Raw genomic sequence first — 115,343 nt, forward strand, 5'->3', positions numbered from 1 at the left:
GACTCGCCACATTTCAACTGCATCAGCTTCTACAAAACTTGCAAAGTCTATATGTGGATACCGCCTAGGGCATTTCACGAATAGTGTGATGTAGCTCTTCTCGACCTACCCCAATGACTGTCATTTCGACCGACCAACGGGAGCGGAGAAACCCCTTGATGCAGAGCGCGATGCAAATGTTTGTGGCGCGCTTTGCGTCTAGAAACCCCTGGATTTCATGGGTGTTTGTACTGCCGAAAATGCTCTAAGCGGCCAGCCGCAACTCTGGGTGAAGACCCGCGCGTGCAGCCAGCGTCAGCAGCATGTCCAGGCTGAACTCTTGCCACGCTCCCTTTTTAAGCTTGGAGACACGAGGCTGAGTAATGCCCAGCCGTTTGGCCGCCTCGGCCTGTGTCCAGCCCTGCGCGACAATGTGCTTTTCCAGGCTGACCATCAGATCGACGCGCATAGTCATGATCTCGGCTTCGGCTTCGTCAAAGCCCAAATCGACAAATACGTTGCCACTGCTTGGGGTGATTCGGGTCTCGTCCCTTCCACGGATTGTCTTTTTCATGATTCAGTCTCCAATCATTCTGTAGCGCTTAGCTGCGAGATCGATATCTTCTTTGGGCGTCTGTTGCGTCTTCTTTTGAAAGGCGTGCAGCACATAAACGGCGGCATCGAACTTGGCTACGTGGAAGACGCGCCATGCGCCGTCCAGACGGACACGTATCTCATAAACGCCTTTGCCGACGGTTGGCATGGGCTTGAAATCGGTGGGCATGACACCCAGTTGCACGCGTAGCAACTCTGCGCCAATAGCGCGGCGAACCTCTGTCGGAAACTTGCGAAGGTCGTCACGGCTGCTGCCCAGGAACTCCAAAGGCTTGCTTGCGCCCATGCCTGATTATACAAGTACCTGTCTAAATGGGTGTGGCTATGTGCTCTGCCCGCTTTCGTTATCTACGCCTCAACTAACCCATATCGCCGCTGCCACTGCTGCTTCAAACGACTCCAGACGGCATTGATCTCCGCTCGAGGGATATCTGGATCGGGGACTTCGACGAAATGCGCTGCCTCGGACTTCGCCAGTTCGAGAAGTTCTCGGTCGCGAGCTAAGTTGGCGACATGGAACTCAGGCAGGCCTGTCTGGCGTGTGCCAAAGAACTCGCCGGGGCCGCGCTGCTCCAGGTCTAACTCGGCCAGTTCAAAACCGTTCTGCGTGCGCACCATCGCATCTAGACGCTGCTCGGCTTCAGGAGAGATGGAACTGCCGGTGAGCAGGACGCAGTAGCTCTTGGCAGCGCCGCGTCCAACGCGCCCGCGAAGCTGATGCATCTGCGCAAGTCCGAAGCGCTCGGCGTGCTCGATCACCATGACCGTGGCATTGGGCACATCGACGCCGACCTCGATTACGGTGGTCGAGACCAGCACATCGATCTCTCCGCGTTTGAAGCGGGCCATGGTGACCTCTTTGTCGTCGGCAGACATACGCCCGTGGAGCAGACCGAGTTTCAACCCGCTGAGTGCGCCGCCGCTAAGTTCTTCAAACATCTCGGTAGCGGAGCGAAGCTTCACACGAGCCGGCGGCTTGCGCACACCGCTGCCTTTCTTACTATCCTTCCGCTTCACCCCTAAATCCGCTGACTCGCTAACTTGCTGACTCGCTGCCTCGCTACTATCCTGCGCAAAGTCCAACTCTGGCTGGTCGTCTTTCTCGCCTTCTATAACTGGATAGACGATGTATGCCTGTCGCCCTGCCACGATCTGTTTGCGAACGAAGTCCCACACCTCAGCCGAACGCTCTTCCGGCATACGCCGGGTAACGATGGGGGTACGGCCTGGCGGTAACTCGTCGATAACGCTGACTTCGAGATCGCCGTATACCGTGAGCGCAAGCGTGCGGGGGATCGGCGTAGCGGTCATGACCAGCACATCGGGTTCGGTAGCGACGCCATTGGCGCCGGGTTTGCGCATGAGCTTGAAGCGCTGCTGCACGCCGAAGCGGTGCTGCTCATCGACGATGACCAGGCCGAGGTTCTCGAAGTCGACCTTTTCCTCGACCAGCGCATGCGTGCCGATGGCAAGGTCGATCTCTCCGCGAAAGATGCGTCCGCGAGCGTCGCGCTTGGAGCGTTCGTCGAGCGAACCTGTGAGCAGCGCGACGCGATAGGGACGGCCGGTGCGCGGAGAGAGGGCATCGGCCAGCAGCTTGCGTGCGGAGAGATAGTGCTGCGTCGCAAGGATCTCCGTTGGAGCCATCATCGCTGCCTGATAGCCGTTTTCAATGGCAACCAGCGCAGCCTGTAACGCAACGATGGTCTTGCCCGAGCCGACGTCGCCTTGCAGAAGGCGCCGCATAGGACGCGTAGCGCGCATGTCGGCTACGATCTCGCCGAGCACACGTTTCTGCGCGGTAGTGGGCTTGAACGGCAGTACCTGCTTGAGGGCTTCGCGGACTTTCTCGTCCGTCACGAAGGCCGTGCCGGCTCGAGTGCGCAGCTTGCGGCGCTTCAGTTCGAGCCCCAGCTCCAGATACCAGAACTCCTCAAAGATGAGGCGGCGATGCGCGGGCGTTCGCGCCGACATCAGCTCGGTCATCGGCGTGCCGGCAGGAGGGAAGTGCAGTGCCTGCAGGGCCTCCATGCGGCCCGGCATGACCAAGCGCTGGCGCAGGGCGTGGGGCAGCGTCTCGTCGGCCTTCGAGTCCGATTCTGTCAACTCGCGGAAGACGGTCCACATCACGCGGCGCAGCCAGCGCGAGGTCAACTTGGCCCCCCAGGGTGTCTTGCCGCCGAGCGACTCATAGACAGGAACGATGCGGCCCATCTCCAGCATGGTGAACTCAGCGTCCTCGCCCGTAGCGCTGGCGTCGGGGAGGATCTCGAAGGTGGGCTGAATCATCTTGAACTGCGTCGAGCCGAGTGGTGCATGCAGCGCATTGCCGCTGCGTGAGCCTTCCAGCTTGCCGTAGAGCGCGATCATCTGTCCCGGCCGAAATTTATCGCGCAGGTAGGTTCCGTGGAACCACATGCACTTTACGGTCTCGAGCACGGCCGGTGGTGGCCGCAGTAGCCCGGACATGGCCGCTTCGCTGTCCGCAGGAGGGGGCTTGATCCCAACGGTCATCTCAAAGATAGGAGCGGAGCGCGTGCGGAGCAGCACTGTCCCGCGCACCTCCCCGATGAGACTAGCCATGTCACCAGGCTGGTAGCCGGAGAGTGGTTTGGGATGCAGGCGGTCTTCGTAGCGAAATGGCAGGTGGTAGAGCAGGTCTTCGACGGTTTCGATGCCGCGCTCAGCCAAATTGGCGGCTACGCGCTCGCCGATGCGCTTGATGTATTTGACCGGCGTTGAGAGTTCCAGCGGCACGGGTTCGATGGTAGCAGCGGAAGGGGAGCAAAAAACGCGCCGAAGACGGGGCACCCGAATTGCCATCAGCCCATCTCCGTCTTCGATGAAATAATGAAGCGGATAAGCCTCCGATGGACTCTTTCTTCGTACGTTTCAAAAACCCGCTGGTACTGATCGCCATCGTGCTCGCCCAGACGATAGGGCTGGCGATCCAGGTGCAGCCTTCGCGGACGAGCAATGGCCCTACCGGCCCCGACGGAAAGAAGACGTCGCTTTTGCGCTATTGGACCGTTGCCGTCGTCACGCCATTCGAGCGCGTCATCCACGGATCGAGCCTGAACGTGCGGCATCTATGGTCGAGCTACATCGACCTGCGGCACGCGCGGGAACAGAGTCAGGCAGCGCAGCTTGAGATTGCGCGGCTGCGGCTGGAGCAGGCCTCGTTTGCCGAAGATGCCGCGCAGGGACGACGTCTGCAGGCCCTGCTTGCCTTCAAACAGCAGTACATTACGAGCACCGTGGCGGCACAGGTAATTGGCACTAGCGGAGCGGACCACTCTGGCCTGCTGTATTTGGATAAGGGTTTGGATGAGGGGCTCAAGCCGGGACAGGCCGTGATCACGCCGGATGGCGTCGTAGGCAAACTGCGCGACGTATTTCCGCACACTGCGCAACTGCTTCTGCTGAACGACCCGACTTCTGGCGCGGGCGTCCTCCTGGAGTCGACGCGGATTCGGGGTATTCTGCGCGGAACCGCGACGGGCAGCGTGCAGATCAACAATCTGACGCCGGACTCGCGTATCAAGCCCGGCGAGAAGGTCTTTACCTCCGGCGGCGATCTGGTGTATCCGCGCGGCCTGCCGGTCGGCGTGATCGAGTCGATCGCCCCTGACCCACTGCACCAGCCCTATACCGCCATCGTGGTCCATCCGGCAGCAAACCTCCTGCGGCTGGAAGAGGTGCTGATCATCACCGGGACAAGCAGCACCATGCCGGCCGCCGCGCAGCAGGATGCAGCGATTGCCGGTGCGGCGGCGGAAGAGAATAAACGTGCCGCTGACCTCATCGCCGAAAAGCTGCCAAGCCTGAAAAAAGAAGATACGGACAACGCGAAACCAGGAGACACTCCGAAACCTCCAGACCAGATCGGCGGTGTGCCGGGCGTTCCGAACTCAGGCCTGCCCAGGCCGCAGCCGACGCTCCATCCTGATCGCTACTCACCGGGCACGACGCCCTCGGCAGAGGATTTGAAGCCCGGAGCACCAGCAACGCCCCCTCAACCCTGATCGATAAGCTTGCAAGGTATCCTCAAGACTCGAAACCCCACGAATGGCCGAACACAGTTACACATCCCGACGCGAACTTGATCAGTATGGCTTCCATCCGGCGGTTACGCTGCTGGTGCCGGTCGTGTGCATCCTGCTCCAGGTGGTGCTGCCCAAGACGTTTCCCCGCCTCGCGGTCCTCGATCTGCCACTGATCGCGGTGATCTTCTTCTCCGTCGCGCGGCGCAGTCAGATCGCTGGAACGGTAACGGGAACGCTGATTGGCCTCTTCCAGGACGGCCTTACGAACCACCCCTTTGGCGTGAATGGCATCGCGAAGGGGATTATCGGCTACATCGCCGCAAGCATCGGGTTCGCGGTAGATGTCGAAAACCTGGTGAACCGTATTGCACTAAACTTCTGCTTCAGCCTGCTGCAGAGTGGGTTGCTGTACCTCATTGCGCGATGGCTGCTGGGCGACCCGACCGTACGTCTGTTGCCGGTTCACGAGTTGATTCGCGCAGCGTCCAACACGGTAGTAGCCATTCCGATGTTCTATATGCTCGACCGGTTTAGAACGCGGGAATAGGGCTGAATCAGGCCGTTGCTTTTGTTCTTGCCTTTCTGGTTTGTCATTCCGAGGCTCAGCCGAGCGAACCTGCTGTCTCCCGTTTTTCGTTCGCAGCTCCCAGAAAGCGTGCAGTCCAGAACTGGAAGTCCATAGTTTGCATTGCCGCATAGCACTTGAGAGAACGGGAGAAAGCAGGTTCGCTCGCTGTGCTCGGAATGACAACCAGAAAAACCAAGAACAACATGCCACACCGCACATTTACCGGCAGTAAGATAAATCCACAGGGGCACTGAAGCCATGGACAACGCCAACATCGATCGCGAAGAAAAGCTCTCGCCAGTCAAGCTGCACGCGACGCAGTACATCGTTGCGCTGATCCTGTTCGTACTCGGCGTTGGGCTCTGGCGGTTGCAGGTGCTTGGAGGGACGAACTGGCGTGTGCTGGCCGAGGAAAACCGTATTCGCAAGGTCCCGGTACTCGCGCCGCGAGGCCGCATCTTCGACCGCGAAGGCCGCATCATCGTCGACAACTATCCGTCGGTGACTTGCTATCTCGTGCGCGAGCAGAAGAATCTTGACGCCGATCTGCCCCAGATTGCTAACGGCCTGCACCTGACGGTCGAACAGATACAAGCGACCATCAAACACTTTCAACTCACCCCGAAGTATCAGCCGATCCCCATTAAGCAGGACATCACCCCCGACGAGCAGGCGTTCATCGAGGCCCATCGCAACGAGCTGCCGGAGCTGGAGACACTCGATGAGCAGCGGCGTCTGTATCCGCGCGACGGCTTTGCCGCACACCTGATCGGCTATGTCGGTGAGGTCAGCGAAAACGACCTGAACCAGTCGCGCTATGCGGCCTATTCGCCGGGTGATGTAGTAGGCAAGTTCGGCGTTGAAGAGACGTACGACGAGGTGCTGCGTGGCGTAGACGGCTCTCGCGACATGATCGTGAACTCGCACGGCAAAGAAGTTGGCGTGAGGGGCCAGGAGCTCGCGCAACCCGGCCAGGACCTGCGGCTGACGATTGACCTCGATGTCCAGATGGCGGCGGAGAAGGCGCTCGAAGGCAAGATCGGCGCCATCGTCGCGATGGACCCGCACACCGGCGAGATCCTCGCGATGGCATCGCGGCCCACCTTCGACCCGAACCAATTTTCCGTACGTCTCTCGAAAGCCTATTGGCAGTCCATCATGGACGACCAGGATCACCCGATGATGAACAAGACGATCCAGGCACAGCTCGCGCCGGGTTCGACGTTCAAGATCATCATGTCGCTCGCGGGCCTGCAGGAGAACGTCGCACAGACTATGCATGTGATGTGCAACGGCGGCGGTGTCTTCTTTGGCCAGTTTCATGCATGCGACCGGCATCACGGCATGGTCGACATCCAGAACGCGATTCCGTGGTCGTGTGACACATTTTATTACACCCTTGCTGCCAAGCTGGGCATCGATACCATTGCGCGTTATGGGAGCAGTGTGGGTATCGGTGAGAAGACCGGGATCGACCTTCCTGATGAGCAGGCGGGCATTATGCCGTCGCAGCTTTGGAAGCTGAAGACGCAGCACCAGCCGTGGTATCCCGGCGAAGTTGTTTCCGTAGGTATTGGACAGGGGGCTGTTGAGGCCACGCCACTGCAACTGGCACGGGCCATCAGTGGAATCGCTTCAGGTGGAGTGCTACGCCGTCCGCATGTAGTGTTTCCGTCCGAGATCACGCCGGATGAGTTGTCCGCTGTTCAGAGTTCCTATCCAGGCTCGGGTGATAAGACCGTACCTTTAACCCCGGAGAACTGGCAGATCATCACCGATGCGATGGCGCAGACAATTCAGGGCAATGGTACGGCCGCTGAAGCGCGCCTTGAAGGGGTGGACTTTGCCGGCAAGACGGGCACGGCCCAGGTGATGAGTCACGCTGCCTTGGCTCGCAGTGGCGGCGGACATAAGACGGAACCCAATGCCTGGTTTGTCGGTATGGCGCCACGGCGCAACCCTGACATCGTCGTTGCCGTGTTGTGGGAACACGCCAACTGGGGCAAAAACTCCGCGAAGCTGGCCGCCCAGGTCGTCGATGCCTATGTAAACAAGCAGAGGATGAAGGCAGGAAACCTGCAAAAGGTAGCCGCCAAGCCCGAAGAGACGACGCCCGCAGGTACGGGTGGAACAGCACCCGCGACTGCGACCCCGACTGGGCAGTAGAAGCTTGCGAGACTCCCTCTAGGAACAGCCTCGGTAAACAGCGCACGTGCTGAGCACACCACGATATGCCGCTACACTGGAACCTAAATGGTTCGCGCGCGATTTCGTGACTTCGACTGGGTGCTGCTGGGCTTCGTGCTCATGCTCTCCGTCATCAGTGTGTTTGAGATCCGGTCGGCGACCGCGATGACCAAGTTCCATGGCTTTCAGGAGAAGCAGATCGGCTTTCTCCTGGTCGGCCTCCTTTTGATGTTCGCCATCTCCCTGGTCGACTACCACCGGTTGCTCGATATTGCATATTGGGCCTATGGTGTCGGCGTCGTATCGCTGATTGCCGTCAGGGTAGTGGGGCAGAAGGTACTGGGTGGCCGGCGCTGGATCAACCTCGGCGGCGGCGTTCACTTTCAGCCGTCGGAGTGGGTCAAGCTGATCCTCATCCTCGTCATGGCGCGGTTCTTCTGGGAGCGCGTGGGCGAAGGCCGGACCCTGCGCTGGGGCGACATCGGCAAAGCTTTTTTGCTCATCGGCGTTCCCTTGTTCATGGTCCTGAAGCAGCCCGATCTCGGCACTTCGCTCACCTATCTCCCCATCCTGGTAGCGGGACTCTTTCTCGGGGGTATCCGCTGGAAGCACGCCGCCATTCTTGTGCTGAGTGTTGTTGTGGTGGGCGGCATTGGCTGGAGCACAGGCAAGCTGCTAAAGCCGTATCAGCGGGCTCGCGTGACTGCGTTTATCAACCCGGACAGCGACCCCAAGGGCTCGGGCTACCAGGTTCGCCAGTCGTTGATCGCAGTTGGGTCGGGCGGCATCTGGGGCAAGGGAACGAACAAGGGCACACAGACCCAGGGTGACTTTCTGCCGATTCCCTATACGGACTTCATCTTTGCGGCCTTCTGCGAGGAGCATGGATTCGTAGGCGCCATCGGCGTGCTGCTGCTGTACTTCCTCATCCTCGTCCGGCTGATTCAGAACGCCCAGACCGCCGCCGATCCGCCCGGAACGCTGATCATCATGGGCGTAATGGCGGTCATCCTCTTTCAGGTGGCCATCAACATCGGCATGTGCGTCGGGTTCATGCCCGTCACCGGAATCCCGCTACCGCTGATGAGCTACGGCGGCTCATCGATCATCTTCACCTTTCTGGCACTGGGAATCGTAATGAATATCCGTATGCGCCGGTTTGTGAACTAGAGTTGGCGAAAATCTTTAATGCAGAGGGCGCCGAGGTTTCGCGGAGGCCGCCACGGATACCGTCGCGATCCCCGCGAAACCGCGGCGCCCTCTGCATTAAAGGCCTTTGTTTGCCACCCGCAAACTAGCCTCCGCACGCCACCCGACTTTGGTGCATACTAATAGGTAGACGTTTAACCACAGGGTTAAACGGGTATAGCAACCGCTGCACGGATGCGACTTTTTCCCCGGCGCAGCGGCCACACCAAGATTTTTAGAAGGCCGGCCAGGCACGGATCAACTTCCGATGGCCGGACAGGTTTTGAGAATGAATGTAAACGGACGGTTAACGGCCCCGCCTCAGTACGAGGCTGTGTTGGCCACAAACTCTGTTTGCAGCATTGTGCGTCAGGGCAATAGAACCCAGCCCAAGGCACGCGGTACAACACTGGACACATCTCCTCTCGGCACAAGCCGGCAGTCACGCATCCAGCGGGACGATACGCCGGTTGGAGGGCGCGCTCGCACAGATCGCAGCCTCCGGACACACCGGCAGTCAGCCCCAGTCTCCGCAACTCAGTTCCTGTCCGCATCCAGGGAGGCTGCTGCAGCGAGCTAAGCCCCGAATCAGCTTTCCAGCTTAGTTCTCTCTAGCGCGATCTTCGCCTGTTCTGCCAGTTCGCTCTTCGGCCTTGAGCCGGAGCGAGCAGAAAGCAGGGCAATGTCGAAGGAAATTTACATATCAAGCACGCCGCACGAGACGCGGCTAGCCATCGTCGAAAAAGACGAGCTTACAGAGATCTATTACGAGCGCGAGAACGAGTACACCCTCGCTGGCTCCATCTACAACGGGCGTGTAACGCGTGTCCTTCCGGGCATGCAGTCCAGCTTTGTGGACATCGGCTTGGAGCGCGACGCATTCCTCTACATCACCGACTTCATGGAAGAGGCTGGCGACTCCGCGGATTTTGAATCCGCTGAGGGACGCTCCAGCCGTGGTGAAAAGCGCGGCGAGGGCCGTGGACGCGGCCGCCGTGACGAAGAAGGTTCTGAAGCCTCTCCCGAGGCCGCTGCCGAAGCTCCGGCCCGCGCCGAAGGCGAAGGCCGTCGCGACCGTGGAAACCGCAACGACCGTGGCGATCGTAAAGATCGTACCCGCCGCGAAGGAGCCGCAGCTCCGGCCGAGCCGGTGTCGCAGGATGAAGATTTTGTCGCAGCGCCGCGCGAGGATGAGGCCGGCGAAGTGGGCGAAGGCGCTCCCGGTGCCGACGGCAGCCGTCGCTGGCGCGGCCGTCGTGGACGCCGTCGTGGACGTGGTGGCAACGACGATCAGCGCGGTGTTGCGCGCTCCAGTGAAAATGGCGATGCCCTTACTGCTGATGCCCCCGAGCGCGAACCCTTCGTAGAAGCACCTCCGGAACTGGTTGTTTCACGCGAAGAGCGTAGTGGTGGCCGCGAACGCCGCGGCCGCGGAGAGGATCGTGGCGGACGTCACGATCCTCTCCGTGAGCGCTTTGCTCCGCGCAATGGCCGTGGTGGTGCCTCCGAAGACGAAGGTCTCGAAGCCGGCGCGCCGATTGAACCCATCATTCTCCCGGGCGAGTCGCTCTCCAAATACCGTCGTGGCGAAGATGCCTCCAGCGATGCTTCGGCTTCGCACGGCACCTCGACAGTAGCTCCCAACGTCATCATCCCCAAGCCCTCCACCGAGGTTGCGCCCCTGCTGGATTGGGATGGCGGCGCGACTCTGCCGGGCGAGACGCTCTCACGGCATCGCGACCGCAGTTCAGAGCCGCGCCAGGAATCACGTCAAGACACCCGCCACGACAGCTCTCATGCAGACCGTAGCGAGCGTGGTGGACGCGAAGGCAACGGCCGTGATCGCCGCCGTGATCGCGATCAGCAGCGCCAGGGAGGCCGCACCGAAGTTCACTCGGAGAGCCCACGCCACAAGCTTGACCCAGCCGAAGCCGTCCTGCCCGCAGTGACCTCGCAGCACGAGCCGGAAGAGACCATCCTGCCGCTCATCGACGACGCCCCTGCGTACGAGATTCAGGCTTTTGAGGAGGAGCAGAAGGTCGAAGCGCACGAGTCGCTGCAAACCTACGAGCCCCAGACCGACTCCGCACCGCTCGAAGCGGAGGCTCAGCACGAGCCGGTCGTCGCAGCGGCGGAAGAGCTGCACGAGACCGTTGAAGAGTTCCACGAGACCACCTCCGAGTACGAGCCGGGAGAGGAAGCTTCGGCGTCCTACCGCGTCGACCCCGCCGGGCCAAGCGAGTTCCGCCAGAGCGCGCCTGACTCCGATGCCGAGTTCGTCGCGACGCTCCCCGAGGAAATTGAATCCGAGCCGGTCCACGAGTTCACCACCGTACAGCCAACCGGCGAGATGATCTCCGAACCCGTTCACGCTGAGGTTGCACCGCAGGCTACAGAGAATCCCGCAGCTCCCATCGAGCACGAGCAGGCTGTGCAGTCGGTGCATCTGGCCGACGCCGAGTTCACTCCCGCCTCTCATGAGATCTCGCAGGTCTTCGCCCCCGGCGAAGGCGAGCTTGAAGAAGAGTTGCTGGACGACGAAGAGAGCGAGTTCCCGCACGTGCACACAAGTGCGGTGGACGACGACATGGAAGAAGAGACGCTCGAAGGCGCAGCCGATCTCGGAACCATGTTGCGCGAGATGTCGATCGACCACATCACACGTTCTGAGCCCTCAGGGCTGGACGAAGAGGATGAGGACTTCGACGGCTTTGACATCTCCGAAGAAGAGATCGACGAGGACGAGTTTGAGTCTGAGTCCGAAGACGAGATCTCCGGCAGCGATGTAAGCGAGGCCGAAGAGGAAGAGTACGCCGAGGCCGGTGCCTTCGAGGACACCGCCATCGGCGACGAACCTTCTGCTACTGGTGAAGAGGGCGAAGCCAGACCCGCACTGCGCGAAGGCGAGCGCCGCAGTGGTCGTCGCGATGGCCGCAGAGGCAATCGTGACCGGGGCGGAGACCGTGGCGGGCGCGAAAAGCGCAGTACAGGGAACTCCAGGCCGAACTTCGGCGGTGGCGGTGGCCGTTCCAACCGCCACTCGGTGCAGGCGACTGACCTGCCTGCGATCAGCGATCTTCTAAAGCCCGGCCAGGAAGTTCTGGTACAGATCGCCAAGGAGCCTATCGCGAAGAAGGGTGCGCGCATCACCTCGCACATCGCTCTTCCAGGCCGCTTCCTGGTCTTCATGCCGACGGTGAACCACGTAGGCGTCTCGCGCAAGATTGACTCCGACGGCGAACGTCGCCGGTTGAAAGAGATTCTGCTCTCGGAAAAGGGCGACGCGAGCGGCGGCTTCATCGTGCGCACAGCCGCCTCAGGTGCCAGCGAAGAAGAGCTCCGCAGCGACCTGCGCTTCCTGCTGAACCTCTGGGCGGACATCAAGCAGCGGTCTGAGTCGTCCAAGAGCCCGGCGCTGATCTACCACGACCTCAACCTCGTCGAGCGCATCCTGCGCGACCAGGTGACGGACAACTTCTCCGCCATCTGGGTCGACACGGAGACCGAGTACGAGCGTGTGCTGCGCTTCCTGCAGCGCTTCCAGCCCTCACTCATTCGCCGCGTCAAGCTCTACACCAAAGACACGCCGCTGTTCGAGCAGTTCGGCATTACCGAGGAGATCAACAAGGCGCTGCGCTCCAAGGTCTGGCTCAAGTCCGGTGGATCGATCGTGATCAACCAGACCGAGGCCCTGGTCGCCATCGACATCAACACCGGCAAGTACGTCGGCAAGACGGCGCGGCTGGAAGACACTATCGTCAAGACCAACCTCGACGCTATCCCCGAGATCGTTCGCCAGATTCGTCTGCGCGATCTGGGCGGCATCATCATCATCGACTTCATCGACATGGACGAGCGCAAGAATCGCCACAAGGTGATGGCCGCGCTCGAAGAGGAGTTGAAGAAGGACCGCGCACCCTCAAAGGTGCTGCAGTTCAACGATTTCGGTCTGGTCGCGATTACGCGCAAGCGCGTGAAGCAATCGCTGGAGCGTACGCTCTCCACGACCTGCGGCATCTGCGCAGGCACGGGTATGGTGAAGTCGCCGGTCACGGTGTGCAACGACATCTACATCGAGATGCGCAAGATGCACAAGCATCTCGACAAGGGCGACATCATGCTGCGCGTAAACCCGGAGGTCGTAAAGCAGTTGAAGTCCGGCAGCGGCAAGTGGCTGCAGGAGATGGAAGAGATGTCGGGCAAGACGATCCTCGTCAAGAGCGATCCAAGCCTGCACCCCGAGCAGTTCGACATCCACTAGAACGCAAGTACCTACCAACAACAAAAGCGGCGACCCAATCGGGTCGCCGCTTTTGTTGCACGCCTAGCAATCTGAATCAATACCAATCCGAACGAATCCCACAAATCCGGGTGTCCCATCTTCGGCGCGTTCTTTGCGCCTAAGGTGGGCATCGCCCAAAGGGCGATCGCTCCCGCCCATCTTTCCATTTCTTCTGACTCTGCTATCGCGAACGAATCGCCCACGCAAGCCCATCAGGCTCACCACCCGCCTGAAGATGCCCGACGACTTCCAAAGTATGAAGATCGATGACCGCGACATAGTTGTCAGGCGAGCACGAGACAAAAGCACGAGCTCCATCCGGCTGAACCAGGACGCCACCGCCGCCATGCCCAATAGGCAGCCGTTTAATCTCCGCCCGCGTAGCCGCATCGAGAATAACGAGATCGGGACCTGCGGAGATAAGAACTCGCTTTCCATCAGGTGTGAACTTGAGACGATTCGCACGCGATACGTTGGCAGTCAGTGTTTGAACGACCTTCTTGCTGGCATAGTCGATGATGGACACCGTGCCATCCTGCGCGTTGGCGACCCAGATCTCCTTGCGATCGGGAGAGATGTCAAAACCCTCCGAGCCGTGGCCGACAGGGACCACGGTTTCGTTCCAATCGGTGCGGGGCATCGGAGGGCCTGGCGGCGGGGCTCCTGATCCGTTAGGCGCGCCCGGAGGCGGCCCCATCGGCGTGTGAACCGCTTCCTTGTCAATCAGGCTCACCGTGCCGGAATTCACGTTGGTCGCGACGATGTGTTGCGTGTCCGCGGACACGTTGATCATGTGGATGCGATTCTGGCCGGTGCCGAGAATCAAGTCGACCGTATGCGTGGCCGGGTCGTAGCGCCCGACAGACTTGGCGACCTCGGAAGTGAACCAGACTTTGCCATCGGCGAACGCAAGGCCATGGGGGCCGCGCAGCGCGCCGAGATCAATCGTGCCCAGTGACTTGGCCGTGGTCAGGTCGACGACCGTGAGAGTGTTATAGGCTCCGAAGCCGTAGTTCGATACATAGGCCATAGTGCCGTCGGTAGAAGCGATGACTTCATGCGGATCATTGCCTGCAGGGACCTTCGCTGTGACCTGCAGCGTGGACGGATCAACAACAGAGAGCGTGTGATCGTGTTTCGAGAGAACCAGCAGAGAACTCTGCGTCTGCGCATGGAGGTTGGAGACGCCAAGGGCAAGGAGAAGGCCAGCGGGGAGGAAAGCATTTCTCATAGAGAAAGGCTACACCTTGAGGAAATGGCTCAACAGGTTGCCATGGTCGCCGTGATTGTTTCTGTCTTTGCTTTTCTTTTTGTCATTCCCGCAGGGAATCTGCTGCTGCCGTTGCTTTTGCTTCTGAGATAGGTCCGGGCTTTAGCCCGGACATTAAGGGCAACCACGGAATGGGCTTCAGCCCCTGGGACCTGTCTTTTTTCTAGTGTGCAACGATGCTCTAAAGAGAGTCCTGAAAATGCTTCTATCGCTATGCGGCTTTTGCGTTCGACACAAGCTCTTTCTTGACGCGCCCTTCTATCAACGCTAGGATAGCGGCAATGCTTATCCTTCTCTCATGTTGTCCGACTTGTTCAAGTCATGGCGAACGGGGAGATGTGTCTCTAGCGAATCTATAGCTGCGATTTCCGCGCTACGAGAAAGCCCGCTCGCCTGTTGTCTGGCAGCGGGCTTTTCTGTCTCTGCCTGAACTTCATTCAACCAAGGCCCGATCGACATCCAGGTGAGCTTGTCCTACGCATAACTCACCTGTGTGTCTATGCGAGATACCCTCGCATGCTTAGCCACCTCAAAAAACAATCAAAAGGAAAATACCGATGCTTAAGCTCATTGCTCTTACTCTTCTCTCGTCGACTGCCGTTGTAGCGCAACAAGCCCCTGCGCCAACACCCCCGGACTACAGCAAGGTTTCGATCGTCACTACGAAGATCAGCGACCACCTTTACGCTCTCGACGGTGCGGGCGGCAGGATCGGTGTTCTGGTCGGGCCGGACGGCATTCTTCTAGTCGATTCTGAATTTGCGCCGCTCACTGACAAGATTATGGCAGCGGTTCACGCCATCTCGAACGAACCGATCCGTTACCTGGTCAACACCCACGTGCACGGCGACCATACGGGTGGCAATGAGAATCTGGGAAAGCTGGGCGTGCTGATCTTCTCGCGCGATGAGCTGCGCCATCGTCTGAATCATCCCTCGCCGGCAGCCAACGGGACGCCCGGCGTTCCAGCTCCTGCGGCAGCTCTGCCGGTAGTGACCTATGAAGGGCCCGTGACCTTTCATCTGGGGACAGACGAGGCACACCTGATTCCCGTTCTGCACGCCCACACCGATGGCGACACCATCGTACGCTTCTCCCCGGCCGATGCCGTGCAGGCTGGCGACATCTTTCGTTCGGTAGGTTACCCGAACATCGACCGCATCAATGGTGGCAGCCTGCGCGGCTTGCTGGATGGACTAGGACAGATCATTGCACTGGCGGGTCCGGACACGAAGATTCTTCCCGGGCACGGTCCGATCACGGACCGCGCGGCAGTGATCGCGCAGCGTGACCTGGTGCTCGCGGTTCGCAATCGTGTGGCGGATCTGATCAAGCAGGGCAAGACCCAACAAGAGATTCTGGATGCACATGTAACGTCTGAGTTCGACGCCAAGGTGGGCCAGCCAGCCACTGGTGGAGATCGTTTTGTAGGCCAGGTATATGCAGAGCTGACCGCCGCAAGGTAGCGAGTTAATGTGCGCTCTTCTACTTTCTGATCGGTGAGTACATCAACACAAAATGGAGCGCAGAGACTCAAACGGCCACGGGTACAAGCCCCAAAGGGGCGATATATACCAGCCCAGGGTGGTGACGCAAAGCGCGCGCCACAAATATTTGGATCACGCTCTGCATCAAGGGTGGAGGCGGCTGGCGAGCGTTCTTTGCTCGCCGTGTCGCCTCCACCCTGGGTTACGGATAGAAAAAAGGGAGAGCCCTGAAGGGGCGGTATATCTCAGCTGCACGATAGACCACGCTTACGTGAGCACCCCCCTCATTTCGTGTCCTCGTCGGCACTCTCACTTATGAGACAACATCAACGCGCATGATGCCCAAAAACATGCGCCAGCGAAAGCGTGCGATATACAACAACCGCCGTCATCGCGATGAGATACACCCGCAGCGTAAGCAGCGAAAAGCGCACGGTAGGTGTAAGTTCCATCGGTCCGAGGCCTTCGGTAGAGCACTTCTGCTCCTGAACGTCGTCGAGTGGGTGGATGACATAGAGTTCGGTATCGAGGGACGTGGGAGGGGTGGCGAGAGCGGCCATGATGGCCTCCTTTCAAGGTTGATTACGCAAAGAGGTTGGGCAGCAGCACCTGCGCTGCGAGAACGAGGGAGAGCGCGAACAGAATCGCGACGATCGTCCAGTTGATCCAGTTATTCCAAGGACGGTTGACCCAGCGGTCGCCCAGCAGAGCGCGGTCGTTGAGCAGTAACTGCAGAAAGATGATGGCCGAGGGAAGAATCAGCCCGGCGAAGACCTGCACGCTCACAATCACAAGCTGCAGCGGCAGATGTGGAACCAGCACCACGCCCGCGGCCGCGAAGACGCAAAGCGCATAGACGGCATAGAACCCCGGAGCTTCGCTGGGCTTCTTATGCAGCGAGTGCTCCCATCCGGCGACCTCTCCATACGCCCACGCGCTTGCCAGCGAGATGGCCGTCGTTCCCAGCACGGCGGCATTCACCATCAGGAGCAGCAGCGCATGATGGATGAAGGTTCCCGTACGAGGTGGAAGCACCGCAGCGATGGATCGTGCGAGCTGTGCGGGATCGGTGAAGGGGATGCTGTGGTTGTAGGCGAAGGCTCCGACCAGCATCATCGCGCCGGCCACACACACGGTGAAGATCGCTCCGATAAGCGTGTCGAGCCGCGCCCACTTGAGGTCGGCAAAACGCAGCCGCTTTTCCGCGACGCAGCTCTGCTGAAAGAACAGCTGCCACGGTGCAATCGTCGTTCCAACGATCGCGATGATCAGAAAGACCAGGTCGCCGGTGATGCCGGTCTTGGCCGGCAGGGAAGGGATAAAGGCGCGGGTCAGAGCCTCGTGCCACATCGGATGCAACAGTGCCGCTGCGACGAACCAGGTGAGATCAAGCAGGCAGAGAACGATGACAATGCGCTCCCAGCGGCGATAGCTCCCCGTAGCCACCAGCCCAATCAGCGCCACAGCCGATAGCGGTACGGAGATGACCGGAGCCACCCCCATACCGCTCATCGCCAGTGAGATCGCCGCAAACTCGGTGATAAGGGTCAGGAAGTTGACCGCCAGCAGGTCAAAGAGCGAAAAGCGCCCCCAGGCCTTGCCGAAGCGCTCATAGATCATCGCGGCATGGCCCTTGCCGGTAGCGATGCCCAGCCGCGCGACCATCTCCTGCACGAAGTAGCAGATGGGCAGCAGCAGAAGCAGGGTCCACAGCAGGTGCAGGCCGTACTGGCCTCCCGCCTGCATGTAGGTGGACACAGCGCCGGCGTCGTTGTCGGCTTCCATCACAATGAGTCCCGGCCCAAAGGCCACCAGGAAGCTGAGCACGCTCCGCTGCCACGGACGGCGAACGCGGATGGCATTCGTGGGGGTGGCCGGGGCGGTTGGGGTGGAGGCCACGAGGTCTACTTCCGACTCGATCAGGCGCATAGCCGCATACCTCCAGCTCTGGGGCTGTCGGCCTGCTCCCAGACACAGGCTAGGGGCCTTCTCAGGTCACCCGTCGTACGCCAGACACGGACGAGCTTATTCGTCCTGCGTGCAGCAAGAATTTTGGTGTTCATGGTTCCTCCTTGCGCGATCCAGGCAAGCACGATGGAGGTCTGCACGCGGACGCGCAGACAAACAACACAAGCTCAGATCATCAGTTCGGGAGGGTGTGGGGTAGGCCGTTGGGCCGTCGTCTCACGCGCTCAAATCACAGGTCGTATGCTGTGCGAGCGGTGAGGAAGCCGTCTAAAAACCGGTTCCAGAGCGCTCATCGCAGCACAGGAAAGAACTCCGGGTACTAGGAGGCTCTTGTGCGGAATCGATGCTCATAGGGATTTCGTTCTCCTGCGAGAGGAAATGCTCTCGCTTGTTCGTTTGTATCATATCCCCCTAGGATATGTGAGGGCGGCGGGTAAATAGGACATTCGAATGAGCTATTTACGTGGTTGATAACCGCCCGAACCGCGCTCGGGCAAAAAATGAAGAAATTCTGCCGCAGATCTATGTCAAACGCACCCGATAGCGCTGCAAAAAAGGAGGATACCCTTAAACCAACGAGGTACCCTCCTTTTCACTTCAAGTCAGAAGATGGTGAGAAAAGCTTACCGCCCCAACTCTTCCAGATACTTCTCCACTTCCAGCGCCGCCATGCAGCCCGTACCCGCAGCCGTAATGGCCTGGCGATAGCGACGATCCTGCACGTCGCCACAGGCATAAACGCCGTGCAACTGGATGCCCTGGTTGGTGCAGAAGACGTTGTGTTCGGTCTTGATGTAGCCGTCGCCGTCGAGGTCGATCTGGCCTTTGAACATCGACGCATTGGGTATGTGGCCGATGCCGAGGAACATGAAGGAGACGGGCAGTGTCCAGCGCTCGCCTGTTTTCCGGTTTTGCAGCTTAAGGCCCTTCAGGTCCTTTTCTTCAACGCCGATAGCTTCCTCGACGAGGGTGTTATGCAGAAACTCGATCTGCGGATGCGCGATAGCCCGCTCCAGCATGATTCTGGAGGCCCGGAAGTTTTCGCTGCGATTGATGATCGTAACCTTGGTCGCAAAGCGTGTAAGGAACAGCGCCTCTTCCATCGCGGAATCGCCACCGCCGATGACGGCGATCTCCTTGCCGGAGGCGAAGAATCCATCGCACGTGGCACAGGAGCTGACGCCGAAACCGATCAGCGCCTGTTCGCTCGGAAGACCCAGCCAGCGGGCGCTCGCACCGGAAGCAATGATGAGCGAACGCGTCAGAATGATGTCCTTGCCGACGGTCAGCTCGAACGGCGACTTTGTCAGATCGACGGAAGTCAGGTGGGCCATACGTATCTCTGCGCCAAAGCGGGCGGCCTGCTTCTTCATATTCTCAATGAGCTCGGGACCCTGAACGCCATCCGGCCAGCCGGGAAAGTTCTCGACCAGCGTGGTGATGGAGAGCTGCCCGCCGGGCTCATGGCCTTCCAGGACAAGCGGCTTCAGGTTGGAGCGCGCCGCGTAGATGGCAGCAGTAAGTCCGGAGCAGCCGGAGCCGAGAATGACGGTATCGCGTACTGTGTTCTGGTCAGACATATTTGTTTGATTGTACTGGTAGCGGAAAGGGTTCAAGGGCAGGAAATAGCAAAGACTGTTTGCTGTTTCCTGCCTCCTGTTTGCTGCTTCTTGCGGCGTACCATAGAAGCTATGGCTGACTTAGTTTTGGTTTACGGAATGCGGCTGTTGCCAGCCGACGAGGTCGCAAGCGTACAGGCTGCACCGATAGCACTAAAGAACGGCAACGAAGCGCAGGTCACGATGCACATCCTGGAGGGCAGTCGGGAAAGCATCGAGGCTCAATTGCGGCATAGCCTCGACGCCTTCTTCGACTTCTATCCAGAGCTCTAGCCGAGCTGTTCCTATTCGACGGAAAGCAGGCTATTGGCTGCGATAGGGCGGCGTATGGCCGCGATCCCAAAGCAGGCGATGTAGACGTAGCAGATAGCTGGGAGGATGAAGGATGGCTGCAGTCCCATGTGATCTGCCAGCATACCCGTCGCTTTCGGAATCAGCGCGCCGCCCACGATGGCCGCGATCAGCAGGCTCGATCCCTTGCTGGTGAGCGGCCCCAGGTCTTGAATACCCAGGGTAAAGATCGATGGAAACATGATCGAGTTGCAGAAACCGATAGCCAGCATCGCAAACATGGGAACAGACTTCGGAACGGTGAGGGTCCAGCTCCAGCTCAGCAGATGAACGGGGTGAATCCAGACGCCAGAGGTGTAGGTCGTCTTGATGCTGACAAGGATGAGGATGAGCGCGCAGATGCCGGCAGCGCCGAGTACGATTCCTGTTTTCACCCTCTGGAGAACGGCTGCGCCGACAAACCGGCCAACCATTGCGCCACCCCAATAGACCATGAGGAAGTAGGCAGCCGTGGATTCGCGAAGCCCAGCTATCTGAGGCAGCCCCATGTAATTGACGAGAAGGCTGCCGATCGCGACTTCCGCACCGACATAGACGAAGATACCGACGGCACCGAAGAGCAGCCAGGGGTGGTGCCAGATGCTGTCTGGCCGCGAAAGGGCTTCCGCGAAAGCGCCGGGACGAAAGTCCTGCGTATGTTGCGAGACGCCGGTGGTTGTCTTCAGTTTGATCGCGGCGAGAGCGAGTGCAAGCAGCACCAGCGTGAGGGCTATCCCGATGTAGGGCATACGTACGGTGGAGGCCTGAGTGGCTCGATAGGCCTGTCTCGCAACCTCCGTCATGGAGAGAAGACGCTCAGGAGTGACCGTAGCAGGAGCGCTGGCGAGAATGAGAATTGAGCCAAACAGGGGAGCGATAAAGGTCCCGAACGAATTGAAGGCCTGTGCCAGGTTAAGACGGCTGGAAGCGGTGCCTACCGGGCCAATGACCGTGACGTAGGGGTTCACAGCTACCTGCACGATGGTCATGCCGGCGGCCAGGATAATGAGTGCGGTCAAAAAGATGGGGAAGAGCGCAAAGTGCGCTGCGGGGATGAAGCCGATTGCCCCGCAGGCCATGACCAGCAGGCCTACGACCATGGTCTTCTTGTATCCGTACTTGTCGACGAGAGCCCCGCCGGGGTAACTGAAGACGAAGTAGGACGTGAAGAAGGAGAGCTGCACCGACATGGCTTCCCCATAGTTGAGCGCGAAGATGCTCTTGAGATGCGGGATGATGATGTCGTTCAGGCAGGTGAGGAATCCCACCATAAAAAAGAGCGCGGTTGCAACGCTCATGGCGCGCGTGTCGGTTCTGGTCGGCTGGTCATCGCCGTAACCCGGCGCACTAATATTTCTGATTGAAACGGCCAAGTGGAGCTCCTTCAATAGGTGGGTTCGCTGAGGCGCGAAAATCGGTCACCCATAAGAGTAACGCTTTCGAGTATCAATAGCCCAGCGAAAGCACGCTGAGAGCTTCCCTGAGCCTCCACTATCCGATAGTTTGGAAGTATGACGATTACTAGCCAGCAGCCTATTGGGCCCTTTGTTCTGACACCCGTCCTGTCAGAACGTATCTGGGGTGTAACCTCGCTCGAACCATGGTTCGACATTCCTGTAACCGACAAGCCGATTGGCGAGCTTTGGATGACCGCGGCCGAGTGCCTCATTGAAGATGGTCCTCTTCGCGGCGAGACTCTGGCCGCAGTCACCGAACGTTATCCGGAGCTTCTGGCCGACAAGAAGGCAGGCGGCGTTCCCCTGCTCATCAAGATTTTGCTGCCGCGCGAAAAATTGTCGGTGCAGGTCCATCCGAACGACGAGCAAGCCCGCGCCATCGGAGAACCGAGAGGCAAGACCGAGTGCTGGTATGTACTCTCGGCTGACCCCGGCGCAACCATCGCGCTCGGTTTTCGAGAACCACTCTCAACCGAAGCGATTCGCGAGGCGATCGAGCAGGGAACTCTCGAAGACAAGCTGACGCATCTCCCTGTCAAAACGGGAGACATGGTCTATGTGGAAGCCGGTACGATTCACGCCATTGGGCCCGGTGTAGTGATCCTTGAAACCCAGCAGTACAGCGACGTGACCTACAGGTTGTTCGACTACGGCCGCCCAAGACCGCTTCATCTGGACCAGGGGCTTGCGGTTACACGTGCCGTGACCGGTGCGGGCCTCATGCCGCCGGTCACGTTCGGGGAATATACGCGGCTGATCAAGTCGCCTTACTTCACCGTCGATCGCTTCGAGATAAGTGCCGGCCATAAGGTCGAGCTCGCCAACACTAATCGGTTACAACTACTGATTGCGCTGGGGGAAGGTTGTTCGATTCATCCTGCATCGGGAGGTCCTGCGCTGGAACTGCCGAAGTCTCATGCAGTAGTGTTGCCGGGCGAGGGACTTGCTTACCAACTGGAAGCTGCAGCCGACACGCAGGTCATCCGTGTGATGCCGTAGTGCTGGATGCTTTTGCCGTTGTTTGTTTTTCGCCGTCGACTCAAGATGACGGCGAGAAACAAACAACGGTAAGAGCTACTGAGGCTGCTGTTGCGGTTGTTGCTGTTTGTTTTTTCCCAAACCGAATAGCTTTTGAAACGCATTGCGGTGTGGTTCAGCCGGGTTGTTGGGATTAAGTGGTACGGCTGTGCTGTTGGGATTCGTTGGCACGGCGGTGCTATTGGGACTATGTGGCACAGTCGTGCTATTTGGACTAAGTGGTATGGCCGTGCCGTTGGGCTCGTTTGGATTGGAGTTCCCATTGCCCAGGAGCCTGCCACCCAGCGATTGCGTGTCTTCTCCCATACGGGAGCATGTTCCTTGTGGGGTTGTTCCGATCAAAAACGCTGCAGGGAAGCTGTCACTCGAACAGGATTCATCGATCGGCATATTCGTTGCCCGATTGATGCGAAGCACCTCCACCCCATCCGGCGGCGTGAAGGCCTTCATGTCGGAGTACTGCGGCAGGCGGATAGCGCGGTTCATGAACTCGGCCCAGATGGGCGCGGCGGCGTCGGCGCCTTGAAGCTTCACGTCGGTGTAGTCGTCGTTGCCCACCCAGATGATGCAGAGAAGGTTGGAAGAGTATCCAGCGAACCACGCGTCGTGGGAGGTGCCGGTCTTGCCGGCGGCTGGGGCGAGGAAGCCGTGACGGCGGACAGCAGAAGCAGTGCCGCGTGCCACTACGCCCTCCATCAGAGACTGCGTGAGATAGGCAACGCGGGGATCGAGGATCTGTTTGGCTTCAGGGGCGAAGTCGGCGACGATGTCACCGTTAGGGCTGCGGACGCTGGCAAGGATCCAGGGCTTGAGGTGAGCGCCATTATTAGCGAAGACCGTATAGGCGCCTGCCATATCGATGGGGGTGGCGCTGTAGGTGCCGATGGCGGCTGAAGGTGTGCCTTTGACGTTGACGATTCCTGCGGAGCGGGCGAGAGAGGCAACGTTGTTGTAACCGACCATCTGAGCGAGAGCGATAGTCGCGATGTTCAGCGAGTTTTCGATAGCGACAGCGGCGGTGACCATGCCTGGGAGTTCACCCTTTTTGAAGTTGCCAGGTATGTAGGACTGGCCGTTGGTGCCGAAGTCCTGAGGGTCGTCGTTGAGCTTGGTGAGTGCGGTGAATACGCCGCTGCCGTCAATGGCTGTGCCTTCGAGCGAGGAGTTGTAGGCCGTAGCGTAGACGAAGGGTTTGAATATAGAGCCGGTGGGGCGCTCGGCAGTAGCGTGGTTAAGCTGCGAGACGCCATAGTTGCGCCCCCCGACCAGCGCGAGAATCTGTCCGGTATGGGGGTTGAGCGCTACCAGCGCGACCTGCGGATAGGTAATGGTGCTGGTATCGCCCTTTTTGTGATGCTTGCGGACGAGTTCGTCGACGTTGCGCATACCGACCTCGACTGCCTCTGCCGCTGCGCGTTGCAACTCCGGATCGAGCGAGGTATAGATGCGCAGCGAACCAGAGTGCGCGGCGTCGGAATCACCCAGCCGCTGCACGATTTGTTCGTGGACGAGATCGATGAAATAGGGAGCCTCGCTGGCGTCGATGTTGGGCGGCGCGAGGTGAATTGGTTCGGCCTTGGCACGCGCGGCCTCGGCGGGAGTGATCGCACCGGTCTCGACCATCGTGTCGAGCACTACGTTGCGGCGCTCTGTGGCCCGGTCCGGATGCCGGTAAGGGTTGCGGCGATTGGGGTTCTGAATGAGTCCAGCGATGAGTGCACACTCATCCAGATTGAGCTGACGAAGATCTTTGCCGAAGTAAGCCTGAGCCGCCTCTCCAAAGCCATTGACGGCATACGATCCGCGCTGGCCGATATTGATCTCGTTCGCATACATCTCGAAGATCTGCTGCTTGCTGAAGCGAGCCTCGAGTTGGAACGTAATCATCAGCTCAGCTATTTTGCGCGAGATAGTTTTCTCCGGCATGTCGAAGATGTTCTTGGCGAGTTGCTGCGTAATCGTAGATCCACCGCAGTTCAAACGGTGCAGAAGCGTGTCCTGTACCGCGCACTTTACAAGGCGGACGTAGTTGACGCCTCCATGCTCGAAGAAGCGGCGATCCTCGATGGCTATTACCGCCTGCACCATGCGCGGAGGAATCTGGTTGTAGGTAACGAGGCGTCGCTTGACGCGGTTCTTATCTTCCGAAAGCGCTGTGATGAGCTGCGGCTCCAGCTTGTAACCCGCCAGCGCCGCACCATTTTCGGCGGTGATCGACTGTACCTGTCCGCCTGCCGTGTTGATGGTTGCGCCGTCGGTTGCAAGGTAGCTCTGGGGGCCGGGTTTGATCAGGATGTCGTCGTCGCGGAGCTGGAAGCTGCCTAGCTGAGTGTTGCTGTTGTACCCGGCCTTACGGAGCGATGCTGCGATGTCTGCGGCGGTGAGGTGCTGCCCCGTGCGAATCTCCTGAGGAGCAGCGTAAATCTGCGCGACTGAGGCAAATAGCGGACCCTGCGCGAGCTTCTCTGCCAGAACTCCGTTGTACTTGTGGTAATAAATGCCGAAGACAATGGCACCGGTGGCAACAACGATCAGCACAAGTACGAGGACAAAGCGCACCAGCTTCCAGAGGAGTGGGTGGCTGGACTTACCGACTTTTACTTTTACAGGCATAGGGGCTGGGCGTAGACGTCAGAGCAAACGCATCTTCATTTTCTCAGTAATCTAGCGGTGGAAGCAGCGGCAGGTGTTGCCGTTGTTTGTTCTTTGTTTTCGCCGTCATCCTGAACTATTGGCTCAGGATGACGGCGAAACGAAAAACCACAGCTACACTTTTGACGCATTGAGCAGCGATTGGATGTATGCGGTAATGGTATCCAGCGGCAGATCGGTCGTGGTTTGGGTAAGGCGATCAACGAGTTCTACCTGGCCTTCGGCGAGTTTCTTGCCGATGTTGATACGGTAGGGAACACCGATAAGTTCTGCATCTTTGAACTTTACGCCGGCGCGCTCGTCGCGGTCGTCGAGCAGGACATCGACTCCGGCAGCCTCCAGATCTGCTGCAATCTTCTCTCCGGCAGCCAGCAGATCAGCCTCACGCACGTTAGTAATGGTGATGATGACCTCGAACGGGGCGATGGCTGCTGGCAGGGCGTACTGCTCGCCTGCAGGCTGCTTCGTGTTGAGATCTTCAGCGGACAACTGCGCATTGGCTGCGGCTGAGGATTCGATCGCAGCCGTCAGGATGCGTTCGATGCCGATGCCGTAGCAGCCCATGATCGGCATAACCTCTTTGCCGTTGGCATCCAGCACCCGCGCACCCATACTCTCGGAGTATTTGTAACCGAGCTTGAAGATGTGTCCGATCTCAACGGCCTTGCCCAGACGCAACGGTTCACCGCCGATGGGGTCGAGTTCGCCTTCGTTGATGTTGCGTATGTCGGCGATGACGGTCGGCTTGAAGTCACGGCCCGGCGTTACATTGCGGAGGTGGTACTCCTCTTTGTTGGCACCTGCGATCAAATTCTTGCGGCCTTCGAGCGCGGCGTCGAGCACGACCAGAACGCCCGGTTTGCGGGGGTGTGGTGCGGCTTCGAGGCCGATGGGGCCGAGATAGCCTGCGGGAGCTTTGAAGGTCTCCGCGATCTCTTCGGGCGTCATGGGGCGAAGCTCGCCAAGTGCGATGGCGGCGAGTTTGGTCTCGTTGAGCTGGTGGTCGCCGCGCAGGAACGCAACGACAGCGCGGGTTTTGCCGACTGTTTTGATCTGTTTTGCGTCGGCTTCGGGGTGCTCGACAATGTAAGCCATCGTCTTGAGCTGATGGTGCGATTTTGTCTGCAGGAACGAGCCTACTTCGTCGATCGTGCGGAAGCCTGGCGTGTGAACAAGCTCCGGCGTGTCGCCGGTCGGGATGAGGTCCTCGACCGGAGCTAGCTTGCTGGTGGCCTTTTCTAGATTTGCGGCGTAGCCCGAGGCCGAGCTGGCGATGAGGTCTTCGCCGGCGTCGGTGTAGACCATGAACTCCTGCGATCCGGAGCCGCCCATCGCACCCGAGTCGGCATCGACAGCGACGAAGTCCATGCCGCAGCGCTTGAAGATGCGGCAGTAGGTGTCGTAGTGCTTTTTGTAGCTCTCGTCGAGGCCGGCGGCATCGATGTCAAAGGAGTAGGCGTCCTTCATGGTGAACTGGCGCACGCGCAGGAGGCCGGACCTGGGCCGGGGCTCGTCGCGGAACTTGGTCTGAATCTGGTACCAGATCTGCGGGAGCTGTTTGTAGCTGCGCAGTTCATTGCGCGCGATGGAGGTCATGACCTCCTCGTGCGTCATAGCGAGGCATAGTTCCGCGCCTTTGCGGTCCTTGAGATGGAACATATTCTGTCCCATCCCGGCCCAGCGGCCGGACTCTTCCCAGAGCTCGCGCGGATTGAGCGCGGGGAGAAAGAACTCCTGGCCGATCTTGTCCATCTCCTGGCGGACGATGGCGATGATCTTGTTCAGGGAGCGTTGCCCGAGCGGCAGATAGCTGTAGATGCCTGCGCCCAACTGGCGAATGTATCCGGCGCGGAGAAGGAGCTTGTGGCTGGCGACCTCGGCGTCCGTAGGGGCCTCGCGGAGGGTAGGGATGAAGAGTTTCGACCAACGTTGCATGTTGATTTGATTGTATAGACGCTAGGCGCTGTTTGTTTTTCGCCGTCATCCTGAAGCGAAGCTGAAGGACCCCCGCATTGGTGTTGGCACAGACGCACCGGTGGCCCTCCCAATTCGGGGGTCCTTCGCCTACGGCTCAGGATGACGACGAAAAACGAACAACGACAATCGACATTGCAGGCTGTATCAGAGCCGGCCATCATCCCCGGGTGGATCGTAGTGTTTGTACGTTGGCGCAGGGGCCTTCGTTGTTTGCGGGGCGACGACCCACAGATCGTGCAGGTGCAGCACGCCTAGTACGGGCGACGCGGGAGTGCCGTCTTTGGTGACGACAAGCGCGGTGATCTTGTACTGCTCCATCAGGGCCAGCGCGTCGACGGCGAACGGCTCTGGGGCGATCGTTCGTGGGGATGGATTCATGACCCCGGAGGCGGTTTTGTGGAAGGCCTCGGGCCCATCGCGTTCCAGTAGACGGCGCAGGTCGCCGTCGGAGAGCACGCCCAGCAGCTTGCCGCCGGCCTGCACGGTCGTCATGCCTAGCCGTTTCGCCGACATCTCGTGGATGATCTCGGTCATGGGAGCCGCAGGGGCAACCTGCGGCAGCGCGTCGCCGGTGTGCATCAGTTGCTTTACGGTGGCCAGGCGGCGTCCGAGCTGGCCTCCGGGGTGCAGCTCGGCGAAGTCCTGGGCCTTGAAGTGGAGACGGCGGCTTACATCGACCGCGAGTGCGTCGCCCAGGGCCAGCATCGCTGTTGTGGAGGCTGTCGGCGCAAGCTGGTGGTCGCAGGCCTCGCGGCTGACGCTGACGTCGAGCGTGTGTGCGCTGGCTGTAGCCAGTGTCGAGGTCGTATCGCCGCAGAAGCTAACCAGGGTGACACCGATTCGAGGCAGCACACCCAGCAGCCGCAGCAACTCTTCGGTCTCGCCGGAGTAGGACAGGGCCAGCAGAACGTCGCCGCGGCTGAGAATGCCGAGGTCGCCATGCAGGGCCTCGCCCGGATGCAGAAACTGTGCTGCCGTGCCGGTAGAGACAAGCGTCGCAACGATTTTGCGGGCGATCAGGCCGCTTTTTCCCACACCGGTGAGAACGACACGATGCCCGGAACGTGCCGTTTCCACGAGGAGCTCTGCTACCTGGTTGAAGATTTTGCGCTGCGGGCCGTCGAGCCGTCCTGCGAGTTCGAGGAGGCCTTCGGCTTCGATGCGGACGAGTTCAGCGGGGCTTGCGGCGGCGTTTTGGGAGTGGTCGCTCATGAGTTTCCAGAGGCTTCAGACAGACTGAATGCTAGCAGAGGAGGGGTACCCGGATGGGGTGACATTAGGATGACAATTCAGAAAGCGGATGCAGCGGTAGACTAATTACAGCGCGATATTGCTGCGATTCGCTCGGAAGGATGTTGCTCGATGCGTCGATTGGGTGTTCTGGTTGGGATGGTAGTGGTGGTGGTGGTATTGGTGTGGGCGGGAGTTCACAATCTGCGGCAGCGGCGGCTGGCGATGCAGCAGGCACGACAGTCGCAGGTCACGCTGGTAAAAGATGGAGCCAGCGCTCCCACATCGGGAGGAGATAGCCCGGATTCACAGGGCGCAAGCCTGCGCGGCAAAGCTGCACCCGCGTTTACCCTGCTCGACCTTTCGGGCAAGAAGGTCTCGCTGGCTGACTTCAAAGGTCACGCCGTTGTAGTGAACTTCTGGGCCACATGGTGCGGTCCCTGCAAGCTGGAAATGCCGTGGTTTGAGGAGTTTTCCGGCAAGTATAAGTCGCAGGGCCTGGTCGTTCTCGGGCTTTCGCAGGATACCGGCGCCTCGAAGGACGATATCGCCGCTGCCGCAAAGAAGATTGGCGTCAGCTATCCGATCCTCCTGCCCGAAGAGAAAGAGACGGTATCGAAGGCTTATGGCGGTGTGGACTACCTGCCTGAAACCTTCTATGTCGACAAGAACGGCAATGTCGTAGAAGAGTCCGCCGGCGCTCCCAGCAAAGACGAAATGGAAGCCAATATTCGCAAGACTATCGCAGCAGGTGGAATGTGAAGAAGCAGGTGACAGGAAACAGGAAACAGGAAACAGGTTTTCGTGGGCGGCTTCTTTTTGCCATGGCTCTACTGATTCCAGTGGCACAGGCTCAGGACATCCAGTTTGGCGGCGACCGGCCGGCGGAGGCGCATAAGGATCACGTGAGCCTTGCGCCTGACCAGATCGTCGTCGATGCGGGCAAGCCTCAGGTGGTGGAGTTGCGGTTTCATGTTGACCCGGGTTTTCACATCAACTCGCATACGCCCAAGGATGAGCTACTGATTCCGACCGTGCTGAAGCTCGATGTGGCGGCTGTGAAGGTAGTCTCGCAGGACTATCCACAAGGCACGGCGTTTCGGCTGGCTGTTGGCGATGGCGAGACGCTGGATGTGTATCAGGGCGAGTTTCGCGTAAAGCTGAGAGTTGTTGTGCCGCGTGGCGTCTCGACGCTCTCTGGATCGTTGCACTACCAGGCATGCGACAACGCCGCATGTTTTCCGCCGCGGAACCTGCCGGTGAACGTGGCTGTGACGGGGAAGTAAGCCAAGAATCGGTATAGATTTGGGTGCCCCACCTTAGGCGCAAAGAACGCGCCGAAGATGGGGCATCAGATTGTTGCCACTACTTCCTCTGATTGGCCAGTTTCTTCTGCGTCTCCAGAAACCGCCGCATGCGATCCAGCGAGCGAGCTTTGCCGAAGACGACCAGGCTTTCGACCAGCGGTGGGGAGGTCGTACTCCCCGTGAGGATCGCACGCAGCAGCATGAAGTTTTCTTTCACGCTCCATTGCTTAGCCTCGCCCAGCTTCTTGATCTCGGTTTCGATGCTTGCCGTGTCCCACGCGCTGGCTTCGAGCGCGGTGAGTTGCTCGGCGGCGAAGACGAGTGTCTCTTCTGGTGTGCGTTTCTTGGGTAGCCAGACAGACTCCGGCGGCAATACGTTGTCGGAGAAGAGAAAACCTGTCATGTCGCCGAACTGGCCGACGGTGTCGATGCGCTCCTGAACCAGCGGGGCGACGGTGCGCAGATAGGCATCGGAGAAGATGGTCTGACGCAGTGTATCGAAGAACTCGTCGGGCGACTGGCGGCGAATGTACTCGCCGTTGAGCCACTTGAGTTTCACGAGATCGAAGACTGGACCACCCAGCGAGATGCGCTTGAAGTCGAAGCGTTCCTTCATCTCGGCGAGGGAGAAGATGTCACCCTCTTTGGTGTTGAGGCCTTTGCTGACGATCTCCTGTTCCGTGGGCTGCGCCATGCCGCCGCCCATCAGGCCGAGGAAGTTCAGCATCGCGTCGGGAAGGTAGCCGCTTTCGCGGTAGTAGACCAGCGAGACCGGGTTCTTGCGCTTGGAGATCTTTGACTTGTCGACGTTGCGCAGCAGCGGCATGTGCCAGAACTTCGGCTGCTCCCAGCCAAAGGCCTCGTAGAGCAGCACGTGCTTAGGAGTGGAACTAATCCACTCCTCGGCGCGGATGACATCGGTGATCCGCATCAGGTGGTCGTCGACTACGTTCGCAAGGTGATAGGTGGGGAAGCCGTCGGACTTCATCAGCACCTGATCGTCAACGTTGTTGTGATCGAAGGTGATCTCGCCGCGTAGTTCGTCGCGGAAGGTCGTCGAGCCTTCGAGAGGGACTTTGAGCCGCACCACAAACGGCTTGCCGCCCGTGAGGTTGGCGTCGATCTCTTCCTGGGAGAGATGGCGCGCGGCGCCGTTGTAGCGTGGCGGCTGCTTGGCGGCCATCTGCTGCTTGCGAACTTCCTCCAGTTCCTCGGCCGTTTCAAAAGACCTGTAGGCATGGCCGCTCTTAAGCAGCAACTCCACATGCTCGCGGTAGATCTCGGTGCGCTCGGACTGGCGATAAGGGCCGTAAGGGCCGCCGACATCGGGGCCCTCGTTCCAGGTGAGGCCGATCCACTTCAGGGCATCGAAGATCATCTGCTCGGAGCTGGCGACGAAGCGTGTGCGGTCGGTGTCTTCGATGCGCAGCACGAACTCGCCGCCACGCTGGGCAGCGAACAGGTAGTTCAGCAGTCCGATGTAGGCGGTGCCGACGTGGGGGTCACCGGTCGGCGAAGGGGCGATGCGGACGCGGGTGGGGCGTGGGTGGGACGGAGCGGCGGAGGTTTCAATAGTCATTGGCTGTCAGAGACCAATGTTAACAGAGCGAAACCTTCGCCGCTTTTCCAGGAGGAACTATGCTGTTGGCCCTTGAGGGGTATAGCCGGAGGAAGGGAAGCTTGGAGGCGGCGGTGGGGGTGGATATGCAGTCGGCGGCAGCGTGCTGTAGTGCTGGGCGATTGGCACGACCTTCCACTCCGAGAAGGCAACGACATAGAGGACGATGAGGTGGCCAATTCCAGGGATAATTTCAAGAAGAGACAACGGCGCACTCAATCCTGCTTTTTTGCAGATTTGCCAGAGCGGAATGATGATGATGGCAAGGCCAATCACCCATCCAATCAGCAGAAAGGGGACCATAAATGCCAGCATATGCATGGCTTGTCGTTGTGATTCTTGTGGATCCATTATTGCCTCCTGAAAACTGAAGTCAATGTACCCGAGAAGCGAAGGCTAGTCCAAAAGAATTATTTTCTATGGCTCGGAATGAAGAGAGGTATAGCTCTTCGAGAGCCCTCTATGAGACGCCCCTTTAGGCCAAGTTTCCGCGTCAGCTCCCAAACCTATTTGGAGAGCTACGGGCTAGGTGAGGTCGTCGGTGTCAAAGGTCGGCAGCTTGCGGCCTAGAGCGCTGGTGTCGTGGCCCCCGGTTACGAGGGTGCTGAGCACGCCGTCGATATCGGCTTCGCTGGGTGTTTCCGCCAGGGCCGCCAGCTTTTTGGGCTCGTTCGGCAGGTCGATGGACTCCAGCAGAGCGACGACATGCGCGACGGCTGTGCCGTCCTGGGTGAGGCCTTCAGGCGTTTTGCCCTTGATGCTCACGTTCTTCAGATCCAGGTTCAGCAGGTCGGCAACACGCTCGCGCATCTCCCCGGCAATGGGGACAATTTTCGGGCGGTGCATGACGAGCACGCAGTCGATGTTCACGATCTTGTAGCCGGCCAGCGCGATCTCTTCGAGCGCTGTCTCGAGGAAGACCGTAGAGTCCGCACCCTTCCACTTGGGGTCGGTGGGTGGAAAGAAGGTGCCGATATCGCCGGCCGAGACTGCGCCAAGCAGCGCGTCGGTGATGGCGTGGAGCAGCAGGTCGCCGTCGGAGTGCCCCGCAAGGCCTTCGGGGTGGTCGATCTTCAGACCGCCGATTACCAGCGGAACGCCGGGTTTGAAGGCGTGGGAGTCGAAGCCGAGGCCGATGCGCATAGACATAGTGGTGATTCTAAAACGTTAGAGCTTCGCCAGCGCACGATGAAGAGGAAAACCCCGTTCAACCTATGTTGAACGGGGTTTTGGCAACGCCAAGTGCAGTCGGATTAGCGGAGACCGCCGCCAGCGAGGAGCAGTTCGCCTGTGAGCCAGCCGGAGTCGTCCGATGCCAGGAACACGGCGATGGAAGCGATGTCCTGCGGTTGGCCGGTGCGGCTTAGCGGGGTTTGCTTGACGAGGTCCGCCTCGAAGTCGCCGCCGACAGTGCCTGCAGTGTGGGTGCCTTCGGTTTCGACAAGGCCGGGGTTGAGGGCATTGACACGGATCTTACGGGGGCCAAACTCGCGGGCGAGCACGCCGGTGATGGCGTCGACCGCGCCCTTGGTGCCGGTGTAAACCGCAGTGGCCGCAGGTGTCAGGCGAGAAATGACGGATCCGATGTTGATGATGCTTCCGCCTTCGGGGAGGTGTTTGGAGGCTGCCTGGGTTACGAGAAGAAGGCCGAGGACATTGATGTCGAACTGTTTATGGAAGTGTTCGGGGGTAATGGCCTCGATGGGAGAGAATTCATAGATTCCAGAGTTGTTGACGAGAATGTCGAGGCGGCCATAGTTTTTGATGGCTGCATCGATGATGCCTTGTGCGTCGGCGACCTTGGAGACGTCTCCCTGGACGGCAACGGCCTTGCCACCGGCTTTGGTGATGGCGGCGACAACGATGTCTGCTCCAGCCTTGCTCGAGGCGTAGTTCACGACGACCGACGCTCCTGCCGCGCCGAGCGATTTGGCGATGGCGGCCCCAATACCCTTGGAGGCTCCTGTGACGACTGCTACTTTCCCTGTAAGCTTGCTCATTTTCTTTCTCCTCTTGCGTCGATCGTTTCGATATTTCGACAACAATCGAATTGATTGCGGACAGGAAGAGAAAGATTCAGGAGTTTGGTGAAGTTTGTGTCGGGGGTTAAGCGAGGTCGGATTTGAGGCGGTTGAGGTAAGCGCTAAGAACGTCCGGACAGAGGGTGTAGTGTACGAACTTACCATCGCGCACAGGCCGGACAAGACCAGCGGTTTCAAGCTCTTTCATGTGATGAGAGAGCGTAGCGGGGCTGATCCCGACGAACTCGCACATCGCGGTACAGGATGGTGAGTCCTTACATCGGCCGAGTTGTTTGAGGATCTCGTAGCGACGCGAATCCGCGATGGCGCGTGCGATAAGGTGCACCTGGCCTTCGGAAAGCTCGACGGTTTGTTTGGCGACAGCCATGCAGATTGGATGCGAGTGTTTTTACTTTGGCACTAGCCGGCCAGGTAGAACTCGGCGATTTCGAGGTCGCCGGGCTGCGTGACCTTGAAGTTGCGCGCGTGGCCTTGTACGACGACGACCGAGACGCCGGCGCGTTCGAGCAGGCTGGCTTCGTCGGTGCCGATGAACTCATCTGCCGCGGCTTCTGAGAAGGCCCGGCGCATCAGCGAGACAAGTGCGCCTTGTGGCGTCTGGGCATGGACGATCAGCTCGCGCGGGATGGTCGCGGTGATGATGGCGCCATCGGCGGTGCGTTCGACCTGTTTGATGGTGTCGATCGCCGGCGTGCCGACGATGGCCGCGCCATGCTTTTCGATGGCGTCGATCGTGCGGGCTATAGTCCCGGGATCTATCAGGGGTCTGACGGCGTCGTGGACGAGGACAATATCGCCAGCCGAGTGCGACGGCAGGGCCGCCAGGGCTTTGGCGACGGAGTCCTGGCGTGAGTCGCCGCCGGTTACGACATGGACTTTGTCGCCGAGCTGGTGTTCGGCGATCAGAGAGGCCACACGGGCCTGCTCGGTTTTTCGAACCGCCACGTAGATAGCCGTGACGCGCGGCACTGCGAGAAACGCACGCAGCGAGTGCAGAAGGATGGGTGTTCCCTTGAGTGTAAGGAACTGCTTGGGCGCGCCTCCTGTGGAGGCCATGCGAGTACCAATACCGGCGGCGGGGAGAATGACAAAGACAGACATGGGAAGGTGAGTATAACGCGAACAGGAAACAGGAAGTAATAAACAGGAAACAGCGAACAGACAGAAGCAACAGCTTCCCGCTGGACTGCTTCTTAGTTGGTCTCGAATCGCAGCATCATCTCGGTGGAGGCCTCGAATCCGAACTTTTCTTAGATGGGGCGGTCAATGGGTGAGGCGTGGAGCGCAACTACGTTTATGCCGCGGGTTCGGCACTCCTCCGCGGAGGCTCGTCGGTTGGGCGAAATAAGATAGTTCTACCTGTCTGCGAAGGCGGTGAACATGCGAGCGACTTCACCATAAGGGGAGGTCCGCACTGGCGCATCCGGAAAGCGCTGGTTACTGTTGACGAAGAGGAAATGACTATGGCACAACAAGATGACAATTCCTCCGGGGCTCACAGCGATCAGGTTGCTCTTTGCCAGCCCGGGCTGATTCCATGCCCGAAGTACATGCCCATCCTCCACGCTGAGCAACGCAAGACGGGATTTGGTGACGTGAAGTCCAATGCTGCCGACTGGATTTGATTCCTGTGCGACTACAGTCTTTCCACCTGGGGTGAGTTGTACGCTGTCTTCCGTGGTCGGGAAGCCTGGATCGATTCCCTCAATCGTCGTTGGTGAGGAGAGTACTACCGCCGATTTCCCCGGCATCCACAACAGTGATGTATTCCCAGACTGCTGCAGCAATTCTGCTGTTAGGCTCACACTCGCCTTCAGGCTTCTTGTGCGATAGCCCGAGATATCCACCTGCCAAAAGCCATCTGCCTGCTGTTGGACATGCGGAGGTGTCGTAGATGCGGGTGCAGACGTCTTAGCAAGCTGTTTGCCTGATAAAAGCAACCATTGTCCAGCGTGTACCAGAACCCCGTCATCTTCTTTCATTGTGACTTCCAGTGCGGGTTCGTCCTGCTCTTGTACGGTGCCCGGCAAGTCCGCTGAGCCTTGCAGCGTCACTTCAGGCAAATGGAACCAAAGTAGCCGGAAGCGTCTGCCGCTGGGCTGGTAGCTTCCAGTTGCCGGTGCAAGCATGTACAACAGGTTTGTTCTACGCGCATAGGCCCCACCATAGACCGCGCAGCCATCAATAGTGCTCTGAGAAACGTCACCACTTGCGGGCACCAACTTGGTTTTCCGTTGCAACTCCACTCTGGAGAGCATGCGCCCTTCAACGAGGTCGAGTTTTGAGAGCGTGCCAAAGCAGTCAGTCACGTATGCATATCGTGGTGATGCTGACTCTGTGCCGCGTTGCGGAAATGCTACCGCCGGCAGCATTAGCCATATCGCGTGCATGAGCAAGGGTTTCAATTCAGTGGCACCTTTCGTACCTTAGCAACATAGCCGGGAGCATCCTACTCTGCGAATCGCAGCATCATCTCGGTAGAAGCTTCGAATCCGAATTTTTCATAGATGGGGCGGCCAAAGGGTGAGGCGTGTAGCGTAACTACGCCGATACCGCGGGTGCGGCACCCTTCCACCGAGAGCTTGAGCAGCTGGTTGGCGAAACCGCGGCCACGGGCCTCGGGGGCGGTGTAGAAGTTGAGCAGATAAGCGCGTGTGGGCTGGATGTCCATCCAGTGCGGCGGAAAATCCTGAAGGAAGATGCCGGCACCGGCTAATATGCGGCCGTCTTCTTCAAGCAGCAGGCCGATATAGCGACCGTCGGCGAGGCGTTCGCGAACCCACGGTTCGAACGTTGCGTCCATCTCGGCGAAACGGTCTTCGCTGGCGAAGTTATTGTCCTGAAACATGCTGTGGCGGTGGGCTGCGATGAGTGCAGCATCGTCGATGGTGGCGTAGCGCAGGTTCGGCATAGTTCATGCTAAACAATCGTTCGACCTTATGATGGGAGCGATGGCGGAGAAGGTTCCAGGTTTATTAATCGATCGATCGCTCTTTCGTGCGGGTGACCGGGTATGTGCCGCTGTCTCCGGTGGTGCGGACTCGACGGCGCTGCTGCTGGCGATGGCGGAAGCCAATGCGGCGAAAGAGCCGCTCGGCGTGGTGCTGAGCGCGGCGCACGTGCATCACGGCCTGCGTGGCGCGGAGGCGGATGCTGACGAAGCGTTTGTGCGCGAGCTTTGCGAGCGGCTGGCCGTTCCGCTGACGGTGTTTCATGTCGATACGGCAGCGCGGCAGGCAGCCGAGCGTGAGGGCCTGGAGGAGGCTGCCCGAGAGCTGCGGTATGAGGCGTTGCGCGGGCTTTTGGCCGAGGGACGCGTCGATGCCATCGCGACCGCGCACACACTCGACGATCAGGCCGAGACCGTGATGATGAAGCTGCTGCGGGGAGCCTGGACGGAAGGACTCGGCGGCATTTCGCCAGAGCTGGCAGGAAATCTGACGGGAAAACTTAGTAGTAACTCCCGCAATGGCGGCATTTCACCGGTAGTGCAGGAAACAGGAAACAGGAAACAGGAAACAGTCGCTGGCCGGGTGGTGAGACCGCTTTTGGGGGTCCGGAGGGCAGAGGTGGAGGCGTTTTTACAGGCACGGGGGCAGGGGTGGCGTACAGATTCCAGCAATCGCGACCTAGAGCTTACCCGCAACCGTGTGCGTCATGAGTTGATGCCCGCGCTGCGCGGTTTCAATCCATGTATCGATGAGCTGCTGGCCAACATGGCCGCGATTGCTCGAGACGAGGAGGCACACTGGGAGACGGAGCTGCGGCGTTTGCTGCCGCAGGTGGTGTTACCCGGAAAACCGGTTCGCGGCGGTGGGCGTGCGGTGAGTACCGCTGTCGGTGAAGCAGCTTGTGCTCTGGAGATCGAGCGGCTAAAGACGATGGACGCAGGGCTGCGGCGGCGAGTCGTTCGGGCAGCGGCCAGGTCGCTGGGTTCGCGGTTGAGTTTTGAAGAGACCGCCAAACTTCTCGCTCTAGCCGGTTTTGGCGGTTACGCAGGCATTCTCGGCAAGATTGGGAGCCGTCTGGAGCTGCGCGCCGGCCTGCGTGCGGAGCGCTCGGCTCGTGAGCTGCGGCTGTGGAAGCAATGACCGTTTGCGCCAAACGACGGAATTTGCACGCCAGAAGCCGCAGAAAGAGTAGAATTTACCCCAGAGTTCCATGACGATGGGGCCGTGGGCGGCGCCACTAAGTTGCACCCTATCTTTCTCCGTGACGTCTAATAGAACTGGCGACGGTTCGCTGGCCACGCGGTCGAGAGTAATTAGGTTCGACAAAGAGGCAAAGCAAATGCGTTGTTGTGGAACAGGAAACGAGGAAGCGGATTGAATTCGACAGTCAAACAATTGTTGATATGGGTCTTTGCAGTTGCCTGCATCTTGGTGGGGTGGCGTTATGTCGCGACCACGATGGGGGCAGGCCACGATAAGTCGATCAGTATGACGGATCTGCTGAACGATGCCAGTGCCGGCAAGATCTCGGAAGTCACTATGGCCGACCGTGAGGTCACGGGCAAGTACAAGGACGGCAAAGAGACGTTCCACACAACGATTCCCCAAAACTACCCACATCTCTATGATGTCCTCCAGGACCACGGAGTGAATATCATCCAGAAGGACCCGACCGGTGGGGTCTGGCTGACAATCCTGTTCCAGATTGCGCCGATCGCCGCGATTGCGCTGTTCCTGCTGTTCATGATGCGGCAGATGCAGTCGGGTGGAAACAAGGCATTGAGCTTTGGCAAGAACCGCGCTCGTCTGCTCTCCATGCAGCAGAAGAAGATCACCTTCAAGGACGTCGCCGGTGTGGATGAGGCGAAGGAAGAGCTGAAGGAGATTATCGAGTTCCTGCGCGAGGCGCAGAAGTTCCAGCGGCTCGGTGGACGCATTCCCAAGGGCGTGCTGATGGTCGGACCTCCGGGTACCGGCAAGACCCTGCTGGCTCGCGCTGTGGCTGGTGAGGCGAACGTCCCGTTCTTCTCGATCTCCGGTTCGGACTTTGTGGAGATGTTCGTCGGCGTCGGTGCGAGTCGCGTGCGCGACCTCTTCGAGCAGGGTAAGAAGAATGCTCCGTGCATCATCTTCATCGACGAAATCGACGCTGTAGGGCGGCACCGCGGTGCAGGTCTCGGCGGCGGACACGATGAGCGCGAGCAGACCCTGAACCAGCTCCTCGTTGAAATGGACGGCTTTGAGTCGAACGACGGTGTGATTCTGATTGCCGCGACCAACCGGCCTGACGTTCTCGATCCGGCGCTGTTGCGTCCGGGCCGTTTCGATCGCCGCGTGATCGTCGACCGTCCTGACATTCGCGGACGCGAAGAGGTATTGCGCGTTCACTCGAAGAAGGTTCCTCTATCCGAGGATGTGAATCTCGGCATTCTGGCACGTGGAACACCGGGCTTCAGTGGCGCCGATCTCGCCAATATGGTGAACGAGGCTGCACTGACGGCTGCCCGCTTCAATCGCAAGGCCGTGCACATGTACGACTTTGAGGTTGCCAAGGACAAGGTGTTGATGGGCGCGGAGCGCAAGTCGATGCTGTTGAGCGAAGACGACAAGCGCGACACGGCATACCATGAGGCCGGTCACGTGCTCGTGGCTGCCAAGCGTGACCACTCGGATCCGCTGCACAAGGTGACGATCATTCCGCGCGGCATGGCGCTGGGTGTAACGATGCACCTGCCCGAGGAAGATAAGCACACGGTTACCAAGGATTATCTGAACACGCAGCTTGCCATCCTTATGGGCGGACGCTGCGCGGAAGAGATCTTCATGAACCGCATGACCACCGGAGCGGGCAACGACATTGTTCGCGCTACGGAACTCGCCCGCAAGATGGTGTGCGAGTACGGCATGAGCGAGCTTGGGCCGCTGACCTACGGCAAGAAGGAAGAGCAGATCTTCCTGGGCCGCGAGATCGCGCAGGCACGGGACTACTCGGACGACACGGCAAACCAGATCGACAAGGCTGTTCGTTCCCTGGTAGACGATGGTTACAAGTCGGCGCACCAGATCCTTGAGGACAACCAGGACGTGATGCACCGCATGGCTGCCGCCCTGCTGGAGCGTGAGACGCTGGATGCAGCCGAGATTCAGTTGCTGATTCAAGGCAAGGAACTCGGTCCGGTCAAGTCGTCACTGGCGTTTGCAGATGGCGATGGCGACACGCAGAAGGTGTCGAAACCTGACAATGGCCGCAAGACCGGCTTCAACGAGGGACTACCGACCACGGCGTAGTTTTTGCAGGGTTACTGAGACGAGGCGGCCTATGGGCCGCCTCTCTTTTTGTCTCCACTAGTGCAGAATCACGGTCGCTATACCCAATTTATTTTTCATGTCACCACAAAATTGTCATCCTGAGCGAAGTCGAAGGACCCTGAAAGACTAGTCTTGCCCATACTGTTCAAGCCTTTTCAAATGAGGATCTTAGGTAAGGAGTGTTCGGAGTGGAAAAGGTGCAATGGGTATCGGCAACGTATAGGGTTTCGGGGTCCTTCGACTTCGCTCAGGATGACGATTTTGTGGTGCTACGAAGATAGAACAAAGTTAGGTATAAGCTTCCCTGGTATCGCTCTAAACGACCGTAGGCTCACTGGGATGGGCACGCAGCCAATCCGGCCTGCGTTCCCACACGCGTCGTAGCCGAAGGATGATCCAACGAAAACTGAAGATCAGTAGAAGGACACAGGCTGCGGCGATTGCGCCGCCGGTATAGGGGTGATGCGTCGCCACCCAGGTGAGACCGATAGCAGCAGCGTCTTCGGTGGTAGAAAGCGCGATATTAGACACAGGCTCGGGGCTGGCAGTAACGAGGGTACGAGCTGCGGTCTTGGAGGTGTGCGCGATGGCGGCGATGATTGCGGCGGCAGCGGTGGCAAGCAACTGCATCTCCGGTGAGAGCTGCGAAGCTGCTTTGTAGGCGACCAGCGTTGCGACAGGGACTCGGACGAAGGTTTGGGCGGCGTTCCAGACGAGATCGAAGGCGGGAATTTTGTCGGCGAAGAACTCGACAACAAAGAGCAGAGCCGAGACGCCGATGATCCACGGGTTTGTCAGGGCGTGCAGGCCTGACGGCAACACGACCCAGTGAAAATGCGCGAGGATGCCCAGCGTGGCGACGGTGGCATAGACATTCAGTCCGGCGGCAAAGCTGATGGCGACGATCAGTGCGGCGATGGTTGAGGGAGTGAAGGTCATGGCGGTCGTGCCCCCGTGTTGCGCTATGCAGGGAATCGTATCGTAAATCTCTACGAATGGTGCGATAGGCTAATCCCATGAAGAAGTGTTCGGTTCTGGGTGCTGTTTTTCTGGTGATGGCCGTTGGCCGCGTACAAGCTCAAACAACGGCAGCTCAGCCATCGGCCCAGAGCGTGACAACGACGCCCGGCGCGACCGCTGGGCACGGCGCGCAGCAGGATGTGTTGAAACCTCCGACCAAAGACGACCTGCTGCGAGGCGCCTATGGGCCATACCGTGCGAACAATGACCTGCTCTTCTATCACTTGGATGTGCGTGTCGACCCTGAGGCGAAGTCTATTGCCGGGACGAATACCGTGCGCTTTCGCATGCTCGCCGACGGCAAGCGAATCCAGCTTGAACTGACGCCTCAGCTCACCATCGACAGCATCAAGCTCGGGGAAAAGACTCTGCAGTACATCCGCGAAGAGCGGACGGTCTGGATCGACTTTCCGGAGACGCTGCACAAAGGCCAGGTGTATGAGATTGCGTTTGCATACTCCGGCAAGCCGGTTACGCAGGGGCGCTTTGGATGCTTCTCCTTCGACAAGGACAAGGAGGGCAAACCGTGGATTACGACTGCCTGTGAGGGAGAGGGCGCGAGCGTCTGGTGGCCCAACAAGGATCAGTGGCGGGATGAGCCCCAGGACGGCATGGAGATCGACGTCGCCGTGCCGAACGGGTTGATGGATGTGTCGAATGGCCGGTTCGTGAGCAGTAAGGACCTGGGTGACGGCTACACGCAGTGGAAGTGGCTGGTGCACTATCCGATCAACAACTACGACGTGGCGCTGAATATCGGAGAGTATCAGCACTTCTCAGGCAAGCACGGCGAGACGACGCTGGACTACTACGCTCTGCCTGAGGATTTAGACAAGGCGAAGGCGCAGTTCTCGCAGGTGCCGCAGATGCTCGATGCGTATGAGCACTACTTTGGCGAGTATCCCTTCGACAAGGATGGATACAAACTGATCGAGGTGCCGTATGCGGGCATGGAGCACCAGTCGGCGGTGGCCTATGGCAATCACTTTGAGAATGGCTACTATGGCCGCGACTGGACAGGCGTAGGCATCAGCCCGAAATTCGACTTCATCATTATTCACGAGAGCGGGCACGAGTGGTTCGGGAACTCGATCACAGCCGCCGATCCTTCAGACATGTGGATTCACGAAGGCTGGACGACCTACATGGAAGTCCTGTACGTCGAGTATCGCTGGGGCAAGGCAGACGCGCTGCGCTACGTGAACGGACTGAAGCCGAAGGTGCACAACGAGCGGCCGATCATCACGCCGCGCGGAACGAATGCGGAGCCGCCGCAGGACCAGTACTTCAAGGGCGCTCTGATGATCAACACGCTGCGCAGCGTCATCGACGACGACGCGAAGTGGTTTGCTGATATCCATGACTTTTATCAGCGCTTCAAGTATCAGAACATCATGACGGAAGATGTCGTCCGTTGGTGGAACGAGCGTACGGGGTTGAATCTGACACCGTTCTTCGATGAATATCTGCGCCATGCGGCGCTGCCGGTGTTGGAGCTGCATTTCGACGCCGCGAAGAGCACCATGAGCTATCGCTGGAAGGCCGACGAAGAGGGATTTGCGATACCTATCAAGGTGGGCGATCCGTCGCACTGGATGCTTGTGACGCCGGCGACGAAGGAGTGGAAGACGATGCCGTGGACAGGGTCCAGGGACGACTTCAAGGTTGCGACCGATCTGTACTTTGTCGACGTGAAGCAGGAATAGGTCAGGAAGGGCAAAGACAGAGTTGAATCGCTGTCAAGAGCTCTAACCACAGGTCCCGTCACAGTCAGGCGCTATCATTGAGGAGATGCGTGCGTTCTGTCTGTGCTTCCTCTTATTGGTGACTGGTTGTGGCTATCACGGCGTCGGCTCCGCGACGCACATTCCCGCGAACGTGCGTACGCTTGCTGTCCCGATCTTTCAGTCGAAGGTACAGGCGTTTCGCACGGAGACGGTGTTTACTCAGGCGGTGGTACGTGAGTTGAACACCCGCACACAGTATCGTGTGCTGACCTCCAGCGGCGGCGAGGCGTCCGCAGATGCGATCCTGCGCGGCACGGTCGTGAGCGAGACAGTTGCGCCGCTGACCTATGACGCTTCGAGTGGGCAGACGTCGAGCTATCTTGTTACCGTGACGGTGCGGGTTCAATTGGTTGCGCATGACGGCACGGTGCTTTACAAGAACGATGCCTTCGGATGGCATGAGCAGTACCAGTCGACGCAGGACCTCAGCGGCTTTGTGCAGGAGGACGGTGCGGCCGTGCGGCGCATGGCGCATGACTTCTCGGAGGCCCTGGTGAGCGATATGTTGGAGTCGTTCCGATGAGCGCCGCTGTCTCGGCCCTGCGCAGTTTCGCTGCTGCGGAGCGGCTGGTTGCGGAAGTGAGTGGTGACGCCCGAAGGCCGGGCTATGTGCTGCTTGGCGACGAGTCGTTTTTGTATGAGATATGCCGCCGCGGCATCCTTCAGTCATTGGTGCCGGGTGACTTGCGTGACTTCTGCCTGCACGATCTCGACTTAGCGGAGACGTCGATCTTCGAAGCGCTCGATCTGGCGCAGACGCCGTCGCTGATGGCCCCGTTCCAGGTGCTGTTTTTGCGCAACATAAAGACGCTGTATGGCCGCGGACAGAAGAAGGATGAGTTTGCGGCCATCGACGAGTACTTCCGCCGCCCGAATCCGCAGGCGCTGCTGATCTTTGTGGCCGACCACATCAAGCTGCCGCAGGATCTGCGCAAGATGGACATGCAGGACAAGGAGCGGGCGGAACGGATTCGCGAGACGTTGGGCGATGCCTGCGGCGTGGTGGAGCTGCAGCGGGTGAGCGAAGACGATGCGGTGCGCTGGGTGATGCGCCAGGCCGAGGCCAAGGGTGTTCGTTTTCAGGAGGACGCCGCGCGCGAGCTTGTCGATGCCCTCGGCGCGGAGATGCTCACCATTCAGAGTGAGCTGGAAAAACTGATGCTGTACGCGGGCACACGCGGCGATGAGGCCATCGACGTTGCCGATGTAGAGACGATGGTTGCGGCCGCCAAACAGCGCAGTCTTTATGAGTTGACCGACGCGATCAGCCTGAAGGACGCCCCGCGGGCGTTGGCGTTGCTGCATGGTCTGCTGAATGCCTCCGATGGCGGCGAGGATGCGGCTATTGGGCACATCTTTACGTTGGCCAAGACGTTTCGGCAAATGCTGGTGCTGAACGAGAAACAGGTCAAAGACCAGCGCGCGATGTGGCAGGTGTTGTGGCCTGGGTTCCGCGTCGCGCCGTTTGCCGCCGATGCGTTGATCGCTCAGGCCCGGCGATATCGTGACCGTGGCGAACTCACGCGCGGGTTGCGGCTGATTGCGAAGGCGGATCTGGAACTGCGCTCGAGCCCTGCGGATAAACGCCTGGTTCTAGAGCGGTTGGTAATGCGGCTGGCGGGGAAGACGCGTGTGCCTGAGTTGGAGCTGCTGCACAATTAGAACAAAGACACGTCACTCGTAAACAGACCGTCACTGCGGTGTCAGCGCTCGACGTTTGCCCATCTGGGGCGCGCGCGAGGGGTCGGAAGGCACGGTCGTGGGATCGGTGCGGATCGCAGGGTCGGGCAAAGGAATGGAAATACCCGAAGGCCGGATGAACGCCTTTGTTTTGTCCAGAGTTACCGCGATATTGTGCTCTCCGCCCGTAGCATTGGCCGGTCGGGGGAACTCGAGAATATAGCGGCCACGCACCAGGTCGACGAATCTGTTGAGTGCTTGCGAGAGCTCTTTTCCGTGGAGTTGCAGGATTAATCCACCGGTTTGCTGGCAGATGATGTTGAAAGGATTCTCGCTCCCGGCGAATTTATTCCGGAGGGTGGCATCGTAAGATGGAATGCTTAAGCCAGAGATGGCTACGCTTTCGCTGGTCGCGAAGCGTTTGAGTTCTGCCCATTTCAATCCGCCCCCGCCGTCGTAACCACTGCTGATGGTCAGGATGACGCGGCGGCCAGGCAGGCTGGAGAGCTGGCGGGCAATCTCTCCCAGAGCACCCCATAACTGTACGGAGTCTTCGCATGTCGAGTGCATGTTCTTTCCATGTGGTTTAGGCGATTGGAGGACAGCATTGATGCTGTGTTCGATCTCTCCGGCATCTGCCGGAATGTCATCGGCCGAGCGGATGAGATTGCAATCCAGGGCATAGATGGAAACATGGTCTTTGGGGTGTAGAGAACCAGGCACAAGGTTGGCAATGTCTTTGCTTAGGGTTGGCGGAAGACTTTTTTGATCAATGCTTACATCGAGCAGAATGGCGAGCGTGATGGGATCATCGCCCTCGAGCCGAACATGTGTAGGTCGGAACAAGGGGCCGGAGTCCAGGCTTATGTTGAATTTCTGTGCGTCGATCAGGGGCAATGTCTCCCGCGAAGGGCCGAGCACAAGTGTGGGAATCTGGACGAGGTCGGTGTACACGTGTAGCGTGTAGGGCACGGTATTTTGCGGGCTTTGGGCCGCCGCAGTCAGACTCAGCAGCATTGCGGCAGGCAGTACTCCACGAAAGCGCCTCATGGCAGCAGTATGGCAGAATGCGTGGAGCGAGTGCTTTCATCGAAAAGTTTTTATTAGGAGAGTGTGATGCGTGTTGTCTTGAAGTCGGCCATGATGGCCGGTGTTTTCCTGGGATCGTTGACAATGGCTTCCGCGCAGACGCAGACGCAGACGCCAGCGCCGACTCCTGCTCCTCCGCCTTCTCCGCAGCAGCAGATGCACGACCTGATCGAGTTTGTGAAGACTCACTACACCAAACACGAGTACCGTGTTGCGATGCGCGATGGGGCAAAGCTCTACACCGTGGTCTACACGCCGGTTGCGGGGCAGTTCAGCGATGCCGGACCCTATCCATTCATGATGTCGCGCACGCCGTATAGCTGCGGTAACTACGACAATTCCATTTTGCAGCCGCGTGTGACGAACAATGTCACTCTTATCCATAGCGGGTACATCCTCGTCTGCCAGGATGTGCGCGGTCGCTGGGAGAGCGAAGGAACGTGGGTCGAGATGACGCCGTCGAAGGACGGCAAAGGCATCGACGAATCGACCGACATGTATGACACGGTCGACTGGCTACTGAAGAACGTCCCCGCCAACAATGGCAAAGTGGGCATACAGGGCATCAGCTATCCGGGGTTCTATACGGCAGCGAGCATTGTGGACAGCCATCCGGCGATCAAGGCTGCGAGCCCGCAGGCTCCGATCATCGACCTTTGGATGGGCGACGATGCGTACCACGGTGGGGCCTTCATGCTGGATGGCAACCACTCGTTCTACGCGCCATTCTTTGGCCCCCAGAAGAACCCTTTGAAGGTCGAGCCGAAGAACGACTTCGACTTCGGCATGAAGGATATGTACGCCTACTACCTGGGTATGGGTACGCTGGCAAACCTCGACACCCCTAAGGGTGGGACGAACGAGTACTTCCACGACCAGATCGTGCACACGACCTACGACGGCTACTGGCAGGCGCGCAATCTCGCACCCCACATGCACGGCGTAAAGACCGCTGTGATGGCGGTCGGCGGCTGGTTTGACGCTGAGGATTTGGCGGGACCGGTAAAGGTCTTTCATGCGATCGACAAGCTGAGCCCTGAGGCGGCTGCGAACACTCTGGTCGAAGGCCCCTGGGTGCATGGCGGATGGGCACGCGGTCCAGGTTCATCGCTGGGAGACATCCACTTCGGCTCAGAGGCGTCGGCGTTCTATCGCGAGAACATAGAGGCTCCGTTCTTCGCGCACTATCTGAAGGATGCGGACTGGACCCCGCTGCCCAAGGCCTATGTATTCGAGACCGGAAGCAACGTATGGAAGAAGTACGATGCGTGGCCTCCCAAGCAGGCAGAGGCGAAGACGATCTACTTCCAGCCCGGCGGCGGCCTTGCCTGGACCGCTCCGAAGGCTCGCGACAGCAAGGATGAGTATGTAAGCGATCCGGCGCATCCGGTGCCGTTTACCGAGTACACCACCGACGACATTCCGCAGCGCTACATGGACGACGATCAGCGTTTTGCAGCGCGTCGGCCGGACGTGCTGGTGTATGAGACCGAGCCGCTGACGGAGGATGTAACCGTAGCCGGCCCGGTGAAGCCGAAGCTGAAGATTGCATCCACCGGCACAGACTCGGACTTCGTCGTGAAGCTGATCGACGTGTACCCAAACGACTACAAAGACCCAGACGAAGAGGCGAATGAGGGCAAACATGTCACAGCAGCTCCGCCGGTGTTTCTGCAGGGCTACGAGATGATGGTGCGCGGCGAGCCAATGCGCGCCAAGTTCCGCAACTCGTGGGAAAAGCCCGAGCCTCTGGCTCCAGGCAAGGTGACGGACGTCGAGTTCACCATGCAGGATGTGAACCACACGTTCCTGAAGGGGCACCGCATCATGGTGCAGGTGCAGAGCTCCTGGTTCCCACTGGTGGACCGCAATCCGCAGACGTTTGTGGACATCGCCAAGGCCAAGCCCGAAGACTTCAAGAAAGCCACCGAGACGGTGTTTCATCAGGCAGATGCAGCGAGCGGGATTGAATTGTTGGTGTTGCCGAAGTAAGGCTGATCGCGAAGAAGGAGTCAGGGCCGCGAGAGAATCGCGGCCTTCTCTTTTAAAGAAGCCGTTTGCGGATGAGTGCGGCGAGGGCTGAGCTGTCTCCTGCTGCATAGCTGATGCGCGAGGCGTGATTATTTTCTTCCGGCTCGAGTCCGGTCCATACCAGGCGATGACCCGCAGTGAGCGCGAGCGTTCGTATGAACTCTCTTTGAGCCCGGCCATTGCCCTCGCGGAAGGCATGAACGGCGTTGATCTCCCCTAGATAATGGCCTGCACGGAGAGCAAAACGGTCAGGATCTAACTGTTTGAGATGGCTCTCGGTACGCAACGCATTGAAGATCGTTTCGAGCGAAGGGATGATGAACTGCGGTGGCGGAAATCCGAAAGAGTTGGTCCGTGAAGTCGTGACTTCACGGAAGTCGCCTGCCCAGGGGAAGATGTCTTGAAAGATGTAACGATGGATCGCGCGGAGATGGGGAATGTCGAACTTGCCAGCGACTGGTTTCTCGTAAAGCAACATTAGACGCCCGGTGGCATATTCGGACGCTTTGCGGGTCAATTCGGCCGGATCGATAGCTCCAAGCTTGTTCTTTAGAATGCCGTGTTGTTCATCGAATTGCGAGTCTACCAACTGCGGCTTCATTGGCTATTTGCGAGCGTTAGCGAAGATGGTTTCTACCAGTTCGTGCATGCTCACATGCCCTTCGACGAACTTCTGCATTAACCCAATCGTTTCGCCGGACGGCAGTTCACCTTCTGCAGCCATTGTTCCGAGCACAGAGTCGACAGCTTGTTGACGGTCATTTCGTTTGGATTCATCGAAGGCTGCGACTGCGGGAACGGGTACCACTTGAGCGGCGACCATGGCAATCTCCTACTTCTATTTTACGCTCGCTACGGTATTGAAAGGGCCTAAAATCTCCTGACATAGCGTTGTCAGGTGGATACTTTTACCATTCGAGTAGTGGGAGTTTTTAAGACTCTCAACTTCGTTCTGGCCTGCTGAAGGCAGGTCTACAACTAGAGCATGAGTAGGTAACTATTCATGGGAGAAAAATGCCCGCTTATGGAGAAAAATGCCCGCTTATATCGTAATCACCCGCGAAAAGACTCGAGATCAAACTCAGTTGGATCAGTATAAGAAACTGGCTTCTCCCAGTTTCAAGGATCACCCGGTTATCTTTCGCGCTCGCGAGGGCCGTCAGGAAGTATTGGAAGGACCCGCGGCGGAAAATATTCTTATTCTCGAATTTTCCAGCTACGAAGACGCGAAGGCCTGGTATCACAGCCCGGAGTATCAGGAAGCGAGCAAACACCGCTTCCAGGGCGGAGACTACCGTTTCATCCTCACGGAAGGTATCAGTGGGGCATAGCCCCCTGATGCCGATGGAGGCTATGCCTTGTCGAACGGATGCTCCAGACTGGGACTCTGGGGCGTGAACAACTCCGCGCCATTCTCAGTGATGTGCATGTCATCTTCAAGGCGAACGCCGAACTTACCTTGCAGATAAATTCCCGGCTCATCGGAGAAGACCATGGTGGCAGCCAGCTTCTGGGTATTGCCGCCGACGAGGTAGGGCCACTCGTGCATGTCCAGCCCAATGCCGTGGCCGACGCGGTGAGTGAAGGAGTCGTATCCGGGGCCATAGCCCGCATCGATGATGACCTTGCGAGCCGCTGCGTCTACGGATTGCGCCTCGACGCCCGGCCGGGCCGCCGCGAGCGCTGCAGCCTGCGCGCGGTGGACGATGTCGAAGACAGTGCGCTGTAGATCGGTCGGCGTGCCGTAGACAAAGCTGCGCGAAATGTCCGAGGTGTAGCCGTCGACGGTGCAGCCGTCGTCGATAAGCACCATCTCGTGCTCGTGAATGGTCTGTGGTGTTCCGAGGCCGTGCGGTACAGCGGTGTTCGTGCCGGTCTGGCAAGAGGCATCGCCCTGCACGCCGCAGCGCTCGTAGGCTTTGGTGATGAGATCGGAGAAGCGGTGGTTGGTGTCTCCGGGGCCGCATGAAAGATACACGGCCCTGTAGACATCGAAGGTGATGCTATTAGCCAGGCGCAACAGGGCAAGCTCCGCAGGCGATTTCAGCGAACGGCAACCTGCGGTGACCGGCGTTGCGGAGACCAGCTTAAGCGCCGGGCAGGCATGGGCGATGGCGTTTGTGAAGGCGAACTGAGTGTGCTCCTCAATCCCCAGCGTCCCCGTCGCGACGGAGCTATCGGCCAGCGCATGCTGCAGGGTAGCGTACGGGTCTTGATTTTCCTGCCAGAGATAGCTCAGCGTCGTATCGTGCTCCGGAAAGTTGCGCTGCGCCTCGTTGAGGCGGTCACGCTCCAGGTGCGGGCAGATGACGAATGGCGCGGCGGCCTGCGGAATGACATAGGCGAAGAGCCGTTCCGACTGCCCCCAGCGCGTCCCCGTGTAGTACTGGAGCGAGGCTCCGGTGGTGATGAGGATGGCGTTCAGACCATTCTGTTTCATCAGGTCGCGGGCCAGGTCCAGCCGCGAGTTCCGCTCGTCGACGGTGATGGGGACGATGTCTTTACGGCGGTCAGCGAGCGCCAGAATAGGCGCGGGTAACGAGGGTTCGCAGGGCTGTGGGGCAGGTTTTTGCTGGGCGTGGAGCGCGAGTGTTGGCGCTGTGGCAGCGGCGGTGAGCAGAAATCGGCGGCGAGAGACCATGGCAGAATTGTAGGTCGAAAATCCGGGCAATGCTTGCTGGCTACCGGTGCGATTAGCGGGAGTGTGGGTTGGCGAGGCTAGGGTCACGGTGCTATGTTCGGGCTTGATTCGAGAATGTAGTGGAGACGAGATGGCGACCAAGGTAACGGTAGAGCAGCATGTGGCGGAGGGCGCAAGCCCGGAGCTACGCGAGGTGTTTGGAGGAATTGCGGCGGCAGCTCGCGAGATTGGGAAGAAGATCCGGCTGGCTGGCCTGAGCGACGTGCTCGGAGCGTACGGCGCTGTAAATGTGCAGGGCGAGCAGCAGCAGAAGCTCGATGTCTTCGCCAACGGCGTGATGCTGCGTTCGCTGGGCAAGCTAGCGAGTGTGATCGCGTGTGTCAGTGAGGAAAACGAGGAGCCAATTCCTTTTTATCGCGCAGGTGCGAAGTACATCGTTATCTTCGACCCGTTGGACGGCTCATCGAACATCGACGTCAACGTGAATACCGGCACCATCTTCAGCGTGCAGGAACTCAGCAGCAGCACTGCGGACGCGACGATCTTCGATGTTACGGCTTCGATCCTTCAACCGGGAACAAAGCAGGTCGCGGCGGGTTATGTCGTCTATGGGCCATCGACCGTAATGGTGATGACCACGGGGGCGGGGGTTGCGGCGTTCACGCTGGACGATAACGGCGATTTTGTCCGCAGCAGTGAGTCGATGCACATGCCGGAGCAGGGGCCGTACTACTCTGCAAACGAAGCCAACGCAGCGAGTTGGCCTGCGGCCTATCGCGAGTACCTGGCGATGCTGTTGCGCGGCGAACTCAACGGCAAAGCCTACAGTGCACGCTACATCGGCAGCCTGGTAGCAGACTTCCACCGCACGCTGCTGAAGGGCGGCGTGTTCCTCTATCCGCCGACCGACAAGGCCCCGAAGGGCAAGCTGCGGCTGCTGTATGAGGCGAACCCACTGGCCCTTCTCGCCGAGCAGGCCGGTGGAGCAGCGGTGAACGGGCCAAAACGGATTTTGGAGTTGCAGCCGGAGCAGATTCACCAGCGCACGCCGCTCATCGTCGGAAGCAAGCGTGAGGTAGAGGCCCTGCAAAAGGCCGTGCTGGAGGCTCGCTAGTGTCGGCTGGAAATATTGCGGAGAGGCTCTATTACGATTCGCCCGAGCTGGGATTTACGGCGACAGTGACGGACATCCGTCTGGACTCGCACGAGAAGAATGAGGCAGGTGAGAAGCAACAGCTCTGGCAGGTTGCGCTGGATCGCACGGCGTTCTACCCGGAGGGTGGCGGCCAGCCGTGGGATACTGGCGTGCTCGTCGCGGTCTCGCGCAGTGGAGCGACGCTGGAGGTTCCCGTCGAGCGCGTCGAAGAAGACGATGCAGGCGAGGTGTGGCACTTCGTCCGCAAGCCGCTGGTCGAAGGCACAGAGATCACGGGCCGCGTGGATGCCGCAAGGCGCATAGACCATGCGCAGCAGCACTCGGGACAGCATCTGCTGTCAGCGGTGTTCCTGAGCGAACTGGATGCAAAGACGGTCTCGTTTCATCTCGGAACCGAGACCTCGAGCATCGATCTGGTGCTGCGCGAAGGTGCGGAACGGCTGTCCGAGGAGGAGCTGCAACGAGTAGAAGCTGCGGCAAATCGCCTCATCTTTGAGGATCGTGTTCTGACGCCTCGCTGGGTTCCGCAGCATGTTGCAGTGGCGATGTATGAGCATGGCGACCTGCGCAAGCTGCCCGAGCGCGAAGGGCCGATGCGGATTGTCGAGATGCAGGGTGTGGAGTTCAACGCTTGCGGAGGCACGCATGTGGCCTCGACGGGCGCCATCGGCGGGCTGATGCTGCGGCGTGTAGAGAAAGTGCGTCAGGGCTGGCGAGTGGAGTTTGTCTGCGGCCTGCGTGCTGTTCGTGCGGCGCGCAGAGATTTCGAGTTGTTGACCGGAGTTGCTGGTTCGTTGAGCGTCGGTACTGGCGATGTGCCGGGACGCGTGACAGCGCTACTGGAAGACGCGAAAGCTGCAACAAAGGAGCGGCGCGGGCTCATCGAGGAGCTCGCGTGTGCCGAAGCCGTGGCTTTGGTTACAGGGGCTATTGAGGGTGCTGTGATACGTGCGGTGTTTGTAGGCAAGGATATGGAATTTGCGAAGCAGGTTGCCGCAAGGGCCACAGGCTTCGGTCGCACAGCGGTGGCAGGTGCAATAAATGGATCAGAAGGGGCGATTGCGCTGGCACGGCCCGCCGGCTCCATGGTCGATTGCGGCAAAATTCTCCGCGAGGTATTGGGTGCAGCGGGCGCACGCGGCGGCGGGTCAGCGGAGCGCGCGCAGGGCGTATGCCGCGCGGAGCAGGTGGAGGAGTTGGTGGGCAAGTTGGTCGAAGCGCTCTGAGTACTTGTGTAAAACCCACTGCTAGAGCAATTCCCGTATGGATGTGAAGTGGAGAATCCCTGCGAGTGCTGTTTTCTTGGGGAAAAACAGCGTATAGATCTGTGGCTCGCTCTACACCTATACGGGAATTGCTCTATCGTCGTATCTGATCAGCTATGCCAAAACTGTAGCCTTGGAACATAGGGCCACAGCCGGTGTGACGAATATCCTAGTAGGTACAGTGTCTCTCTTCGCCGATGTCGCGTTGCCAGTTCCGCTCGATCGAGCATTCACGTACAGCGTGACGCCGGGTGCCGAGCCTGTTGTTGGTGGGCGCGTGCTGGTGTCGTTTGGTGGGCAGCAGCTCAGCGGTGTTGTCGTTGCGCTGCATGATGTACGTCCTGCCCCAGAAGTTGAAGTCAAGGCCATCGCACGCGTACTCGATGAATCGGCGCTCCTCTCCGACGAACTGATGCAGCTTGGTAAGTGGATCGCTCAGTACTACTGCGCCCCGCTGGGCGACGTGCTGCGCGGCATGCTGCCGCTTACGGCTGAGGTGCGGCGGCAGTGGGTATACCGCATCGGCGAGCAGGGCAGGCGGGTGCTGTACGAAGGCGCGGCCAAAGGTTCGTCGCGGCGCTCGAAGCTGAGCGTCGAGGACCAGAACCGCGAGTATGCGGTGCTCAACTATCTCGAAGCGGCTGAGGCGGTAAAGACAGGGACGATTCGCAGCGCGACAGGCGCGAATAAAGCGCTCCTTGATGCCATGGCGAAGAAGCGCTGGCTGGTTCGCGAGCCGCTGGCCGAAGTACGCGATGCACGCCGAGTAGAGATGGTGGCTGTACTCCAGGAAGCAGGAGACAGCGAGCAGGAGACCGAGAAGAGCGAAGACCCGACCGCAGGAAAACGGCTGCCGAAGCTGAATGAGAATCAATTAGCCGTGATGGCGGAGCTTGCGGGCTGTGGTGGACGCGAGTTGGTCCGCGAACTGCGCGCACGGCTTGGCGCACGAGGCGTCCCTGACTCCTCGCTTGCGACGTTGGTCAAGCGTGGGCTCGTGCGCCTGGAAGAGACGGCGCAGGCGTTTCATGTAAGCGGGCTGGGGCATGGCGGCAAGAAGTTTGCGCATGAGCACGCGCTGAACGAGGCGCAGACCGAGGCCCTGGGCACGCTCGTTGCAGCCATGGAGAAGGGCGGCTTTCGTCCGCATCTGCTGTACGGCATCACCGGCTCAGGCAAGACCGCAGTCTATGTGGCCGCAATGCAGCGCGCGCTCGCAGCAGGGAAGAGCGCGCTCCTGCTGGTGCCGGAGATCGGGCTCACGCCGGGGATCGCGGCCCAGATGGTGGCGGCGTTTGCCGGTGAGGTTGCCTTGCTGCACTCGCAGCTTACGCCGGACGAGCGCGCCGAACAATGGCATCGCATACGCCGTGGAGAGGCGCGAGTCGTCGTCGGCACGCGTTCTGCAGTCTTTGCGCCGATGCCGGATCTTGGGCTGATCCTCGTCGACGAAGAGCACGACGGCAGCTACAAGCAGGAGGAGACCCCGCGTTATCACGGTCGCGACGTCGCCGTGATGCGGGCCAAGCTGCTCGGCTGCACCGTCGTGCTGGGCTCGGCGACGCCCTCGCTCGAAAGCTGGAACAACGCTGAGCGTGGGCGTTACGTCAGGGTCGAGATGCGCGAACGCGTGCAATCGCGGCCCCTGCCCGCCGTCGAGATGATCGACATGCGCGAGGAGTTCCGCGAGACCGGCCAGGAGCAGATGTTCTCGCGCAGGCTCATCGCCGAGACCCAGGCCACCCTCGATCGCGGCGAGCAGGCGATCATTCTCCTCAACCGGCGCGGCTACAGCTTTGTGGTGATGTGCCGAAGCTGCGGCGAAAAGATCGAGTGCGAGAACTGTGCCATCTCACTGACCTATCACAAGCCCGGCAACGAGCAGGACCTGAACGGCGAGGCCCGGGTGGGGCAGCGGTTGGAGTGCCACTACTGCGGCTTCCGGCGCGGCGTCCCGAAGGCCTGTCCGAAGTGCGCGAGCGAGCACCTGTACTACCTCGGCGCGGGCTCGCAGCAGGGCGAGGAGCGGCTGCAGGAGCTCTTTCCGGGCGCTCGTATCGGCCGCATGGACCGCGATACGGTGCGCACACGCGGCGACATGGAGCGGCTCCTCACTCGGCTGCACTCCGGCGAGATCAACCTGCTGGTGGGCACGCAGATGATCGCCAAGGGGCATGACATTCATGGGGTCACGCTGGTCGGCGTCGTTGGTGCGGACTTTGCGCTGGGATTGCCGGACTTTCGTGCCGCCGAGCGTGTCTTCCAACTCATCACGCAGGTCAGCGGACGCGCCGGACGGGGTGAGCTCCCCGGCAAGGTGCTGGTGCAGACCTACCAGCCCGACCACTATGTAAATAAGTTTGCGCGCGAGCACGATTACACCGGCTTTGCGGCGCGAGAGATGTACTTCCGCCGCGGCATGCGTTATCCGCCGTTCAGCGTGCTGGCCAACGTGATGGTGCAGAGCGAACGGCTGGAAGAGGTGCTGGACTGGTCGTCGCGGCTGGGGAGATGGTTTGAGCAGCGAAAATTAGTGGGTGTCCGTGTTCTCGGGCCTGCTGCAGCGCCATTATCGCGGCTCAAGCGAATCTACCGCTATCACTTCGTGCTCAAGGCCGATCGCCGCGATGTGCTGGGGCCGGCACTCCGCGAGATGCTGGGAGTTGTGGATCGCGAAGAGATTCCACGCCGATCCATCGTGGTCGATGTCGATGCCATGCACCTGATGTAGGTAGGCGCCAACGATCCGGGTGCCCCATCTTCGCGACGGCTTCATCGTCGCTAAGGTGGGCATCGCCCGAAGGGCGACCGCTCCTGCGACATGCCAAATCAGAAACCACCGATGTACGCGGTGCTTCCGTAGCGACTGAGGCCGAATGTTATGCGATCGATTTTACGGTTGTGGCTATATGAAAATAAGCAGGAGCGGTCGGGCACTCGCCCGATGCCCATCTTAGCCGCGCAAAGAACGCGCGCCGAAGATGGGGCACCCGAATTGTCGCGAAGATTGCATCTGGAATTTAGTCCAGCAGGTGAAGTTCTTTCCCCGGCTTGAAGCGGACAGCCTTTCCAGGCGTGATGGAAACCTCGGCGCCTGTACGGGGGTTACGTCCCACACCGGTCTTGCGGGGTTTTACGGTGAACACGCCAAAGCCCCGTAATTCGATGCGATCGCTGTCCCCGAGGGCATTCTTCATCGCCTCGAAGATGGCGTCTACGGCCGCTTCCGCCTTGGTACGCGGAAGACCTGTGCGTTCTACTACGCGCTGAATGAGGTCTTGCTTAATCAATCAGGGTCGCCTTTCTTTTTCCCGAACACAGATTCTGGGCACCGTGTGCGGTCCCGATGTACGCCCGTCTCCGATGGTAGAAAGGGCTATTTCGATTGTCAACGCCGCACAAGAGCTTGAGATGGAGCATTTCCACGGATAGGTTGTAGGCCGAAGTAAAAAGTGTGTCTGCCGTTTTCCTCAAGAAAATGGAAACCGGAGTTGTATCGAGGTCACAGGAACCGGTGAAATGCTCTAGGCTCAATGCAACAGGATAGAAAAGGCCAGACTAGCATCTGTTGCGGGTCTGTGCATTCAGGGCGTTATTCAAGGAGCACGATGGCAATCAAGAGCGATAAATGGATTCGCCGGCAGGCGGTCGAAAATAAGATGATCGAGCCCTTCAGCGAGAAGCAGGTGCGCGACGGCGTCATCTCCTATGGGTTGTCTTCGTACGGCTATGACCTGCGTGTCTCCGACGAGTTCAAGATTTTTACCAATGTCAACAGCGCCATCATCGACCCCAAGAACTTCGATGAGCGTTCGTTTGTCACCGTGCAGGCGCCGAGCGTGATCGTTCCGCCCAACTCGTTTGCGCTGGCGCGTTCGATTGAATACTTTCGCATCCCGCGCGATGTGCTCACGATCTGTGTCGGCAAGAGCACATATGCCCGCTGCGGCATCATCGTGAACGTAACGCCGTTTGAGCCGGAGTGGGAGGGGTTTGTAACCCTCGAGATCTCCAACACGACGCCTCTGCCGGCAAAGATCTATGCCAACGAAGGCCTGTGCCAGATCCTGTTCTTCCAGAGCGACGAGGTCTGCGAGGTCAGCTACGGCGACCGCAACGGCAAGTATCAGCGGCAGCAGGGGATTGTGTTGCCCAAGCTGTAGGCGAGAACGAGCAACTGCAACAGCCTTGACGCAAAGCGCGCCAAGTAAGCCAAGGACGCCACGGAAGCCGTGGCGTCCTTGGCGTTTTCCCTCCGCGCCCTCTGCGTGAGCGCTTTTACAGGTGCTTGAAGCGGCGTTGACGTTACCATCCCGGCGAGTACGCTCCTCCGGTTGATACACTGGATAGCTAGGCCTTCTTGCGGCGGGTTGTAGCCGCGCGGCCCGATGACGGGTTTTGGTATGAGCGAGCATTTAAGCAAAATTAAATCTCCGGCCGATGTGAAACGGTTGGGGATGGTAGAACTGGAGCGGCTTGCAGAAGAGATTCGCGAGCGGCTTATCCTCGGTGTAGCTAAAACCGGCGGACATATCGGTCCAAATCTAGGGGTGGTCGAGCTGACCATCGCCATGCACTACGTCTTCGATACCCCACGGGACAGCTTCGTCTTCGATGTCAGCCATCAGAGTTATGTCCACAAGCTGCTGACTGGGCGCGAGGACCGTTTCGAGACAATCCGCCAGCCCGGCGGTCTGAACGGCTTTATGCTGCGGACGGAGAGCGAGCACGACAGCTTTGGCGCAGGACATGCCGGAACGGCGCTGAGCGCGGCTCTGGGTATGGCTGTGGCGCGCGACATGAGTGGCGGCAGCGAGCACGTCGTTGCCCTGGCGGGCGATGCCGCGTTTACCAACGGCATCAGCTTTGAGGCCCTGAACAATATGGCCGCTCAGACCAAGCGGCTGATTATTGTTCTGAACGACAACGAGTGGTCGATCGACAAGAACGTTGGCGCCATTGCCGAGTATTTCCACAAGATCGCCACGAATCCGACGTACGTCAACATCCACGACCGTGCGGCTGGACTGGTCGAAAAATTCGGTGGTAAAGCTGCCCGGCACATCGCACGCAAGGCCGAAGAGGCGGCCAAGGGCATCGTCGGGCGCGGCATGATCTTCGAGGAGTTTGGCCTGAGCTACTACGGCCCGCTCGATGGCCATAACCTGCCCCTGCTGATCGAGACGTTCAAGTTCCTCAAGCGGCAGAACAAGCCCGTTGTACTGCACGCGCTTACCCAGAAAGGTCGCGGGTTCCAGCCTGCGCTCGAGAAACAGAAGAAATTTCATGGCCTGGGGCCCTTCGACCCTGAGACGGGCGAGACCAAGCCGGCAGCGCAGAAGACCTATTCGGAGATCTTTGCCGAGACCCTGACCAAGCTCGCGGACATGGATGACAAGGTCGTCGCAATCACGGCGGCGATGCCTAACGGCACGGCACTCGACCTCTTCCGTCCGCACCATCCCAAACGCTACTTCGATGTCGGCATCGCCGAAGAGCACGCGGTGTTGTTCGCGGCGGGCATGGCGACCAAGGGCTACCGGCCGTTCTGCGCGATCTATTCGACGTTTTTGCAGCGCGCGTTCGACCAGATCGTGCATGACGTAGCGCTGCAGAATCTCCCGGTTGTCTTCTGTATGGACCGTGGTGGGTTGAGCGGCGATGACGGTCCCACACACCACGGATTGTTCGATATCAGCTACCTGCGCGGTGTGCCCAACATCGTCCACATGGACCCGAAGGACGAGGACGAGCTGCAGGACATGATGTACACGGCGCTGCACCATGACGGTCCAAGCGCCATCCGCTATCCGCGTGGGACGGGGCCCGGTACGGTCGTAAAGGTTCAACCGGTGGCGCTGGAGATCGGCAAAGCCGAGGTGCTGCAGGACGGGTCGGATGTTGCGATCTTTGCCCTGGGTGCGATGGTGGCAGAGGCCGATCGGCTGGCGAAACTGCTGGAATCTGAAGGCCAGAGCGTTGCGGTGATCAACGCCCGCTTCGCCAAGCCGGTCGATGGCGAGTGCATTGCGCGCTATGGAAGACGCTGCGGACTGGTGGTCACGATGGAAGACCATGTGCTCGCCGGTGGCTTCGGCTCGGCGGTGCTGGAGAGCCTGAATGCGCAGGCGATCGATGTCCCGGTAATTCGGGTGGGCTGGCCGGACGAGTTCATCGAGCACGGTAAGCCCGAGGCCCTACACGCAAAGTATGGCCTGACGGCGGAGGCTGCGCTGGAGCGTGTACGTCCGTTGCTGAGAAAGCCTGTCGCAGTTTAGACCTCTCAACCGGAGCAAGAACAAGCAACTGCAACATCCTTGACGCCAAGCGCGCCAGGTAAGCCAAGTTTCGCCACGGAGGCCGTGGCGAAACTTGGCGTTTTTCCTTTGCGCCCGTTGCGTCAAGGTCTTCGGGTGCTTCACGCTGCACTCCTCTCTCCGAAATTCGCACAGAAATTTCGATCTACGACTCATCTAGTCCTAGATATGCGGTAAGCTAATTCATATCGGACTGATGTGGTCGGTATTCGTCGGCGCTTGAGAGAGCTGCCAGGGGCGATGTCGGCTTTCTGGAGGGGTTCCAGGTACATTAGGCGGGAATTTGCAGTAAGTGAAGGATAGGGCGCGTGAATTGAGGACCGCGCTATGACAGGGCGACGGATGGCGCGTGAGGGCGAGCCGGCCGCTAACGATAAAGGGAAGATCGACGTGAAGAAGAAGTCTGCAAAGAGTGCGATGACGTGCGGTACGAAGACAAAGCTGGTCGCACTGGCAACGGCAGTCGCATACGCGACGGCGGGTCGTATGGATGCAATGGCGCAACAGACGATCGCCGAGGTAGCCAAGGATCCGGCGCCCGCACAGTTGCCGGTACGGCGTTTTCACGTCGTTGAGGGAGCATTGGCCGCGGCGCTTGAAGCGTATCAGGAGCAGAGCGGCGTTACGGTCAAACTGGAGATTCCGGCAGCCCAGCTTGCAGGCTTCAAGACCTCGGGCGTGAGCGGCCTCTATGCGAACGACTCGGCGTTGCGCCAGTTACTTGCAGGCTCTGGCTTGAGCTTTAAGTTCGAAGGCTCGGACACGGTTTCCATCGGGCTGCGCCACTCGGATTCGGTAGACGTGACTGCGGGGATCTCCGACTCGGTGTCGATGAGCAAATTTACCGAGTCGCTGCTGGATACACCGCAGTCGGTGTCGATCGTGCCGCAGTTTGTCCTGAAGGACGAGCAGAACCGTACCCTCATGGACGCTGTGCGCAATGTGCCGGGCATCAGCCTTGCGGCCGGTGAGAGCGGAGCCCAGGGGGACAGCTTTACGATTCGCGGCTTTACCGCGCGCAACGACATCTTCCTGGACGGCATTCGCGACTTCGGCAGCTACTATCGCGATAGCTTCAACTTCGATCAGATAGAGGTGCTGGAAGGGCCCGCCGGCGTGCAGTTCGGCCGCGGCTCGACGGGTGGAGTCGTCAACGAGGAGAGCAAGGTCCCGGCGGCGGATGAGTTTGTGAACGTGCAGGCGCAGGTAGGTACGGACCTGACCCGTCGCGTGACCGCCGACATCAACGAGCCTCTGCCGGATCTCGCCGAGGGTGCCGCGTTTCGCCTGAATGCCATGGCGAATGAAGGCGGAGTGGCAGGACGGCCATATGCCGAGAACCGTCGCTTTGGCCTGGCGCCGTCCATCAGCTTCGGCCTGAACTCGCCGACGCGGCTGACCATCAGCTACTTCCATTTCACCGAGAGCGATACGCCCGACTACGGCTTGCCGTGGTTCTTCAACCGGCTGGCCCCGGGCGTCAATCGGCACTCTTACTTCGGCTTCCCGGACGAGAACTTCCTGCGCACGAGTGACGACATCCTCACGTTGAAGGCGAATCACGCCTTCTCAGAAAAGGTTGACGTGCATACCATCGCCCGATGGGCCAACTATCCGCGTGACGTGCAGATCACCGAGCCGCAGATATGTTCGAACGCCACTGTAAGCGTTCCCGTTGGGGGCTACGTTGCGTCGCTGCCAACCAGCGCGGTCAACACGGGGGTGACGTGTCCCTACACCTTTGCGACTCCTCCGGCCCAGATGACCGTGAATCGCAACCAGATCCAGGTCAAGAGCGTGGAGGGCGACCTGTGGGACCAGACAGAGGTAACCGCGCACTTCAAGGTTGCCCATGTCCGCAACGACTTTGCCGGCGGTGTTGAGGGTGGGCAGGAGATCTCCAACCCCATCAAGACGAGCTATACCGAGAACAAGATCAACTCGGTAACTCCGACCAACCTGGTAACGCCGAACCCGCACGATGTGTTCTCGGGGACGGGATACATCTCGTCGATTACCCACGTGAAGTCGATGAGTGCCGGGCTGTATTTCGTCGACACGATGAAGCTGGGCCGCTTTATTGAATTGAGTGGTGGCGTTCGCTGGGATTACTTCGACACGCTGTTCAACCTGTACGCCCCTGCGACTGGTGTGGCGGGTGCCGCTCTGACGGCTGCGATTGCCCCGATCTCGCAGACGGTCCATCAGCCGAGCTATCGTGCCGCGGCTGTCTTCAAGCCGAACTCGCACGGCTCGGTGTACTTCGACTGGGGAACCAGCTTCGATCCTTCGGCAGAGACCCTGAGCCTGAGCGTCGCTACCAGCGTCCTTCCTCCGGAAGAGAACGAGAGCTACGAGGTCGGCGCGAAGTACAGCTTCCTGAACGAGCGCCTGCGAGTGGAAGGAGCATGGTTTCGCACCGAGCAGGACAACGCCCGCGAGACCGATCCAAACAACTCGAACAACATCGTGCTTGCGGGTAATCAACGCGTGAAGGGCGTACAGGCCAGCGCCGTCGGGCAGCTCGGAGGCGGACTAAATCTCGTGCTCGGATATGCGTATCTGGATAGTGCGGTGCTGGCCTCGAAGGAGTTCCCCAGCTCGATCGGATACCAGTTGGCAAATGTGCCCAGGCAGACGTTCAATTTCTTCCTGACGCACAATCTGCCCTTCAAGTTGAGCGCCGGCTTCGGCGGGAATTATGTCGCCAGCCGTACAGCGAGCTCCACGACGCCATATGTCCCGACGAGCTTTGGCCCGGCACAGACGTACGCTTTGGGCAGCGCTCCGTGCGCCACCAGCGAGACCCCAGCCGTGACGACCTGCTACCAGGTGCTTTCTACGGCGATGAAGCAGGTGCCGGGCTACTGGGTGTTCAATGCGATGGTCAAGCGGCCTATTACGGATCGTCTGGAGCTGCAGGCGAATGTGTATAACCTGCTGAACCGCTTCTATATCGACCAGCCGCATCCTAGCCATTTGATACCGGGTGCAGGGCTGAGCGCGCTGATTGGGGCGAACTTCAGGTTCTAGCTGCAGTACGAGGCAAAATCAAAACATGCTCATCACAATCGAAAAAGTACTCACGGCAGAACAGGTAGCGGTGGCGAGGCAGAAGCTCGCCACCGCGGAATGGGTCGATGGCCGCGTAACGGCGGGCTATCAGGCGCAGGAGGTCAAGCGCAACGCGCAGCTTCCGGAGACCTCGCCCGTAGCCAAAGAGCTTGGCGAGATGATCCTTGCCGGGCTCGCGCGTTCGCCTCGGTTCATGTCGGCGGCACTGCCGTTGCGCGTATTTCCGCCGATGTTCAACAGCTACGCCGGCGGCCAGACCTTCGGGACGCACGTGGACACCGCAATTCGCCAGCTGGTAACAACAGGACAGCGCATCCGCACCGACCTGAGTGCGACGCTCTTTCTCACTCCACCCGAGGAATACGACGGCGGCGAGCTCATCGTCGAAGACAGTTACGGCGAGAAGAGCGTGAAGCTCGCAGCTGGCGACATGGTGCTGTATCCAGCGACGAGCCTGCACCGCGTCGAACCCGTGACGCGCGGCAACCGCATCAGCTCCTTCTTCTGGATGCAGAGCATGATCCGGCAGGATGCCCACCGCATCTTGCTTTTCGATCTCGACGAGTCGATCCAGCGGCTCGCCCGATCCGAGCATGCCGCCAGCCCTGAGGTGAAGCAGAGCTCGGTGCAGTTGACCGGGGTGTATCACAACCTGCTGCGGCAATGGGCGGAGATGTAGGGGCAGGAAACAGCAAACAGGAAAAGCAAGTTTGAGCTTCGGCGCGGCACAATTGCGCCGAAGAGTGCCCACGTCACCCTCATGGCGCGGGCACTTTTGTTGTCTCCAGGTCTGGCACGGAGACCCTGCGAAGATACGGCTCCGTTGACAAAGCGGCGGCTCACCCGTCAACTGTAAGCGGCCATGCAGCAAACAGTTTCAAATTCGAACCCAGCCACGCAAGACGGCGAACCAACGACAGAGCTCCAGCCACACACACACGCCAGGCATTCGCGCGGGCTATTGCTCGTAGGCCTCTTCAAAATGAGCAAGGCGCTCTTCTTCACGGCGCTTGGCGCGGGAGCCCTGCATCTGGTGCATCGCGATCTTGGCGACATGGTGATGAAGCTTGCCGACGCTCTGCGGATCGACCCCGAAGGCAAGCTGGTATCCCTGCTGATGGACAAGGCCGACCTGATCGACCCCCACCACCTGCGGCAGGCGGGGATACTCTCCTTCCTCTACGCGGGAGTCTGCGTGGTAGAAGGTACAGGGCTGCTGTTGGAGAAGACCTGGGCTGAGTACTTCACCGTCATCCTGACGGCCGCGGCGCTGCCCTGGGAGATCTATGAGCTCTTCGCCCACTTCTCCAGCTTCCGGATCGGACTTCTCCTCATCAACCTCGCCGTACTGGCCTATCTGCTCTGGTTCTTGAAGCACGAGCGAGAGCAGAAGAGCGCGCTGAGCAATATCCAGGGACCGGCGTAAGGCAGAGGCGAAGAGACTTTCGCCTTATTTTCGCCTACAATAGGGCGGGCAGAAAAGGCAAGTGCGTCCCGAGGTACGAATCACAGGGGTCAACACTACCTGTAGTAGTTGATGTTTGTATTCCCACAATAGGCTGGATTTTCCACATTTTGCGTGGAAAAAGTGTAGCCCAATCCCAATTTAGGGCTTTACAGCGACCTCATTACGCGAGAGTCTGGTGGAGCGAAGTGGTCTGAAGTGGTCAAAAAGGGTGAATGATACGCAGTTCACCCCTCAAGTGTACCCGGGGTCTGCTTCTCTAACGCAAGGGAAGGTATCGCCTGAGGTTCAGAGTATGTTTCGCGGCAATCACCCAACTCGAGTAGACGAAAAAGGCCGGCTGAAGCTTCCTGCCGACTTTAAGGGTCAGCTCGCCGGGGGCGAAGACGAGAAACAACTCTTTTACATCACCAGCAAAGACGGCAAGCGTGCTGAGATTTGGCCGCTCAAGGCGTGGGAGGAAGTCGAAGCCAAACTGGCCAAGATTCCGAATATGAACCCGGCCAAGCAAAAGTTTCTGGACGTGACGAGCTACTACGGCCAGATGGCAGAGATGGACAATCAGGGCCGCCTCTTAGTTCCGCAGTTGTTGCGGGAGTCGGCAAAAGTTATGGCGGATGTTGTGGTCTTCGGGAAGCAGGATTATCTCGAAGTCGCCAACCGCGAGATGTTCGAGGCAGAGCTGAAGGCAGCTCCACTGACAGCAGAGGATCAGGCCGCTTTGGCGGACCTGGGGTTGTAGCAATTTGAGTCCCTCAGTGGGACGCATGGGTGGCGGAGTGATGGAAAGACCGCAACACGTGCCGGTTCTTTTGGAAGAGAGTCTGAAGTACCTGAATGTGCAGCCTGGCGGCGTGTATGTAGACGCAACGCTGGGGCTCGGAGGCCACTCGGCAGCCATTGCGAGGAAGCTGGGCGCCTCCGGGAGGCTGATCTGCTTCGACCGCGACCCGGAGGCCATGGGCAAGGCGCAGGCGAGGCTCGCGGCAGTTGCCGAGGAGCTCGGAGCCGAAATGCCGCAAGTGCAGTATGTGCCGCGGCCGTTTTCGGAGATCGCCGAGGTGATTGAGCCGGGCAGTCTGGATGGTTTGCTCGCCGACTTTGGCGTAAGCAGCCTGCAGCTGGACGAGGCGCACAGAGGATTTAGTTTTCGGACCGATGGACCGCTGGACATGCGAATGGATTCGCGCAGCGAGTTGACGGCCCAACAGGTGGTAAATCAGGCAGACGAAGAAGATCTCGCCAACCTGATTTACGAATTCGGAGAGGAAAGGAGGTCGCGGAGAATCGCCAGAGCCATTGTGCGGGCGCGGCCGATAGAAACGACAGCAGAACTTGCTCGAGTGATATCGGCCGTCGCCCCATCAATGAAAGGCGACAAGATTCATCCCGCAACGCGAACCTTCCAGGCCTTACGAATTCGTGTGAATGATGAATTAGGAGAGATTCAATCGCTGCTGAAGAGCGCGGGGTCTCTGCTGAAACCGGGTGGCAGAGTGGTGCTGATCAGCTTCCACTCGCTGGAAGACCGGCCGGTAAAGGACAGTTTCAAAGAGGCGGCCAAGGCAGGCACGCTGGAGATTTTGACCAAGAAACCGGTCGCGGCAGGAGAGCAGGAATCGCTCAGAAATCCACGGTCGCGCAGTGCGAAACTGAGAGCTGCGGAAAAAGTTTAGGAGTGGCAAGTGGCAAGTGAATAAGTGACCAGTAAAAAAGCGAGTTTCGCTGCTCTTCACTAATCACTTACCACTCCTCACTTATCACTGTTCTAAGGATCGGGCCGGGGTTGTCCTGCCGTGCTTTCAGGCGAAAGACACCCAAGTACCAAAAAATCCCTTCCTCCCATCAGCAACCCCGGCCCGGGTTGCACTCGCGAGAAGCGAGTCGAGAAGAAGGGCCGGGCAAAGTTTAGATCGAGCGGCTGGTGGCCGCGTAAGAGGCAGGGAGGCAAGCAATGGCAACGATGGCGATAGGGCAGGAGATGGAGCGGATGCACACACGGCGCGCAACAGGAGGCCGTGCGGCGAGCCGGGCGAATTTGGCCGAGCGCAATCGCGAGCTCTATGAGCTGCAGCGGCCGCGCCGCCGCGGCCCCACGCCCGAGATGTTCTTCAGCAAGCACATCGATAACACCCGCATCGTGAAGGCCGACGATCCGGAGCGCCGCCGCGAGATGCGCAGCTTCACGATCGTGATGACCCTATTCTTCGCGTTGACCATGGTCTACGTATGGCAGCACTTCTCGGCGATTGAGGTCGGATACAAGGTTGAGGCGCAGAAGACGCAGGTGGAGCAGATGCGTGAGACCAACCGCCAGCTTCGCCTGACGGAAGCGCAATTGAGCGATCCCGGCCGCATCGATCACCTCGCGAAGCAGCTCGGGCTGGACGCTCCTCTGCCCGGCCAGGTAGTACGCCCGGATGGATCGAGCCTTGCAACGCCTGTGCTGGCACAGGCGCACATGCCGGCATTGAACGTAAACTAAGTTGTCAGTTCTCAGTTGTCAGTTCGCGATCTCCAAAGCTGAGAACGGACAACTGAGAACTGACAACCAGGAACCAGCAGTTATTGCGAGAGCAACCTAACGGAACAGGACCCCAGACATGAAGTCGTCGCCACGTAAGGCATTGACCGCGCCCATTCGCCGGGTGCGCTTTGTCTATGTCGCGACGTTTTTTTGCCTTTGGGTGGGGTTGATCGCGTTCCGTCTCAGCTGGCTGCAGATCGTACGCCACAGCGAGTTCGTCAAGCGGGCCGCCGAGCAGCAGCAGCGCACCTTTGAGGTAGCGCCGCGGCGTGGCGTGCTGTACGACCGCAATCTGCGCGAGCTCGCCATGACGGTGTCCGTAGATAGCGTCTATGCGGAGCCGAGTGAGATTGGCGAGAATCGCCAGGAAGATGCGGCAATGTTGGCGAAGATCGTCCACACCGACTCTCTCGACCACTTTACGACCCAGCAACAGATTCTTGCGCGCATGAATGCGTCACGACACTTTGCCTGGGTGGCTCGAAAGCTCGATCCGGATACTGCGGAGCGCGTGCGAGAGCTGAACCTCAAGGGCATCTACTTTCAGAAAGAGTTCAAACGCTTCTATCCGAACGCCGACCTCGCGGCCCATGTACTGGGCTACGTCGGCACCGATGATGCTGGACTCGGCGGCCTGGAGAGCGAGTTCGACGACGAGCTGCACGGCACGCCCGGACATATGCTGACGGCGCTCGACGCCAAGCGGCACGCGCTGGGGTCTGAGGAAAGCGAGCCCATGCCGGGCGAGAACCTCGTGCTGACCATCGACTCGAATATTCAGTACATGGCCGAGCGCGTGCTCGATGAGCAGGTGGCGAAGGTCAAGGCACTGCACGGCACGATCGTGGTGCAGGACCCCCACACCGGACAGATCCTGGCGCTTGCAGTCTCCCCTCGATTCAACCCCAACGACTCACGGCACCTCGATGCCGACTCTCTGACAGACCTCGCGGTCAGCGATATCTATGAGCCGGGTTCGACATTCAAGCTGGTCACGTATTCGGCCGCAATCGATGGCGCGGGTGTCCAGCCGACGGATATGGTCGACTGTCAGGGCGGCGCGATGACGATGTTCGGGCGCACGCTGCATGACGACAAGGCCGACCACTACGGCGTCATCACGGTGCGGAAGGCTCTGGAGGAATCGAGCGATGTGGGCGCGGCCAAGATGGCGCTGAAGGTTGGCCCAGACAAGTTCTACGACTACATGAAAGCGTTTGGCTTCGGCGAGCGCTCCGGCATTGAGCTGCCCAGCGAGACGCGCGGCCTGCTGCGGCCACCCAGAAAGTGGGGATCGACCAGCATCCTGTCGCTCGCCATCGGCCAGGAGATCGGTGTAACGCCGGTGCAACTGGTAACGATGGTCTCAACGATCGCCAACGGCGGAACGTATATTCCTCCGCACGTGCTGCTGCAGTCGACCGATCAGATGAAGGGCGATTCCCGACTTCATGCTGTTCCCTTCCATCCCGTCGCCGATCTGCCGAGCACCTTGCCGGATGGTTCGCACCGTGTGATCAAGTCCTTCACGGCAGCGCAGATGCGCTCCATCATGGAAGGCATTGTGACCGAGGGAACAGGCAAGTCGGCAGCGTTGAACGGGTATAGCTCCGCCGGTAAGACGGGGACAGCAGAGAAGGTCGATCCGGCAACGCACACGTACTCGCACACCAAGCTGGTGGCGAGCTTTGCGGGCTTTGCTCCTGTGAACAATCCGGCGATCTCGGTAGCGGTCGTCATCGATACACCTTCCGTGGGGAGCGGATACGGAGGCATCGTCTCTGCGCCGGTCTTTAGCGAACTCGCGCAGCAGGTGCTGGAGTACCTCGGCGTACCTCACGACCAGCCGCTGAAGACCAAACAGGAGATAGCCCAAGCGGCCGCGTCCGTTCAACCGGAAGATGATTCAGACCATGTGGATGATCTGAATGCCATGTTCGATCAGATCAACAGCCTGCCGGTGGACGACCCTCTGCGGCAGCCCGCGAATGCAGCGGCGATGGCCCAGAACCAGGCCGCGGACTCCGTGCAGGAACAGCAGGAACAACAGAGGTCTCAGCAGGCAGCGGCGTCTCAATCGCACACAGGGGCTTTAGCCAATTCGCTTTCCGCGAAGGTGCTCGCAGCCTTCCATGCGAACGGCAACACAAATTCTGTCATCAACGACACGAGCGCGAATACGAATCAACCTGTACGAACTCCGCAGATCCAGCCCGAGGTGCAGTCGAAGGCGAATGGCGGAGTCGTCATCGATGCCGGCAAGCGGGTGGCAGTGCCGGACTTCCATGGAACGGACCTGCGCGCAGCCATCGAGCACGCTGGGAACCTTGGTCTGCGCGTGCAGCCGGTGGGCAGCGGGCTCGCACGAGACCAGGCCCCGGCCGCAGGTACGATGGTGCCGGTGGGTACCGAAATTGTTGTACGTTTTGCGCGCTAGGATCTACCAAAAATTTACGATAGCTCTTGTCTTTGTTTTTCTAGTTTGTCATTCCCGTAGGGAATCTGCTTCTGTATCTGTAGTTGTTGTTTTTCGGAGTAGCCGGGGCCTTTAGGTCCCGGAATCAAGGCTACGCAAGAAGGGGCTTTAGCCCTGGGCCTCCTGCTGAGGCTGGCAAAAGAGCTGGGGCTAAACCTGCAGAATATTGTCTACCTCTACGGCTTAAAGGCCGCTTCTCCGCCAAAAAGGTGTAAACGAACAAGGATCAATACATGCAATGGATCGAAGCCATCTCGAATGTTCGCGTGAGGGAGACCGCCGGTTCGCGCACCATCGACGTTCGCGGCGTGCAGTACGACTCGCGTCGCGTGACCGCCGGCGACGTGTTCGTCGCCATGAAGGGCGGCTCGAGCGACGGCAACCGCTTTATCGATAAGGCCATTCGACAAGGCGCGGTGGCGGTCATCACGGACTCAGCGGAGACATTTGCAGAGCTTCGTGAGCGCCAGCCGGAGTTGGCCGTGGCCCTGGTCGAGCATGGCCGTCGTGCGCTTGCGGAGATAAGCGCGGCAGTCCTCGGCCACCCCGAACAAAAGCTGAAACTCAGCGCCGTGACCGGTACCAACGGCAAGACGACAACCGCCTTTCTGCTGGAGCAGATGCTGCGCAGCGTCGACCGCAAGAGCGTGCTGCTGGGCACGATCGAGACACATATCGGGAATGTGGTGCGCGAGAGCGAACACACCACCCCGGAGAGCCGCGATGTGCTCGCGGTTTTTGCCGAAGGCGTGCGCGCAGGCTGTACTGAAGCCGTGATGGAGATGAGTTCGCATGCGCTGGAGCAGGAGCGGGTATGGGGCCTGCCCGTGGATGTCGCAATCTTCACCAACCTCACGCAGGACCATCTGGACTATCACGGCACGATGGAGGCGTACTTTCAGGCCAAGGCCCGAATCTTCGCGGGTGTAGGCGCTCCGCCGCCGCGTGTGGCCGTGATCAATCTCGACAGTGAGTACGGCGATGAGATGTGTCACGAGTTCTGCGGTGCCACACTGATGAGCTACAGCACTGGGGAGTTCGGCAACTATCGGGCGGAGAATATAAAGCTCGCGCTGGGTGACACGCACTTCGATTTCGTAACGCCTGCGGGACGAATTCCAATCCACTCGCCCTTGAGTGGACGTGTCAACGTGGAGAATTTACTGGCAGCTTCGTGTGCGGCTTTGGCCAGAGGGCTAACGCTGGAGCAGGTGGCCCACGCTGCTGCCACGCTGCATCAGGTTCCGGGGCGCTTTCAGGTAGTGCCCGGTTCGAAGGCTGCCGGATTCTCCGTCGTTGTGGACTATGCGCACACGGACGATGCACTGCGCAATCTGATTGCTCTGGCTCGCGAATCGGTGGGCGAACACGGCGGGCGCGTGATTACGATGTTCGGTTGCGGTGGAGATCGCGATAAGACAAAGCGCCCGAAGATGGGCCGCGCTGCCGGAGAAGAGAGCGATCTTGTCATCGTGACCAGCGACAATCCTCGCAGCGAGGAGCCGATGACGATCATCAACGAGGCTTTACTGGGGGTACGCGAGACGCTGACGACCTTCATCGTCGAAGAAGACCGCCGCGCTGCGATTGAGGTGGCCATTCGCTCGGCGAAGTCCGGGGATATTGTGCTGCTCGCCGGTAAGGGCCACGAGAAGGTGCAGATCTTTGCCGACGGTGCAGTGCCCTTCGATGATGTCGCAGAAGCGGAGCGAGTCCTGCGCGAACTGCATGTCGAGGTCGCCAAGTGAGACCGTGCGTTGAGGTGAGTAAGCGAGAATAGAAATAGATGTAGCTGGCTTTTGTTTTTCTGGTTTGTCATTCCCGTAGGGAATCTGCTTCTGTCTTTGCTGTTGCTTGTTTTTCGCCGTTGGCTCAGGATGACGGCGAAAAACAAAAGCAACGGCACGAAGATTTAAAGGTTTGAGGTAAGCAAGGTGAAATTAACGTTAGGACAGATCGCCGACTGGATTCACGCCGAAGGCGACTTCGACTCAACGGCACTGGCTGTTGGATACTCGATCGACTCACGCACGATCGGTGCGGGCGAGTTGTTCTTCGCGGTGAAGGGCGAGCGCGTCGATGGGCACGATTACGTCGAAACGGCTTTGGCAGACGGCGCCGTGGCGGCGGTCGTCAGCATGCGCTGGCTCAAGCCGGCAGATATCGACGAAGACAAACTGCTGCGCGTGCCGGATGAAGACGTGCTGGAGTCGATGCAGAAGCTGGCCAATCGAGTGCGCCGCGAGTGGGGCAAGCGTGTGATCGGCATTACGGGCTCGGTGGGCAAGACGACGACGAAGGAATGCGTCGCACAGGTATTGAGCGCGAAGTTCCATGTGCTCAAGAGCGAAGGCAATCTGAACAACGGCTTCGGCTTGCCGTTGCAGCTGCTGAAGCTGGAACCCGAACATGAAGTAGCCGTGATCGAGATGGGGATGAACCACGCGGGCGAGATCCGCGCGCTGGCGAAGATCGCAGAGCCGGATTGGGCAGTCGTGTCGAACGTCGCGCCGGTACACCTGGAGCACTTTCCCGACGGCATCGAAGGCATCGCACGCGCGAAGTATGAGCTGGTGGAGGCCCTGCCCGCCGATGGCATCGCGATCCTGAACGGCGACGACGAGCGTGTTGCCGCATTTGGCCGAGGAATGCGTGGACGCACCGTGCTGTATGGAACGCTGCCGGGGTTGACGGTACGCGCAGTGGAGATCGACGAAGCAGGCTTGGACGGAACGCGGTTTCGCGTGGGGATCGTTGGCCGCGTGCAGAAGATCCATCTCCATTTGATGGGACGGCACAACATATTGAACGCATTGGCAGCAGTGGCGGTGGGCCTGCAGAGCGGGATTGACTTGAAGGAATGCTGCGCGGCGCTTGAGCAGATGCGGCCGACGGAGAAGCGCGGCGAAGTCATCGAGTGGCATGGCGCAAAGATCATCAACGACTGCTACAACTCCAACCCACGTGCTCTGGATGCGATGGTAGAAGCGCTTAGGAAGACAAAGGCAACGCGTCATATCGTGGTTGTCGGCGAGATGCTGGAGCTCGGGCCCCAGGGCGTGGAGCTGCACCGTCACAGCGGTGCGGCGATGGCAGGCCTGGATCTTGTGGTTGGCGTTCGCGGCCTGGCGGCTTCGCTGGTCGAAGGCGCACAGTCAGAAGGGGTTGAGGCAAAGTTTGTAGAAACACCCGAAGCGGCAGGAGAGTGGCTGCGCGAGAATCTGCGCGAAGGCGATGTGGTGTTGATGAAGGCCTCGCGTGGCGTGCGGTTGGAGAAGGCGCTTACAGCGCTGGGCGCGTCTTAGAGATACGGGTCGGGTTCAGACTGGGTGCCCCATCTTCGGCGCGTTTTTTGCGCCTAAGGTGGGTATCGGGCGAACGCCCGATCGCTCCTGCTCATTTTCACTTCACCAAACGAACAACAAGAATAACCACACCCTCTAACCACGTCCTAAGGCATAGAAGTTGATTCACCCTCCGAATCATCGCCGTACAAGGCGAAGCGGAGGATAAGATGTTCACGCGAGGCGAGTCTATTGCTCTATTGGCTGCTCTATCAAAAACTGTTCCCATACTTTTCGTTCTTCCGTATCTTCCGTTTCGTCACGTTTCGTTGCGTCTTCGCCAGCATGACGGCGATGCTGATTGGCTTGCTGCTTGGGCCGTACGTGATCGACCGCCTGCGCCAGTTCCAGATCGGCCAGTACATTCGCGAAGAGGGCCCGCAAAGCCATCAGAAAAAAGGCGGAACGCCGACGATGGGCGGCGTGTTGATCTGTCTTTCGATCATTGTGCCGACGCTCCTGTGGAGCAACCTGTCAGATCCATTCGTCTGGCTGGTGATGTCTTCGACGATCGCCTTTGCGGCTATCGGCTTCGCGGACGATTACATCAAGGTGGTAAAGAAGCGGAACCTCGGTCTTACTTCGCGGCAGAAGTTGTTTTTCCAGTTTCTTGCCAGCGGAGCAGTTGCCGTAGCGTTGCTGGTGCTTGAGTCACGTCGGACCTACTCCACGCGGCTGATGGTGCCCTTCTTCAAGCGGTTCAGGCCCGATCTGGTGTGGAGTTGGATGGGGCATATTCCCCATATGCATTGGCTGGCTTTCCTGCCGTTCGTCATCTTCGTGATGCTGGTCATCACGTTTTCCAGCAACGCCGTGAACCTGACGGACGGACTCGACGGCCTGGCCATCGGCTGCACCATCATCGCCGCTGGAGCGCTGACGGTGCTGACATATGTCAGCGGTCATGCGGTGTTCAGCGACTACCTCGAACTGCAGCGTATGCCCGAGGTGAGCGAACTGACGATCTTCTGCGGGGCGATGGTGGGAGCCTCCATCGGCTTTCTTTGGTACAACGCTCATCCAGCGGAGATCTTTATGGGCGATGTAGGCTCGCTGGCCCTGGGCGGAGCGATTGCCACGGTGGCGGTGGTCATCAAGCAGGAGTTGCTGCTGCCGTTTATCGGCGGGGTGTTCATTCTGGAGGCCGTCAGCGTGATCCTGCAGGTGGGCAGTTACAAGCTGCGGGGCGGCAAGCGTATCTTCAGAATGGCGCCGCTGCATCACCACTTTGAACTGGGTGGATGGTCGGAGTCGAAGGTGATTACCCGGTTCTGGATTATGGCGCTGGTGTTTGCGCTATTTGCGTTGACGACGCTGAAGCTGCGGTAACGCACTGAGTCTTTGCTTTTCTTTTTGTCATTCCCGTAGGGAATCTGCTTCCTGGCCTGCGGGACCAACCGGTTCCAGGAATGACAAAAAGAAAAGCTAAGCCACGTTGTTGGGAAGATTTTAGAGTTGGAGTGAACATGGAGTTATCTGGTAAGCGAGTCTTGGTGGTTGGGTTAGGTAAGAGCGGACTCGCGGCAGCGCGTTTTCTGAAAGAACGTGGCGCGCGTGTGACCGTCAGCGATGCTCGCCCCGCAACGCTGATTGCCGAACTGCCCGGCCTGCTGGAGCAGGGAATTATGGTCGAGGCCGGCAGCCACGGCCTGCTGACGTTCCGCCGGCAGGACCTGATCGTCGTAAGCCCCGGCGTCCCTGCATCGACGCCCGAACTCAAGCAAGTGCGTGCGATGGGCATGCACATCATCGGCGAGCTTGAGTTGGGCGCACAATATCTGCAGGGCCAGGTGCTTGCGATCACCGGGTCGAATGGCAAGACGACGACCACCTCGCTCCTGGGAGAGATTCTCCAGGCGGCAGGAAAGCCCACCCTCGTAGGTGGGAATATCGGCAAGCCGGTTACGGAGTTGGTGCCGGAGAGCACGCCGGAAACCTGGAGCGTTCTCGAAGTTTCGAGCTTCCAGCTGGAAACCGTAGAGACGTTTCGTCCGCGTATTGCGATGGTGCTGAACATTACGCCTGACCATCTCGACCGTCACGGGAACTTCGAGAACTACGCTGCGGCAAAGGCTCGCATCACGGAGTTCCAGACGGCGGAAGACTTTCTCGTGCTGAACGCCGAAGACAAGGCCACACAGATGGTGGCCGCCAAAACCAAGGCACAGATCTACTGGTTCAGCTCGCGGCGGCAGATCAAGCAGGGCGCCTTCGTGCATGGCGAGACGATCTTCTTTATTCCTAGCGAAGGCGCGAAGCCGGAGCCGGTAATGCCAGTCGCGGAGATTCCTCTGGCTGGCGCGCACAACGTCGAGAACGTGCTGGCCGCGGTGTGTGCCGCAAGGCTGGCCGGTGTGACGAGTGAGGCGATTCGCACGGCGGTGGCTGCATTCAAGGCCGTTGAGCATCGCCTGGAGTTTGTGCGCGAGCTCCACGGCGTGCGCTACTACAACGACTCCAAGGCGACCAACGTGGATGCGACGGTGAAGGCAGTCGAGGCGTTTGCGGGCGGTATCTACCTGATTCTTGGCGGCAAGGACAAAGACTCGGACTATGCGGCCATGGGCCCACTGTTGCACGAGCGCGTCAAGACGGTTATCACCATTGGTTCAGCGGCAGAAAAGATTGAGCACCAACTCGCCGGTGTCGTGAAGATAGAGAGAGCGGAGACCATGGACCGCGCGGTCGCACTGGCGCACGAGGTTGCTGTCGCAGGCGATACGGTTTTGCTGGCTCCGGCGTGCGCGAGCTTCGACCAGTTCCAGAACTATGAGCATCGCGGTCAGGTGTTCAAGAGCCTGGTGCAGTCGTTGAATTAATGCGAATGGTGTAACCGCCAGATTCGGTTGTCACATCAGTTCTCAGTTGTCAGTTGCTTTCAACCGAGAACCGAGAACCGAGAACCGAGCACGAAGAGGAAAGCTGTAGAGAACAATGGCGAAACGGGTTGGCGTCGATAAATGGCTGTTCGGGACGGTCCTGTTGCTGGCCCTGTTTGGGTTGGTGATGGTGTTCTCTGCCTCGGCTGTGATGGCCAAGGCGACCGCTGGCTCGCCTTATGCGTTTGTGTCCAAGCAAGCGGGGTTCGTGCTGTTGGGGTTCATTGCGCTGTTTGTGCTGATGCGCATCGACTACCGCAAGTACAACAACCCGAAGTTGATCTTCCCTCTGATGGGGACCACCGGGCTGCTGCTGCTGGCTGTGTTCGTGATGCCCAGCATGAACGGGGCGCATCGCTGGATCAGGCTGGCTGGTCAGACGTTGCAACCGTCGGAGCTGGCTGCGCCAGTCATTGTCCTGTTTCTTGCGTGGTTTTTACAAACGCGCATCCATACGATCGATGACATCAAAGAGACGCTCCTCCCTGCAGCCATTCCACCGCTGGTGTTCATTGCACTGATCCTGAAGGAGCCAGACCTCGGCACCGCGCTGGTGTGCGCGGCGGTACTGATGCTGATGCTATATCTCGCGGGCATGCAGATGAAGTGGATTGGCCTGGCGTTGCTGGCTGCCGCGCCGGTCATGTACTACATGCTGTTCCTTGTGGCGTTTCGCAGGGCGCGCATGATGGTGTTTTTCAATCCCGATTTGGACCCGAAGGGCAAGGGCTTCCAGATTTTGCAATCGCTGATTGCTGTCAGCACCGGCGGCATTCGAGGTCTCGGCCTGATGGAGGGGCGGCAGAAGCTCTTCTATCTTCCCGAGCCGCATACCGACTTTATCTTCGCGAACATCTGCGAAGAGTTGGGGATGATCGGTGCGCTATGCGTGGTGGTTGCCTTCTGTATCCTCGGCTATCGCGGGCTGCGGGCTGCCTTTCTCTCCACCGACCCCTTCGCGCGCTTTCTGGCCTTTGGGCTGACAACGGCGATTCTGGTGCAGGCGTTCTTCAACATCAGCGTGGTATTGGCTTTGCTGCCGAACAAGGGAATCTCTCTACCGTTTATCTCCAACGGCGGTACGAGCGTCTTCGTCATGCTGGCGTGCATGGGCGTGCTGCTGAACATTACGCGCGAGATCGATTAATGCCAACAATCAATGTAGGTTCGGGCTTTAGCCCGAACTCAGCGAGTCAGCTTAAAGTGATGATCGCCGGAGGTGGCACTGGTGGGCACGTCGTTCCGGCGCTTGCTATTGGGCGTGAGCTGCGCGATAAGCACTCGGTCGAGGTGCGGTACATCGGCACAGAGCGTGGGATCGAGACGAAGCTTGTGCCGGAGGCCAGGTTCCCCCTGGAGTTGGTTCGCTCCGGCCAGTTGAAGAATGTAAGCGTGGCCACCCGGCTGCGCACCATGCTCGATCTGCCGTTGGGCGTGGTGCATTGCATCCGTCTGATGAAGGAGTTTCGGCCCCAGGTTGTTGTTGGCGTCGGCGGCTATGCCAGCGGCCCGGCGATGATGGCGGCTTTGCTGCTGCGTATTCCTACGCTGGTCTATGAGCCGAACGCTGTGCCCGGGATGACCAACCGCTGGGTCGGCAAGCGCGTGAGTGCCGCGGCCGTGAACTTCGCGCAGACCACGCGCTACTTTCGCAACGCCCAGGTGACAGGCGTTCCGGTGCGGCCGGAGATCTTTACCCTGCCTCCGCGTCCCGATGGCGTGCCGCCCCGTTTGCTCGTCACGGCCGGAAGCAATGGAGCACTGGTCTTCAACGAGACCATGCCAAAGATCGTCGCGCAACTACTGGATGAGGTGCCGGGGTTGACCATTGTGCACCAGGCCGGGGTACGGCGATTGGAACAGACTCGAGCGGAGTTCGCGGCGAGCGGGGCCGACACTGCACGCTGGTCGGTAGCCGCGTTCCTGACGGATATGCCCCAGCAGTATGCGGCTGCGGACGTGGTGCTGGCGAGGTCGGGCAGCACGGTAGCGGAGCTATGCGCCGCGGGCAAACCCTCGTTACTGGTTCCGTTTGCGGCGGCGGCCGATGACCACCAACGCAAGAACGCCGAGGTGCTCGTGGAAGCGGGCGCGGCGGAGATGCTCTTACAGCGTGATGTAACCCCGGAGACGTTACTGGAACATCTGCGCAGCTTGCTTCTGAATCCAGCCAGGCGTGCGGAGATGTCGCACCACGCTCGTTCCCTGGCGAAGCCCGGGGCGTTGGAGCGAATCGCTGGAATGGTCTTGCAGTTGGCAGGGAAATAGAGGTAGTTAACCGGGCTTGTCCGATATTCCCACAAGCCGCTATTCGCAAAAGAGACGGTTTACTGCAAAGTCCAACAGGACGCGTCTAGCGCATCCCAGGCAAAAAGAAAGGGCTGAGGAGTGATCCTCAGCCCCTTGTTGATTTAGCAATTAGCTTGCAGATTAGCGATGTCCGCCGCCGCCGCCGTGTCCACCGCCACCGCCATGGAAGCCGCCACCACCACCGCCACCGTGGAAGCCACCGCCACCACCACCTGCATGGGCTGCACCACCACCGCTTGCGTGGGCTGCACCACCACCGCCGAAGCCGCCACGGTTTGCGCCGGCGCCACTAAATCCGCCCCGGTTGCCGCCATTGAAGCCGCCGCGATTTGCTACGCCCTGGCCGCCACGGAAGTTGCCGTTGATAGACGAGCCGCGGTATCCACCGCCGTAACCGCCACCGCCACGGGCAAAAGAGGCTCCCCCAGGACGGCCATTGAAGCCGGCATAGGAGCGGTTATAGAAGCCGCCGCGGAAGCCGGGGCCAAAGTGGCCATAGGCGCGGTTGTACCAGAAGCGCCCACCGTTCCAGTAACCGCCGTAGAAGCCGGTGCCGAAGTAGCCGAAACCGTAGTTAATGCCACCGTAGTAGCCGATGCTCCGGCCCCAGTAGCCGCCGTGCCAGAAGTAGCCGCCGCCACCCCAGCCCCAATAGCCGGGAGTCCAGAGACCGCCGACATAGGGCGGATAGACCCAGGCGCCATCGACCCAGGCGTATCCGGAGTCGCCGTAGGCCCAGTAGCCAGGGGTCCAGATATAACCGTCGCCGGGGCAGAGAGGCTGATCGTACGCAGGGATAGCAGGAGGTGCGATAGCCACCGAAACGCCAATTTGGGCCTGGACCGCAGGAACGACAAGCAGAGCACCTGCCAGCGTCGTTGCTGCCAAGATTTTACGAATTGAACTCGTGATTTTCATACATTCCCCTTCCAGCCGGCCTTCGATTGCCTGCAAAACCCGCAGGTTGCGAGGGGGCGACGAGAGAATTCCAGTCCCGGGAATAATACCCCTGATCCGGCTCTCAATGGATTAGACACGACTATCGATCCATTTGTTGCGCTATTCTCCAGACTTCGTTCTGGAACCCGTAAAAAGCGCTTTAGGGCATATGACGTGGACCCCGGACTTGGTATCGACGAGCTGCGTGATGTCGACGTCGCAAGCCGTCGAAATAAGGGCATAAGCGTCATCCCGGGAGAGGTGCGGATAGTCGGGATTCTGCTCGGAGAGGAAGGTGATCATATTGCGCACGGCCATCTCCGTGGCTTTGGTCAAATCCTCATGAAAACCCATGGCAATGTAGGCGGTGGGGGTTTCAGCGCGAGGCCAGAGCAGGTGTTCTTTGGTCGCCTCGCCCTTGTGAACGATGAACTGAAAGGTGCCAGTGAGGAAGGTTTCGAGCGCGGTGATGTCGACCTCGCCGTTGCCCTGACCGGCATGGCCATCGCCGGCCTCAAAGAGCGCGCCGCTGGCATGGACGGGGTAGAAGACGACCGAGCCAGCCGTAAGCTCCTTATTGTCCATGTTGCCGCCATGCATCCAGGGTGGTGCGGAGTTCCACTTGCCCGCGGATTCAGGCGGCGCGATGCCCATAGAGCCGAAGAAGGGATGCAGCGGGATCGTGATTCCCGGGGCAAAAGCAGCAGTCATCTTTGCGCGATCGAGCGGGATGATTTTGGTGCGGCCATAGGGGAAGTCATCAGGGAGAAAGCCGCGACCGGCGCCAAAGCCATTGCAGGCGAAGTTGGTGTCGAGTTGGACCTTGAGGATGCGGACTTCAAGAATATCGCCGGGTTCGGCCTCAGAGATGGCGACTGGCCCGGTGAGGATGTGTCCGCCTGGGCCGCGGTCAGCTTGCGGAACTTTGTCGTAGATATCTGCGAGCCAGGTGGGAATGTCGGCCTCGGCGACTCCCTCGGCTTTGAGCCGCTCTGGCGAGCCACAGGTGGAGGCGGTCTGCATGATGACGGTGTCGCCGGAGTGGACGGTCAGCACCGATTTGGCGTGTGCGGAGTAATAGCCCCACGCGACCGTGCTGGGTGTGGCGAGAAGCGTCTGGGGACTCTGAGCCGTGGCAGCTGTGGCGGCAAAGAGCGCGGTGGCGGCGAGCAGAAAGGGAAGGCGCATAGTCGTGGTATATCACCCGGCAACGCTCTCCTTGAGCGTTTTGAATGAAATCCATAGGCAAATTGCATAGGCTCAGATGGGACAATACAGGGGAATGAGTCTTTCGAATTTGCCGGAACACGCTATGTTTGCACCGTCGCATCGGATCCACTTTATCGGGATTGGCGGCATTGGGATGAGTGGGATCGCGGAGATCCTGCTGACGATGGGTTACGCCGTATCCGGTTCCGATCTGCGCGGCTCGGCTACGACGGAGCGGCTCGCAGCGCTTGGGGCCACGATCTATACAGGTCACTCTGCCGCCAACGCGGCGGCGAGCGATGTCGTAGTCACCAGTTCAGCGGTCGCGAAGGATAACCCTGAGGTGCTGGAGGCGCGGGCGCGCAAGATCCCAGTCATTCAGCGGGCGGAGATGCTGGCCGAGCTGATGCGGCTCAAGTACGGCATCGCCATCGCCGGTATGCACGGCAAGACGACGACAACCAGCATGGTGGCAGCCGTATTGGCCGGTGGGGAACTGGATCCCACCGTCGTCGTCGGCGGAAGGGTAGACGCGATGGGCTCGAACGCGCGGTTGGGACGTTCGCAGTACCTTGTGGCGGAAGCCGATGAGAGCGACCGTTCCTTCCTGAAGCTGCCGCCGATCCTCGCGGTGGTGACCAACCTCGACCGTGAGCACATGGATACCTATGCGGACATGGCCGACGTCGAGCGGGTCTTTATCGAGTTCATGGATCGCGTGCCGTTCTATGGAGCGATAACGGCTTGTGCGGACAACGAAATGCTCCGCGCGATTCTTCCGCGCGTGACCCGGCGTGTCTACACCTACGGCGAGAGCGCGGATGCCGACTTCCGTTTGCGCTCTCTGCGGCCTACTGCTGACTGCCATGCGACCTTCGAGGTGAATACGCGCGGCCTGATCCTCGGGCCCTTCGATCTGCATGTCCCCGGGCGGCACAATCTGCTGAACGCCACGGCGGCGGTAGCCATTGGGGTACAGCTTGGCGTTCCTCCGGAAAAGATTGCCGCTGGGTTGGCCAGCTTTCGGGGTGTTGATCGAAGATTTCAGATCAAAGGTGTGCAGAACGGGGTCACCGTCGTCGATGATTATGGGCACCATCCGACGGAGATCCGCGCCACCCTGCAGGCGGCTCGTGAGTGTGGCTACAGTCGGGTCCTTGTACTCTTTCAGCCTCACCGTTACACCCGGACGCGAGACCTCCTGGAGGATTTCGTCACGGCGTTCGGAGATGCCGACTCACTGCAGGTGCTGGACATCTATGCGGCCAGCGAGCAGCCGATTCCAGGGGTGAACGGAGAGGCTCTAGCGGAGAAGATCCGGACAGCGTCGGGTGGGATTGTCGGCTATGCGGGGTCGATCGAAGAGGGGGTCGATCGGCTGGCGAAGGACGCGCGGTCCGGGGATCTGATACTAACGCTGGGGGCGGGGAACGTATCGCAGGCTGGATCGATGTTGCTGGAGCGGCTGGCTGCACGTTAGACCCTTTACATCACGAGGGGAAGCAGCGGGCGGTCAAAATGGTGAGTTCCTGCGGCGGTACCCACCAGTAAGTTAAGTGCAGAGGGCAGGGGGACAGCTTTATAGTGGGATATCAGGCGATTCTTCCGCGGCCTTGCTCGGGCTTGCGGTGATGACGAAGTTTGCAAAACGCGGCTCCGCGGTGCTTGATGCGCCGGAGGAGAGGTATGCTCCGGAGACGGGTTGGCCAAGCCGCGAACCGGCGCCGGCCGGCATGCTTCAGCGCGGACGCATGGCTGCCGACCCCAATGAGAACCCTGGACCTCGAAGCTACGATCCTGCCGCCGAGGAAGAGGTATATAGGCCACGGCGCGAATCTCTGAGCTATCGCCTGCGCCTCAGTGTTCCCAGAAGCCTTACCGGAAAGATCATCGTTTCAACGGTTGCGTTGCTAGGGCTGGGCGCAATAGCGATCGGCTACCTTGCCGTGCGCAATGCCTTGTTCCACGACGACCGTTTTGCCATAACTACCTCGTCCGAGATTCAAATTGTCGGCAATCAGCGCCTTAGTCGGGAGCAGGTTCTGAGCGTCTTCGGGGCGGATCTCGAGCGCAACATCTTTAAAGTGCCGCTGGCGGAGCGGCGCGCCGATCTCGAGCGCCTGCCATGGGTGGCCCACGCTACGGTGATCCGGATACTACCCAACAGCATTCGCGTATCGGTTACGGAACGGACTCCAGTCGCTTTCGTCCGGCAGGGAACGCAGGTTGGCTTCGTCGATGCAGAAGGGGTTTTGCTGGATATGCCGCAGGAGGCAGCTGGCGATCCGCAGTACTCCTTCCCCGTGCTTACCGGACTTTCGGCGGACGATCCGCTCTCGGCGCGAGCTGCGCGGATGGAGGTGTACAGACGCTTTATGCAGGAGCTGGACAGCTCCGGCGAACATCTGACGCAGTCGTTGAGCGAGATTGACCTTTCGAATCCCGAGGATGTGAAGGCGCTGATCGCCAGCGGCAGCTCGGACATCCTGGTTCACTTCGGCGACGAGGACTTCCTCAATCGCTATCGCCTGTTTCAGCAGAACCTGCCGCAGTGGAAGGCGCAATATCCCAAGCTGGCTTCAGTGGATGCTCGCTATGAGCACCAGTTCGTGCTCGAGATGGAGTCTGGAGCTGCTGTGCCTTTAGCTGGGGATGGGAAGACTGCCGCCAAGCCAAATGGCGCTGCTGTTGCGGCGAAACCAGCGACAAAGCCTGCTGCTCCGAAAGCGGCCGTAAAAGCTACGGCGAAGCCTGCAGGACCGAAACCCAAGGCCAAGCACCCCCCGGCAAAGGCGCAGAAGTCGAACCAGAAGATGTTTGCTGCTTTGGCGGCGGCCCACAAAGCTACTGTGGCGAATGCGCATAGTGGTGTGGCTTCGCACACCGCCGGCAAGCAGGTGAAGCAATGAATCCCAGAAATGAAAACCTAATTACCGTGCTCGACGCAGGAAGCTCCAAGAGCTGCGTGCTGGTGGCCGAACTTACCGACGGCGTCCTGCGCTATCGCGGCCATGGCATTGAGGCCTCCAGGGGAATGCGGCGCGGCGTGATCTCCGACCTCGGCCCTGCTGCCGAGGCTATCAACCAGGCGGCACTAACGGCAGAGCGCGCGACCAAAGCGCCCATTGAAACCGCAGTTGTCGGCGTTGGTGGCCCGCATATTCGGGGCATGAACTCGCAGGGTGGCATCAGCATGGGCAGCCGCATGAAGGAGATCACCCGCGAGGATGTACGCTCTGCAATCGACCGCGCCCGCTCTATCGGGCTTGCGCCCGACCGCGAAGTGCTGCATCTGTTGCCACAGCAGTTCATCCTTGACGATCAGGCTGGCATCCATGATCCGGTGGGGATGGTGGGCAATCGGCTGGAAGTGAATCTGCATCTATCGACGTGCTCCGGGAGCGCGGTGCAGAGCGTTGTGACCTGCGCGAATAAAGCGGGCCTTGAAGTAGTCGACACGATCTTTGAAGGTATCGCGGCGGCTGAGGCTGTGCTGTCGGCCGACGAGCGGGAATTGGGTGTTTGCCTGGCGGATATCGGCGCGAGCTCGACGGAGCTGGTGGTGTTCTTCGAAGGCTCGGTGGCCCATACGGCGGTGCTCCCCATTGGAGGCGACCACTTCACCAACGATCTTGCTGTCGGGCTGCATGTCAGCGTGGAAGAGGCCGAGCAGTTGAAGCGGACGTATGGCAATTGTGTGGTGACGTCGGTTCCGCAATTGAACGAGATTGAGGTAGGCGGTGATCTTGCCACCGGAGGGCAGCCGGCGCGTATGGTGCGGCAGCGCTTTCTCGCGGAAATTCTGGAACCCCGTGCACGCGAGCTGTTGACGATGCTGCGCGATAATCTGCGCTCGGGCGGCGTGTTGGAGGCGATGGGTGCCGGATGTGTCTTTACCGGTGGCGGTGCAAACCTATTGGGTCTGCTGGACAACGCTGAAAGCCTGTTGCGTGTGCCTGCGCGCATCGGCTACCCCGTGCCGTTGAGCCGCATGCCCTCGGAATTGGCGAAACCGGAGTTTTCTGCGGCTATCGGAATGCTGCTATATACGCACCGCACGCAGGTCCGCAAGGCCAGCGAAGAGCAGGGGTTGCGGCAAAAGCTGAAGTCGATCTTTGCAGGCAGTTTTTAGGCTTTGGCGGTTCAATTTGGATAAGGAATTGCTGTTTTGCGGGTACGGGCACGCGCATTCTTGAGTGTAGACGGTAGACTAATATCTATGAAATTTGGCAAGTGGCTTGGTGTTGTTCTTGTAGGGCTTGGATGCGGCTATGCGGCGCATGCTCAAGCTGGCGTATACGTCGGATACTCAGCAACCAGGATGAGTGGAATTACGTGCTTCGATCCGCAAAGTTTCAATTCGCAGGGTCTGTGCTACAACTCCAACACCAGCGCTACCACTAGCCCCAATAACCACGTGGACCCTTCTGGAGTCCTGCTCGGCGGGTACTACGATTTTCGTAATGTAGGTCCTGTGAGGCTGGGTGTTGATCTCCGTTACGGCCACGACCGCGCCAACAAGTCAGCCGCGGATGGTGGCGGTGGCAAGGATGTGACCGGAGCTAACACTACTCTCGTCGGTCTCCGCGGAGTGGTGCATACCCCGTTCCGTTGGCTGAAACCCTATGGGCAGATGTCTTTGGGATGGACCAGTACGAATGCGGCAGAGCCCTTTTGTGCGGGCACGGTGGGTCCTGTTGGCACTCCTCAATCAAACTGCTCTACGCAGACTCCTCTCAACACTCCAAGACGCTATGACAATTTTTTTCGCTATGAGGGCTTTGTCGGAGCAGACGTACGCATTGCGTCGATCCTCGATTGGCGCGTGATTGAACTCGGTCTTGGAAATATGACCCGCATTGGTGACGGGACAGTCGTGACAACTAGCGCATCGTCAACCGGTGTACCCGTAACAACAGCCCCGACGAGCAATTCCATTGGAGTGAGATCGATTGGTGCCGGGCTGGTGTTCCATCTTCCATCGAAATAGAAATTTGGTGGATCGTTCTGTATTGCTCCTGTTTTGATGTTGCTTGTTTCTCCTCTATCCTCTCGAACCCCCGTATGGTCGCCACTGCGAACGCGCGGGGAAACGCACTCAGATGTGTTCGAAGGGGAGGATGAAAAGAAGCGAAAACACGAACGGCGGCAAATGCAACCGTAAAAATTACTAATATCTGTAATCGAACTTGGTGCGTTTGTAGATTTCCTGCAAGCTTTCCTCTGTTTCGAAGCGCAGAATCAAGAAAGGTGTTTCGCAATCACCTGAGGAGATTTATCCCATGCCTTATCAGCCTGACGATGCGCTTCGCATCCATTACCACGACGAGACGCAACGCAACGCGCGTATCAAGGTGATCGGCGTCGGTGGCGGCGGCAACAATGCGGTCAACCGCATGATCGCCGCCAACGTTGAAGGAGTGGAGTTCATTGCAGCCAATACGGACGCGCAGGCGCTCGAAAGCTCGAACGCCCCGGTAAAGCTGCAGCTCGGCGTGAAGCTGACCAGTGGTTTGGGCGCTGGAGCGAACCCGGACATCGGGCGTCGTGCTGCTCTCGAAGATTCGGACAAGATCATCGAAGCGCTTGAAGGCGCGGACATGGTGTTCGTCACGGCAGGTCTCGGCGGAGGCACTGGAACGGGTGCCGCGCCGGTCATCGCCTCGCTCGCCAGTGAGATGGGTGCGTTGACGGTCGCCGTCGTTACGCGTCCGTTCATGTTTGAAGGCAAGCGCCGCATGATGCAGGCTGAACGTGGCATGCAGGAGCTGTTGGAGTCGGTCGACACGCTGATCGTGATTCCGAACGAGAAGCTGCTTGCAGTCGCCAAGGACGCGGGCTTCTTTGAGAGCTTTCGCATTGCCGACGATGTTTTGCGGCAGGGTGTTCAGGGAATCTCGGACATTATTACCATCCCCGGTGTCATCAACCGTGACTTCGCCGATGTGAAGACGACCATGGCGGGCATGGGTTACTCGGTGATGGGAACGGCTGTGCGCTCAGGGCCAGATCGTGCTCGCGAAGCTGCTATGGCTGCAATGGCATCGCCGCTGCTGGAAGCAGGCGCTATCGATGGTGCGCGGGGCATCCTGATCAACATTACGGGTTCGAGCAGCCTGAAGCTGAACGAGGTGAACGAGGCCTCGACGCTCATTCAGAATGCCGCGCACGAGGACGCCAACATCATCTTTGGCGCGGTGCTGGACGAGAAGATGGGCGAAGACGTGAAGATCACTGTGATTGCCACGGGCTTTCGGGATGAGATGCCTCAGCGCCGCAATCGCATGCTTGCGGAGTCGACGCTTCCGACACGCAGCGAAGCGCCACTTCCGCGCATCGAGCAGAGGCCAACGAACGCACGCTTTGCCAGCGAAACGCCAGCTCCAACCGGGAAAGAGACGCGCGAGGATGCCGATACGGATGATTTGCCGGCACCGCAAACCCAGGTCCTCCGCGAAACCTCGTCCCGCGAAAGCGAGCCTCCCCGCATCTATATGGAGCCTGCGTTCGAATCCTCGACTGCTACGGCCACTATGGAGGCGGTCTCGGAGCGCGTGAATGCGACAGAGGCTCGTCCGGAGCTTTTGCCCGTACTTGCCTCGGTGTTTGACGACGACTTCTTCCGCAAGCCGAATGAGGAGTTGCGTGCCACCGGTTTGCAGAGTGCGTGGCCGGAGCCAGCTCAAGGTCGCTCTGTCGCACCGTCTTACGGTATTCAGGAGGAAACGAAGTCATCGCAGTGGCCGGAGTCGAAGGTCTCGGCATTTGCCGGACACGCGACTGAGAGTATGCCGGCAACCGACGAACTCGACATCCCCGCATTTCTGCGGCGCAGTCACTAGAGGCTCCGGAGAGAAATGATGAGACGTAGCGCCACAGTCCTTCTTTTTGCGATGCTGAGTGGGGCCGCTATGGCTCAGCCACCAGCTTCCAAAAAACATCATGCGCCGGCAACCGCACAGAAAAGTCATGCAACCGGGACCGCGCACCATGGTGCGGTGGCGAGTCGCACCGCAGTGAGTCGACAGACTGGTACGCGCCGCGGACGGGCTGCTGTGCGGGTCTCGGGCCGCAGGGTGATGGTGCATCACTACGCAGAGCGCTTCACCGCAAGCAGCTTCAACGACAATTTGACGTTGGGTGATGTGACGACCGGTGAAGATCCGGTAGTGCGTGCTGCAGCCATCGAAGCATTGGGCAATATGAACGGCACGGCGCTGGCAATTGATCCCTCCAGCGGACGCATCCTGGCGATGGTGAACCAGAAACTTGCACTTAGCTCCGGCGCGGAGCCCTGTTCGACGATCAAGGTAGCCGTCGCGCTGGCGGCATTGCAGGAGGGCCTGGTCAAGAGCGACACGCCGGTGAATCTTGGCGGCCACTACTCGCTGGATCTAACGCATGCTCTGGCGAAGTCTGTGAATCTCTACTTCGAAGTCCTGGGACGCGCGATGGGCTTTGAACGCGTGAAGCACTATGCCAATGAGTTTGGCCTGGGCGAGTTGGCGGGGTACAACATTCCGGGCGAGCAACTGGGCACCTATCCTGATACGGAGCTGCCTATAGCGCAGGGCGGTGTCGGTCGCATGTGCTCGTTTGGCGAAAGTATCTCGATGACGCCGCTGCAGCTGGGCGCGCTGGTCTCCGCGATCGCCAATGGTGGAACGCTCTACTACCTGCAGCATCCGACGACGCCGGAGACCATCGCCGCATTCGTGCCTAAGGTCAAACGGCTTCTCGACATCCAGCAGGTTATCCCGCAGATCCTGCCGGGTATGCAGGGCGCGGTTGACTTCTCTAACGGTACCGCTCGTTCTCTGCGGACGAACTTCGTGCAGTTTCCGGTGTTCGGCAAGACAGGAACGTGCTCGAACAACGGCACCCGCTATGGTTGGTTTGTGTCCTACGGCGATGCTCCGACGGGACGCATCGTGACGGTGATCTTCCTGGAAGGCGACAGGCAGGTGTTTGGGCCGAAGGCCGCTGAGCTCACTGGCCAGTTTTACCGCGCGATGTATGAGCGCAGCTACTTCCAACCCAAGCCTTCGCCGGCGGCTGAATCGGCCGATGTGCAACATGCTGGCGCGCAGTAGAGCTGCAAAAGAACCCATACCCATTTGGCTCATCCCCGCCACAACTGCGAAACTGCTTGAGGACACCGAGGAGCTTCGCCATGAAAATTCTTACAGCGCAGGAGATGGGCGAGGCTGATCGCCGTTCCGTCGAGATGGGCGTGCCCATCGCTACACTGATGGAGAATGCCGGTGCGGCTGTTGCGAAGTTTTGCCTGCGGCAGTATGCCGCAGAGCGCACGGTGCTTGTGCTCTGCGGCAAGGGCAACAACGGTGGTGATGGCTTCGTTGCCGCTCGATATCTGGGGGATGCAGGTCGCTCGGTACGAATTGCCTTGCTGGGTGCAGCGAGCGATGTGAAGGGCGAGGCTGCGGCGGCGCTTGAACGGGCGAAGTCGCAGCAGGGCATCGAGTTTTTAGAGACGCAAAACGAAGACGCCTTACGCGCCGCATTCGAGGTCGCGGAGCTGGTGATTGACGCGGTTGTCGGTACGGGGTTCAAGCCGCCCTTGCGGGGATTGGCTGTAGCTGCTCGTGAGTTGCTGGCAAAGACAACAGTTCCGGTAGTTGCAGTTGACCTGCCGAGTGGGTGGGATGCCGACTCTCTTGCGCAAAAAGCGGAGACCTTCCGTGCTGATGCGGTTGTGACCTTTGCTGCACCGAAACTTGCCCATGTTTTTGGACACCTGACCGTTGGCAAGACCTTTGGTCCGGTGGTCGTTGCACCCATAGGAACGCCGGATGCGGCGGTCGAGTCACGGACGGGACTGCATTGGGCAGGTGCGGCTAAAGCTCTGACGGAGACGCCTCGCGACATCAATGGCAACAAGGGGAAGTTTGGGCACGTATTGATCGTCGGTGGAGCTTTTGGGAAAGCTGGCGCGCCGTCGATGGCGAGTCTGGCGGCCATGCGGGCTGGGGCTGGTCTGGTGACGGCTGCGATACCGCGTGAGATCTTACCGACCGTTGCTGCGGTTGCGCCGGAATTGATGCTGGAACCTCTGGAGCAGGAAACAGAGAGCAGGAAACAGGAAACAGCAAACAGCAAACAGCAAACAGCAGGTCTGTCTCTGAAGCATTTGGAAGAAGGGCCTCTGGCGAAGCTGCTTACGGGGATCAAGGTTGTGGGTATCGGGCCCGGGCTGGGGACCAGCGGTTCTACGCCGGAGTTTGTGCGGGGATTTGTGGAGCGCGTTACGCTGCCTATGGTGATCGACGCTGACGCTTTGAATGCCTTTGCCGGGCGTACCGAGCTGTTGGAGAATGCCGTAAAGCATGCAGAATCGGCGGGACGATCTCGAACGATTGTGCTGACGCCCCATCCGGGGGAGATGGCGCGGCTGGCTGGAATGACCGTGAAAGAGGTCGAGGCGGATCGAATCGGTCTGGCACGGCGGTTTGCTACTGAGCATGGGGTTACGCTGGTGCTTAAGGGGTGGAGAACGATAATCGCACATCCTGATGGGCGGATCGGTGTGAATACGACTGGTAACCCGTCGATGGCTAAGGGTGGCAGCGGGGATATTTTGACGGGGATTGTGGCTGCCATGCTGGCCCAGCATCCGGAGGACGTTGCGCAAGCGGTAGAAGCTGCTGTGTTCCTGCATGGACTGGCGGGAGACTTTGCGGCGCTGGCGCAGGACGAGCATACGGTGCTCGCCACGGATACGGTGGGGCATCTGTGGCAGGCTTTTCGCTCGCGAGTTATTGATATAGATGGGTTTACATGGATCGCCGGTGGTGCGGCTCATTATACGAAGGAGTAAGGATGAAAGAGTGGACACGTGAAAAGCGGCTGCGCACGCGGAGTGTAGGGGGGACGCTGGCTCTGGGGGAGATGATGACCGAGTTGCTGCGGGCGCCGAAGCTGGTCGTACTGCGCGGGGAGCTTGGGGCTGGGAAGACGACGCTCGTAAAAGGGATGGCTGCTGCGCTCGGGGCAGCTGATGCGGAAGAGGTCGTGAGCCCTACGTTCACGCTGGTGCACGAGTACCAGGGACGTAAGGTGAGGCTTTTTCACCTCGACCTGTACCGCCTGGAGACAGAGGCCGAGGTCGAAGGGGTAGGTCTGTGGGAGATGGCCGATGCTCCCGACGCCCTGGTGCTGGTGGAGTGGGGCGACAAGTTCGCCAGCGTCATGGAGCGAGCCGATGCCGAGGTTGCGATTACGCAGGGCGAGGTGGAGAATGAGCGCCTGCTGCATGTTCACTGGAGAGATTAGGGTAGGACTAGTCCGCAGTTGCTCTTGCTTTTCTGGTTGTCATTCCCGCAGGGAACCTGCTTCTGTTTTTTTTGCTGGCGTCCAGCCTTCGTGGTAATCCATCAACCAGCAGATTCCTTGCGGGAATGACAACCAGAAAAGCAAAAACAAAAGACAAAGGCCGCGACATCTGTCGCGGCCTTGTTTGATTTCTGATGTTTAATTCCTTAGTTCTGGCTCTCGTACATGCGGCGCCAGTTGGCATTGCTGCGAGCGCGGAGGCCGATGAAGGAAGGAACGAAGACGGTAAGAGCGAGGAAGCTAGCAGTGATTGCGTAGTACATGCGTAATTCTCCTAAGGCGCGCGCAATGGCGGCGCTGAATCCCAAACGTGGGGTTGTCGGTGATGTGTCTTCAGTGCAGGCGGTGTTGAGATCTTGACTCAGCCGTCACGGTCACTGGCATAATTCTTCGGACCTGGTGGGGGATCGCTTGCCTTGTTTGGCGGCGTTCCCAATCTTTGTTCACAGGACCTACTACGGATATGATACTCGATTCGTTCCGTTGATGCATTATTATCGTCCATTATAGACGATATTCGCACAAGTCCTTGTCCGTCTACTGTTGTTTTTTCGCAGTAAACTCACACTTATTGATACGCAGGGCCTGCGGCAAAAGTTCCATCGATTTTTCTATTGTCAGTAGTTTTCTTTAAATGCTATATTTCCAAGCCTTTTTTCTTTAGCGGGGAAGAGCGGCCGATATAGCGGTAGATGGCGCAGAGCTCGTCGCCGGTTGAACCGTACTCCTCTTGCTCCGCGATGGCGGCGAGATCGGCGATGTGGTCGTCGGTCGACATGGCAACGCGCCCCATCCAGATCCGGCGAAAGGCAGGATGGCGGTCGAGCAGCGAGCCATGCTCGGCGTTGGCATAGAGCAGATCGAAGGGGTGGGGGTGTTTGGTGAGCGATTTTTCTACATGCGCTAAAAAGCGGCGCAGGATGGGGAGCTCGAAGGGGTGGAAGAGGAAGGCTACAGTGGGCGCTTCGGGCAGAGGATGGGTTGTCGCATCGGCATGATGCAGTTCAAGCGGCGCCAGGGCCTCCGCCTGGGAGTCCTTTGCCCATAGAGCAATGTTTGCCTGTGCGATTTGCGCCAGCTTCGGGTTCAGTTCGACCCCCTCAGCGCGCAGAAAGGGGTACTGGGAGGCCAGCAGCAGGGCACGGCCTTTGCCCGCTCCTACATCCAGGAAGACGGTGTTTTCGACAGAGGCTCCGGGCTCGGAACGCTGCAGCCAGTGGTCGAGTAGGGAATGCAGAATGCTGGGGGCGACGCCGTAGTAGGCCGTAAGCTCTTCGACCTTTGCGTTGGTCCCGCGCACGATAGTCGTTCCGGGGATGAGGCCGGAGGTGTCGGTCCCATGGAGCTGGTCGAAGGGGTGGATCGCGGACGGCTTTTTTTTGCGAGGCATCGTGCTCAGTCTAGAGCAGTTCGTGTATTTGATTGGAGTGGAGAAGTTGGATGATTACGATTTTCGTTCCGCGGCCGGGCGTTGGAAAAGCTTTGACGCAACGGGCGCTACGGTTCGCAAAGGAACGCGACGGCATTTGTGTTTGGGAAGAGGCTTGTCCTAAGCGCTAGAGCCGTTGCGAGCCATCAGAGATCTGCAGCTTGTTTGTACCAGCACTATCGCTTGCGCAGACAACCTGCAGGTCTCTCCACTGCGCATGACATAAAGCCGTCATGCTTCGGTCGAGATGACAATTCTGCGGTGGTTCAATTTTGAGTGGTTCGTTCCATGCGTCACATTCTAGGTAACGGCTGAGGTTGTACGTTCTATCGATTCCAGGAATGAGTGAAGGCATTGGTTGAATCGGTCCTCTGCCTCGAGATTCGGCATATGACCGATGTCCTGAAACACTTCAAGACGACAGTCCGGCATGGAAGCTTGTAACTTTTTGCCATTGGCTATCGACGTGTAGGAGTCGTCCGTTCCCAGGACGAGCATCGCAGGTTTCGAGAAATGCTGAAGCCCGGGGCTGTAGTCCTGGCGCATCGCTCTTCCCCGAACAGCGGCCGCAGCTCCAGATGGACTGGTGGAGCAGATCATCGTGAAGATTTGTAAGGCGAGAGCTGGATTGTCCTTAATTGCTTTGCGCCCGAGCAATTTGGGGAGCATCTCGGTTCCGATGGGGACGATGCCTTCTGTCTCGATTCTCTCGGCCGCGCGATTCCGTTCGACAACTCCCTGGGGTGTCTCGGGTTCGGCAAACGTTGCTGCAAGAATCAGGGCTGCCGTTCGTTCCGGAAAGGCTCTCGCAAATTCCATGGCGATCTGGCCGCCCATGGATAGTCCAACAACACACGCTTGCTTCACACCCAGGTCATCAAGGAGGGCAACGAGATCAGTAGCGTACATTTCCTGGGTATACGCGTCGATGGTTGGCGAAGGCGTCGATTCACCATACCCTCGGAGGTCTGGGACGATCGTCCTGTACTTCCAGCGAAGAGACTGTACCTGCGGCGTCCACATCGTTCGATTGAAGGGATGACCGTGGATAAATAACACTGGAAAGCCTTGGCCGTAGTCGCCATAGACCATCGAAGTTTTGCTCTTGGAATCGTTCATGGAGTCTCCTGCAAGTGTTCCTGCAAAGAGTATCGAAGACTTCGAGAATCATCTAATCCCGATGTTTCTAGATGATTCATTATCCATGAGTCATAATCATGGATATGGAGAAGCAGCGCTTCCTGAGCCAGGTTGAGATCGATTTACTGATCACGCTCGTATCCGTGCCCAGTTTCACGGAGGCGGCGGAAGCGTTGGGACTGACACAGTCGGCTATCTCGCGGGCGGTTAGCCGTCTTGAAGAGCACTTTGGTGTTGCACTCCTGACGCGTGGGAAAGGGGGCTGTGAGGCGACTCAGGAACTACTCCGGTTGCAGCCGAGGTTGAGACGTGCAAGGCAGGCGCTGGAAGAATTGAACGCGACTTCTGGTCCAACCAAGAGCGAACTAGCCGGCAAAATTCGCGTTGTTGGTTTTCGAAGTGCTATCTCCGTCCTGCTTCCAGAATCGGTCTCGACGTTTATGGCACGACACCGACGGGTTCGCATCTCTCTCTCGACAGTTCCAGAGATAGGAGGTGGTGTACAGAAGGTCGTCCTGGAGGCTAAAGCCGATTTTGGTCTGACGACGATTCGTCCGTCTCGTGGTCTCTGCTCGGTTTATATCGGTAGCGATCCTTACACGGTTGTGCGACGTAAAGGAACACGACGGCCCTTCGTCTCGCGAATGTCTTGTGCTTTGGAAGGAGAGATGCTCAGAGATTGTTCCCAAGATATTGCAAGCCCATCAATGGGATCCCATAGAGACGATGTCAGTGGATAACGATATGAGCGTGCTTGCGATGGTAGAGCATGGTGCCGGGTACTCGATCATGCCGCGACTTGCGACGCAGCCATTGCCTTCCTCTCTATCGCGCCATGCGCTCGCTGTGCCCTTCAGGCGGGACATATGGCTTTGTGGCAGAAGGGACGTTTGGGATACAGCTATGGGGATGGCGTTTCGAAGATCCGTTGTAGAAGATCTGTCGAAGAAGCTGTCGCTGCTCTCCGTCTAACATCAAGGACACAAGCACTTTTGGAGATCGAGCCCTTACTGCACGAGGGCAAACGCCTCTAAATTTCAACCAGGGCACACGAAGAACAGGCAACAACAAAAGCTTTAACGCAGAGGGCGCGGAGGTTTCGCAAAGGTCGCAGAGGGTGTCGTGGCGGCCTTTGCGTTTTCCTTTGCGCCCTCTGCGTTAAGGCTTTTTGGCTGTCTGCCACAAATTTGCCTGGAAATAAAATGCGTTTGTCCTGCGTACTGCACAACATCAGTTACCAATTGCCGCCGCTCTTCAAAAATCGAACCTCAATGCGAATTGCACGATCCTCGGATCACCGGCGCTCGTGATCTTGCCGAACGCTTGCGAAGACATGTTATTCACCGGTTGCCCGTTGTTATTCGGTTGTCCGCTATTATCCAGTGCTCCAAGGTTCGTCCAGTTGATGAGATTGAATAGGTCGGCCCTGAACTCGAACCCACCTTTCCCTGCAGGAAGGACGGGAATCTTCTTCTTCACTGAGATGTCGTTCTGGAAGTAGCCAGGGCCGACCAGGGAGTTGCGTGCGGATGTGCCGAACTGACCTGGAGCGGGTTGTGAATATGCCGCGGTGTTGAAGTATTCGGCTGCTATTGCTGAGCGCGAGCGGCTCATGGACAAGTTGGGATTTCCGGTTACGTTCGCCCTCTCCTGGCCACTGCTGGTGCGAGAGTATCCGATCAAAGCGTTGTCCTGGCCCGTAAGGACGGAAAAGGGGATACCGCCGCTATAGCGGACGATACCGTTCAGTTGCCAGCCTCCCGCTACAGCGGTCAAGACTCCTTTGCCCTTCAGGGTTGGGAGTTCCCAGAGTCCATTGAGGGCAAGAATCTGGCCGACGTTGAAATCCGAAAGCCCTCGTTCCCCTTCTTCCCAATCGTTTGGGTTTTGGGGGCCGGAGCCGATCAAAGATTGAGACCTGGTATCGATCGATTTTTCCCAGGTGTAGGCTGCCTGGATGGAATAGCTCTTAGAGAACCTCTTTTGTACGTCAACCTGGAGCGAGTTGTAGTTGGAGTTGCCGTCAGAGAAGAGACCAGGGATGCTGCCGTAGTATTGTGGCGAAATCGGTCGCCGGCACTGCGCGTTGGCTTCGGTGGCGACTGGACCGCAGGCGGGGGAGACTGGACTGTAGACGGCGGCGTTCAGCTCGCGAGAATCGTAGAGGTGATGGGCCAAGCCACCGACATACGCGACCTCCGCGAAGAGATCGGCACCGAACCGGTGCTGGACATTGAGATTGAATTGTTCAACTTCCGCCGGCCTGTAGTTCGGGTCAAGGCTCGATTGGGTTATCCCTGGGAACGGGCCGAAGCTTGGTTTCTTCGGATTGTAAGGCAATGGGTCTGGTTGGCTGCCCCAGGGGTTTTCGGTGTTGGTCGGTGTCGAGCTGAAACTGACCAGAAAAGGCTCGTTGTTCGTCTCTACGGACTCGACCTCCTCGTTGATCGCAGCGTGATAAATTCCCCAGCCAGCCCGCACGGAAGTCCGACCGTTCCCCATGACATCCCAGGCAAAGCCGAACCGAGGCTCGAAGCCCCACTTCCAGGTTTTATAGATTCCAGGGGGAACCCCTTTGTCCCCTGGAACCACCAACCCCGGAGGTGCCGATGGATAGACCGTAGATTGCATGCCGGCGATGTACGTTGACGCGCCACCGGCCTTTTCTGTCCATGGCGTTTGCAGGTCATAGCGAAGCCCGAGATCGATTGTCACTCTCGGCGTGAGCTTGTAGTTGTCCTGAAAGAAGGGTTGGAACTGCTTGGACGTGCCGTCGTCGATGATGGTGGAGGTAACGCTGAAGGACTGGGGACGGCCGATCAGAAAGTCCGCCATCGGATTGCCTGGACTGGCTGGATTATTGGGATTGCTTGTATTTAATCCGGTGAAGGTATAACTCGTAGGCGGATAGACAAGATCTCCATTTCCCTCATACAGGAACAGGAAACCGATGTGCATATCGTGCTTCCCGTGATGCCAAGCGAGTGTGTCGTTGAATTGGCGGAAGTAAGAAGGTTCATCCGTATACGCATCGGTGCCCAGGAGGAAGTCGCCATTCACGTTAAATTGCGGGGTTTGAGGATAGGGGGTGAATCCATTGGAGTTGATGCCAAGCTGCTGCGCCGACTGACCGTTCTTTTCGGTTCCAATGATTCCTTCCGGGCGCGAGTAGGAAATCGCCGCCTCATTGATCAGGTAAGGGCGAAATGTATGGGTCTCCGTGAGCGCGTATGCCTGATAGTTGTACGTCTGTGGGTCATTCCAAAACGGAATGGGCCCTGGCGTCGGACTGCTTGATCTGCTGCGGTACGAACGAAACGATACCCTGTCCCTGGCTCCGAGGCTTTGGTCTATCTTGTAGACCACTTCGTAGGAGGTGACCGGTGCGCTTTGCGCAAGCCGCAGGCTGCCATCGGGTTGATTGGGTAATGGGAGATACAAGTTCATCACATTCGTTGCGACAGTATCGATTCGGTTTGTGGGAATGATGTTGCCGGGAAACGGTGCGCCTGTATTGGGATCTGTGATGACCTGTGGGGTCGGCAGATTCAACAAAGCGGAAAAGTCTCCGGTCCGTTCGGCGGCCGTTAGCGGGTAGGCTACGGTCAGGTCCTGCTGGTGAATTCGAAGCCCTTCGTACGCCACAAAGAAGAAGGTTTTATTCCTGCCGTTGTATTTCGGGAATAGAACCGGCCCGCCCAGATCGCCTCCAAACTGGTTCATGCGTAGCAGGGGTTTTTTCGTGCCGGGCGGCGTGAACGCGTTGGCGGCATCGAAGGCGTCGTTGCGCAGGTACTCCCACAGCCCCCCATGGAATTCATTGGTGCCAGATTTGGTGATTGCCACAATCTGGCTACCGGCCGCTCTTCCGTAGTCCGCGCCATAGGTGTCGGTAAGGACTCTGAACTCCCCCAAGGCGTCGACAGTGGGAAGATTCTGGCTGGTATTGGAGATCGCGTCGGTTAAAACCTGGCCGTCAAGCATCATGTTGCCGAAGTCGGTTCTACTTCCCGAGATGCTGTACAAAGCGCCATTGCGCGGCGAAATAAGGTAGATGGGCGCGTTGGATACGGCGACACCAGGAAGCGTTGCGAGAAGTCCCGTGGCGACCCTTCCGTTCAACGGAAGGCCCTCGAGGTGAGCGGCATCTACGGTGGCTCCCAGTGTGGCATCGGTGGTGTTGATGTTGACTGTATCGCCGGAGACATTGACGGTTTGATCCACCTCTCCGACGCGCAACTTCACATCCACACGAATATTCTGAGCGACCGGAACGAGGATGCCGGACTGAACAAATGTTCTGAACCCGTGGGCTGTGACCTTGAGGGTGTAATGTCCAACCGGCAGTGAGGAGATCGAATACGCTCCCTTTGTGGAGACGGTGGTGCTGGTGGAAAAGCCCGTATCGGTATTTGTGGCTTGAATGGTTGCCGCCGATACGACGGCTCCAGCCGGATCGGAGACTGCGCCGAGCAGCGCTCCTGTGGTCTGGGCCCATGCGTTACCGCATGCGAGGAAGACGGCAGTTGCTAGAAGAATTCTTGAACGCAGGCCTACGCGCCATGCGCGCAGCCAGATTGGTACGTGGCCCATGAAGCTTACCCCGACAAGTATTTATTTTTTTGAGACTCGAGCCGGAAAAATCCGCAGCCTGTGATGTGAATCGTGCGCATGCTCGAAAAGTTCTTCAAATGGACTCTTCTGTATGGCTTTCACACATACAAAGTTCCGAGAGCCCGAAACATGATGCGTTTTGGGCATAAGTTGCTAAGAACAGTCACTGCTGAGCGGTTGGATGCCGGATAGATTCAGTTGGTTAGCGAGAGTAAGTATGTTTCTTCTGGAGGGTGGCGCTGCGGGGCACACGCAACCTCTGTTCCTCTCCGATTGAGATGAATAGGTTCTTGCGCTGCAAGTTGTAAACAAAAAACGCGACAATAGGTATAAAGGCTTTTGTTTAGCGATGTGTAGGGGTGATGTATGGATCGACGGAAGTTTCTTGCGTTGGTGGGTTCGAGTGTGACCGTGCCGTCTGCGTTAGGGCTGGAGGCGGCTGCTGAGACGAAGGTGCATGCGCAGCGCAAGCGCAAGGGGCCTCCGAACGTGGTCGTAATGATCTGCGACGACCTGGGTTTTGGCGATCTTGGCTGCTATGGATCGAAGCTGGCAACGCCAAACCTTGACCGTATGGCCGCGGAGGGCGTGCGGTTTACACGATTCAATGCGGGGCATCCGATCTGTTCGGCTTCGCGGGCGGCTTTGCTGACTGGGCGCTATGGATTGCGCTGCAATACGGCAGGGGCGTTTCCGCCGAACACGCCTAGAGGAACGTCGCTCGATGAGACGCTGCTGTCCGATCTGTTCCATGCGAAGGGGTTCAAGACAAAGGCGATCGGCAAGTGGCATCTTGGCGACGCGCCGGAGTATCTGCCGACGAGCCGCGGATTCGACTCGTACTTCGGCATTCCGTACAGCGTGGATATGCATCCTACGCGGTTGGTCCGGGACAAGAAGATTCTGGAAGAGGAGACCGATCCGAAGCAGTTGACGCCGCGCTATACGGCGGAGGCGGTGGAGTTTCTGGATCATGTGGGGGGTGATCCATTCTTTCTGTATCTCGGATTTTCGTATCCCCATGATCCACCGATGGCCTCGGACAGGTTTGCAGGGAAGTCGGGGTTGGGCGATCAGGGCGATTCCATTGCGGAGATCGACTGGAGCGCCGGTGAGATTTTTAAGGCAATTGAACGCAATGGATTGGGTGCGGACACGCTGGTGATGTTCACAAGCGATCATGGGCCGTGGTTTCAGGGCAATCCCGGGGCACTGAGAGGGCGGAAGGCTTCTACATTTGAAGGTGGGTTTCGTGTGCCGTTGATTGCGAGGTGGCCAGGTGTGATTGCGGAGCGGAGAGTGGAAGAGACGCCATGCTCGAACCTGGATGTGCTGCCATCGCTGATGAAGGTGTGTAGGTTGGGGTCGTCCCCTAAGGCACTAGATGGCGTGGATGCGTCGGCGTTATTGTTCGGAACAGGCGATACGATCGAGGAACGGGCGCGGATTTATTTTTCGCCAATGGGCGATCATTCGCTCGATGTGCATTGCATTCGCAAGGGTGATTGGAAGCTGCGCGTGGCGCAGGGCGCCGGAGGCGAAGTTTATTTGAATGATTCCGCATCGTCCCCTACGAGTGCGTGGCTTCAGCATCCGGAGCTGTATAACCTGGGGCTCGACCCGGCAGAAAGCTATGATGTGGCGAAGTATCATCCGGAGAAGGTTGCAGCGTTGATGGCGGAACTCGATGCGCTGGTGGCAACATTTCCTCCAGATGTCACCGAGGCGTATGCGTCGCTGAAGAGCAGGCTGGGCGCGGGGACGACGCGGGCCGGCGCATCGCCGCGGCTGCCTTCGCCATCTGCCTCTCAATGAAGCTGAAGAGCGAATATTTGTTTCCTGCAGCATTCTGTAATGCAGGAATTGAGCTAACTGCGCCGAGTGTTCAGGATAGGAAACGCCGGAGCGAGCAGTTCGATCGCAGAACGCGAGACGGTGGGAAGACCGGCGAGACGATTTTCAATCTGAGCGACGAGCTGGGCGTTTGCGGCGTCATCGGTTCCAGGTGCTATGAGCTGGATGTGCACGATATAGCGCGGCGGGACTCCTGGGATGGTTGCGCCGGGTGCTTCTTCGTCGCGTGTCAAAGTAGCGGAGCGCACGAGATTCAGATCGACGATGTTGCGCCGCAGCAGGGGGTCATAGCAGTCCTTTAGCGCGGCCAGCAGGTCGTCGCGTGTCACTGGCCGCTGTCCTGGTGGGTCTTTACGCAGGTGTCCAGATGCTGCGTGCTGCGGGTCTTCCAGGTGGCGTCGGAGGAGGGGTGCAGGACGCCCTGGCGATAGAACATCAGCCAGGTTTCGCAGCCTTTGACGTCGACGGCTGCTGCTGCAGGCTGGATGGCATCGATTTGCTTTAGCAGGGATTGAATGGCGGGCTGGAACTGCTCGTTCGGCGCATCGCGGAGGGCAGCGGTCTTGTCGAACGCGTCCCAGGCTGCGGCACTTTCTGGAGGAACCGCGTGTGTGATGGCGATAGCCGGCTGAGAGGCCGCTGGCTGTGGCGTAGGTGCATGATGCCGGCGCATGAAGTTGAAAACTCCAAGTGCGACGATGATGGCGATCAGGATGTAGTGACGGGGGCGAAAGCGCATGGAGACTCCTGCGTTAGTGCGTGCGTTCGACGAGGTACTGGGCGAGAGACTTGAGCGGTGTTGCGGCATCGCCAAAGGGTTCGAGCGCGGCGAAGGCGTCGGCGATGAGCTCCGCTGCATCGTGTTTCGACTGCTCGATACCGAAGACAGCGGGCCATGTTGCTTTGTCGGTCGCTGTGTCCTTTCCGGCGGTCTTGCCGAGCTCTTCGGAGGACTGGGTCATGTCGAGCACGTCGTCGACGATTTGGAACGCAAGACCGGCTTTTTCGCCGAAGGTGCGGAGACGAGCGATGGCGTCTTCGGAGGTGCAGGCGAGCTTGGCTGTGCTGTTGTTGGCGAGGCAATGGCCGAGGCCGAGCAGGCCGCCGCAGACGATCGAGGTCGTGATGAGCGCGCCGGTCTTGGCGCGGTGGATGCGTTCGACCAGATCTGCGGTAGGTTTGTGGCCTTCACCTTCGATGTCCATGACCTGACCGCCGATCATGCCCGGAGGCAAGGCGCCACCGACACCGGTGCCGATGGCAAAGGAGAATTCGCGCAGGATTTCGACTACCGTGGCAGCGGGTGCGGGGAGCTGTGCGACCGTCTGGAAGGCGAGTGTCTGCAGCGCGTCGCCGGCGAGGATGGCCATGGCTTCGCCGAAGACGACGTGGCACGTTGGCTGGCCGCGGCGGAGGTCGTCGTTGTCCAGCGCGGGCAGGTCGTCGTGGATCAGCGAATAGGTGTGCACCATCTCGATGGCTGCGCCCAACGCAGCGGCACCTTCGGGGAGCGTACCGGCGACGCAGCGGGCGGCCTCCATGCAGAGGATGGGGCGCAGGCGCTTGCCTCCGGCGAAGGTGGAGTGGCGCATGGCGCGGTGAATCGAGTGGGGCTCGATGGTGGCTGCGGGAAGCAGGCGCTCGAGCGCGGCATCCGTAGCGGCGGCCCCGGTCTTCAGAATGGATTGAACGTCGATAGTCATGAGCTAATCTGCAATTTTACGCGAGCGGCGAAAGGTAAGTCCTAACAGAGCCAGAGCGCATGCGGTTATCGCCAGGCCGAGCTTCTGGTCGAGCGTGTACTGCCAGGCGATATCGAGGGTGGAAGCGCCGGCAGGCAGGGCGACGGCGAGCAGGCCGTCGTCCCGCTGGACATGCGGCGGAAGCTCGCTTCCGTTGCGGGTGAGGCGCCAATCCGGGAAGTCGCGGAGGTTGAGGATGAGTGTCTCGGGCTGCGGAAGTTGCAACGCCAGATGGTGCGGGGCCTGGGCCGATACGGTCTGCTCAGGGTCCAGGTCATCGGCGAAGTTGGGATCGGTATCGCCAAGGTTGGGCAGGGTGCCGGGGGCGAAGCCTGCAGGATCGGTGGTCAGCCAGTAGCCGGGATCGTTGCTGCGTAGAACGTCGTTGTCCGCGCCGTTCGGTGTGTATTCGTCCGTGGGCGCTACGCCATGGTGGGTGTTGAAGAGTGAGGCCATGGCAGCGGGGAGGTCTGTGTCATCGCAGGGCTGACGATAAAGGGTGATGCCGAGCAGCGAGAGCGCAAGGGCGCATATCGGGGCGGTGATCAGCATGGGTTTGCGGATGTTTTCGGCGCGAGGAAGCAGCAGCGCAATCGCGAAGGAAAGCACGGCGGAGAGGATGGTAAGCAGACGCCAGGGGAACTGCAGGAACGCCAGGTCTGGGAGGTGTCGCCAGAGTGGCGTGGAGATGGGAACCAGCAGAAAGGCGATAGCGAGAGTCAGGACAGCTAATGTTGGAGCGTGTTTGCGGCGGCTGCGAAAGAAAAGAGCCGCCACAGCACCTGCCGTCAGCAGCAGAAGAACGAGGGCTAGCAGGCTGGCGGTGTGCAGTACTGCATTGTGCGCGCTGTCGACGGTGTGGGCGAAGAGGAAGTTATCCTCGAAGCGCATGTTTGGAATGATCGCCATTGCGATCTGGACGTAGAGGCGTTCGTAGGCTGCAGGCAGCAGATAGAACGCCGGCAGCGCCAGCCCAAGAGCTGTACCCGCAACCGTGGTGAGTAGCAGGCGAGAGGGTTTGAGAGCTTCAGGTTGGACGGTTTCTCTGGAAGTTCGAAGGGAGGCGATGAGGCGCAGAATCCCTAACAGCGCGAGCATATAGCAGCCCATTACGGCTGCAGGAGCATTGGTGAGCCATAACAGTGCGACCGGGATGGCGATGCCGCGTACCGTTGGCCGCTCGCGCAATGCGGCGAGCAGCAGCAGCGGGATCCACGCGGCGGCAAGAAGCTCGGCGTAGGCGGTGCGCTCGAAGGCGTTGAACAACATGTAGGGGTTCGCCATGTAGAGTGCTGCGGCGAAGATGGCGGCGTTCGGCGATGTGTACTGCCGCGCGAGATGGTGCATCGCGAAGCCCGCGGCGGTGAGCGCTATCCAGGTGTAGATCGCGGGTGCGGCGGTGATGGGGAAGAGTATGGTGAGCAGCGCGCCGAGCATCCATGACAGCGGCGGATAGAAGATAAAACGCGGCTCGCCTGCGTTATAAGCTGCGGAGAACGCCCAGTGCGGATAGAGTGTGCCATGACGAAGCTGCTGGGCGGCATCGAGCCAGCTCTGCAGATGGAAGTCGAAGTCGTGTCCGCAGGAACAGCCGTACAGAATGAGCGGCAGGGTTATCAGCAGCGCCGTGAGCGGAAGCAGAATCAGCGGAAGGATGCCTTCCGTTGTCTGCCGATGTCGACTCTGCCCCATGCTCTATTGTGACATTCGGATTTCTACGGCTTCAGCCTTGCTGCGAATGTGCTGAAGAGACTGTTCCATCCATTGTGGAAGCATTGTCCGCCTTTGGCATGGCAAAGCCTTCGACGATCCAACCAGCGACCCACAAAAGTGCGCCACAGACAGCAGGAAAGAAGCTTAGATACAGAACAAGTGGAATCGCAGTTCCAAGAAGAAAGTTAGAGGCTCCCATGTTGGCGGCGAAGTGCATCACGATGCCGATGACGATCGTAAGAACGAGGGTGGCCGTCGCGAAAAATAGGATGCCGCGTCCAACCCGTTGCATGCGTAAAGCGCCTTCACGAACGTTCATGGCTAGATTCCTCGCAGCGAAGTTACGGTCGAGGCAAGTTTACACCGGGTAGTTCCTCCATCGCCCAGTAATAACTGGGCAAAGATCACGGTAAGAGTGTGAGTGTGTGGGTGGATTGACTGTCGTGCAGGGGCAGCGGCAGAGTCGTGCCCTTTAGCCAGGGTTCGAACTGGTCGAGATACCACGGGCTGGCGGGGTTGCCGGACTCGCCTGTGGTGATGTTGCCAGTGGTCGCGTCCGGGCTGGCGAGGTCGGCGGTAAAGCGCTCGCTAGGGCCGAAGTGATGGCCAATGGCCCGGATGGTGGTTGCGTTGCCCGCCGTTGCGCGAGGCCCCGATCCGGTTGCGGTGCCGAGTATCCGGTCAAATAGCGGCGACATGGAGAAGAGGGGATGGTCGATCTCGGCTGGGTGCAGGGGGCCGAAGTGCCACGAGGACACGTCCGACGGCGCATGCGCGTCGTGCAGCGCTCGGACGACGGCTTCCGCCAGGAAGTCGTTCCAGTTCGCAAAGCCAGGTGGCAACCAGCGTGCTGGAGTGTGCGCGAGCAGGCTCTCCAGCGCATCAGCCTGTTCGCCCCACTGGTAGAGCGCGAGCAGCTCTTGTGGGCGGGCTTTGTGTTTGCCCGCTTTGTCATGTGCGGCGATCTGTGGCAGCAATAACATCGACCAGAGCTGAGTGCGCGTGGCGTTGATGATGGAGGGCGCGGCGGAGTCAGGGGTAATCTCACCGTTCCAGGAGCGCAGAATATCCGCGGTCTGGTGCAGGCGTTTTGTATCGTGCGAGAGCGCGGCCTGTGAGGCGTGGTCCAGGGCGTAGACGAGGCGCTGGGCGACGACACGATCGAACTCGGAGTGAACGTCGTTCTGGAGGGCGAGCATGTCGGCCGATGTCAGGCCGTTGCGGCCCGCAAGCAGCTTGTTGATGCGCTCCACGCGATACGGCGCTCCCCAGTCGAGGGCGATGGCGTAGGGATAGTCGTCAGGTGTGATGCGGGCGTTGGCAGTGGCGAGAAAGCCATTCGGCGGGTCGATGATGGCCGGTAGCTCGTTGTAGGGAATGTATCCCGACCACTGCTGCGTGGTGTCTTTGGCATCCACGGGTAACGGCGAGATAGGGGAGCCGATGGTGTAGTCGATCACGGGTGCCGCGATGATAGGTTCTTCGTCCGGCTTTGTCGCTTCTTTAGGCTTTGGTTTGGGTTTGGGCTGGGGTTTTGCGGTGCGAGGCGGAACGCGCTGTCCACGGCGAACAGGGTGGAACGCTGTGTCGAGCATAACCGTAGAACTGGCTGGCCAAGTAGAGAAAAGCGGTCGCGCTTCCGCGCGATACCCCCGACGCAGAGCGCGATGCCAATGTTTGTGGCGCGCTTGGCGTCTATACCCCACCCTTTGCGCAAAGGCTCTTGGTGCTTCACTGCATCGTGCAGCAAAGGATGGGGGACCCGATTTGTGGCTCGCTGGGTTGTCTTCCGGTGTTATCAGACTTGCCTGTGGCGCATCTTCGGAATCATCTTCATCGGGCGGTGTGGGGCCTACAGGGACTGCTGGCGGGGCGGCGCGTGGATAGTGCACTGCGGGCCCACGAACCGGGATGCGTCCTATGGCGTGGTAGCCGATGTGTTTGTTGTCGTCGGCGTAGATGAGGTTGAGCGAGGGGCCGCCAAAGCTGGCGAAGGAGGCGACTAGGGAGCCGCTGTCGTTGGCTGCGTCAATATCGAGGAAAGGCGAGGAGACGTTGGCCGGGTCGTAGATGGTCCATGCCAGCGAAAGAGTGCGATGTTCAGAGGGAAACAACGGCGAGATGATCGGCGTTGCCAGTTCGACGTTGCCGACTGTCTCCGTGGTCGTGAGTACGTCGAGTTGGATATCGCGGCCGCGGCGTACGCGGATGAGTTCGCTATGGTGTGCGACCGGCGACCAGGTGCCGTCGGCGCGTTCGAATTCGGTGCTCTGGCCGGAACCGCGCAGATGTTCGACGCGGATGTCCTGTACGTCGGCGCCGAGGTTGGTGAAGCTCCAGGCGACGTGCGCGTTGCGGCCGACGAGCACGAAGGGTACGCCGGGCAGCGTGAAGCCGGTGACGTCGAGTGTGGCGCCATGCAGGCTGGCCTCGTACCAGATGTCCGGCACGCTCAGCGAGAGGTGCATGTCGTTGGAGAGTAGAGCACCTCCCGAGGCCGAGCGAGATGCGGCAACTGCCCAGTTGTTCGAACCGGCACGGCAGTTCTCGCAACGCTGGCCGGGGAACTGCTGAGCTATGCGGAGGATGTCCTGCGGAGTTGCGAGGAGGGACTGCGAGCGGTCCAACGGAATCTGCTCGATCTCCGGCTTGGGGGTGGTCAGGTCCGTTGAGGGTTGTGAGGGCGGATGGTCACGCCATGAGCCGACTGGATAGAGGTCAGCCATAAGCTCTGGCGGAAGATGGGTTGCGAGCGCTTCGCGCCGCATTTTGGTGGGGAACTCTGTCGACAGATCCTGGAACATCGCCAGAGAGACGAGCAGCGAGTCGCGAGGCTGCCAGGGGGCAGGCGTGTAGTGCAGGAGATGGAACTCCACCGGAAGACGGTCGCTGTTCTGTTCGAGGAACGCATTCACGCCGCGAGCATAAGCTTCTAGCTGATGCAGCTGATCGGGAGGCAGGACGGCGATGGCCCGGTCGGCTGCAGCGCGAATCTGTAGTGTGCGTTGGGTGCGATCATGTTCGACGAGGCTTGAGCCGAGGATCTCGGCAAGCTCGCCGGAGGCGTGGCGGCGGAGTGCGTCCATCTGCCACAGGCGATCCTGCGCAGCGACGAAGCCTTGCGCGAAGAGCAGGTCGTCGAGAGTGCCGGCCTGGATGGAGGGCACGCCCTGTGCATTGCGAGTCACCGTGACTGGTTGGCTGAGACCGGCAACGTGCAGCGTGCCGTCGATCTGCGGCAGCGCCGCATGCATGGAGTGGCGCAACCACGCGCCTAGCAGGCACAAGCCAACGAAAGCGATAAGGACCAGTACACCAAGTGCGATAGAGATTTTACGCAAGGGGAGGCGTTGTAGAGCCCCCGGAGCAGCTTCACGACGCTGTCTGCGCAGTCTCTCGGTAAGTTTCGCAAAGGCTGAAGGGCGCTCGTGCTGCGGAATCGGCGCGCTGATATGGTCGCGACGAGTGAAAAGGCGTGGCCCGTCCTGCTCTGTATCGTTGCCATCGTGAGGAGTGGGAGAGTCAGGGGGAAGGAGAGGCATGTGTTACTACAATTTTAGGCGATGAGGCTGTGAGCCTCCTGTTGAAGGTCGTGGGGTGCAGGCAATGGTTCCAGCGGTGGTTGCACCCCGGCGCGAGTGGTGAAGCGAATGATAAGCATGACCAGTAGCAGAGTGGGGATCACGAAGATGCTGCCTTCAGGACCGTCAGGTCCGCCTGAGAGGAAAGGTTTGCCTGCGGGGTGGGTTTGAAAGAGGCGTCCGGCGCTAAGACCGCCGCTGTCCGGAACGCCGTAGAGGAAGCTCTGCGCCCAGTCCCACGCCATATGAAAGCCAATGGCCCACCAGAGCGAGCCTGTGCGCCAGAGAGCATAGCTGAAGGTGATGCCGACAAGGAAGACGGCGACGATACCCGCAAAGGTTTCGCCGGGGTTACCCAGGTGGCCAATGCCGAAGGCGATCGACATGATGACGGCTGCAGTCCAGAACGAAATGGCGCGGGCATGCCTCGGTGAGATACGTTCGGCCACGCCGAAGACACCGCGCGTAAGCGTGTATTGGAGATAGCCGCGCGCGAGGTACTCCTCGAGCAGGCCGACGACCAGAAACGCCAACAGCCATAGAAAACCATAGGTGGTAATGTCGTCGCCGCTGAGTATGCGCGAGTCGAAGACGAGGAAGTGGGCCGCCCGGAGGATGCCGACAAGCAACGAGAGTGAAGCGAGACCCCAGAAAGCCCCGGTGAGGAGATCGAGAAGGCGCGCGCTGCCAATTCCGTACGCGGCGATACGGCGTCGTTCAAGGAAGGAGAGAATCGCTGCCGCGAGAGCCACTCCGAGCAGGTCAAGTCCTTCGCTGATGATGGTGTCGTCCACCATGATGGTTTGCGATGTGTGCGCCCCGGTCTTTTGCTCTGCGCTGTGGGCCTTGTGCTGCGCGATGGTTTGCCTGACGCGGCCCGTTGCCGCAAGTGCCGAGATGCGGGCAACCGCAGAGAAAACGAAGAAGAGAACGAGGAAGATCGCGATGCCCCAGCCGGCGCGCAGGCCAAAACGACCGAAGAGTATGCCATCGTCCGGGGATGTTCCCCCGGAATGCGACATCGGTGGATCGGGAGGGTCGATTGTGTTGCCTTGCCCGGAGATAGAGGCCATGATTTCTTTCTTTGGGGTGTGGTGATGTTGCGGCAACACGGGTGTAGCTGTGACTGCTTAGGCACAACTCCATCCAAGGTGCCGTTAGGATCGTGCCGCAGATTTCAGAGGGCGGGAGCTGCCTCACCCAAACTGGACCGCGGCAACTCTTCCGGAAGATCCAGGGGAGCCAGCGGTGGTTGTTCGCCGGCGCGTGTGAAGCGAAGCACTACAAGGACGAGTAGCAGGATGGGGATGACGAGAAGGCTGCCTTCCGGTCCATCGCTCCCGCCGGAGAGAAGGATGTTGCCGACCGGATGGGTGTGGAAGAGGCGGCCGCTGCTGAGGCCGCCGCTGTCCGGGACCCCATAGAGAAAGCTCTGAGCCCAGTCCCATGTCATGTGGAAGCCGATGCCCCACCACAGAGAACCCGTCCGCCAGAGCGCGTAGCTGAAGACGATGCCGGCCAGAAATACCATCACAATGCCGATACGGTTTTCACCTGGGTTGCTGAGATGCAGGGCTCCGAAGACTGCCGACATGAAGAAGGCTGCGATCCAGAAGGCGATGGCACGGGTACGCGTGGATGAAAGACGTTCAGCCAGACCAAAGACACCGCGGGTGAAAGTGTACTGAACGTAACCGCGGATGGTGTATTCCTCCACCAGCCCAACCAGGAGGAAGCCGAGCAGCCACTTTGCTCCAAAGACAAGGATGGCAGCGCCTGCCAGTGCCCGTCCGTCAAAGACAAGCAGATGGAACCCACGGAGGAGGATCACAAGAAACGAGAGTGTCGCGAGGCCCCAGAACGCACCCGGAAGGATGTCGCGGAGATGAGAATGGTCGATGCCGTAGACGGCGAGCCGACGGCGCTCGATGCGGGAGAGAACCCAGGCAGCAAGACCGAGAGCGGCAAACTGGACGCCTTCCCCAAGAACCATAAACTTTGGAGTCATGTCAGAGGGAGACTCCTTGGGTTTGGTTGCGGGCGCGCCTGAAGGAGCTTTCTGCGCTGTTTTGGCCTGCTGCATCTTCGTGACGGTTTCTTTCAACTTGCCACGCGCTGCCAGGACTCCGGCCCCAAGGATGAGGGAGAAGATCAGGAAGAGCGATACGAAGATGGCGATGCCCCAGCCGGCGCGGAGGCCGAAGCGGCCTATGAAGATGCCATGCGCCGACGAGCTCTGCACCGGTGACTGTGCCAGGGAGTCATTGGGAACGGAAGATGTGTCGTGTTCGGGAACCGGGGCCATGATTTCTTCCTGTGCTCTGTGAAGATGTTTGCAGCGTAATCGGATAATACGCGCGAAGACCTGCAATAGTTCCTGGCAGCTCAGCTATGCTGGTTATATTCTTACGGGCATTTTGAGCGATTCTACCTGCTGTGGGACCGCTCTAGCCAGAAGGTCGTTTTCGCTTGAACTGCCGTGTTTTTTATCACGATAAATGTTTTGACGGAGCCTGTTCGGCTTCGTTGTTTACCCGATTTCATCGCGAATGCATCGGTACAGCGTCCAGCTTCGATTACCACGGGCTGGTCCACCGTGCGGGAGCGTTGTTTGACGAGAGCTGGTTCGCGACCGAAGGCGAGAACGCGATCGTCGACTTTAAATACTCGCCTTCTCCTCTGGTGTCCTGGTGGTTCGACCATCATCTCTCGGCGTTTCTTTCGCCGGAGGACGAGGCGAACTTCCGGCGTGGTCAGACAAATCCCGACGGCTCGCCGGGGCCGCTTGCAACGCGGCAGTTCTTCGACGCGAGCTACACCAGCTGCACAAGCTGGATCGCGCATATCGCCAGCACGAAGTTCGGCATGGACATCTCTCCGCTGTCGGAGCTGATCCATTGGGCTGACATCGTGGATGGAGCGAAGTACGAGAGCGCGAAGGCTGCGGTGGAGATGGCCGAGCCCGCCATGAAGCTCACGATGGTGATTGAGAGCGCGCAGGAGAGTGCTCTGGTGCAGAGGATCATTCCGCTGCTGACGGCTATGACGTTACAGCAGGTGCTCGATCAGCCATTCGTGCAGGAGCTTCTCGGACCGCTGATGGAGCGGCACTGGGCGGGGCTGGAACTCATCCGCTCGCGCGCACAGTGCGAGCACGGCGTCATCACCTTCGATATTACCGACCAGCCGACCGAGGGCTACAACAAGTTCATCCCGTACTATGTGCATCCCGAGGGGACCTACAATGTCGGGTTGTCGAAGTCGAGTTTCAGGACGAAGGTCTCCGTGGGCACCAATCCGTGGACGCCGAAACCCGCGAGCGAACTGGCGAATCTTGCGGAGATCTGCGAGCGCTACGGCGGCGGTGGACATGCGCGAGTAGGGGCGATCAGCTTTCCGGTGGAGAGGGAAGATGACGCGCGGAAGGCCGCGGCGGAGATTGTGACGGAACTGAGGGGTAGGGAAGTTTAGAGCGGTAGTCGTGGTTGTTGTTTGTTTTTCGCCGTCATCCTGAAGCGTAGCTGAAGGACCCCCGCATTTTGTTCGTGGTGGCACCTACTTCTGTGGCACCACAAATGCGGGGGTCCTTCGTCCATTCGACTTCGCTCAGGACTGGCTCAGGATGACGGCGAAAAACAAGTACCGACACCAGCGACAACGGTGATCGACTATCCGACCTACGGCTTGCCGAGATGCAGCTTCGTAATGTCGTTGAAGAGTATGAAGCAGGCGAAGAGAACGATGCAGACGAACGCAACCTGGTAGATGCGCTCCTTGATCTCCATGTTGACATCGCGTCGCATAACGCTCTCGATAAGCAGGAAGAGAATCATGCCACCATCGAGAATCGGAATAGGCAGCAGGTTGAAGATGCCGAGCTGGAGCGAGATGGTGCTCATGAACTGGACCAGCGACCAGTACCCCATCTGCGTGGCGATATCGATCTGCTGTGCGATGCCGACCGGGCCGCTCATCTGCTTGACCGAGACACGGCGCGTGAACAGACCTTTAAGGATGCGCAGAACTAACGTCGAATTGTCCTTGTTGTCTTTGAGGGACTGCTTGAAGGCCTGGCCCAACGGTAGCTTGAGCACCTCAACGGGCGGATGCATGTATTGAAAGCCGAGCCTGTACTGTGTGGGGGCGCCGGGGCTTTCCATCATTTCAGGCTTGGCGGTTAGTGTTACCGGTTGGCCGCCGCGAAGGACAAGCAGAGTGGCCTGTGCTCCGTTGCGGTCCTTGAGGTACGCAAGAAGTGTGGGTACGGAGTGGGGCTCCAGGGAGTCGATGCGCTGGACCAGATCGCCGGGTTTGAGGCCGGCACGGTCGGCGGGCGATCCTGCCTCGATACTGGTGACGCTGATCGGTCCTGGCTGCTCCTGTGGGATAAGGCCGATCGTTGAGATGCTGTCCGGACCAAACTCATTGCCGGTGCCGGGATCGATGCTGAGGTTGGTGGAGACCGTCTGGCCGTTATGGTTGATGACCAAAGGAAGGACGCGATGCTCATTGAGCGCCGATTCGGTTAAGACCTGCATCCAGGTTGGATGGCTGATGCCGTTGAACTGCAGGATCGTGTCGCCCGCACCAATTCCCGCCTTGGCAGCGGGTGTATTCAGCGGAACGTAGTCGACAACTGCTGTATCGGTTAGAAATTTTTCGGTCTCGTAGTGAAAGTGCGCCACCAGGGCCAGCAGGAAGAACGACAGGATAAAGTTCGCGCAGGGGCCTGCGAGAGCGATCAAGACGCGCTGCCAGCGAGGCTTCGAGGCGAATTCATCGGGATCGCCGGTTGTGGTCACGGTATCGCCGTTGTACTCGCCCGCCATCTTGACGTAGCCGCCGAGCGGGAGCAGGCAGATCTTGTAATCGGTGCCGTTGTGCAGCACTCCGAAGAGGCGCGGGCCGAAGCCGATCGAGAAGGCCTCCACACGCACGCCGCATAGCTTGGCGACGGCGAAGTGGCCAAACTCGTGGACGAGCACCATAAAGCCAAGAACAATTAGGAATTCGACGATGACGAAAAGAATGTGCATAAACGGCGGGGAGATCCTCAGTGAATCTGCGTTAGTCGAGTCGATGGAGCTTGCGGTGTCTAGGTGCGCACCGCGCTGAGCGTCAACTCTCTCGCGAGTTCGCGTGCGGCACGATCCGCCGCGAGCACCTCAGGGATGGACGCTGGGGAACCACTGGCGGTGAGCGCTAGCACTCCTTCAATTGTACGTGGGATGCCAAGAAACGGCAGTTGGCCCCGGAGGAAGGCGTCGACCGCAATCTCGTCGGCGGCGTTCAGGGCGATGCAGTGGTTCTGGGTGGCGGCTGCGGCCTCGTAGGCGAGGCGCAGGCAGGGAAAGCGCTCGAAGTCGGGCTGCTGGAAGCTGAGCTGCGACAAAGCGGCCATGTCGAAGGTCAGGTCGCTGGGCACGCGTTCCGGCCAGGCCAGGGCGTACAGGATCGGCAGACGCATGTCGGTGATCGAGATCTGCGCCAGGATAGAGCCGTCGACGTACTCGACCAGCGAGTGGATTGTCGACTGCGGGTGCACGGTGACACGCACTTGGGCGGGCGGCAGGTTGAAGAGGCGGCAGGCCTCAATGATCTCCAGGCCCTTGTTGAGCAGCGTCGCGGAGTCGATGGTAATGCGCTGGCCCATGACCCAGGTGGGGTGCTTTAGAGCCTGCTCTGGGGTGATGTGCTCGAAGTCAGCCAGAGGTGTGTTGCGGAAGGGGCCGCCGGAGGCTGTGAGCCAGATCTGCTTTACCTCATTGGCTGTGCCGGCACGCAGGCACTGGTGGATGGCGTTGTGCTCGGAGTCGATAGGGAGCAGATCGACGTTATGCTCCCGGGCGGCACTCAGGATCAGGTCTCCGGCGGCGACGAGGCACTCCTTGTTGGCCAGCCCGATGGTCTTACCGGCGAGTACGGCAGCATAGGTGGCCTCAAGTCCGGCGACGCCGACGATGGCCGAGACGACGAAGTTGGCCTCGGGAAGCGTTGCCACGCGGACCGTTCCGGCGGTGCCGTAGACGACCTCGATGCCGGTAACTCCGGCGGCAGCGAGCCGCGTGGAGAGTTCGTCCGCCAGCGCTTCGGTGCTGACGGAGACAATCTGTGGACGCCAGCGCTTGCATTGGACCAATGCAAGGTCGAGGTTCGATCCGGCGGCGAGGGCGACGGGATGGAAGCGGTCCGGATGCGATTCGCAGATGCTGAGGGTGCTCTGGCCGATGGAGCCGGTTGAGCCGAGGAGGGCGATCTTTTTCACTGCTCTATTTTCGCAGAATTGGCGGTGTTAGAGATGGTAGCCATGGTTCGGTGCAGGGCAATCGCAGGAAACGGTCTTTGCTTTTTTTGTTGTCATTCCCGGAGGGAATCTGCTTCTCGACCGTAGTAGCAAGGTTTTTCCTGAAGATATGGGTGTCAGACCGGAAGCAGATTCTCTTCCACACCAGCGAGCAAAGAACGCTCTCTGGGGCCCCGGCCTACGGGAATGACAACAAGAAAAGCATGAACACCTTTTTCGCCTGGTCACACTGCTAGAAGCTGCCCAGCGAGAAAAACTCCTTAATCACGACAACAAACCACAGTACCGGAGCCGCCACGAGCAGTGCGTCGATACGGTCGAGGACGCCGCCGTGGCCGGGCAGCAGGGTGCCGGAGTCCTTTACGTTGGCCCCGCGCTTTAGGGCCGACTCCAACAGGTCGCCGAACTGCGCAGCCACATTCAGCAGGATGGCCAGCAGCAGGAACTGCCACCAGGGTTCGGAGGTATGCAGCAGCGTGAAGTTGGATCCGTGTGTGGCGAGCCAGTCACCCCCGAGGACGAGTCCCAGGCCGAAGACCACGCTGGCGACGACCGAGGCGACCGCACCTGCCCACGTCTTGTTGGGCGAAAGCTGCGGCGCGAGCCTGCTGCGGCCGAAGCGCTTGCCGACATACAGGGCGGCAATGTCTCCCGACCATACGCAGAGGAATAGAAAGAGCAGCAACGCCGTGCCGTCTACTTCGCTCCAGATCTTCGGGATCAGCGTTAGCGGGTAGGCGATGTAGACCAGCATCAGCAGGCCTGCGGCTGTTTCGGAGAGCACGCGATAGAGCGGCGAGCGGAAGGCATTCCAGGTAAAGAGCACCAGCGTTGCGAACGCGACGGCCACGATGGTGTCTTGCGGCCGCAAGAAGGTGGTCAGAAAGAACAGCGCAACGGCGCCGAGCGTCCACCAGAGCGGCACGGGGCTGTCGCCAGTGGCAGCGAGGCTGCGGAACTCCAGGGCCGCCAGCCCGGCGACGACGGCGGAGAACACGGTGATCATCCAGGGCTTGCCAAAGAAGACAAGTGCGACGACCAGGGCGATGAGTACGATGGCGGTAAGAATGCGCTTCATGCTTCTGGTTGAGGATACATGGAGCTTACCTGTGGTAGCCTCCCCGGGCTGGAACGAGTTGTGACTGTGTCAACTCCTTCACGTCCAGTTCGCCGTCCTTGTTCATGTCCAGCCGGTCGAATTCGGCGGCCATGAAGTCCATGTATTCCTTCCTGGAGACCTTGCCGTTCTGGTCTTTATCCATCAGCAGAAGCAGCTTCTTCGCCTCGCCCTCGCCCGCTGCGACATTGGGCGATTGGGGTGTAAGCTGCTGGACGGTCGGAGTGCTGGTGGCATAGACGGGAGCGATGTGCGTTCCTGGAATTGCCCCTATGGAGAACAGGGCAGTGGTGGCAACAACGATGAGTAGCTTGGGTGCTTTGGGGGTCATAGCAGTCTCCAATCTCAAGGCTCAGGAGGTGGTGATTCTCCTGAACGCTTGGAAATATACACCATGAACGATGGGGAGGGTGTAGCGGTTCTCACGCGGATCTCTTCAGGCCAGGGGAGTGGGTGGATGGCTCAAAGATGTGAACCGTTTGCGTGTTGGACTTCATCTTTAGTGTGCGACACAGACCACGGAGACGAAGGGAATACGGCACATATGGAGACGAAGGAACCGAGCGCAAAGCTGCTGGCTGATGCAACGCTGAAGTTGTGGCAGAACGGCGTCGATCAGGCTGGCAAGTTGTTCTCAGGACTGACGGAAGAGGCGTTGGAGCGGGAAGTGGCTCCAGGTAAGAACCGCCTGATCTATCTGTGGGGTCATCTGCTGGCTGTAAGCGATGCGCTGTACTCGGTTCTGCGGTTGGGGGAGCGTCTTCATCCGGAGCTGGATGCGATGTTCCTCAAGAACGCGGACAGGGCGGTAACGCCAATTTGGTCGGCGCAGGAGCTGAAAGCTGCGTGGGGTGTGGTGCATGAGCGGTTGCGGGTGGAGATGGCCAAACTCTCAGCGGAGGAGTGGCTGGAGCGCCATGCCCTGGTCTCCGAAGAAGCCTTTGCGAAAGAGCCCCACCGAAATCGGTTTACAGTTTTGTTGGCGCGGAGTGGACATCTTGCCTATCACTTTGGACAGGCTCGTCTCGCAAAGTAGCGAATAGGGGTGGACCGATCGTTTTGCACGTAACGGCAGCTACTGCCTTGCCAGTTCCGTTTCCGTCGGAAGCACGTCGCTCAGGTCTTCGTCGCTCGTTTCGCCCAGGCCGCCGAAGCGGCGCTCGCGCTGCTGGTAGTCGGCGATGGCTTCCAGCAGGTGTGGGCCGCGGAAGTCAGGCCAGAGGCGTTCGGTGACGAAGATCTCCGCGTAGGCGATCTGCCACAGCAGGAAGTTCGAGATGCGCTGCTCACCGCTGGTACGCACAACGAGGTCTGGGTCGGGCATGTGCGCGGTGTAGAGGTGTTCGCCGATCTGCGGCTCGTCGATGCGCGCTTTGATCGCGTCGTCGACACCTTCCGCCGCGAGCATGTCTTCGAGCGAGATGCCGCGCTTCGCCGCCTCGGCGAGCATCGCGTGGACAATCGAGCGGGCGGAGTCGACGATCTCGGACCGGGAACCGTAGTTGAGGGCCAGGGTCAGTGTCGTGCCAGTGTTCTTCGCCGTCTGCTCGGAGGCCCACTGCATCGTGTCCTGTACTTCGCTGGGCAGCTCATGGGTGCGGCCGATGTAGGCCATGCGGATGTTGTTGTCGTTCATCCGCTTCACGTTGGAGACGAGGTAGCTCTTCAGCAATTTCATGAGAAAGCTGACCTCAGACTTCGGACGGCGCAGGTTGTTTTCGAGCGAGAAGGCGTAGAGCGTAAGCCACTGCAGATCGATGCGCGAGGCGGTCTCGACGACGTACTGTACGCTCTCCGCGCCCTGCTGGTGGCCCAGGAAGCGCTTGAGGGCGCGCTTGCCGGCCCAGCGGCCGTTTCCATCCATAATGATGGCGACGTGCTGCGGAATGCGACAGGGGTCGAGCGTGTCGTAGATCGCACGCTCTTCGTGCGTCAGTTCGTGGACACGATTGGAACGTTGGTAGACGCGGCTGGAGGAAGATTCGCGCACAAGATACTCGCTCTGTTGAGGGTAGCTGAAAAAGCGGTGAAGAGGGAACCGTTAACCGTAAACAGTCGAGAAATTGGAGAGGCGCCGCAGCCTTCGCCCAGATAAAGAGCGAGGGGTGCGGCGCCGGAGGTCGTGCGGAGAGGTGGAACGCTTACGCGGTGCGGCGTGTACGCCCCTGGGCGATCTCGCGGACATGGTTGAGAAATATAGACTTCTGCGTCGCGTTCAGGTGAGCAGAGTACTTCGCGATCTCGGCCAGGAACGGATCGGCCATGAGCACGGCAGTCTCGTCCTGGTGGCGGGTGGGTGCGTCGCGCAACAGGGCGGAGATGTCCACCTGCAGCGCACGCGCCAGCCGGTCGAGGGAGGACAGCGTAGGCATCGCCTTGCCGTTCTCGATCTTCGAGATGTAGGTGCGTGGCACACCCATGCGCGCAGCGAGTTGGCGCTGCGAGAGATTGCGAACGTGGCGCAGATCGCGCACGGCGCTGGCTACTTGCAGGCCGCCGCCATCGGTGGACTTGGTCGCAGGCTCAGGGACGAGCGCGATAGCAGGTTGAACTTTGGGAAGCTCCGGCAGCAAAGACTTTTTGCAGCGGCGGCAGGTATCTGCAGTGGTGCGGAATTGCACCAGTTTACAGTGATCGCAGCGTAGAACTTCACGCTGGGAAGCCTCATGCTCGGTGAACGGCTCAGCCTGAGGCTGGACCTCCACTGCGCTGACGGGCGCCATCATGGTTGCCATATTGTCTGTTGCGGACGGCTGCCAGAGCAAGGCACCGTACGCCTACGTCCGATAAGGAGGTAAGCGATGTGCCTAGATTGACACTGGGTGCCCAAAGAGTCAAGGGGTAAGACCGAAGATTCCGCGAGAAACATGGTATGGAAGGGGAAGAGAACCAAAGTAGTTAACAGGAAACAGGAAACAGCGGACAGAGGACAGAGGACCAGCGATGGGTGTGCTGAGATGCGAAACTCAGGATTGAGGGGTTGCCATGAACGAGGAGTTTACGGCGCAGCGCGCAGAGGCGCTGCTGCGGGAGTGGACGGCGAGCGAGTCGCTGGTGAAGCACGGGCTAGCCGTCGCTTGCTGTACGGAGTCCTACGGGGTTCGTGAGGCGGCGCGACTGGGGCTGGAGGGCGAGGCGGCGGCCAGGTTTGCCGAGAAGTATCGTT

At 59.4% G+C, this 115,343-nt stretch carries 93 protein-coding genes (1 of these 93 running past the window's edge); 49 read left to right on the forward strand and 44 right to left on the reverse strand.

Annotated features, from left to right (window positions below; translation table 11 throughout):
* Nucleotides 1-244: 244 nt before the first annotated feature.
* The 3 genes from GSQ91_RS04650 to recG all read right to left on the reverse strand — a co-directional run bounded on the left by GSQ91_RS04650 (nt 245) and on the right by recG (nt 3,417).
* Nucleotides 245-553: a helix-turn-helix domain-containing protein gene (locus tag GSQ91_RS04650; RefSeq protein ID WP_158820102.1), complete on the reverse strand. Its 309-nt coding sequence runs from the start codon at nt 551-553 to the stop codon at nt 245-247.
* Nucleotides 554-556: 3 nt separating this feature from the next.
* Complete coding sequence (locus tag GSQ91_RS04655) at nt 557-880, reverse strand: type II toxin-antitoxin system RelE/ParE family toxin (protein ID WP_158820103.1); 324 nt, start codon at nt 878-880, stop codon at nt 557-559.
* A 62-nt stretch (nt 881-942) separates the two neighbouring features.
* A complete protein-coding gene (recG, locus tag GSQ91_RS04660) occupies nt 943-3,417 on the reverse strand; it encodes an ATP-dependent DNA helicase RecG (protein ID WP_254064361.1) in 2,475 nt (824 codons plus the stop codon).
* 47 nt (nt 3,418-3,464) lie between these two features.
* On the opposite strand from recG, the gene mreC reads away from it, so the two are divergent.
* The 5 genes from mreC (at nt 3,465) to GSQ91_RS04685 (ending at nt 12,844) form a co-directional block, all read left to right on the forward strand.
* Nucleotides 3,465-4,619: a rod shape-determining protein MreC gene (gene mreC, locus GSQ91_RS04665; protein ID WP_158820104.1), complete on the forward strand. Its 1,155-nt coding sequence runs from the start codon at nt 3,465-3,467 to the stop codon at nt 4,617-4,619.
* Nucleotides 4,620-4,662: 43 nt separating this feature from the next.
* The gene (gene mreD, locus GSQ91_RS04670) at nt 4,663-5,187 is read left to right on the forward strand and encodes a rod shape-determining protein MreD (protein ID WP_158820105.1); all 525 of its coding nucleotides are present in this window, start codon (nt 4,663-4,665) and stop codon (nt 5,185-5,187) included.
* Between the two features lie 279 nt (nt 5,188-5,466).
* Nucleotides 5,467-7,374 carry a penicillin-binding protein 2 gene (mrdA, locus tag GSQ91_RS04675; RefSeq protein WP_158820106.1) on the forward strand — a complete coding sequence of 636 codons (1,908 nt, stop codon included), beginning with the start codon at nt 5,467-5,469 and terminating at the stop codon, nt 7,372-7,374.
* Nucleotides 7,375-7,461: 87 nt separating this feature from the next.
* Complete coding sequence (rodA, locus tag GSQ91_RS04680; RefSeq protein WP_158820107.1) at nt 7,462-8,565, forward strand: rod shape-determining protein RodA; 1,104 nt, start codon at nt 7,462-7,464, stop codon at nt 8,563-8,565.
* A gap of 700 nt (nt 8,566-9,265) precedes the next feature.
* Nucleotides 9,266-12,844 (forward strand): Rne/Rng family ribonuclease, encoded by a 3,579-nt coding sequence (locus GSQ91_RS04685; RefSeq protein WP_158820108.1) that lies wholly within the window; start codon nt 9,266-9,268, stop codon nt 12,842-12,844.
* 202 nt (nt 12,845-13,046) lie between these two features.
* Here GSQ91_RS04685 and GSQ91_RS04690 read toward each other — a convergent pair whose 3' ends face one another.
* Nucleotides 13,047-14,096 (reverse strand): YncE family protein, encoded by a 1,050-nt coding sequence (locus GSQ91_RS04690; RefSeq protein WP_158820109.1) that lies wholly within the window; start codon nt 14,094-14,096, stop codon nt 13,047-13,049.
* A 596-nt stretch (nt 14,097-14,692) separates the two neighbouring features.
* On the opposite strand from GSQ91_RS04690, the gene GSQ91_RS04695 reads away from it, so the two are divergent.
* Nucleotides 14,693-15,601 carry an MBL fold metallo-hydrolase gene (locus GSQ91_RS04695; RefSeq protein WP_158820110.1) on the forward strand — a complete coding sequence of 303 codons (909 nt, stop codon included), beginning with the start codon at nt 14,693-14,695 and terminating at the stop codon, nt 15,599-15,601.
* A gap of 347 nt (nt 15,602-15,948) precedes the next feature.
* On the opposite strand, the gene GSQ91_RS04700 is transcribed toward GSQ91_RS04695, so the two are convergent.
* From GSQ91_RS04700 to trxB, 3 genes are all read right to left on the reverse strand, one after another.
* Complete coding sequence (locus GSQ91_RS04700; RefSeq protein ID WP_158820111.1) at nt 15,949-16,182, reverse strand: hypothetical protein; 234 nt, start codon at nt 16,180-16,182, stop codon at nt 15,949-15,951.
* A 22-nt stretch (nt 16,183-16,204) separates the two neighbouring features.
* Nucleotides 16,205-17,551: an Nramp family divalent metal transporter gene (locus tag GSQ91_RS04705; protein WP_158820112.1), complete on the reverse strand. Its 1,347-nt coding sequence runs from the start codon at nt 17,549-17,551 to the stop codon at nt 16,205-16,207.
* A gap of 662 nt (nt 17,552-18,213) precedes the next feature.
* The gene (trxB, locus tag GSQ91_RS04710) at nt 18,214-19,170 is read right to left on the reverse strand and encodes a thioredoxin-disulfide reductase (protein WP_158820113.1); all 957 of its coding nucleotides are present in this window, start codon (nt 19,168-19,170) and stop codon (nt 18,214-18,216) included.
* Nucleotides 19,171-19,281: 111 nt separating this feature from the next.
* On the opposite strand from trxB, the gene GSQ91_RS04715 reads away from it, so the two are divergent.
* A complete protein-coding gene (locus GSQ91_RS04715) occupies nt 19,282-19,482 on the forward strand; it encodes an allantoinase (RefSeq protein WP_158820114.1) in 201 nt (66 codons plus the stop codon).
* An 11-nt stretch (nt 19,483-19,493) separates the two neighbouring features.
* On the opposite strand, the gene GSQ91_RS04720 is transcribed toward GSQ91_RS04715, so the two are convergent.
* On the reverse strand, nt 19,494-20,912 hold the full coding sequence (locus tag GSQ91_RS04720) for a sugar MFS transporter (protein ID WP_158820115.1): 1,419 nt from the start codon (nt 20,910-20,912) through the stop codon (nt 19,494-19,496).
* A 138-nt stretch (nt 20,913-21,050) separates the two neighbouring features.
* Here GSQ91_RS04720 and GSQ91_RS04725 point away from each other — a divergent pair, with 138 nt between their 5' ends.
* Nucleotides 21,051-21,995: a type I phosphomannose isomerase catalytic subunit gene (locus tag GSQ91_RS04725; protein ID WP_158820116.1), complete on the forward strand. Its 945-nt coding sequence runs from the start codon at nt 21,051-21,053 to the stop codon at nt 21,993-21,995.
* A 75-nt stretch (nt 21,996-22,070) separates the two neighbouring features.
* On the opposite strand, the gene GSQ91_RS04730 is transcribed toward GSQ91_RS04725, so the two are convergent.
* The 3 genes from GSQ91_RS04730 to GSQ91_RS04740 all read right to left on the reverse strand — a co-directional run bounded on the left by GSQ91_RS04730 (nt 22,071) and on the right by GSQ91_RS04740 (nt 27,875).
* Nucleotides 22,071-24,647, reverse strand: coding sequence for a transglycosylase domain-containing protein (locus tag GSQ91_RS04730; RefSeq protein ID WP_158820117.1), 2,577 nt, complete (start codon nt 24,645-24,647; stop codon nt 22,071-22,073).
* Between the two features lie 153 nt (nt 24,648-24,800).
* Entirely contained in the window at nt 24,801-26,621 is a 1,821-nt protein-coding gene (locus GSQ91_RS04735; protein WP_158820118.1) for a proline--tRNA ligase, read from the reverse strand.
* 186 nt (nt 26,622-26,807) lie between these two features.
* Nucleotides 26,808-27,875: an SIS domain-containing protein gene (locus tag GSQ91_RS04740; protein WP_158820119.1), complete on the reverse strand. Its 1,068-nt coding sequence runs from the start codon at nt 27,873-27,875 to the stop codon at nt 26,808-26,810.
* A 150-nt stretch (nt 27,876-28,025) separates the two neighbouring features.
* Between GSQ91_RS04740 and GSQ91_RS04745 the strand changes: the two genes are divergently transcribed.
* Together GSQ91_RS04745 and GSQ91_RS04750 are read left to right on the forward strand one after the other, a co-directional pair.
* Nucleotides 28,026-28,655: a TlpA disulfide reductase family protein gene (locus GSQ91_RS04745; RefSeq protein WP_158820120.1), complete on the forward strand. Its 630-nt coding sequence runs from the start codon at nt 28,026-28,028 to the stop codon at nt 28,653-28,655.
* A 62-nt stretch (nt 28,656-28,717) separates the two neighbouring features.
* Nucleotides 28,718-29,179 carry a protein-disulfide reductase DsbD domain-containing protein gene (locus GSQ91_RS04750; RefSeq protein WP_216845062.1) on the forward strand — a complete coding sequence of 154 codons (462 nt, stop codon included), beginning with the start codon at nt 28,718-28,720 and terminating at the stop codon, nt 29,177-29,179.
* 79 nt (nt 29,180-29,258) lie between these two features.
* Here GSQ91_RS04750 and gltX read toward each other — a convergent pair whose 3' ends face one another.
* From gltX to GSQ91_RS04790, 8 genes are all read right to left on the reverse strand, one after another.
* The gene (gltX, locus tag GSQ91_RS04755) at nt 29,259-30,779 is read right to left on the reverse strand and encodes a glutamate--tRNA ligase (protein WP_158820122.1); all 1,521 of its coding nucleotides are present in this window, start codon (nt 30,777-30,779) and stop codon (nt 29,259-29,261) included.
* A 57-nt stretch (nt 30,780-30,836) separates the two neighbouring features.
* On the reverse strand, nt 30,837-31,169 hold the full coding sequence (locus GSQ91_RS04760) for a hypothetical protein (protein WP_158820123.1): 333 nt from the start codon (nt 31,167-31,169) through the stop codon (nt 30,837-30,839).
* Between the two features lie 174 nt (nt 31,170-31,343).
* Complete coding sequence (gene ispF / locus GSQ91_RS04765; RefSeq protein WP_174240653.1) at nt 31,344-31,967, reverse strand: 2-C-methyl-D-erythritol 2,4-cyclodiphosphate synthase; 624 nt, start codon at nt 31,965-31,967, stop codon at nt 31,344-31,346.
* A 104-nt stretch (nt 31,968-32,071) separates the two neighbouring features.
* Entirely contained in the window at nt 32,072-32,818 is a 747-nt protein-coding gene (locus tag GSQ91_RS04770) for a glucose 1-dehydrogenase (protein ID WP_158820124.1), read from the reverse strand.
* A 106-nt stretch (nt 32,819-32,924) separates the two neighbouring features.
* Nucleotides 32,925-33,227: a helix-turn-helix transcriptional regulator gene (locus GSQ91_RS04775; protein WP_158820125.1), complete on the reverse strand. Its 303-nt coding sequence runs from the start codon at nt 33,225-33,227 to the stop codon at nt 32,925-32,927.
* 32 nt (nt 33,228-33,259) lie between these two features.
* Entirely contained in the window at nt 33,260-33,961 is a 702-nt protein-coding gene (gene ispD / locus GSQ91_RS04780; protein ID WP_158820126.1) for a 2-C-methyl-D-erythritol 4-phosphate cytidylyltransferase, read from the reverse strand.
* Nucleotides 33,962-34,215: 254 nt separating this feature from the next.
* The gene (locus GSQ91_RS04785; protein ID WP_158820127.1) at nt 34,216-35,169 is read right to left on the reverse strand and encodes a hypothetical protein; all 954 of its coding nucleotides are present in this window, start codon (nt 35,167-35,169) and stop codon (nt 34,216-34,218) included.
* A 140-nt stretch (nt 35,170-35,309) separates the two neighbouring features.
* Nucleotides 35,310-35,771, reverse strand: a complete 462-nt coding sequence (locus GSQ91_RS04790; protein ID WP_158820128.1) for a GNAT family N-acetyltransferase — start codon at nt 35,769-35,771, stop codon at nt 35,310-35,312.
* A 40-nt stretch (nt 35,772-35,811) separates the two neighbouring features.
* Between GSQ91_RS04790 and tilS the strand changes: the two genes are divergently transcribed.
* Nucleotides 35,812-36,951, forward strand: a complete 1,140-nt coding sequence (tilS, locus tag GSQ91_RS04795) for a tRNA lysidine(34) synthetase TilS (protein WP_254064362.1) — start codon at nt 35,812-35,814, stop codon at nt 36,949-36,951.
* Nucleotides 36,952-37,185: 234 nt separating this feature from the next.
* Nucleotides 37,186-39,099 carry an ATP-dependent zinc metalloprotease FtsH gene (ftsH, locus tag GSQ91_RS04800; RefSeq protein ID WP_158820129.1) on the forward strand — a complete coding sequence of 638 codons (1,914 nt, stop codon included), beginning with the start codon at nt 37,186-37,188 and terminating at the stop codon, nt 39,097-39,099.
* 336 nt (nt 39,100-39,435) lie between these two features.
* On the opposite strand, the gene GSQ91_RS04805 is transcribed toward ftsH, so the two are convergent.
* On the reverse strand, nt 39,436-40,059 hold the full coding sequence (locus GSQ91_RS04805) for a DUF4126 domain-containing protein (protein ID WP_158820130.1): 624 nt from the start codon (nt 40,057-40,059) through the stop codon (nt 39,436-39,438).
* A gap of 77 nt (nt 40,060-40,136) precedes the next feature.
* Here GSQ91_RS04805 and GSQ91_RS04810 point away from each other — a divergent pair, with 77 nt between their 5' ends.
* The 3 genes from GSQ91_RS04810 to holA all read left to right on the forward strand — a co-directional run bounded on the left by GSQ91_RS04810 (nt 40,137) and on the right by holA (nt 43,589).
* Entirely contained in the window at nt 40,137-41,846 is a 1,710-nt protein-coding gene (locus tag GSQ91_RS04810) for a M1 family metallopeptidase (protein ID WP_158820131.1), read from the forward strand.
* 85 nt (nt 41,847-41,931) lie between these two features.
* Complete coding sequence (lptE, locus tag GSQ91_RS04815) at nt 41,932-42,450, forward strand: LptE family protein (protein WP_158820132.1); 519 nt, start codon at nt 41,932-41,934, stop codon at nt 42,448-42,450.
* Nucleotides 42,447-43,589 carry a DNA polymerase III subunit delta gene (holA, locus tag GSQ91_RS04820; protein WP_158820133.1) on the forward strand — a complete coding sequence of 381 codons (1,143 nt, stop codon included), beginning with the start codon at nt 42,447-42,449 and terminating at the stop codon, nt 43,587-43,589. The genes lptE and holA overlap by 4 nt, the downstream gene beginning before the upstream one ends.
* Nucleotides 43,590-43,619: 30 nt before the next feature.
* On the opposite strand, the gene GSQ91_RS04825 is transcribed toward holA, so the two are convergent.
* Entirely contained in the window at nt 43,620-44,624 is a 1,005-nt protein-coding gene (locus GSQ91_RS04825) for a hypothetical protein (protein WP_158820134.1), read from the reverse strand.
* Nucleotides 44,625-44,723: 99 nt separating this feature from the next.
* Between GSQ91_RS04825 and GSQ91_RS04830 the strand changes: the two genes are divergently transcribed.
* Entirely contained in the window at nt 44,724-46,688 is a 1,965-nt protein-coding gene (locus GSQ91_RS04830) for a CocE/NonD family hydrolase (protein ID WP_158820135.1), read from the forward strand.
* Nucleotides 46,689-46,740: 52 nt separating this feature from the next.
* Here the strand turns inward: GSQ91_RS04830 and GSQ91_RS04835 are convergent, their stop codons facing one another.
* Both GSQ91_RS04835 and GSQ91_RS04840 read right to left on the reverse strand, forming a co-directional pair.
* The gene (locus tag GSQ91_RS04835) at nt 46,741-47,328 is read right to left on the reverse strand and encodes a Fic family protein (protein ID WP_158820136.1); all 588 of its coding nucleotides are present in this window, start codon (nt 47,326-47,328) and stop codon (nt 46,741-46,743) included.
* A 3-nt stretch (nt 47,329-47,331) separates the two neighbouring features.
* Nucleotides 47,332-47,550 (reverse strand): antitoxin VbhA family protein, encoded by a 219-nt coding sequence (locus GSQ91_RS04840; protein WP_158820137.1) that lies wholly within the window; start codon nt 47,548-47,550, stop codon nt 47,332-47,334.
* A gap of 211 nt (nt 47,551-47,761) precedes the next feature.
* On the opposite strand from GSQ91_RS04840, the gene GSQ91_RS04845 reads away from it, so the two are divergent.
* Entirely contained in the window at nt 47,762-48,058 is a 297-nt protein-coding gene (locus GSQ91_RS04845; RefSeq protein ID WP_158820138.1) for a DUF1330 domain-containing protein, read from the forward strand.
* Nucleotides 48,059-48,078: 20 nt separating this feature from the next.
* Here the strand turns inward: GSQ91_RS04845 and GSQ91_RS04850 are convergent, their stop codons facing one another.
* Complete coding sequence (locus tag GSQ91_RS04850; protein ID WP_254064363.1) at nt 48,079-49,455, reverse strand: Xaa-Pro peptidase family protein; 1,377 nt, start codon at nt 49,453-49,455, stop codon at nt 48,079-48,081.
* Nucleotides 49,456-49,498: 43 nt separating this feature from the next.
* Here GSQ91_RS04850 and fbp point away from each other — a divergent pair, with 43 nt between their 5' ends.
* From fbp to priA, 3 genes are all read left to right on the forward strand, one after another.
* Entirely contained in the window at nt 49,499-50,482 is a 984-nt protein-coding gene (gene fbp, locus GSQ91_RS04855; protein ID WP_158820139.1) for a class 1 fructose-bisphosphatase, read from the forward strand.
* Nucleotides 50,482-51,750 carry an alanyl-tRNA editing protein gene (locus tag GSQ91_RS04860; RefSeq protein ID WP_158820140.1) on the forward strand — a complete coding sequence of 423 codons (1,269 nt, stop codon included), beginning with the start codon at nt 50,482-50,484 and terminating at the stop codon, nt 51,748-51,750. The genes fbp and GSQ91_RS04860 overlap by 1 nt, the downstream gene beginning before the upstream one ends.
* Before the next feature lie 220 nt (nt 51,751-51,970).
* Nucleotides 51,971-54,520: a primosomal protein N' gene (gene priA, locus GSQ91_RS04865; protein WP_158820141.1), complete on the forward strand. Its 2,550-nt coding sequence runs from the start codon at nt 51,971-51,973 to the stop codon at nt 54,518-54,520.
* 289 nt (nt 54,521-54,809) lie between these two features.
* Here priA and GSQ91_RS04870 read toward each other — a convergent pair whose 3' ends face one another.
* Nucleotides 54,810-55,079, reverse strand: coding sequence for an HU family DNA-binding protein (locus GSQ91_RS04870; RefSeq protein ID WP_158820142.1), 270 nt, complete (start codon nt 55,077-55,079; stop codon nt 54,810-54,812).
* A 318-nt stretch (nt 55,080-55,397) separates the two neighbouring features.
* Between GSQ91_RS04870 and dcd the strand changes: the two genes are divergently transcribed.
* From dcd to murG, 15 genes are all read left to right on the forward strand, one after another.
* A complete protein-coding gene (dcd, locus tag GSQ91_RS04875; RefSeq protein ID WP_158820143.1) occupies nt 55,398-55,952 on the forward strand; it encodes a dCTP deaminase in 555 nt (184 codons plus the stop codon).
* A gap of 240 nt (nt 55,953-56,192) precedes the next feature.
* A complete protein-coding gene (dxs, locus tag GSQ91_RS04880) occupies nt 56,193-58,067 on the forward strand; it encodes a 1-deoxy-D-xylulose-5-phosphate synthase (RefSeq protein ID WP_158820144.1) in 1,875 nt (624 codons plus the stop codon).
* A 366-nt stretch (nt 58,068-58,433) separates the two neighbouring features.
* Nucleotides 58,434-61,139: a TonB-dependent siderophore receptor gene (locus GSQ91_RS04885; RefSeq protein ID WP_254064364.1), complete on the forward strand. Its 2,706-nt coding sequence runs from the start codon at nt 58,434-58,436 to the stop codon at nt 61,137-61,139.
* A gap of 25 nt (nt 61,140-61,164) precedes the next feature.
* Nucleotides 61,165-61,860, forward strand: coding sequence for a Fe2+-dependent dioxygenase (locus GSQ91_RS04890; RefSeq protein ID WP_158820145.1), 696 nt, complete (start codon nt 61,165-61,167; stop codon nt 61,858-61,860).
* 183 nt (nt 61,861-62,043) lie between these two features.
* Nucleotides 62,044-62,607, forward strand: a complete 564-nt coding sequence (locus tag GSQ91_RS04895; RefSeq protein WP_158820146.1) for a DUF2127 domain-containing protein — start codon at nt 62,044-62,046, stop codon at nt 62,605-62,607.
* 334 nt (nt 62,608-62,941) lie between these two features.
* Nucleotides 62,942-63,388, forward strand: a complete 447-nt coding sequence (locus tag GSQ91_RS04900) for a division/cell wall cluster transcriptional repressor MraZ (RefSeq protein WP_158820147.1) — start codon at nt 62,942-62,944, stop codon at nt 63,386-63,388.
* Nucleotides 63,389-63,428: 40 nt separating this feature from the next.
* A complete protein-coding gene (gene rsmH, locus GSQ91_RS04905; protein ID WP_158820148.1) occupies nt 63,429-64,322 on the forward strand; it encodes a 16S rRNA (cytosine(1402)-N(4))-methyltransferase RsmH in 894 nt (297 codons plus the stop codon).
* Nucleotides 64,323-64,600: 278 nt separating this feature from the next.
* Nucleotides 64,601-65,131: a cell division protein FtsL gene (locus GSQ91_RS04910; protein ID WP_158820149.1), complete on the forward strand. Its 531-nt coding sequence runs from the start codon at nt 64,601-64,603 to the stop codon at nt 65,129-65,131.
* Between the two features lie 118 nt (nt 65,132-65,249).
* Nucleotides 65,250-67,610 carry a penicillin-binding protein gene (locus GSQ91_RS04915; protein WP_158820150.1) on the forward strand — a complete coding sequence of 787 codons (2,361 nt, stop codon included), beginning with the start codon at nt 65,250-65,252 and terminating at the stop codon, nt 67,608-67,610.
* A 272-nt stretch (nt 67,611-67,882) separates the two neighbouring features.
* Nucleotides 67,883-69,397 (forward strand): UDP-N-acetylmuramoyl-L-alanyl-D-glutamate--2,6-diaminopimelate ligase, encoded by a 1,515-nt coding sequence (locus GSQ91_RS04920; protein ID WP_158820151.1) that lies wholly within the window; start codon nt 67,883-67,885, stop codon nt 69,395-69,397.
* A gap of 186 nt (nt 69,398-69,583) precedes the next feature.
* On the forward strand, nt 69,584-70,954 hold the full coding sequence (gene murF / locus GSQ91_RS04925) for a UDP-N-acetylmuramoyl-tripeptide--D-alanyl-D-alanine ligase (RefSeq protein ID WP_158820152.1): 1,371 nt from the start codon (nt 69,584-69,586) through the stop codon (nt 70,952-70,954).
* Between the two features lie 231 nt (nt 70,955-71,185).
* On the forward strand, nt 71,186-72,322 hold the full coding sequence (mraY, locus tag GSQ91_RS04930; RefSeq protein WP_158820153.1) for a phospho-N-acetylmuramoyl-pentapeptide-transferase: 1,137 nt from the start codon (nt 71,186-71,188) through the stop codon (nt 72,320-72,322).
* A gap of 137 nt (nt 72,323-72,459) precedes the next feature.
* A complete protein-coding gene (gene murD, locus GSQ91_RS04935) occupies nt 72,460-73,812 on the forward strand; it encodes a UDP-N-acetylmuramoyl-L-alanine--D-glutamate ligase (RefSeq protein ID WP_158820154.1) in 1,353 nt (450 codons plus the stop codon).
* A 115-nt stretch (nt 73,813-73,927) separates the two neighbouring features.
* Nucleotides 73,928-75,019 carry a putative lipid II flippase FtsW gene (gene ftsW, locus GSQ91_RS04940; RefSeq protein ID WP_158820155.1) on the forward strand — a complete coding sequence of 364 codons (1,092 nt, stop codon included), beginning with the start codon at nt 73,928-73,930 and terminating at the stop codon, nt 75,017-75,019.
* Nucleotides 75,019-76,140 (forward strand): undecaprenyldiphospho-muramoylpentapeptide beta-N-acetylglucosaminyltransferase, encoded by a 1,122-nt coding sequence (murG, locus tag GSQ91_RS04945; protein ID WP_254064366.1) that lies wholly within the window; start codon nt 75,019-75,021, stop codon nt 76,138-76,140. Before ftsW ends, murG begins: the two co-directional genes overlap by 1 nt.
* Before the next feature lie 162 nt (nt 76,141-76,302).
* Here the strand turns inward: murG and GSQ91_RS04950 are convergent, their stop codons facing one another.
* Together GSQ91_RS04950 and GSQ91_RS04955 are read right to left on the reverse strand one after the other, a co-directional pair.
* Nucleotides 76,303-77,100 carry a YXWGXW repeat-containing protein gene (locus tag GSQ91_RS04950; RefSeq protein WP_158820156.1) on the reverse strand — a complete coding sequence of 266 codons (798 nt, stop codon included), beginning with the start codon at nt 77,098-77,100 and terminating at the stop codon, nt 76,303-76,305.
* Nucleotides 77,101-77,241: 141 nt separating this feature from the next.
* Nucleotides 77,242-78,309 carry an acetamidase/formamidase family protein gene (locus GSQ91_RS04955; RefSeq protein WP_158820157.1) on the reverse strand — a complete coding sequence of 356 codons (1,068 nt, stop codon included), beginning with the start codon at nt 78,307-78,309 and terminating at the stop codon, nt 77,242-77,244.
* A 124-nt stretch (nt 78,310-78,433) separates the two neighbouring features.
* On the opposite strand from GSQ91_RS04955, the gene murC reads away from it, so the two are divergent.
* From murC to tsaE, 8 genes are all read left to right on the forward strand, one after another.
* Entirely contained in the window at nt 78,434-79,810 is a 1,377-nt protein-coding gene (gene murC / locus GSQ91_RS04960; RefSeq protein ID WP_158820313.1) for a UDP-N-acetylmuramate--L-alanine ligase, read from the forward strand.
* Between the two features lie 151 nt (nt 79,811-79,961).
* Nucleotides 79,962-81,239 (forward strand): cell division protein FtsQ/DivIB, encoded by a 1,278-nt coding sequence (locus GSQ91_RS04965; RefSeq protein ID WP_158820158.1) that lies wholly within the window; start codon nt 79,962-79,964, stop codon nt 81,237-81,239.
* The gene (gene ftsA, locus GSQ91_RS04970; RefSeq protein WP_158820159.1) at nt 81,236-82,462 is read left to right on the forward strand and encodes a cell division protein FtsA; all 1,227 of its coding nucleotides are present in this window, start codon (nt 81,236-81,238) and stop codon (nt 82,460-82,462) included. Before GSQ91_RS04965 ends, ftsA begins: the two co-directional genes overlap by 4 nt.
* A gap of 87 nt (nt 82,463-82,549) precedes the next feature.
* Nucleotides 82,550-83,320 carry a hypothetical protein gene (locus GSQ91_RS04975; protein WP_158820160.1) on the forward strand — a complete coding sequence of 257 codons (771 nt, stop codon included), beginning with the start codon at nt 82,550-82,552 and terminating at the stop codon, nt 83,318-83,320.
* 292 nt (nt 83,321-83,612) lie between these two features.
* The gene (gene ftsZ / locus GSQ91_RS04980; protein WP_158820161.1) at nt 83,613-85,172 is read left to right on the forward strand and encodes a cell division protein FtsZ; all 1,560 of its coding nucleotides are present in this window, start codon (nt 83,613-83,615) and stop codon (nt 85,170-85,172) included.
* Between the two features lie 18 nt (nt 85,173-85,190).
* A complete protein-coding gene (locus GSQ91_RS04985; protein ID WP_158820314.1) occupies nt 85,191-86,423 on the forward strand; it encodes a penicillin-binding transpeptidase domain-containing protein in 1,233 nt (410 codons plus the stop codon).
* 80 nt (nt 86,424-86,503) lie between these two features.
* Nucleotides 86,504-88,168, forward strand: a complete 1,665-nt coding sequence (locus tag GSQ91_RS04990) for an NAD(P)H-hydrate dehydratase (RefSeq protein ID WP_158820162.1) — start codon at nt 86,504-86,506, stop codon at nt 88,166-88,168.
* Between the two features lie 2 nt (nt 88,169-88,170).
* Nucleotides 88,171-88,623: a tRNA (adenosine(37)-N6)-threonylcarbamoyltransferase complex ATPase subunit type 1 TsaE gene (gene tsaE, locus GSQ91_RS04995; RefSeq protein WP_158820163.1), complete on the forward strand. Its 453-nt coding sequence runs from the start codon at nt 88,171-88,173 to the stop codon at nt 88,621-88,623.
* A gap of 697 nt (nt 88,624-89,320) precedes the next feature.
* On the opposite strand, the gene GSQ91_RS05000 is transcribed toward tsaE, so the two are convergent.
* Both GSQ91_RS05000 and GSQ91_RS05005 read right to left on the reverse strand, forming a co-directional pair.
* Nucleotides 89,321-90,073, reverse strand: coding sequence for a class I SAM-dependent methyltransferase (locus GSQ91_RS05000; protein ID WP_158820164.1), 753 nt, complete (start codon nt 90,071-90,073; stop codon nt 89,321-89,323).
* Nucleotides 90,074-90,412: 339 nt separating this feature from the next.
* Nucleotides 90,413-91,231, reverse strand: a complete 819-nt coding sequence (locus tag GSQ91_RS05005; RefSeq protein WP_158820165.1) for an alpha/beta fold hydrolase — start codon at nt 91,229-91,231, stop codon at nt 90,413-90,415.
* A 98-nt stretch (nt 91,232-91,329) separates the two neighbouring features.
* Here GSQ91_RS05005 and GSQ91_RS05010 point away from each other — a divergent pair, with 98 nt between their 5' ends.
* Nucleotides 91,330-91,992 (forward strand): LysR family transcriptional regulator, encoded by a 663-nt coding sequence (locus GSQ91_RS05010; RefSeq protein ID WP_158820166.1) that lies wholly within the window; start codon nt 91,330-91,332, stop codon nt 91,990-91,992.
* Nucleotides 91,979-92,224: a hypothetical protein gene (locus tag GSQ91_RS26180; protein WP_371417085.1), complete on the forward strand. Its 246-nt coding sequence runs from the start codon at nt 91,979-91,981 to the stop codon at nt 92,222-92,224. Before GSQ91_RS05010 ends, GSQ91_RS26180 begins: the two co-directional genes overlap by 14 nt.
* 282 nt (nt 92,225-92,506) lie before the next feature.
* Here GSQ91_RS26180 and GSQ91_RS05020 read toward each other — a convergent pair whose 3' ends face one another.
* The gene (locus GSQ91_RS05020; RefSeq protein WP_158820168.1) at nt 92,507-95,845 is read right to left on the reverse strand and encodes a carboxypeptidase-like regulatory domain-containing protein; all 3,339 of its coding nucleotides are present in this window, start codon (nt 95,843-95,845) and stop codon (nt 92,507-92,509) included.
* Nucleotides 95,846-96,232: 387 nt separating this feature from the next.
* On the opposite strand from GSQ91_RS05020, the gene GSQ91_RS05025 reads away from it, so the two are divergent.
* Nucleotides 96,233-97,681 (forward strand): sulfatase-like hydrolase/transferase, encoded by a 1,449-nt coding sequence (locus tag GSQ91_RS05025; protein ID WP_158820169.1) that lies wholly within the window; start codon nt 96,233-96,235, stop codon nt 97,679-97,681.
* Nucleotides 97,682-97,734: 53 nt separating this feature from the next.
* Here the strand turns inward: GSQ91_RS05025 and GSQ91_RS05030 are convergent, their stop codons facing one another.
* The 8 genes from GSQ91_RS05030 to GSQ91_RS05070 all read right to left on the reverse strand — a co-directional run bounded on the left by GSQ91_RS05030 (nt 97,735) and on the right by GSQ91_RS05070 (nt 107,061).
* A complete protein-coding gene (locus GSQ91_RS05030; RefSeq protein ID WP_158820170.1) occupies nt 97,735-98,049 on the reverse strand; it encodes an iron-sulfur cluster assembly protein in 315 nt (104 codons plus the stop codon).
* Entirely contained in the window at nt 98,046-98,459 is a 414-nt protein-coding gene (locus tag GSQ91_RS05035; protein ID WP_158820171.1) for a hypothetical protein, read from the reverse strand. Before GSQ91_RS05035 ends, GSQ91_RS05030 begins: the two co-directional genes overlap by 4 nt.
* 13 nt (nt 98,460-98,472) lie before the next feature.
* The gene (locus tag GSQ91_RS05040) at nt 98,473-99,423 is read right to left on the reverse strand and encodes a polyprenyl synthetase family protein (RefSeq protein WP_158820172.1); all 951 of its coding nucleotides are present in this window, start codon (nt 99,421-99,423) and stop codon (nt 98,473-98,475) included.
* Nucleotides 99,424-99,426: 3 nt separating this feature from the next.
* The gene (locus GSQ91_RS05045) at nt 99,427-101,154 is read right to left on the reverse strand and encodes a hypothetical protein (protein WP_158820173.1); all 1,728 of its coding nucleotides are present in this window, start codon (nt 101,152-101,154) and stop codon (nt 99,427-99,429) included.
* Nucleotides 101,155-101,185: 31 nt separating this feature from the next.
* Nucleotides 101,186-101,494 (reverse strand): hypothetical protein, encoded by a 309-nt coding sequence (locus GSQ91_RS05050; protein WP_158820174.1) that lies wholly within the window; start codon nt 101,492-101,494, stop codon nt 101,186-101,188.
* Between the two features lie 85 nt (nt 101,495-101,579).
* A complete protein-coding gene (locus GSQ91_RS25810) occupies nt 101,580-104,717 on the reverse strand; it encodes a penicillin acylase family protein (RefSeq protein WP_254064367.1) in 3,138 nt (1,045 codons plus the stop codon).
* A 14-nt stretch (nt 104,718-104,731) separates the two neighbouring features.
* Nucleotides 104,732-105,829 (reverse strand): CPBP family intramembrane glutamic endopeptidase, encoded by a 1,098-nt coding sequence (locus GSQ91_RS05065; RefSeq protein WP_216845065.1) that lies wholly within the window; start codon nt 105,827-105,829, stop codon nt 104,732-104,734.
* A 104-nt stretch (nt 105,830-105,933) separates the two neighbouring features.
* Nucleotides 105,934-107,061, reverse strand: coding sequence for a CPBP family intramembrane glutamic endopeptidase (locus GSQ91_RS05070; RefSeq protein ID WP_158820175.1), 1,128 nt, complete (start codon nt 107,059-107,061; stop codon nt 105,934-105,936).
* A gap of 164 nt (nt 107,062-107,225) precedes the next feature.
* Between GSQ91_RS05070 and GSQ91_RS05075 the strand changes: the two genes are divergently transcribed.
* Entirely contained in the window at nt 107,226-108,227 is a 1,002-nt protein-coding gene (locus GSQ91_RS05075; protein ID WP_158820176.1) for a DHH family phosphoesterase, read from the forward strand.
* A 206-nt stretch (nt 108,228-108,433) separates the two neighbouring features.
* Here GSQ91_RS05075 and rseP read toward each other — a convergent pair whose 3' ends face one another.
* The 4 genes from rseP to GSQ91_RS05095 form a co-directional block, all read right to left on the reverse strand.
* On the reverse strand, nt 108,434-109,792 hold the full coding sequence (rseP, locus tag GSQ91_RS05080) for an RIP metalloprotease RseP (protein WP_158820177.1): 1,359 nt from the start codon (nt 109,790-109,792) through the stop codon (nt 108,434-108,436).
* Nucleotides 109,793-109,851: 59 nt separating this feature from the next.
* Entirely contained in the window at nt 109,852-111,021 is a 1,170-nt protein-coding gene (locus GSQ91_RS05085; RefSeq protein WP_158820178.1) for a 1-deoxy-D-xylulose-5-phosphate reductoisomerase, read from the reverse strand.
* A gap of 271 nt (nt 111,022-111,292) precedes the next feature.
* On the reverse strand, nt 111,293-112,138 hold the full coding sequence (locus GSQ91_RS05090; RefSeq protein ID WP_158820179.1) for a phosphatidate cytidylyltransferase: 846 nt from the start codon (nt 112,136-112,138) through the stop codon (nt 111,293-111,295).
* Nucleotides 112,139-112,163: 25 nt separating this feature from the next.
* On the reverse strand, nt 112,164-112,508 hold the full coding sequence (locus GSQ91_RS05095) for an EF-hand domain-containing protein (protein WP_158820317.1): 345 nt from the start codon (nt 112,506-112,508) through the stop codon (nt 112,164-112,166).
* A gap of 213 nt (nt 112,509-112,721) precedes the next feature.
* Between GSQ91_RS05095 and GSQ91_RS05100 the strand changes: the two genes are divergently transcribed.
* Nucleotides 112,722-113,213 (forward strand): DinB family protein, encoded by a 492-nt coding sequence (locus tag GSQ91_RS05100; protein WP_158820180.1) that lies wholly within the window; start codon nt 112,722-112,724, stop codon nt 113,211-113,213.
* Between the two features lie 39 nt (nt 113,214-113,252).
* On the opposite strand, the gene uppS is transcribed toward GSQ91_RS05100, so the two are convergent.
* Together uppS and GSQ91_RS05110 are read right to left on the reverse strand one after the other, a co-directional pair.
* Entirely contained in the window at nt 113,253-114,167 is a 915-nt protein-coding gene (gene uppS / locus GSQ91_RS05105; RefSeq protein WP_158820181.1) for a polyprenyl diphosphate synthase, read from the reverse strand.
* Between the two features lie 151 nt (nt 114,168-114,318).
* Complete coding sequence (locus GSQ91_RS05110; protein WP_158820182.1) at nt 114,319-114,912, reverse strand: helix-turn-helix domain-containing protein; 594 nt, start codon at nt 114,910-114,912, stop codon at nt 114,319-114,321.
* Between the two features lie 250 nt (nt 114,913-115,162).
* On the opposite strand from GSQ91_RS05110, the gene GSQ91_RS05115 reads away from it, so the two are divergent.
* Nucleotides 115,163-115,343, forward strand: the start of a protein-coding gene (locus tag GSQ91_RS05115; RefSeq protein ID WP_158820183.1) for an HD domain-containing protein. The gene runs 437 nt beyond the window's last position; 181 of the gene's 618 nt are visible here — the first part of the coding sequence; its start codon is at nt 115,163-115,165; its stop codon lies beyond the right edge, outside the window.

Origin of the sequence: Granulicella sp. S156 (genome assembly GCF_009766105.1) — a bacterium.
Classification (GTDB): domain Bacteria; phylum Acidobacteriota; class Terriglobia; order Terriglobales; family Acidobacteriaceae; genus Granulicella.

What these genes read in the sequence shown, in the direction of transcription:
- GSQ91_RS04650 (WP_158820102.1), bottom strand. Translation starts at nt 553, where the DNA reads ATGAAAAAGACAATCCGTGGAAGGGACGAGACCCGAATCACCCCAAGC.
- GSQ91_RS04655 (WP_158820103.1), bottom strand. Translation starts at nt 880, where the DNA reads ATGGGCGCAAGCAAGCCTTTGGAGTTCCTGGGCAGCAGCCGTGACGAC.
- recG (WP_254064361.1), bottom strand. Translation starts at nt 3,417, where the DNA reads ATGGCAATTCGGGTGCCCCGTCTTCGGCGCGTTTTTTGCTCCCCTTCC.
- mreC (WP_158820104.1), top strand. Translation starts at nt 3,465, where the DNA reads ATGGACTCTTTCTTCGTACGTTTCAAAAACCCGCTGGTACTGATCGCC.
- mreD (WP_158820105.1), top strand. Translation starts at nt 4,663, where the DNA reads ATGGCCGAACACAGTTACACATCCCGACGCGAACTTGATCAGTATGGC.
- mrdA (WP_158820106.1), top strand. Translation starts at nt 5,467, where the DNA reads ATGGACAACGCCAACATCGATCGCGAAGAAAAGCTCTCGCCAGTCAAG.
- rodA (WP_158820107.1), top strand. Translation starts at nt 7,462, where the DNA reads ATGGTTCGCGCGCGATTTCGTGACTTCGACTGGGTGCTGCTGGGCTTC.
- GSQ91_RS04685 (WP_158820108.1), top strand. Translation starts at nt 9,266, where the DNA reads ATGTCGAAGGAAATTTACATATCAAGCACGCCGCACGAGACGCGGCTA.
- GSQ91_RS04690 (WP_158820109.1), bottom strand. Translation starts at nt 14,096, where the DNA reads ATGAGAAATGCTTTCCTCCCCGCTGGCCTTCTCCTTGCCCTTGGCGTC.
- GSQ91_RS04695 (WP_158820110.1), top strand. Translation starts at nt 14,693, where the DNA reads ATGCTTAAGCTCATTGCTCTTACTCTTCTCTCGTCGACTGCCGTTGTA.
- GSQ91_RS04700 (WP_158820111.1), bottom strand. Translation starts at nt 16,182, where the DNA reads ATGGCCGCTCTCGCCACCCCTCCCACGTCCCTCGATACCGAACTCTAT.
- GSQ91_RS04705 (WP_158820112.1), bottom strand. Translation starts at nt 17,551, where the DNA reads ATGCGCCTGATCGAGTCGGAAGTAGACCTCGTGGCCTCCACCCCAACC.
- trxB (WP_158820113.1), bottom strand. Translation starts at nt 19,170, where the DNA reads ATGTCTGACCAGAACACAGTACGCGATACCGTCATTCTCGGCTCCGGC.
- GSQ91_RS04715 (WP_158820114.1), top strand. Translation starts at nt 19,282, where the DNA reads ATGGCTGACTTAGTTTTGGTTTACGGAATGCGGCTGTTGCCAGCCGAC.
- GSQ91_RS04725 (WP_158820116.1), top strand. Translation starts at nt 21,051, where the DNA reads ATGACGATTACTAGCCAGCAGCCTATTGGGCCCTTTGTTCTGACACCC.
- GSQ91_RS04730 (WP_158820117.1), bottom strand. Translation starts at nt 24,647, where the DNA reads ATGCCTGTAAAAGTAAAAGTCGGTAAGTCCAGCCACCCACTCCTCTGG.
- GSQ91_RS04735 (WP_158820118.1), bottom strand. Translation starts at nt 26,621, where the DNA reads ATGCAACGTTGGTCGAAACTCTTCATCCCTACCCTCCGCGAGGCCCCT.
- GSQ91_RS04740 (WP_158820119.1), bottom strand. Translation starts at nt 27,875, where the DNA reads ATGAGCGACCACTCCCAAAACGCCGCCGCAAGCCCCGCTGAACTCGTC.
- GSQ91_RS04745 (WP_158820120.1), top strand. Translation starts at nt 28,026, where the DNA reads ATGCGTCGATTGGGTGTTCTGGTTGGGATGGTAGTGGTGGTGGTGGTA.
- GSQ91_RS04750 (WP_216845062.1), top strand. Translation starts at nt 28,718, where the DNA reads ATGGCTCTACTGATTCCAGTGGCACAGGCTCAGGACATCCAGTTTGGC.
- gltX (WP_158820122.1), bottom strand. Translation starts at nt 30,779, where the DNA reads ATGACTATTGAAACCTCCGCCGCTCCGTCCCACCCACGCCCCACCCGC.
- GSQ91_RS04760 (WP_158820123.1), bottom strand. Translation starts at nt 31,169, where the DNA reads ATGGATCCACAAGAATCACAACGACAAGCCATGCATATGCTGGCATTT.
- ispF (WP_174240653.1), bottom strand. Translation starts at nt 31,967, where the DNA reads ATGTCTATGCGCATCGGCCTCGGCTTCGACTCCCACGCCTTCAAACCC.
- GSQ91_RS04770 (WP_158820124.1), bottom strand. Translation starts at nt 32,818, where the DNA reads ATGAGCAAGCTTACAGGGAAAGTAGCAGTCGTCACAGGAGCCTCCAAG.
- GSQ91_RS04775 (WP_158820125.1), bottom strand. Translation starts at nt 33,227, where the DNA reads ATGGCTGTCGCCAAACAAACCGTCGAGCTTTCCGAAGGCCAGGTGCAC.
- ispD (WP_158820126.1), bottom strand. Translation starts at nt 33,961, where the DNA reads ATGTCTGTCTTTGTCATTCTCCCCGCCGCCGGTATTGGTACTCGCATG.
- GSQ91_RS04790 (WP_158820128.1), bottom strand. Translation starts at nt 35,771, where the DNA reads ATGCCGAACCTGCGCTACGCCACCATCGACGATGCTGCACTCATCGCA.
- tilS (WP_254064362.1), top strand. Translation starts at nt 35,812, where the DNA reads ATGGCGGAGAAGGTTCCAGGTTTATTAATCGATCGATCGCTCTTTCGT.
- GSQ91_RS04805 (WP_158820130.1), bottom strand. Translation starts at nt 40,059, where the DNA reads ATGACCTTCACTCCCTCAACCATCGCCGCACTGATCGTCGCCATCAGC.
- GSQ91_RS04810 (WP_158820131.1), top strand. Translation starts at nt 40,137, where the DNA reads ATGAAGAAGTGTTCGGTTCTGGGTGCTGTTTTTCTGGTGATGGCCGTT.
- lptE (WP_158820132.1), top strand. Translation starts at nt 41,932, where the DNA reads ATGCGTGCGTTCTGTCTGTGCTTCCTCTTATTGGTGACTGGTTGTGGC.
- holA (WP_158820133.1), top strand. Translation starts at nt 42,447, where the DNA reads ATGAGCGCCGCTGTCTCGGCCCTGCGCAGTTTCGCTGCTGCGGAGCGG.
- GSQ91_RS04825 (WP_158820134.1), bottom strand. Translation starts at nt 44,624, where the DNA reads ATGCTGCTGAGTCTGACTGCGGCGGCCCAAAGCCCGCAAAATACCGTG.
- GSQ91_RS04830 (WP_158820135.1), top strand. Translation starts at nt 44,724, where the DNA reads ATGCGTGTTGTCTTGAAGTCGGCCATGATGGCCGGTGTTTTCCTGGGA.
- GSQ91_RS04835 (WP_158820136.1), bottom strand. Translation starts at nt 47,328, where the DNA reads ATGAAGCCGCAGTTGGTAGACTCGCAATTCGATGAACAACACGGCATT.
- GSQ91_RS04840 (WP_158820137.1), bottom strand. Translation starts at nt 47,550, where the DNA reads ATGGTCGCCGCTCAAGTGGTACCCGTTCCCGCAGTCGCAGCCTTCGAT.
- GSQ91_RS04845 (WP_158820138.1), top strand. Translation starts at nt 47,762, where the DNA reads ATGCCCGCTTATATCGTAATCACCCGCGAAAAGACTCGAGATCAAACT.
- fbp (WP_158820139.1), top strand. Translation starts at nt 49,499, where the DNA reads ATGGCGACCAAGGTAACGGTAGAGCAGCATGTGGCGGAGGGCGCAAGC.
- dcd (WP_158820143.1), top strand. Translation starts at nt 55,398, where the DNA reads ATGGCAATCAAGAGCGATAAATGGATTCGCCGGCAGGCGGTCGAAAAT.
- dxs (WP_158820144.1), top strand. Translation starts at nt 56,193, where the DNA reads ATGAGCGAGCATTTAAGCAAAATTAAATCTCCGGCCGATGTGAAACGG.
- GSQ91_RS04885 (WP_254064364.1), top strand. Translation starts at nt 58,434, where the DNA reads ATGACAGGGCGACGGATGGCGCGTGAGGGCGAGCCGGCCGCTAACGAT.
- GSQ91_RS04890 (WP_158820145.1), top strand. Translation starts at nt 61,165, where the DNA reads ATGCTCATCACAATCGAAAAAGTACTCACGGCAGAACAGGTAGCGGTG.
- GSQ91_RS04895 (WP_158820146.1), top strand. Translation starts at nt 62,044, where the DNA reads ATGCAGCAAACAGTTTCAAATTCGAACCCAGCCACGCAAGACGGCGAA.
- GSQ91_RS04900 (WP_158820147.1), top strand. Translation starts at nt 62,942, where the DNA reads ATGTTTCGCGGCAATCACCCAACTCGAGTAGACGAAAAAGGCCGGCTG.
- rsmH (WP_158820148.1), top strand. Translation starts at nt 63,429, where the DNA reads ATGGAAAGACCGCAACACGTGCCGGTTCTTTTGGAAGAGAGTCTGAAG.
- GSQ91_RS04910 (WP_158820149.1), top strand. Translation starts at nt 64,601, where the DNA reads ATGGCAACGATGGCGATAGGGCAGGAGATGGAGCGGATGCACACACGG.
- GSQ91_RS04915 (WP_158820150.1), top strand. Translation starts at nt 65,250, where the DNA reads ATGAAGTCGTCGCCACGTAAGGCATTGACCGCGCCCATTCGCCGGGTG.
- GSQ91_RS04920 (WP_158820151.1), top strand. Translation starts at nt 67,883, where the DNA reads ATGCAATGGATCGAAGCCATCTCGAATGTTCGCGTGAGGGAGACCGCC.
- murD (WP_158820154.1), top strand. Translation starts at nt 72,460, where the DNA reads ATGGAGTTATCTGGTAAGCGAGTCTTGGTGGTTGGGTTAGGTAAGAGC.
- ftsW (WP_158820155.1), top strand. Translation starts at nt 73,928, where the DNA reads ATGGCGAAACGGGTTGGCGTCGATAAATGGCTGTTCGGGACGGTCCTG.
- murG (WP_254064366.1), top strand. Translation starts at nt 75,019, where the DNA reads ATGCCAACAATCAATGTAGGTTCGGGCTTTAGCCCGAACTCAGCGAGT.
- GSQ91_RS04950 (WP_158820156.1), bottom strand. Translation starts at nt 77,100, where the DNA reads ATGAAAATCACGAGTTCAATTCGTAAAATCTTGGCAGCAACGACGCTG.
- GSQ91_RS04955 (WP_158820157.1), bottom strand. Translation starts at nt 78,309, where the DNA reads ATGCGCCTTCCCTTTCTGCTCGCCGCCACCGCGCTCTTTGCCGCCACA.
- murC (WP_158820313.1), top strand. Translation starts at nt 78,434, where the DNA reads ATGTTTGCACCGTCGCATCGGATCCACTTTATCGGGATTGGCGGCATT.
- GSQ91_RS04965 (WP_158820158.1), top strand. Translation starts at nt 79,962, where the DNA reads ATGACGAAGTTTGCAAAACGCGGCTCCGCGGTGCTTGATGCGCCGGAG.
- ftsA (WP_158820159.1), top strand. Translation starts at nt 81,236, where the DNA reads ATGAATCCCAGAAATGAAAACCTAATTACCGTGCTCGACGCAGGAAGC.
- GSQ91_RS04975 (WP_158820160.1), top strand. Translation starts at nt 82,550, where the DNA reads ATGAAATTTGGCAAGTGGCTTGGTGTTGTTCTTGTAGGGCTTGGATGC.
- ftsZ (WP_158820161.1), top strand. Translation starts at nt 83,613, where the DNA reads ATGCCTTATCAGCCTGACGATGCGCTTCGCATCCATTACCACGACGAG.
- GSQ91_RS04985 (WP_158820314.1), top strand. Translation starts at nt 85,191, where the DNA reads ATGAGACGTAGCGCCACAGTCCTTCTTTTTGCGATGCTGAGTGGGGCC.
- GSQ91_RS04990 (WP_158820162.1), top strand. Translation starts at nt 86,504, where the DNA reads ATGAAAATTCTTACAGCGCAGGAGATGGGCGAGGCTGATCGCCGTTCC.
- tsaE (WP_158820163.1), top strand. Translation starts at nt 88,171, where the DNA reads ATGAAAGAGTGGACACGTGAAAAGCGGCTGCGCACGCGGAGTGTAGGG.
- GSQ91_RS05000 (WP_158820164.1), bottom strand. Translation starts at nt 90,073, where the DNA reads ATGCCTCGCAAAAAAAAGCCGTCCGCGATCCACCCCTTCGACCAGCTC.
- GSQ91_RS05005 (WP_158820165.1), bottom strand. Translation starts at nt 91,231, where the DNA reads ATGAACGATTCCAAGAGCAAAACTTCGATGGTCTATGGCGACTACGGC.
- GSQ91_RS05010 (WP_158820166.1), top strand. Translation starts at nt 91,330, where the DNA reads ATGGATATGGAGAAGCAGCGCTTCCTGAGCCAGGTTGAGATCGATTTA.
- GSQ91_RS26180 (WP_371417085.1), top strand. Translation starts at nt 91,979, where the DNA reads ATGTCAGTGGATAACGATATGAGCGTGCTTGCGATGGTAGAGCATGGT.
- GSQ91_RS05020 (WP_158820168.1), bottom strand. Translation starts at nt 95,845, where the DNA reads ATGGGCCACGTACCAATCTGGCTGCGCGCATGGCGCGTAGGCCTGCGT.
- GSQ91_RS05025 (WP_158820169.1), top strand. Translation starts at nt 96,233, where the DNA reads ATGGATCGACGGAAGTTTCTTGCGTTGGTGGGTTCGAGTGTGACCGTG.
- GSQ91_RS05035 (WP_158820171.1), bottom strand. Translation starts at nt 98,459, where the DNA reads ATGCGCTTTCGCCCCCGTCACTACATCCTGATCGCCATCATCGTCGCA.
- GSQ91_RS05040 (WP_158820172.1), bottom strand. Translation starts at nt 99,423, where the DNA reads ATGACTATCGACGTTCAATCCATTCTGAAGACCGGGGCCGCCGCTACG.
- GSQ91_RS05045 (WP_158820173.1), bottom strand. Translation starts at nt 101,154, where the DNA reads ATGGGGCAGAGTCGACATCGGCAGACAACGGAAGGCATCCTTCCGCTG.
- GSQ91_RS05050 (WP_158820174.1), bottom strand. Translation starts at nt 101,494, where the DNA reads ATGAACGTTCGTGAAGGCGCTTTACGCATGCAACGGGTTGGACGCGGC.
- GSQ91_RS25810 (WP_254064367.1), bottom strand. Translation starts at nt 104,717, where the DNA reads ATGCCTCTCCTTCCCCCTGACTCTCCCACTCCTCACGATGGCAACGAT.
- GSQ91_RS05065 (WP_216845065.1), bottom strand. Translation starts at nt 105,829, where the DNA reads ATGGCCTCTATCTCCGGGCAAGGCAACACAATCGACCCTCCCGATCCA.
- GSQ91_RS05070 (WP_158820175.1), bottom strand. Translation starts at nt 107,061, where the DNA reads ATGGCCCCGGTTCCCGAACACGACACATCTTCCGTTCCCAATGACTCC.
- rseP (WP_158820177.1), bottom strand. Translation starts at nt 109,792, where the DNA reads ATGCACATTCTTTTCGTCATCGTCGAATTCCTAATTGTTCTTGGCTTT.
- GSQ91_RS05090 (WP_158820179.1), bottom strand. Translation starts at nt 112,138, where the DNA reads ATGAAGCGCATTCTTACCGCCATCGTACTCATCGCCCTGGTCGTCGCA.
- GSQ91_RS05095 (WP_158820317.1), bottom strand. Translation starts at nt 112,508, where the DNA reads ATGACCCCCAAAGCACCCAAGCTACTCATCGTTGTTGCCACCACTGCC.
- GSQ91_RS05100 (WP_158820180.1), top strand. Translation starts at nt 112,722, where the DNA reads ATGGAGACGAAGGAACCGAGCGCAAAGCTGCTGGCTGATGCAACGCTG.
- GSQ91_RS05110 (WP_158820182.1), bottom strand. Translation starts at nt 114,912, where the DNA reads ATGGCAACCATGATGGCGCCCGTCAGCGCAGTGGAGGTCCAGCCTCAG.